General features: G+C 48.8%; 101 protein-coding genes, 5 tRNA genes and 1 pseudogene (1 of these 107 running past the window's edge). 60 read left to right on the forward strand and 47 right to left on the reverse strand.

All coding sequences use genetic code 11. The features are described from left to right. Positions 1–493: 493 nt before the first annotated feature. From hpnD to apaG, 6 genes are all read left to right on the forward strand, one after another. Entirely contained in the window at positions 494–1,342 is an 849-nt protein-coding gene (gene hpnD / locus ACTHTJ_RS00005; protein ID WP_070583806.1) for a presqualene diphosphate synthase HpnD, read from the forward strand. Next, a complete protein-coding gene (gene hpnE / locus ACTHTJ_RS00010; RefSeq protein WP_070583807.1) occupies positions 1,339–2,646 on the forward strand; it encodes a hydroxysqualene dehydroxylase HpnE in 1,308 nt (435 codons plus the stop codon). The genes hpnD and hpnE overlap by 4 nt, the downstream gene beginning before the upstream one ends. Before the next feature lie 95 nt (positions 2,647–2,741). Continuing rightward, entirely contained in the window at positions 2,742–3,461 is a 720-nt protein-coding gene (locus ACTHTJ_RS00015) for an SDR family oxidoreductase (RefSeq protein WP_070583808.1), read from the forward strand. A 188-nt stretch (positions 3,462–3,649) separates the two neighbouring features. Beyond that, entirely contained in the window at positions 3,650–4,606 is a 957-nt protein-coding gene (thiL, locus tag ACTHTJ_RS00020) for a thiamine-phosphate kinase (protein ID WP_070583809.1), read from the forward strand. After that, entirely contained in the window at positions 4,599–5,087 is a 489-nt protein-coding gene (locus ACTHTJ_RS00025; protein ID WP_049350702.1) for a phosphatidylglycerophosphatase A family protein, read from the forward strand. The genes thiL and ACTHTJ_RS00025 overlap by 8 nt, the downstream gene beginning before the upstream one ends. Positions 5,088–5,183: 96 nt before the next feature. Further along, positions 5,184–5,552 (forward strand): Co2+/Mg2+ efflux protein ApaG, encoded by a 369-nt coding sequence (gene apaG, locus ACTHTJ_RS00030; protein WP_003682575.1) that lies wholly within the window; start codon positions 5,184–5,186, stop codon positions 5,550–5,552. A gap of 66 nt (positions 5,553–5,618) precedes the next feature. On the opposite strand, the gene ACTHTJ_RS00035 is transcribed toward apaG, so the two are convergent. After that, the gene (locus ACTHTJ_RS00035; protein WP_070583810.1) at positions 5,619–5,915 is read right to left on the reverse strand and encodes a DUF2288 domain-containing protein; all 297 of its coding nucleotides are present in this window, start codon (positions 5,913–5,915) and stop codon (positions 5,619–5,621) included. A 270-nt stretch (positions 5,916–6,185) separates the two neighbouring features. Between ACTHTJ_RS00035 and ACTHTJ_RS00040 the strand changes: the two genes are divergently transcribed. The 4 genes from ACTHTJ_RS00040 to ACTHTJ_RS00055 all read left to right on the forward strand — a co-directional run bounded on the left by ACTHTJ_RS00040 (position 6,186) and on the right by ACTHTJ_RS00055 (position 10,453). After that, positions 6,186–6,911, forward strand: a complete 726-nt coding sequence (locus ACTHTJ_RS00040) for a metal ABC transporter ATP-binding protein (RefSeq protein WP_070583811.1) — start codon at positions 6,186–6,188, stop codon at positions 6,909–6,911. A gap of 76 nt (positions 6,912–6,987) precedes the next feature. Further along, positions 6,988–7,863, forward strand: coding sequence for a metal ABC transporter permease (locus ACTHTJ_RS00045; RefSeq protein WP_003685375.1), 876 nt, complete (start codon positions 6,988–6,990; stop codon positions 7,861–7,863). Positions 7,864–7,942: 79 nt separating this feature from the next. Continuing rightward, entirely contained in the window at positions 7,943–8,848 is a 906-nt protein-coding gene (locus ACTHTJ_RS00050) for a metal ABC transporter solute-binding protein, Zn/Mn family (protein ID WP_049331107.1), read from the forward strand. A 267-nt stretch (positions 8,849–9,115) separates the two neighbouring features. Further along, positions 9,116–10,453, forward strand: coding sequence for a sodium-dependent transporter (locus ACTHTJ_RS00055; protein ID WP_004520635.1), 1,338 nt, complete (start codon positions 9,116–9,118; stop codon positions 10,451–10,453). Positions 10,454–10,580: 127 nt separating this feature from the next. Here the strand turns inward: ACTHTJ_RS00055 and ACTHTJ_RS00060 are convergent, their stop codons facing one another. From ACTHTJ_RS00060 to ACTHTJ_RS00070, 3 genes are all read right to left on the reverse strand, one after another. Beyond that, positions 10,581–12,557 carry a TonB-dependent copper receptor gene (locus ACTHTJ_RS00060; protein ID WP_070583813.1) on the reverse strand — a complete coding sequence of 659 codons (1,977 nt, stop codon included), beginning with the start codon at positions 12,555–12,557 and terminating at the stop codon, positions 10,581–10,583. A 211-nt stretch (positions 12,558–12,768) separates the two neighbouring features. Then, positions 12,769–13,616 (reverse strand): IS630 family transposase gene (locus ACTHTJ_RS00065; RefSeq protein WP_141745152.1). Its coding sequence is split into 2 segments (ribosomal slippage): positions 12,769–13,301 and positions 13,301–13,616, totalling 849 coding nucleotides; the frame shifts between segments, so codons are not numbered across the junction. Between the two features lie 197 nt (positions 13,617–13,813). After that, a complete protein-coding gene (locus ACTHTJ_RS00070) occupies positions 13,814–15,457 on the reverse strand; it encodes a lactate permease LctP family transporter (RefSeq protein WP_070461656.1) in 1,644 nt (547 codons plus the stop codon). 393 nt (positions 15,458–15,850) lie between these two features. Here ACTHTJ_RS00070 and ACTHTJ_RS00075 point away from each other — a divergent pair, with 393 nt between their 5' ends. Together ACTHTJ_RS00075 and ACTHTJ_RS00080 are read left to right on the forward strand one after the other, a co-directional pair. After that, positions 15,851–16,624: a FadR/GntR family transcriptional regulator gene (locus tag ACTHTJ_RS00075; RefSeq protein WP_070461657.1), complete on the forward strand. Its 774-nt coding sequence runs from the start codon at positions 15,851–15,853 to the stop codon at positions 16,622–16,624. 110 nt (positions 16,625–16,734) lie between these two features. Next, entirely contained in the window at positions 16,735–17,928 is a 1,194-nt protein-coding gene (locus ACTHTJ_RS00080) for an amino acid aminotransferase (RefSeq protein ID WP_070583815.1), read from the forward strand. 91 nt (positions 17,929–18,019) lie between these two features. On the opposite strand, the gene ACTHTJ_RS00085 is transcribed toward ACTHTJ_RS00080, so the two are convergent. After that, a tRNA-Arg gene (locus ACTHTJ_RS00085) sits at positions 18,020–18,095 on the reverse strand. A 285-nt stretch (positions 18,096–18,380) separates the two neighbouring features. Between ACTHTJ_RS00085 and ACTHTJ_RS00090 the strand changes: the two genes are divergently transcribed. Both ACTHTJ_RS00090 and glmM read left to right on the forward strand, forming a co-directional pair. After that, positions 18,381–19,247: a c-type cytochrome gene (locus tag ACTHTJ_RS00090; RefSeq protein ID WP_070583816.1), complete on the forward strand. Its 867-nt coding sequence runs from the start codon at positions 18,381–18,383 to the stop codon at positions 19,245–19,247. A gap of 216 nt (positions 19,248–19,463) precedes the next feature. Continuing rightward, positions 19,464–20,801 carry a phosphoglucosamine mutase gene (gene glmM, locus ACTHTJ_RS00095; protein WP_004520640.1) on the forward strand — a complete coding sequence of 446 codons (1,338 nt, stop codon included), beginning with the start codon at positions 19,464–19,466 and terminating at the stop codon, positions 20,799–20,801. A gap of 93 nt (positions 20,802–20,894) precedes the next feature. Here glmM and lolA read toward each other — a convergent pair whose 3' ends face one another. Further along, a complete protein-coding gene (gene lolA / locus ACTHTJ_RS00100) occupies positions 20,895–21,515 on the reverse strand; it encodes an outer membrane lipoprotein chaperone LolA (protein ID WP_004520641.1) in 621 nt (206 codons plus the stop codon). A gap of 289 nt (positions 21,516–21,804) precedes the next feature. Here lolA and ACTHTJ_RS00105 point away from each other — a divergent pair, with 289 nt between their 5' ends. From ACTHTJ_RS00105 to ACTHTJ_RS00120, 4 genes are all read left to right on the forward strand, one after another. Beyond that, positions 21,805–22,635: a ferritin-like domain-containing protein gene (locus tag ACTHTJ_RS00105; RefSeq protein WP_004520643.1), complete on the forward strand. Its 831-nt coding sequence runs from the start codon at positions 21,805–21,807 to the stop codon at positions 22,633–22,635. 15 nt (positions 22,636–22,650) lie between these two features. Beyond that, complete coding sequence (locus ACTHTJ_RS00110) at positions 22,651–23,595, forward strand: cation diffusion facilitator family transporter (protein WP_004520644.1); 945 nt, start codon at positions 22,651–22,653, stop codon at positions 23,593–23,595. A gap of 69 nt (positions 23,596–23,664) precedes the next feature. Beyond that, a complete protein-coding gene (locus tag ACTHTJ_RS00115; RefSeq protein ID WP_070583817.1) occupies positions 23,665–24,315 on the forward strand; it encodes an HAD family hydrolase in 651 nt (216 codons plus the stop codon). Positions 24,316–24,413: 98 nt separating this feature from the next. Next, positions 24,414–25,607, forward strand: coding sequence for an amino acid aminotransferase (locus ACTHTJ_RS00120; protein WP_004520646.1), 1,194 nt, complete (start codon positions 24,414–24,416; stop codon positions 25,605–25,607). Between the two features lie 65 nt (positions 25,608–25,672). On the opposite strand, the gene ACTHTJ_RS00125 is transcribed toward ACTHTJ_RS00120, so the two are convergent. Then, positions 25,673–26,086: a YqaA family protein gene (locus ACTHTJ_RS00125; protein ID WP_049331084.1), complete on the reverse strand. Its 414-nt coding sequence runs from the start codon at positions 26,084–26,086 to the stop codon at positions 25,673–25,675. Positions 26,087–26,361: 275 nt separating this feature from the next. On the opposite strand from ACTHTJ_RS00125, the gene ACTHTJ_RS00130 reads away from it, so the two are divergent. From ACTHTJ_RS00130 to nth, 4 genes are all read left to right on the forward strand, one after another. Then, a complete protein-coding gene (locus ACTHTJ_RS00130; protein WP_070583818.1) occupies positions 26,362–27,585 on the forward strand; it encodes a sugar MFS transporter in 1,224 nt (407 codons plus the stop codon). Positions 27,586–27,677: 92 nt separating this feature from the next. After that, positions 27,678–28,319 carry an alpha/beta fold hydrolase gene (locus tag ACTHTJ_RS00135; protein ID WP_070583819.1) on the forward strand — a complete coding sequence of 214 codons (642 nt, stop codon included), beginning with the start codon at positions 27,678–27,680 and terminating at the stop codon, positions 28,317–28,319. A 163-nt stretch (positions 28,320–28,482) separates the two neighbouring features. Beyond that, positions 28,483–29,862 (forward strand): Na+/H+ antiporter NhaC, encoded by a 1,380-nt coding sequence (nhaC, locus tag ACTHTJ_RS00140; RefSeq protein ID WP_070583820.1) that lies wholly within the window; start codon positions 28,483–28,485, stop codon positions 29,860–29,862. A 111-nt stretch (positions 29,863–29,973) separates the two neighbouring features. Next, positions 29,974–30,603, forward strand: a complete 630-nt coding sequence (nth, locus tag ACTHTJ_RS00145; protein ID WP_003747538.1) for an endonuclease III — start codon at positions 29,974–29,976, stop codon at positions 30,601–30,603. Between the two features lie 58 nt (positions 30,604–30,661). Here the strand turns inward: nth and putA are convergent, their stop codons facing one another. From putA to ACTHTJ_RS00165, 4 genes are all read right to left on the reverse strand, one after another. Then, the gene (gene putA, locus ACTHTJ_RS00150; protein ID WP_070583821.1) at positions 30,662–34,270 is read right to left on the reverse strand and encodes a bifunctional proline dehydrogenase/L-glutamate gamma-semialdehyde dehydrogenase PutA; all 3,609 of its coding nucleotides are present in this window, start codon (positions 34,268–34,270) and stop codon (positions 30,662–30,664) included. Between the two features lie 225 nt (positions 34,271–34,495). After that, positions 34,496–36,022 (reverse strand): sodium/proline symporter PutP, encoded by a 1,527-nt coding sequence (gene putP / locus ACTHTJ_RS00155; RefSeq protein ID WP_070583822.1) that lies wholly within the window; start codon positions 36,020–36,022, stop codon positions 34,496–34,498. A 455-nt stretch (positions 36,023–36,477) separates the two neighbouring features. Next, positions 36,478–37,272 (reverse strand): formate/nitrite transporter family protein, encoded by a 795-nt coding sequence (locus tag ACTHTJ_RS00160; protein WP_070583823.1) that lies wholly within the window; start codon positions 37,270–37,272, stop codon positions 36,478–36,480. 252 nt (positions 37,273–37,524) lie between these two features. Continuing rightward, the gene (locus ACTHTJ_RS00165) at positions 37,525–39,738 is read right to left on the reverse strand and encodes a RelA/SpoT family protein (protein ID WP_070583824.1); all 2,214 of its coding nucleotides are present in this window, start codon (positions 39,736–39,738) and stop codon (positions 37,525–37,527) included. Between the two features lie 88 nt (positions 39,739–39,826). Between ACTHTJ_RS00165 and ACTHTJ_RS00170 the strand changes: the two genes are divergently transcribed. Further along, positions 39,827–40,537, forward strand: a complete 711-nt coding sequence (locus ACTHTJ_RS00170; RefSeq protein ID WP_070583825.1) for a GrxB family glutaredoxin — start codon at positions 39,827–39,829, stop codon at positions 40,535–40,537. Positions 40,538–40,594: 57 nt separating this feature from the next. Here ACTHTJ_RS00170 and ACTHTJ_RS00175 read toward each other — a convergent pair whose 3' ends face one another. The 3 genes from ACTHTJ_RS00175 to ACTHTJ_RS00185 are packed head-to-tail and all read right to left on the reverse strand — an operon-like array spanning position 40,595 to position 44,081. Further along, entirely contained in the window at positions 40,595–41,113 is a 519-nt protein-coding gene (locus tag ACTHTJ_RS00175; protein ID WP_070583826.1) for a PqiC family protein, read from the reverse strand. Beyond that, complete coding sequence (pqiB, locus tag ACTHTJ_RS00180; RefSeq protein WP_070583827.1) at positions 41,113–42,774, reverse strand: intermembrane transport protein PqiB; 1,662 nt, start codon at positions 42,772–42,774, stop codon at positions 41,113–41,115. The genes ACTHTJ_RS00175 and pqiB overlap by 1 nt, the downstream gene beginning before the upstream one ends. Then, positions 42,771–44,081, reverse strand: a complete 1,311-nt coding sequence (locus tag ACTHTJ_RS00185) for a paraquat-inducible protein A (RefSeq protein WP_083297176.1) — start codon at positions 44,079–44,081, stop codon at positions 42,771–42,773. The genes pqiB and ACTHTJ_RS00185 overlap by 4 nt, the downstream gene beginning before the upstream one ends. 413 nt (positions 44,082–44,494) lie before the next feature. Here ACTHTJ_RS00185 and ACTHTJ_RS00190 point away from each other — a divergent pair, with 413 nt between their 5' ends. After that, on the forward strand, positions 44,495–45,118 hold the full coding sequence (locus tag ACTHTJ_RS00190; protein WP_070461963.1) for a biliverdin-producing heme oxygenase: 624 nt from the start codon (positions 44,495–44,497) through the stop codon (positions 45,116–45,118). Positions 45,119–45,238: 120 nt separating this feature from the next. Here ACTHTJ_RS00190 and ACTHTJ_RS00195 read toward each other — a convergent pair whose 3' ends face one another. Beyond that, positions 45,239–46,780 carry a surface lipoprotein assembly modifier gene (locus ACTHTJ_RS00195; protein WP_070583828.1) on the reverse strand — a complete coding sequence of 514 codons (1,542 nt, stop codon included), beginning with the start codon at positions 46,778–46,780 and terminating at the stop codon, positions 45,239–45,241. 367 nt (positions 46,781–47,147) lie between these two features. Between ACTHTJ_RS00195 and ACTHTJ_RS00200 the strand changes: the two genes are divergently transcribed. The 11 genes from ACTHTJ_RS00200 to ACTHTJ_RS00250 all read left to right on the forward strand — a co-directional run bounded on the left by ACTHTJ_RS00200 (position 47,148) and on the right by ACTHTJ_RS00250 (position 57,785). Beyond that, positions 47,148–48,140, forward strand: a complete 993-nt coding sequence (locus ACTHTJ_RS00200; protein ID WP_070583829.1) for a Slam-dependent surface lipoprotein — start codon at positions 47,148–47,150, stop codon at positions 48,138–48,140. Positions 48,141–48,374: 234 nt separating this feature from the next. Further along, on the forward strand, positions 48,375–50,612 hold the full coding sequence (locus ACTHTJ_RS00205) for a TonB-dependent hemoglobin/transferrin/lactoferrin family receptor (protein ID WP_440361031.1): 2,238 nt from the start codon (positions 48,375–48,377) through the stop codon (positions 50,610–50,612). Positions 50,613–50,886: 274 nt separating this feature from the next. Continuing rightward, complete coding sequence (locus ACTHTJ_RS00210) at positions 50,887–51,105, forward strand: hypothetical protein (protein ID WP_070583831.1); 219 nt, start codon at positions 50,887–50,889, stop codon at positions 51,103–51,105. Further along, positions 51,102–51,995 carry a rolling circle replication-associated protein gene (locus ACTHTJ_RS00215; RefSeq protein WP_070583832.1) on the forward strand — a complete coding sequence of 298 codons (894 nt, stop codon included), beginning with the start codon at positions 51,102–51,104 and terminating at the stop codon, positions 51,993–51,995. The genes ACTHTJ_RS00210 and ACTHTJ_RS00215 overlap by 4 nt, the downstream gene beginning before the upstream one ends. Positions 51,996–52,154: 159 nt before the next feature. Then, positions 52,155–52,424: a hypothetical protein gene (locus ACTHTJ_RS00220; RefSeq protein ID WP_070583833.1), complete on the forward strand. Its 270-nt coding sequence runs from the start codon at positions 52,155–52,157 to the stop codon at positions 52,422–52,424. An 87-nt stretch (positions 52,425–52,511) separates the two neighbouring features. Next, positions 52,512–52,733 (forward strand): hypothetical protein, encoded by a 222-nt coding sequence (locus ACTHTJ_RS00225; RefSeq protein WP_070583834.1) that lies wholly within the window; start codon positions 52,512–52,514, stop codon positions 52,731–52,733. 8 nt (positions 52,734–52,741) lie between these two features. Next, positions 52,742–53,044 carry a hypothetical protein gene (locus ACTHTJ_RS00230; protein ID WP_070583835.1) on the forward strand — a complete coding sequence of 101 codons (303 nt, stop codon included), beginning with the start codon at positions 52,742–52,744 and terminating at the stop codon, positions 53,042–53,044. Beyond that, positions 53,034–54,824 (forward strand): virulence factor TspB C-terminal domain-related protein, encoded by a 1,791-nt coding sequence (locus ACTHTJ_RS00235; RefSeq protein ID WP_070583836.1) that lies wholly within the window; start codon positions 53,034–53,036, stop codon positions 54,822–54,824. Before ACTHTJ_RS00230 ends, ACTHTJ_RS00235 begins: the two co-directional genes overlap by 11 nt. Before the next feature lies 1 nt (position 54,825). Then, positions 54,826–55,107, forward strand: coding sequence for a DUF2523 family protein (locus ACTHTJ_RS00240; protein ID WP_070583837.1), 282 nt, complete (start codon positions 54,826–54,828; stop codon positions 55,105–55,107). A 9-nt stretch (positions 55,108–55,116) separates the two neighbouring features. Then, positions 55,117–56,292 carry a zonular occludens toxin domain-containing protein gene (locus ACTHTJ_RS00245; RefSeq protein ID WP_070583838.1) on the forward strand — a complete coding sequence of 392 codons (1,176 nt, stop codon included), beginning with the start codon at positions 55,117–55,119 and terminating at the stop codon, positions 56,290–56,292. A gap of 545 nt (positions 56,293–56,837) precedes the next feature. After that, entirely contained in the window at positions 56,838–57,785 is a 948-nt protein-coding gene (locus tag ACTHTJ_RS00250) for an IS110 family transposase (RefSeq protein WP_070583839.1), read from the forward strand. A gap of 115 nt (positions 57,786–57,900) precedes the next feature. Here ACTHTJ_RS00250 and mnmC read toward each other — a convergent pair whose 3' ends face one another. Next, on the reverse strand, positions 57,901–59,511 hold the full coding sequence (gene mnmC, locus ACTHTJ_RS00255; protein WP_070583840.1) for an FAD-dependent 5-carboxymethylaminomethyl-2-thiouridine(34) oxidoreductase MnmC: 1,611 nt from the start codon (positions 59,509–59,511) through the stop codon (positions 57,901–57,903). A 125-nt stretch (positions 59,512–59,636) separates the two neighbouring features. On the opposite strand from mnmC, the gene ACTHTJ_RS00260 reads away from it, so the two are divergent. Further along, positions 59,637–60,227, forward strand: a complete 591-nt coding sequence (locus tag ACTHTJ_RS00260) for a tyrosine-protein phosphatase (protein ID WP_070583841.1) — start codon at positions 59,637–59,639, stop codon at positions 60,225–60,227. A gap of 74 nt (positions 60,228–60,301) precedes the next feature. Here ACTHTJ_RS00260 and cysE read toward each other — a convergent pair whose 3' ends face one another. Continuing rightward, positions 60,302–61,120, reverse strand: coding sequence for a serine O-acetyltransferase (gene cysE / locus ACTHTJ_RS00265; protein ID WP_440360750.1), 819 nt, complete (start codon positions 61,118–61,120; stop codon positions 60,302–60,304). Between the two features lie 150 nt (positions 61,121–61,270). Between cysE and grpE the strand changes: the two genes are divergently transcribed. Next, positions 61,271–61,831, forward strand: coding sequence for a nucleotide exchange factor GrpE (grpE, locus tag ACTHTJ_RS00270; RefSeq protein WP_070583843.1), 561 nt, complete (start codon positions 61,271–61,273; stop codon positions 61,829–61,831). A gap of 304 nt (positions 61,832–62,135) precedes the next feature. Next, positions 62,136–64,067 carry a molecular chaperone DnaK gene (gene dnaK / locus ACTHTJ_RS00275; RefSeq protein ID WP_070583844.1) on the forward strand — a complete coding sequence of 644 codons (1,932 nt, stop codon included), beginning with the start codon at positions 62,136–62,138 and terminating at the stop codon, positions 64,065–64,067. Between the two features lie 490 nt (positions 64,068–64,557). Here dnaK and ACTHTJ_RS00280 read toward each other — a convergent pair whose 3' ends face one another. The 4 genes from ACTHTJ_RS00280 to ACTHTJ_RS00295 form a co-directional block, all read right to left on the reverse strand. Continuing rightward, positions 64,558–64,851, reverse strand: a complete 294-nt coding sequence (locus ACTHTJ_RS00280; protein WP_070583845.1) for a hypothetical protein — start codon at positions 64,849–64,851, stop codon at positions 64,558–64,560. A gap of 80 nt (positions 64,852–64,931) precedes the next feature. Then, positions 64,932–65,186, reverse strand: coding sequence for a hypothetical protein (locus ACTHTJ_RS00285; RefSeq protein ID WP_070583846.1), 255 nt, complete (start codon positions 65,184–65,186; stop codon positions 64,932–64,934). Between the two features lie 266 nt (positions 65,187–65,452). Beyond that, entirely contained in the window at positions 65,453–66,793 is a 1,341-nt protein-coding gene (locus tag ACTHTJ_RS00290; RefSeq protein ID WP_070583847.1) for a DUF2868 domain-containing protein, read from the reverse strand. 164 nt (positions 66,794–66,957) lie between these two features. Further along, a tRNA-Leu gene (locus ACTHTJ_RS00295) sits at positions 66,958–67,042 on the reverse strand. A 161-nt stretch (positions 67,043–67,203) separates the two neighbouring features. Here ACTHTJ_RS00295 and ACTHTJ_RS00300 point away from each other — a divergent pair. From ACTHTJ_RS00300 to ACTHTJ_RS00315, 4 genes are all read left to right on the forward strand, one after another. After that, positions 67,204–67,869: a hypothetical protein gene (locus ACTHTJ_RS00300; protein WP_070583857.1), complete on the forward strand. Its 666-nt coding sequence runs from the start codon at positions 67,204–67,206 to the stop codon at positions 67,867–67,869. Next, positions 67,862–68,455, forward strand: a complete 594-nt coding sequence (gene ribA, locus ACTHTJ_RS00305) for a GTP cyclohydrolase II (RefSeq protein WP_070583858.1) — start codon at positions 67,862–67,864, stop codon at positions 68,453–68,455. The genes ACTHTJ_RS00300 and ribA overlap by 8 nt, the downstream gene beginning before the upstream one ends. Before the next feature lie 125 nt (positions 68,456–68,580). Next, positions 68,581–68,656: transfer RNA gene (locus ACTHTJ_RS00310), tRNA-Val, on the forward strand. A 33-nt stretch (positions 68,657–68,689) separates the two neighbouring features. Further along, positions 68,690–68,766, forward strand: a tRNA-Asp gene (locus tag ACTHTJ_RS00315). Between the two features lie 190 nt (positions 68,767–68,956). Here ACTHTJ_RS00315 and parE read toward each other — a convergent pair. Both parE and ACTHTJ_RS00325 read right to left on the reverse strand, forming a co-directional pair. Then, entirely contained in the window at positions 68,957–70,942 is a 1,986-nt protein-coding gene (parE, locus tag ACTHTJ_RS00320; RefSeq protein ID WP_070583358.1) for a DNA topoisomerase IV subunit B, read from the reverse strand. A 68-nt stretch (positions 70,943–71,010) separates the two neighbouring features. Then, complete coding sequence (locus ACTHTJ_RS00325) at positions 71,011–71,547, reverse strand: RNA pyrophosphohydrolase (RefSeq protein WP_070583356.1); 537 nt, start codon at positions 71,545–71,547, stop codon at positions 71,011–71,013. A gap of 328 nt (positions 71,548–71,875) precedes the next feature. Here ACTHTJ_RS00325 and ACTHTJ_RS00330 point away from each other — a divergent pair, with 328 nt between their 5' ends. From ACTHTJ_RS00330 to ACTHTJ_RS00340, 3 genes are all read left to right on the forward strand, one after another. Further along, positions 71,876–73,021: a polyamine ABC transporter substrate-binding protein gene (locus tag ACTHTJ_RS00330; RefSeq protein WP_070583354.1), complete on the forward strand. Its 1,146-nt coding sequence runs from the start codon at positions 71,876–71,878 to the stop codon at positions 73,019–73,021. A 107-nt stretch (positions 73,022–73,128) separates the two neighbouring features. Further along, complete coding sequence (locus ACTHTJ_RS00335) at positions 73,129–73,401, forward strand: ACT domain-containing protein (RefSeq protein WP_003680574.1); 273 nt, start codon at positions 73,129–73,131, stop codon at positions 73,399–73,401. A 15-nt stretch (positions 73,402–73,416) separates the two neighbouring features. After that, positions 73,417–74,772 carry a PFL family protein gene (locus tag ACTHTJ_RS00340; protein ID WP_036493871.1) on the forward strand — a complete coding sequence of 452 codons (1,356 nt, stop codon included), beginning with the start codon at positions 73,417–73,419 and terminating at the stop codon, positions 74,770–74,772. Between the two features lie 66 nt (positions 74,773–74,838). Here ACTHTJ_RS00340 and ACTHTJ_RS00345 read toward each other — a convergent pair whose 3' ends face one another. Beyond that, the gene (locus tag ACTHTJ_RS00345) at positions 74,839–76,368 is read right to left on the reverse strand and encodes a helicase HerA-like domain-containing protein (RefSeq protein ID WP_070583352.1); all 1,530 of its coding nucleotides are present in this window, start codon (positions 76,366–76,368) and stop codon (positions 74,839–74,841) included. Between the two features lie 241 nt (positions 76,369–76,609). On the opposite strand from ACTHTJ_RS00345, the gene ACTHTJ_RS00350 reads away from it, so the two are divergent. Both ACTHTJ_RS00350 and murI read left to right on the forward strand, forming a co-directional pair. Continuing rightward, complete coding sequence (locus ACTHTJ_RS00350; protein WP_070583349.1) at positions 76,610–77,839, forward strand: multidrug effflux MFS transporter; 1,230 nt, start codon at positions 76,610–76,612, stop codon at positions 77,837–77,839. Positions 77,840–77,900: 61 nt separating this feature from the next. Then, positions 77,901–78,710 (forward strand): glutamate racemase, encoded by an 810-nt coding sequence (gene murI / locus ACTHTJ_RS00355; RefSeq protein WP_049331752.1) that lies wholly within the window; start codon positions 77,901–77,903, stop codon positions 78,708–78,710. Between the two features lie 70 nt (positions 78,711–78,780). Here the strand turns inward: murI and pgmB are convergent, their stop codons facing one another. From pgmB to ACTHTJ_RS00370, 3 genes are all read right to left on the reverse strand, one after another. Then, the gene (gene pgmB, locus ACTHTJ_RS00360) at positions 78,781–79,446 is read right to left on the reverse strand and encodes a beta-phosphoglucomutase (protein WP_440360749.1); all 666 of its coding nucleotides are present in this window, start codon (positions 79,444–79,446) and stop codon (positions 78,781–78,783) included. A gap of 12 nt (positions 79,447–79,458) precedes the next feature. Beyond that, positions 79,459–81,717, reverse strand: coding sequence for a glycoside hydrolase family 65 protein (locus ACTHTJ_RS00365; protein ID WP_440360748.1), 2,259 nt, complete (start codon positions 81,715–81,717; stop codon positions 79,459–79,461). Positions 81,718–81,791: 74 nt separating this feature from the next. Then, entirely contained in the window at positions 81,792–83,144 is a 1,353-nt protein-coding gene (locus tag ACTHTJ_RS00370; RefSeq protein WP_371493165.1) for an SLC45 family MFS transporter, read from the reverse strand. A 340-nt stretch (positions 83,145–83,484) separates the two neighbouring features. Here ACTHTJ_RS00370 and ettA point away from each other — a divergent pair, with 340 nt between their 5' ends. Then, positions 83,485–85,161, forward strand: coding sequence for an energy-dependent translational throttle protein EttA (gene ettA, locus ACTHTJ_RS00375; RefSeq protein ID WP_049336209.1), 1,677 nt, complete (start codon positions 83,485–83,487; stop codon positions 85,159–85,161). A 65-nt stretch (positions 85,162–85,226) separates the two neighbouring features. On the opposite strand, the gene mtrR is transcribed toward ettA, so the two are convergent. Beyond that, entirely contained in the window at positions 85,227–85,862 is a 636-nt protein-coding gene (gene mtrR / locus ACTHTJ_RS00380; RefSeq protein ID WP_070624782.1) for a multidrug efflux system transcriptional repressor MtrR, read from the reverse strand. Positions 85,863–86,094: 232 nt separating this feature from the next. Here mtrR and ACTHTJ_RS00385 point away from each other — a divergent pair, with 232 nt between their 5' ends. The 3 genes from ACTHTJ_RS00385 to ACTHTJ_RS00395 are packed head-to-tail and all read left to right on the forward strand — an operon-like array spanning position 86,095 to position 92,050. Further along, positions 86,095–87,363 carry an efflux RND transporter periplasmic adaptor subunit gene (locus ACTHTJ_RS00385; protein ID WP_070624781.1) on the forward strand — a complete coding sequence of 423 codons (1,269 nt, stop codon included), beginning with the start codon at positions 86,095–86,097 and terminating at the stop codon, positions 87,361–87,363. 11 nt (positions 87,364–87,374) lie between these two features. Then, entirely contained in the window at positions 87,375–90,587 is a 3,213-nt protein-coding gene (locus ACTHTJ_RS00390; protein WP_440360747.1) for an efflux RND transporter permease subunit, read from the forward strand. 56 nt (positions 90,588–90,643) lie between these two features. Beyond that, complete coding sequence (locus ACTHTJ_RS00395) at positions 90,644–92,050, forward strand: efflux transporter outer membrane subunit (protein ID WP_141750522.1); 1,407 nt, start codon at positions 90,644–90,646, stop codon at positions 92,048–92,050. A 70-nt stretch (positions 92,051–92,120) separates the two neighbouring features. Here ACTHTJ_RS00395 and ACTHTJ_RS00400 read toward each other — a convergent pair whose 3' ends face one another. Beyond that, positions 92,121–93,458 carry a GTPase/DUF3482 domain-containing protein gene (locus tag ACTHTJ_RS00400; RefSeq protein ID WP_070624776.1) on the reverse strand — a complete coding sequence of 446 codons (1,338 nt, stop codon included), beginning with the start codon at positions 93,456–93,458 and terminating at the stop codon, positions 92,121–92,123. A 574-nt stretch (positions 93,459–94,032) separates the two neighbouring features. Beyond that, a complete protein-coding gene (locus ACTHTJ_RS00405; RefSeq protein WP_079453694.1) occupies positions 94,033–94,494 on the reverse strand; it encodes a winged helix-turn-helix transcriptional regulator in 462 nt (153 codons plus the stop codon). A gap of 216 nt (positions 94,495–94,710) precedes the next feature. Between ACTHTJ_RS00405 and alr the strand changes: the two genes are divergently transcribed. Beyond that, positions 94,711–95,769, forward strand: coding sequence for an alanine racemase (gene alr / locus ACTHTJ_RS00410; protein WP_070583329.1), 1,059 nt, complete (start codon positions 94,711–94,713; stop codon positions 95,767–95,769). A gap of 59 nt (positions 95,770–95,828) precedes the next feature. Here alr and ACTHTJ_RS00415 read toward each other — a convergent pair whose 3' ends face one another. Further along, positions 95,829–96,572, reverse strand: a complete 744-nt coding sequence (locus ACTHTJ_RS00415; protein ID WP_070584006.1) for a pseudouridine synthase — start codon at positions 96,570–96,572, stop codon at positions 95,829–95,831. Between the two features lie 330 nt (positions 96,573–96,902). On the opposite strand from ACTHTJ_RS00415, the gene ACTHTJ_RS00420 reads away from it, so the two are divergent. Next, a complete protein-coding gene (locus ACTHTJ_RS00420) occupies positions 96,903–98,984 on the forward strand; it encodes a carbon starvation CstA family protein (RefSeq protein WP_070584007.1) in 2,082 nt (693 codons plus the stop codon). Beyond that, positions 98,974–99,168, forward strand: coding sequence for a YbdD/YjiX family protein (locus ACTHTJ_RS00425; protein ID WP_070584009.1), 195 nt, complete (start codon positions 98,974–98,976; stop codon positions 99,166–99,168). Before ACTHTJ_RS00420 ends, ACTHTJ_RS00425 begins: the two co-directional genes overlap by 11 nt. Before the next feature lie 60 nt (positions 99,169–99,228). Here the strand turns inward: ACTHTJ_RS00425 and ACTHTJ_RS00430 are convergent, their stop codons facing one another. From ACTHTJ_RS00430 to ppsA, 3 genes are all read right to left on the reverse strand, one after another. Then, positions 99,229–99,711, reverse strand: coding sequence for a hypothetical protein (locus ACTHTJ_RS00430; RefSeq protein ID WP_070584011.1), 483 nt, complete (start codon positions 99,709–99,711; stop codon positions 99,229–99,231). A gap of 170 nt (positions 99,712–99,881) precedes the next feature. Next, a complete protein-coding gene (locus ACTHTJ_RS00435; RefSeq protein WP_070584013.1) occupies positions 99,882–100,586 on the reverse strand; it encodes a peptidoglycan DD-metalloendopeptidase family protein in 705 nt (234 codons plus the stop codon). 271 nt (positions 100,587–100,857) lie between these two features. Then, positions 100,858–103,242: a phosphoenolpyruvate synthase gene (gene ppsA, locus ACTHTJ_RS00440; RefSeq protein ID WP_070584015.1), complete on the reverse strand. Its 2,385-nt coding sequence runs from the start codon at positions 103,240–103,242 to the stop codon at positions 100,858–100,860. Between the two features lie 417 nt (positions 103,243–103,659). Here ppsA and ppsR point away from each other — a divergent pair, with 417 nt between their 5' ends. Continuing rightward, positions 103,660–104,481 (forward strand): posphoenolpyruvate synthetase regulatory kinase/phosphorylase PpsR, encoded by an 822-nt coding sequence (ppsR, locus tag ACTHTJ_RS00445; RefSeq protein ID WP_003684897.1) that lies wholly within the window; start codon positions 103,660–103,662, stop codon positions 104,479–104,481. A 55-nt stretch (positions 104,482–104,536) separates the two neighbouring features. On the opposite strand, the gene dcd is transcribed toward ppsR, so the two are convergent. The 9 genes from dcd to ACTHTJ_RS00490 all read right to left on the reverse strand — a co-directional run bounded on the left by dcd (position 104,537) and on the right by ACTHTJ_RS00490 (position 109,293). Beyond that, positions 104,537–105,103, reverse strand: a complete 567-nt coding sequence (dcd, locus tag ACTHTJ_RS00450; protein ID WP_003680541.1) for a dCTP deaminase — start codon at positions 105,101–105,103, stop codon at positions 104,537–104,539. A gap of 125 nt (positions 105,104–105,228) precedes the next feature. Next, on the reverse strand, positions 105,229–105,660 hold the full coding sequence (locus tag ACTHTJ_RS00455; RefSeq protein ID WP_440360746.1) for a hypothetical protein: 432 nt from the start codon (positions 105,658–105,660) through the stop codon (positions 105,229–105,231). A gap of 24 nt (positions 105,661–105,684) precedes the next feature. Then, positions 105,685–106,467: an ADP-ribosylglycohydrolase family protein gene (locus ACTHTJ_RS00460; RefSeq protein WP_070584019.1), complete on the reverse strand. Its 783-nt coding sequence runs from the start codon at positions 106,465–106,467 to the stop codon at positions 105,685–105,687. After that, the gene (locus tag ACTHTJ_RS00465) at positions 106,467–106,679 is read right to left on the reverse strand and encodes a hypothetical protein (RefSeq protein WP_070584021.1); all 213 of its coding nucleotides are present in this window, start codon (positions 106,677–106,679) and stop codon (positions 106,467–106,469) included. Before ACTHTJ_RS00465 ends, ACTHTJ_RS00460 begins: the two co-directional genes overlap by 1 nt. Before the next feature lie 6 nt (positions 106,680–106,685). After that, the gene (locus ACTHTJ_RS00470) at positions 106,686–107,096 is read right to left on the reverse strand and encodes a hypothetical protein (RefSeq protein ID WP_070584022.1); all 411 of its coding nucleotides are present in this window, start codon (positions 107,094–107,096) and stop codon (positions 106,686–106,688) included. A 67-nt stretch (positions 107,097–107,163) separates the two neighbouring features. Then, positions 107,164–107,316 (reverse strand): hypothetical protein, encoded by a 153-nt coding sequence (locus ACTHTJ_RS00475; RefSeq protein ID WP_225905468.1) that lies wholly within the window; start codon positions 107,314–107,316, stop codon positions 107,164–107,166. Between the two features lie 31 nt (positions 107,317–107,347). Next, on the reverse strand, positions 107,348–108,094 hold the full coding sequence (locus tag ACTHTJ_RS00480; RefSeq protein ID WP_107810729.1) for a hypothetical protein: 747 nt from the start codon (positions 108,092–108,094) through the stop codon (positions 107,348–107,350). A gap of 20 nt (positions 108,095–108,114) precedes the next feature. Beyond that, positions 108,115–108,456 carry a hypothetical protein gene (locus ACTHTJ_RS00485; protein WP_210389037.1) on the reverse strand — a complete coding sequence of 114 codons (342 nt, stop codon included), beginning with the start codon at positions 108,454–108,456 and terminating at the stop codon, positions 108,115–108,117. Positions 108,457–108,495: 39 nt separating this feature from the next. Then, positions 108,496–109,293 (reverse strand): hypothetical protein, encoded by a 798-nt coding sequence (locus ACTHTJ_RS00490; protein ID WP_283120573.1) that lies wholly within the window; start codon positions 109,291–109,293, stop codon positions 108,496–108,498. 234 nt (positions 109,294–109,527) lie between these two features. On the opposite strand from ACTHTJ_RS00490, the pseudogene ACTHTJ_RS00495 reads away from it, so the two are divergent. Beyond that, positions 109,528–109,959, forward strand: a pseudogene (locus tag ACTHTJ_RS00495) (HD domain-containing protein); the annotation flags it as partial. Positions 109,960–110,012: 53 nt separating this feature from the next. On the opposite strand, the gene ACTHTJ_RS00500 reads toward ACTHTJ_RS00495, so the two are convergent. Further along, complete coding sequence (locus ACTHTJ_RS00500; protein ID WP_003747432.1) at positions 110,013–110,912, reverse strand: recombination-associated protein RdgC; 900 nt, start codon at positions 110,910–110,912, stop codon at positions 110,013–110,015. 133 nt (positions 110,913–111,045) lie between these two features. Between ACTHTJ_RS00500 and ACTHTJ_RS00505 the strand changes: the two genes are divergently transcribed. Continuing rightward, positions 111,046–111,121, forward strand: a tRNA-Glu gene (locus tag ACTHTJ_RS00505). Between the two features lie 123 nt (positions 111,122–111,244). Beyond that, entirely contained in the window at positions 111,245–112,540 is a 1,296-nt protein-coding gene (gene serS / locus ACTHTJ_RS00510; protein ID WP_070584027.1) for a serine--tRNA ligase, read from the forward strand. 65 nt (positions 112,541–112,605) lie between these two features. On the opposite strand, the gene ACTHTJ_RS00515 is transcribed toward serS, so the two are convergent. The 3 genes from ACTHTJ_RS00515 to ACTHTJ_RS00525 all read right to left on the reverse strand — a co-directional run bounded on the left by ACTHTJ_RS00515 (position 112,606) and on the right by ACTHTJ_RS00525 (position 114,106). Further along, positions 112,606–112,845, reverse strand: a complete 240-nt coding sequence (locus tag ACTHTJ_RS00515) for a putative hemolysin (protein WP_070584029.1) — start codon at positions 112,843–112,845, stop codon at positions 112,606–112,608. A 129-nt stretch (positions 112,846–112,974) separates the two neighbouring features. Beyond that, entirely contained in the window at positions 112,975–113,778 is an 804-nt protein-coding gene (locus ACTHTJ_RS00520; RefSeq protein WP_049347925.1) for a basic amino acid ABC transporter substrate-binding protein, read from the reverse strand. Between the two features lie 76 nt (positions 113,779–113,854). After that, complete coding sequence (locus tag ACTHTJ_RS00525; protein ID WP_003680526.1) at positions 113,855–114,106, reverse strand: NGO1151 family protein; 252 nt, start codon at positions 114,104–114,106, stop codon at positions 113,855–113,857. A 162-nt stretch (positions 114,107–114,268) separates the two neighbouring features. On the opposite strand from ACTHTJ_RS00525, the gene ACTHTJ_RS00530 reads away from it, so the two are divergent. Both ACTHTJ_RS00530 and ACTHTJ_RS00535 read left to right on the forward strand, forming a co-directional pair. Next, complete coding sequence (locus ACTHTJ_RS00530; RefSeq protein WP_070584032.1) at positions 114,269–115,069, forward strand: hypothetical protein; 801 nt, start codon at positions 114,269–114,271, stop codon at positions 115,067–115,069. A gap of 121 nt (positions 115,070–115,190) precedes the next feature. Next, positions 115,191–115,343, forward strand: partial view of a DUF3465 domain-containing protein gene (locus tag ACTHTJ_RS00535; RefSeq protein ID WP_070584033.1) — the 5' end (the start) only. 408 nt of this gene lie beyond the right edge of the window; 153 of the gene's 561 nt are visible here — the first part of the coding sequence; the start codon lies at positions 115,191–115,193; the stop codon falls past the right edge of the window.

The raw sequence follows: 115,343 nt of genomic DNA on the forward strand, positions 1-115,343 counted from the left end.
CTGCCGTGAAAAAATAAGCCTGACGGTTAACTGCCGTATGCCGCCCCGAGGCTGAACCGTTTGCCGGTTCGGGCTGACGGGCGGCTTTGTATGGGCAGTGGCAATGAAGACTTGGACCAATGGGGGCCATTGAGTAAAGGGACAAACGGATAAGGTGCCTCCTGTCGGATAGGGATACAAAGATAAAGATAAAGATAAAGATAAAGATAAAGATAAAGATAAAGATAAAGGGAAGAAAGATATGTACTTAAAAGCATTTGACGGAAAACGGAATGGGGCAGCTGTACAGAGGGGCTACTCCTTGATACAGCTGTTGGTGGTGATGCTGCTGGTTTCGATATTGGCGACGTAGGATATTAGGCCGTCTGAAAGATACTTAAGAATAGCTTTCAGACGGCCTTGTTGTAAGATGAATTTTTGATATTGGCGTACTTTTTTAAATACAGATAAAATCCCTGTTAATTATTTATAACGATATTTTTTAGGATACACAGTGCTTGCTTTGGATTATTGTCATCAAAAGGCTGCAGAAAGCCATTCCAGTTTTTTATCCGGCTTTCGTTTTTTATCGGTAGAAAAACGAAATGCGCTCACTGTTTTATATGCTTTTTGTCGCGAACTAGATGATGTGGTTGATGGCTGTACCGATCCAAATGTAGCTCAGATAACGTTGAATTGGTGGCGCAGTGATTTGGAGAAAGTGTTTAATAATGAGATGCCTGAGCATCCTGTTCATCAAGCTTTAAAAGATATTCGGGCAAGTTTTGATTTGCCGAAGAATGAATTTGAAGCTTTGATTGATGGGATGCAGATGGATTTGGAGCAGGCTCGTTATGGTAGTTTTGATGAATTAAAGCTGTATTGTCACCGTGTTGCCGGAGTAGTGGGGTGTCTTATTGCGCGGATTTTAGGTTTTTCCAATCCCCAAACTTTGGAATATGCGGACAAAATGGGCTTGGCTTTGCAGTTGACGAACATTATTCGTGATGTGGGCGAAGATGCGCGGCAGGGAAGAATTTATCTGCCGATAGAGGAAATGCAGAAATTTGATGTGCCTGCCAACGTCATCATGCAGTGTAAACCGACAGACAATTTTGCGAAATTAATGCAGTTTCAAGTGGATAGGGCGCGTGAAACTTATCGTGAGGCTATGTTGCTTTTACCGGCTGCGGATAAGAAATCGCAAAAAGTCGGTCTGATTATGGCGGCCATTTATTATGCGCTGTTGAATGAAATCGACCGTGATGGTGCGCAAAATGTTTTGACTTACAAAATTGCGATTCCTTCTCCCCGTAAAAAACGTATTGCTTTGAAAACTTGGCTGTTTGGATTTAAACCATGAATATTCGGCGTCCAAAAATTGCTGTGATTGGTGCCGGTTGGGCAGGTTTGTCTGCGGCGGTTTCCCTGATTCATCGAGCTGATATTGCTTTGTTTGAAGCCGGGAGACAGGCAGGCGGTAGGGCGCGTACCTTAGCAGGGAAAGATGATGGATTCAGCTTTTTGGATAATGGGCAGCATATTTTGTTGGGCGCGTATCATGGTGTTCAAACTTTGATGCAACATATTGGTGTTCAACCTGAATCAGCCTTTTTACGCCAGCCTTTGCAATGGTACATCCATGAGGGATTGCAGTTTCAGACGGCCTCTCTGCCTGCACCGTGGCATTTGCTTGTCGGTATCCTGCGTGCAAAAAATCTTTCTTTTTCATTGAAAATCAAATTGCTGTCGGATATGTCGGCATTGCAACATTGGGTAGGCCATCATAAAACCGATTTGACGGTTGCAAAGTGGTTGAGAACACGAAATGTTCCGCGCAGCCTACTTGGCCAATTTTGGCAACCTTTGGTTTGGGGTGCTTTAAATACGCCGTTAGAACAGGCATCGTTGCGTATTTTATGTAATGTATTGAATGATGGCGTATGGTCTGAAAAGGAGAACAGCGATTATCTTTTGCCTAAGCAGAATTTAGGGAGGATGGTAGCCGAACCGGCTTTGGCGTTCCTACTCACGCATGGTGCAAAGATACATCTTGAAACTCGTGTTTCCCATTTAAACCACCACATTGATGGTCGGATTGAAATCAATGGCGAAGTATTTGATGCGGTTGTTTTGGCTGTTGCGCCATATCATGTTGACGCGCTTTTGCCTGAAGATACGCCTGACTATATTCAGACGGCCTATCAATCGTTTCACTACCATGCGATTACCACGGTTTATTTGCGTTATGCCCAAGCAGTCAAACTGCCGGCACCTTTAACCGGATTTTTTGATGGTATGGCGCAATGGGTATTACATCGGGGGGCGTTGGGTTTGCCGGATAATGAAGTCGCGGTCGTCATCAGCGTTTCCGATTGCACCGAAACTTGGAAGGACAAAGATTTGGCCGAGAAAGTTCATGCGGACATTAAGCGGATTTGTCCGGATTTGGGTAAGCCTGAAGCCGTACGTATTATTACGGAAAAACGCGCGACTACGGCGGCAACGGTTGATTTTGTACAACCAGATTTCTCATGGCTGCACCATCGACGTATTTATCCGGCCGGCGACTATCTCCATCCGCGTTATCCGGCAACATTGGAAGCTGCGGTTCAGTCGGGCTTTGCAGCGGCTGAAAAGCTTATGCTGGATTTGCGGGTTGAATAAACTGAGGCCGTCTGAATGTTCAGACGGCCTTTTTGACTTTACAAAACTTACCAAGCCGATACAATATCCGAAACCATAAAGTTCAAGGAAAAGTCATGACGACATTAGCGAACAAAACCATCTTGATTACCGGCGCATCCCAAGGCTTGGGCGAACAGGTTGCCAAAGCCTATGCGGCTGCCGGAGCGACTGTCATTTTGGTGGCGCGTCATCAAAAGCGTTTGGAAAAAGTCTATGATGCCATTGTGGCTGCGGGCAGCCCTGAGCCGTTTGCCATCTGCTTTGATTTGATGAGCGCGGAGGAGAAAGAGTTTAAACAATTCGCAGAAACCATTGATGAAGCTACCGGCGGAAAATTGGATGGCGTGGTGCATTGCGCCAGCTATTTCTATGCTTTGTCGCCATTGGATTTCCAAACCGTATCAGAATGGGTCAACCAATACCGCATCAATACCGTTGCGCCTATGGGCTTGACCCGTGCGCTGTTCCCATTGTTGAAGCAATCCGAAGACGCTTCTGTGATTTTTGTTGGTGAAAGCCACGGCGAAAAACCGCAAGCCTATTGGGGCGGTTTCGGAGCTTCCAAAGCCGCGCTTAATTATTTGTGTAAAGTGGCTGCGGACGAGTGGGAACGTTTTGACAACCTGCGAGCCAATGTTTTGGTGCCGGGTGCCATCAATTCGCCGCAACGTATTAAATCGCATCCGGGTGAATCGAAAAGCGAACGTAAAAACTACAAAGATGTCCTGCCGCAATTTATTTGGTGGGCAAGTCAAGAGAGCAGGGGGCGGACAGGCGAAATCGTCTATCTGTAAATCTACCTGCTCAGAGTGGTTTGAAAACATGAGGCCGTCTGAAATCTATATTTTCAGACGGCCTTTAACTTATTGAGTTTTATATCTAAATAATGGTTTAGGTTTGATATTTGACGTGTTAGTAGGCAAGCATCAGGCTGGCACAAAATTAGATATAGTAATCTAAGTTATAGTTATATTGGATAAATATGACGGAATTTGACTTTATCAGACAATATTTGCAGCGACAAAAATCGGAAGGTCTGATTTTGGGTATAGGGGACGATGCCGCTATTATTCGCCCAAGTAACGGATTTGATTTATGTTTTAGCGCTGATATGTTAGTCAAAGGCAGACATTTTTTTGAAGATGTTTTGCCTGAAGATTTGGCATGGAAAATGCTTGCAGTAAACTTATCCGATATGGCCGCTATGGGTGCTAAGCCACGTTGGGTGTTGCTCAGTGCTGCGCTGCCTGAATTGAATCAAGACTGGCTCAAACGTTTTTGTGATAGCTTTTTTGCTTTGGCCGCGCGTTTTGATACGGTGTTGATTGGTGGCGATACCACTAAAGGCGATTTGGTCTTTAATGTAACGATAGTAGGTGAAGTTCCGACAGGGCGTGCCCTGCGGCGTGATGCGGCCGAAGTCGGCGACGATATTTGGGTATCGGGTCGGTTGGGTTTGGCTGCCGCTGCGTTGAACAAACATCTGGGGCATTATCAATTACCGTCTGAAATCATGGCGGTTTGCAATGATAAATTACTCCGTCCGGAACCACGTGTTTCATTGGGTCAGGCATTGTTGCCGTTTGCCCATGCTGCGCAAGATGTTTCAGACGGCCTGGCTCAAGATGTGGGGCATATTTTGAAAGCCTCTGCTGTCGGGGCGGAAATATTTGCCGATTGTGTGCCGTCGTTGCCTGAATTGAAAAACGTTTTGTCGCGCGAACAATGGTTGTCGGCGGTATTGGCCGGCGGCGATGATTATGAACTGATTTTTACTGCCGCTCCAGAAGACAGGGAACGCGTTTGTCAGGCAGCGAAACAAAGTGGCGTACCGGTCGCCCGAATTGGTAAAATGACTGACTCAGGCCGTCTGAATATTTTGGATGCCGAAGGCGGCGTATTGGAACTGACTTCTTTAGGATTTGATCATTTTGGCTGAACGTAAACCTACTTTTTCTTGGCTGTTGCACAAACCATTGTGTTTTTTAGGATTCGGTTTCGGCAGCGGCTTGTCGCCGGTTGCGCCGGGTACGGCCGGAACGCTGGCAGCATTACCTCTGGCTTTTGTATTGTGCCTGTTGGGCATAGACGGCTGGATATTGCTTTTATTGTGTATCGCCTTGTTTTTTTGGGGTATCCGCATTTGCGGTTATACCGAGAGGGAATTGGGTATTCAGGATTACGGCGGTATCGTCTGGGATGAAATTGTCGCGATGCTGCTGGTGCTGTCACTGATTCCGTTTAAATGGAGCTGGTGGCTGGCGGCTTTTATTATTTTCCGCTTGTTTGATGCGTTGAAACCATGGCCGATCAAATGGTTTGACCGGCGGATTCATGGAGGTTTAGGCATTATGCTTGATGATTTGATTGCGGCTGTGATGACCTTGATGGTCTTGGGCCTGTTTTATTGGATCGCGTGATGCGTTTTAAGTGTTTCGACCCTTTGCAAAAATAGGGCAAGCACGCCGGAATTATCCGGATTGAAATAAAATAAATACCATACGGGGTAAACAATTATGAATGAAATCGAGATTAACGTGGAGCCGCGTTATATGGCCGGTCAGAGCGACGTCTATCGCGACCGCTATGCCTTCAATTATCTGATTACCATCTGCAACCGCAGTGATGAAATCATTACTTTGCGTCAGCGTTTTTGGGAAATCACCGACGGACACGGTGAGACAGAGCAGGTCGGTCATGCCGGCTTGATTGAAGAGCAACCTGTTTTGTACCCGGGCGAAGCCTATGAGTACAACAGCGGTTCGCAAATCAGCACGCCTTGGGGCAGTATCGAAGGCGCGTATGAGTTTGAAGACAGCATCGGCAAACGTTTCGTTATCGGGGTGCCGAAGCTTGAATTTAAAGCAGGCTTTACGTTGCAATAGGCCGTCTGAAAAATGAAAAACCGGAACATGTGAAATGTTCCGGTTTTATTTTTTCAGACGGCCTTATCAGTCTTTGCAAGGCTGTATCAATACCCACGGCGCCACGACAACCGCCCACATTTCCTGTTTATCCGCTAAAAATGTGCGCGCCATATCATCGCTGACGGCACCGAATTTGCCTTGTTCCATCCATTGTTTCAATGGTGCGGCTTCATCTTCGGCAACATGGCGGGCGACGGCAATCAAATCCAAATCAGGCGCAACATAGACGGCGGCACCGTGTGCAAAGTGGGGTTGCAGCTCTTCCCATGAGATGCGGGCGGTTTCGGTATTGAGTTTTTCGTTTAAGAGTGGAATAGACATAGGACAATCATCAAATAAAAAATGGATTGTAACCGATATTCGGCCTTTTGCCCGATGCCGTCTGAAAACGAAAGAAATTTACAGGGTTAACGTTATACAGTATCATTTTAATGTTTTAATTTTCTTTCAGACGGCCTGTTGTCCGTATTCGGACAAGGGCGGTTTTAGGCTTATGAATTCTGTATTGTTGACCGGATTGCTGCAAAGGCTGCTGATTGCGTTTGTCGCATTGGCGGCGTTGTGGGCTGTATATTTTTGGGCGGTGTCGCCATGAGTATCGTAGTGGAGAATCTGACGGTCAGCTATCAGCGTAGGCCGGTGGTGCACCATGTAGATATGGTGTTTGAAGATGGCAAGATGTGGACGATTTTCGGGCCGAACGGCGCGGGCAAATCGACCCTGCTCAAAGCCATTATGGGTTTGCAGAAGACGGATACGGGCAGCGTGCGCTATGAAAATATGGCGCGCAAGGACATTGCCTATCTGCCGCAGCAGTCGGACATTGACCGCAGCCAGCCGATGACGGTATTTGAACTGGCGGCGATGGGACTGTGGTATGAAATCGGCTTTTTCGGACGCGTGAACGCGGCGCAGAAAAAGCGCGTGATGGCGGCTTTGGAACGAGTGGAAATGCAGGATTTTGCCACGCGCCAAATCGCGCACTTGTCCAATGGCCAATTCCAACGCGTGTTGTTTGCACGGATGCTGGTGCAGGATGCCAAATTTTTGCTGCTGGACGAACCGTTTAATGCGGTGGATGCGCGGACGACTTATGCGCTGTTGGAAGTTTTGCGCCAGTGCCATCATGACGGTCAGGCTGTGATTGCCGTGTTGCATGATTACGAGCAGGTGAGGGCATATTTTGCCAACACGCTGCTTTTGGCGCGTGAAAAAGTGACTGCCGGTTCGACGGAAAATGTGTTGACCGATGAATTTTTGGCGCAGGCCAACCGAATGATGCAGAAACAGGAAGCGGCCGATTGGTGCGCGGTTTAATGGACAAGGCCGTCTGAAAGTAAGTATTTTTCAGACGGCCTCAGGCTTTCAGAGATTAAGAAAAAAGCGATAAAACATGGATTTATATGATTTGGTCGTCGCGCCGTTCGCCGAATTTGACTTTATGCGCTATGCCTTGGCATCAATTTTCTGCCTGGCATTGAGTGCGGCGCCTGTCGGTGTGTTTTTGGTGATGCGCCGCATGAGTTTGGTGGGCGATGCTTTGAGCCATGCGGTTTTGCCCGGTGCGGCCATTGGCTATATGTTTGCCGGTTTGAGTTTGCCTGCGATGAGTGTCGGCGGTTTTGCGGCCGGTTTGCTGATGGCTTTGTTAGCAGGTTTGGTCAGCCGGTTTACTTCATTGAAAGAAGACGCGAACTTTGCCGCATTTTATTTGAGCAGCCTCGCCATCGGCGTGGTTTTGGTCAGCAAAAACGGCAGCAGCGTCGATTTGCTGCATTTGCTGTTTGGATCGGTGTTGGCGGTGGATATTCCGGCTTTGCAGCTGATTGCCGTTTCTGCGAGCGTCACTATTTTGCTGATGGCGGTCATGTTCCGCCCGCTGGTGTTGGAAAGCATAGACCCTTTGTTCCTCAAGGCTGTCGGCGGTAAGGGCGGCTTTTGGCATGTGTTGTTTTTGGTGCTGGTTGTGATGAATCTGGTTGCCGGTTTTCAGGCATTGGGTACGCTGATGTCGGTCGGTTTGATGATGTTGCCGGCGATTACCGCCAGACTGTGGGCGAAAAGCATGGGTTGGCTGATGATTTTGTCGGTTGCATTGGCTTTGCTTTGCGGCTTGGCAGGATTGTTGTTTTCCTACCATATCGAAATCCCGTCCGGCCCGGCGATTATTTTATGCTGCGGCACGCTTTACCTAATTTCCGTCGTGTTTGGTTGGGAGGGCGGTATTTTGGCAAAATGGTTGCGCCGTAAAAAACACCGTACGGCATGATTTTTCAGACGGCCGCTTGAATAATCAGGCGGTCTGTTTTATGATGATGTTAATGTTACGTTATATCAATGGAGAGAATATGAAACATTGGAAACTCGGCATCGTTGCCGCATTATTGACCGGTGCCGCTTATGCTGCTCCGTTGCCTGTTGTGACCAGCTTCAGCATTTTGGGCGACGTGGCCAAACAGATTGGTGGCGACCGTGTGGCTGTTCAAAGCTTGGTGGGCCCCAACCAAGACAGCCATGCCTACCACATGACCAGTGGCGACATCAAAAAAATCCGCAGTGCTAAATTGGTATTGCTTAACGGTTTGGGCTTGGAAGCCGCCGATGTACAGCGTGCAGTCAAACAGAGTAAAGTTCCTTTCGCCGAAGCGACCAAAGGCATTCAGGCTTTGAAAGCAGAAGAGGGCGGCCATCATCATGACCACGATCACGAAGGCCATCATCACGATCACGGCGAGTTTGATCCGCACGTTTGGACCGACCCCGTCCTGATGGGCACTTATGCGCAAAACGTTGCCAATGCGCTGATTCAAGCCGACCCTGAAGGCAAAACCTACTATCAGCAACGTTTGGGCAACTATCAAATGCAGCTAAAAAAACTGCACAGCGATGCGCAGGCTGCCTTTAATGCCGTACCTGCAGCCAAGCGTAAAGTCTTGACCGGACACGATGCGTTCTCTTACATGGGTAAACGCTACAATATTGAATTCATCGCCCCTCAAGGCGTGAGCAGCGAAGCCGAGCCGTCTGCCAAACAAGTGGCTTCCATTATCCGCCAAATCAAACGCGAGGGCATTAAAGCCGTCTTTACTGAAAACATCAAAGACACGCGCATGATTGACCGTATCGCCAAAGAAACCGGCGTCAATGTCAGCGGACGTTTGTATTCCGATGCATTGGGTGGTGCACCGGCCAACAGCTACATCGGCATGTACCGCTACAATGTCAAAGTTATGACCGATGCCATGAAAAAATAAAGCGGCTTAAGGATAAAGGCCGTCTGAAACCTTAAAAACAAGGTTTCAGACGGCCTTTTATATGCTTATTTTTGAAATAAACCGTCAAATTTAGAATATAAAAATAAAATTTGTGCTATTAGAAGTTTAATTATCAAAAATTCATGCTAATTTGCTTGGTAAGTACGCACCATCCGTGCGAATTGCTTATCGGCTGTCCGTCAGCCACTCACGGCTTGACTTCACCCTGTTACAATTCGGCATCTTCACGTTTCTTAATATTACATCATGAGCAACCATTCATCTTGGTCATCCAAAATCGGCTTTGTGCTTGCTGCGGCAGGCTCGGCCATCGGTTTGGGTGCAATTTGGAAATTCCCTTATACAGCCGGTACCAACGGCGGCGCCGTATTCTTTCTTTTGTTTTTGATTTTCACCATTTTGGTGGCTTTACCGGTTCAACTGGCCGAGTTTTACATCGGTCGTACAGGCGGTAAAAACGCCATTGATTCCTTCAAAGCATTGCGTCCGGGTTCGCAGTGGCCGTGGGTTGGCCGCATGGGTGTGGCCGCGTGTTTTATTTTGCTGTCGTTTTACAGTGTGGTCGGCGGCTGGGTATTAAACTACGTCGTACACAGCTTTACCGGCGAAATTCATGCCGGTGCAGACTTTGAAGCTTTGTTCGGCAAAACGATTTCTTCGCCGTTTGGTTCGCTGTTTTACCAAGGCTTGTTCATGCTGATTACCATTTGGGTGGTCAAAGGCGGCGTTTCAGACGGCATTGAAAAGGCAAACCGCGTGTTGATGCCGGGTTTGTTTATCCTCTTTATCGCGCTGGCTATCCGTTCGCTGACCTTGCCCGGCGCAATGGAGGGCGTGGCATTCTTGTTGAAACCGGATTGGTCGTATTTGAAACCGGGTACGATGCTGACTGCTTTGGGTCAGGCGTTTTTTGCATTGAGTATCGGCGTGTCCGCGATGATTACCTATGCTTCGTATTTGGGTAAGGATCAGGATATGTTCCGCTCCGGCCATATGATTATGTGGATGAACCTATTTGTGTCGCTACTGGCCGGTTTGGTGATTTTCCCTGCGGTATTTGCCTTCGGTTTCGAGCCCGGCCAGGGCCCTGGTTTGATTTTTGTCGTATTGCCTGCGGTCTTCATGAAAATGCCGATGGGTACATATTTGTTTGCCGTATTTATGCTGTTGGTTGTCTTTGCGACGCTGACTTCCGCGTTTTCCATGCTGGAAACCGTTATCGCGGCAACCATCCGCCAAGACGAGAAAAAGCGCAGCAGTCACGCTTGGGTAACCGGTATTGCGATTTTCATAGTTGGTATTCCTTCGGCGCTGTCATTTGGCGTTTGGGGCGATTTTAAGATTTTCGGAAAAACTATTTTTGATTTGTGGGACTTCATTATTTCTGCCGTCATCATGCCGATTGGCGCATTGAGCGTTGCCGTGTTTACATCATGGGTTCAGGACAAACAGTCCGTTCTGCGTGATGCGGGCATGGGCAGCACCATTCCGAAACAGCTGCTTTACCTGTGGTTGGGTGCGCTTCGCTATCTTGCGCCGATTGCGATTATTGTGGTGTTCATCAACTCTTTGGGTTTGATTTAATCCGATAGAGAGCAAACAGTCCGGCGTTGCATTGTTTCGCCGGACTGTTTGTTTAAAAACATCATTAAAAATATTAAGGCCGTCTGAAAATTTTTCAGACGGCCTTTTTATATACGCATGAGGCTGATTAGAACTTCGCTTGCAGTCTCAGCCATGCAGTACGGCCGGGTTCGTTCACGCGCATGGTTTGTGTACCGGCAGACGGGTCGCCGCCGCGGCTGACGAATTCAGCATAGGTTTTGTTGAACACGTTGTCCACGCCACCTTGTAATGTGGCGTATTTGCTGAATTTCCAACCAGCGTTGAGCGAGAGTACGCCAAAGCCCGAAGAAGCGCCGATGTCTTGTCCGACGATATTACCTTGGCCTTTGCTGTAACGGTTTTGTTTGGCTACGACGCGCCATAATGCGCCCGCGCTGAATTTGCCGTTGTCAAAGGCGAGGGTGTTGTTCCACTCGAGCGGCGGCGTTTGTGCCAAAGGTTTGCCGTCGGTACGGTTTTTGCCGTGGGTGTAGGAGAGGCTGGTGCCGACTTCCCAGTTAGGCGCAAATGTCCATTTGACTTCGGCTTCGCCGCCAAAGCGTGAAGCGTTGATGTTGCGTACGTTGAAATCCATGCCTTGGCGCTCCATCATGATGAAGTCTTTGATGTTGCTGCCGAATACGGATACAGATGCGTGTAGGTTAGGACGTTTCCAGATTACACCAGCATCGATTTGGCGGTTTTGCTCTGCGCGGATGGCTTTGTTTTCGGAGCGCAGGCGTTCCCAGTAGTCAGGCGCACGTTCGGCAATACCGAAGCCGGCATAGTATTTCAGGCCGTTGTCCGTATTTCTTTCCCAACGCAGGAAGCCTGAGTTCAAATTGAATTTTTGATGTTTCAAAACGGGGTTGGTCACGCGCGCGGTATCGTAATGCGCTTTGACTTGGTCATGGCGCAAACCTGCTACCCAGCGTTGATTGTCGGTTTGCTGCCAAGAGGCTTCGGTGAAAATACCCCATTGTTTGAAACTTTGGTTGGGCATGTAAGGCTTGTGGCTGTAGCCGTCGCCACCACGCTCCATGCGTGCGACGTGGACGTCGTCCAGATAATCCAAACCGGTTTGCAGGTTGAGCTTGTCCCAGTCGAAAGTGGCTTTCAGACGGCCTGTATCGGTATTGCGTTTAGGGTTGTTGGCATTTTTAATCTGCATACCGGCAGGGGTGCGGATGGTACGCAGGCTGTATGTGTCCATCACGTGGTCGATTTCGCTTTTACCATAGCGCAGTTCCAACTCGCTGAACCATGGGGTAAGGTTGCGTTGGGTAAAGCGGATGTTCCATGCATCACGGTCGAATTTGCTGCCGTCCATCATGCGGTCGGCGTAGGCAACCTTGGCCCTGCTGCGCTCGTATGTGCCGGCAATGGTGGTGTTTTCGGTCGGGGTGATGCCCAGTTGCAGCATTTGGCTGTCACGTTTGAAGTTGGAGTGAATGCGGTTGCCGTCGCCGTCTTTGTAGTCGTCGGCTTCGTTATGGGAGATATTGGTACGGACGTAGCCGTATTTTCCGCCGAACTCGGCTTCCAGCGAGCCGTCAAGGCGGTCGTTGCTGCCTGCTGTCAGAGTGGCATTGATGTTGTAAGGTTTTTCAGTGAAGTCAGGGTCTTTACGGATAAATTGCACCGAACCGCTGACCAAGCCCATACCTTGGGTGACGGTTTGCGGGCCTTTGGTGACCACGACTTTATCAAATGAATTTGGGTGAATATAGGCAGTCGGCGGGTCCATGCGCATACCGCAACCGCCATAAATAAACTGGTCATCGGCATTGACGGAGAGGCGCGAGCCGCCCAAACCGCGGAACAGCGGATCGCCCGAGCTGCCGCCTTTGCGGATGATGCTCATGTTGGGCACGGATTGTAAAAGGTCTGCCCCGTCTCCGGCAGGGAGGGGTTGCAAAGCAGCTTTGGGGTTGAAAGTAACGCGATTGGCTTTTTCTTGTTGTGTGCCGGTGACGGTGACAGGGGAAAGGGTAACCGTTTCTTCAGGTGTAGGGTTAGTCTCTGCCCATGCTTGGGATACGGCTAAGACGATAGGCAAGATAAGTAATGGTGGGTATTTCATATCGTTTCTCTCTATTATTAGGAATTATATTAACTAATACCTAGGTATTATACATAAAGTCTAGTGAAATAGAAGCAGTGGGATTTTAATCTAAATCAATATTTTCAGATTTTTGGCGTATAGGTTGTTTATTAAGATTGGTCATACCAAAATATTGATTTGAAGACATTGGTGAGGTTAATCAATAAAAATGAATGTGTTTGAATTATAGTCAATTAAAATCAAAATAGGACAGTAACGCATCGTCAAATCGGGCGTAATCAGACAATACGGTTCGCAGATACCGCTTAATATTCGCCCACACCTTCTCAATCGGGTTGAGCTCAGGTGAATAAGGTGCAAGAGGCAATACCTTATGTCCCAATTTTTCCGCCATTTCCCGTAAGACACCCATACGGTGAAATCGCGCATTATCTAAAATAATCACCGATTTTTGAGTCAATGCGGGCCGTAGGCATTGCTGAAACCACGCTTCAAAAAAGACTCCGGTCATCGTATTTTGATAAACCATCGGAGCAATCAGCCGGTTGCCGACTTGTGCGGACACCAGAGATAAGCGTCGGTATCTTTTTCCACTTATCTGCGCTTTCACTATTTGCCCTTTCAGGCTGCGGGCATAGGGACGGAACAGGTAGCGGTCAAATCCTGTTTCATCCAAATAAATGCGTTGGTAGTCGGAAAATTCGGCCAGCTGTGTCAAATAATGCGTTACTTTGGCCGGATCTTGTTCTTTGTAAGTGGTGGTCTTTTTTTGCGCGTCATCCCCATCTGTTTGAGTGCATAGCAAACGGCGGCTGGCGTACAATCAAAATGTTTGGCGATTTTATGCAGATAGGCATCCTGGTGTTGCCCAACATATTGAGCCGGTTTTTGCCTATCCAATTTGACGGCATTTAGACCGGTAACTTGATGTTTTAGGCTGCCTGTTTGTTTTTTAAGGCGAATCCACAGGTAAAGCGTGTTTCTTGACAAGTTAAACGTTGCTGCGGTTTGGCTGATGTTTTTGCATTGTTCGTAATAGTTTAAAGCTTTGTTTCTTAAGTCCGCAGAGTATGCCATGGTTAAACCTTCAAAGTTGAGTATTGTACCATTTTGTTTTTAATTGACTATAACTTAAGCCATCTTCGATTCACGCATTCCCCTACTGTTTAAACGAAACGGAAATGACGGTAAACCCGATCACGCCCACAACGACAAAAAGGTCGTCTGAAACCCAAATTGGATTTCAGACGACCTTTTATTTCAAGCCGGTTGGCTTATTTGTTGAAGAAAACCAGCGTCCACGGCAAAACATAAGCTTGCAGCAGGGTCAGCAGGCCGACGAAGGTACAGAAAATCAAGCTGTGTTTCACGGTGAAGCGGAACAGGTTGGATTCTTTGCCTTCCAGACCGACTGCCGCGCAGGCGATGGCGATGGATTGCGGCGAAATCATTTTGCCGGTCACGCCGCCGGTGGTGTTGGCAGCGACGGTCAGCTCGGGTACGACGTTGATTTGATGCGCGGTGCTGGCTTGCAGCGAACCGAAGAGCGCGTTGGCGGAGGTGTCCGAACCGGTCAGGAATACGCCCAGCCAGCCGAGGAACGGCGAGAAGAACGGGAACACGGTGCCGGTGGCGGCGAGGACGAGTGCCAATGTGGACGACAGGCCTGAATAGTTTGCCACGAATGCAAAGCCAAGTACCAAGCCGATAGACAGGATGGACAGGCGCAGTTCTTTGAGCGTTTCAAAGAAAGTGCTGACGGCTTCGGAGGGTTTCATTTTCAGCAAAGCGGCGGAAACGATGGAAGCAAACAGGATTGCCGTACCGACTGCGCCGAGGAGGTCAATTTTGAACACGGCGGCGTATGGTGTCGGTTCGCTGACGATGGGCGCGGCTTTTTGTACCAAGTTGTGCAGCATCGGCCAGTCGAATTTGATGGTGGCAACGCCCAAAGCCTCTTTAACACCCTTAATCGTCCACACGCTGACGAAAACGGTCAGGATGGCGAAAGGCGACCAGGCTTTGATGATTTGCCCGGCAGTGTATTCGCCCGCTTTGCGTTCGGACGGTTTTTTCATGCCGTTGAAGGTGAAGATTTCTTTAGGCTGCCATTTTTTCAGGAAGGCAGACAGGCAGACCAGGCTGACCAATGCGGAGGTCACGTCGGGTAACTCGGGGCCGATGAAGTTGGCGGTAATGAACTGGGTAGTGGCGAAAGACACGCCTGCCACCAATACGGCAGGCCAAGTTTGGCGTATGCCGCGCATACCGTCCATCATGGCGACCAACCAGAAAGGAACGATAATCGACAGGATCGGCAGTTGGCGGCCGGCGACCTGACCGATGTGGTAAGGGTCGAGGTTGGACACTTGACCGGCAACCAAGATTGGAATACCCATCGCACCGAAAGCCACGGGTGCGGTATTGGCAATCAAACACAAACCGGCGGCGTAGAGCGGGTTAAAGCCTAAGCCCACCAACAACGAGGCGGTAATCGCCACCGGCGCGCCGAAGCCTGCCGCACCTTCGAGGAATGCGCCGAAGGAGAAGCCAACCAGCAACATTTGCAGGCGTTGGTCTTCGGTAATCGAAATCACGGAAGCGCGGATGATGTCGAACTGCCCTGTTTTCACAGTAATTTTATACAGGAACACAGCAGTAACGATAATCCATGCAATCGGCCACAAACCGTAGGCAAAGCCGTACAGCGCGGAAGAAACCGCCATGCCCGCAGGCATTCCGAAACCTAATACGGCAACGCCAAGTGCAATCAGCAGCGTATAAAGCCCCGCCTGATAACCCTTGAGCTTCAAGACGGTCAGTGCAACAAAGAAAAAGATAATGGGCAGGAGGGCGACGGCTGCCGTCAAATACAGGCTGCCGCCCACTGCGGTATAGTTTTGAATCCAAGTTTCCATTGGGAAAATCTCCGAATATTTTTCTAATATACTTTCCTAAATTGGTAAAACCAATTTTTTGAACGGAGGACACTTTACGAAACTTTAATATGGCAGTCAATTATTTTTTTAAGCAACCTTGCTACATAAGTGCAAAATTGTTATTTAATTTTAAATAAAACAAAACATTATATGAATTGTAAAAATGTAACCCGATATAGTTTTAAACCATATTCGGGTAGAACAAGCCATATTGACGGGATATGGCCGGTTAATTAGAATACCGCGACATTGGGCACACCAATTTGGTCATGCCAATTTTGACGCAGATTGCCATTTCAGACGACCTGCCGCATCACATTATCGGATTTGAGTCTTCTTCATAGGAAAATATGAAGAAAAAGAGGAATTACAATGACAAAACTGGTTCGACCACAAAAAATCAGCGACCAAATATTGTCGATATTAGAAGAACGGATTGCGACTGGCGTTTACGAAAAAGGCGGCAAAATCCCGCCCGAACGTACCTTGGCGGAAGAATTCGGCGTATCGCGCCCCTCGGTCAGGGTCGCGCTGAACATCCTGATTGCGCGGCAGGTTTTGGAAGCGCGTCAGGGCGATGGCTATTACGTTTCCGTCAAACCGCAACAAGATTTCCTCCAAAGCTGGCAGGAATTGCTCGGCAAACATACCAACTGGGAAACCGACGTTTTCGATTTCAGCTGTCACGTTGAAGGCTGTATGGCGGCACTGGCCGCCGAAAGACGGACTGACGCCGACTTGAAACGGATTGACTTTTGGCGGCAGAAATTTGAAGCGGCCTGCGAAAGCGGAAATTTGGAGCATCAAGCCGAAGCAGACGTTAGCTTCCATCAAACCATTGCCGATGCCGCACACAATATCCTGTTCAGCCACCTTTCCAGCAGCCTGCTCAAAATGCTTTATCAGCAAACACGCAGCGGCATTATCTATATCCATCAAACCGAAGACCCGCGCCCGACGCTGATTGCCCAGCACAGTGCTATTTTTGAAGCCATTGTCCAGGCCAAACCAGCCGAGGCGGCGGAAGCGGCAAAACTGCATTTGAATTATGTCGCCCGCCGCATTTTGCAGGACAGGGAATATCAAAGCCACAGCGAGCATGCGGACGTATTGGCGCAAAATGATTTGAAACGGGTAGATTGGTAGCGTTTAAAAATAATCAGGCCGTCTGAATTTTTTCAGACGGCCTGATTTTGCAAATAAGGCTTTTTAGTGCCACAATCTTCCCCATTCTGTCTAAAAACAAAGGAAGCACCATGTACCGTCATGTCGAGTATTATCCGGGCGACCCGATTTTGAGTTTGGTTGAAACCTTCAAACGCGACGAGCGTTCTGAAAAAGTCAATTTGAGCATAGGCATTTATTTTGATGGCGAAGGCAAAATGCCGGTTTTGGAATCTGTCCTCCGGGCAGAAGCAGAGCATGCGGCCGTACCGCGCCCATCGCCTTATCTGCCGATGGAAGGTTTGGACACTTACCGAAGCGCGGTTCAGCGTTTGCTGTTTGGGCAGGATAATCCGGCGTTGGCAGAAGGGCGCGTTGCGACCATACAGACCTTGGGCGGCTCGGGGGCGTTGAAAGTCGGTGCCGACTTTTTGCACCGTTGGTTCCCTGAAGCGAAAGCCTATGTCAGCGACCCGACTTGGGACAACCATAAGGGTATTTTTGAAGGCGCAGGTTTTGAAGTGGGGGCGTATCCTTATTACAACTCTAAAACCGTCGGCGTGAAATTTGAAGAGATGACTGCGTTTTTCAAAACATTGCCGGAAAACAGCGTCTTGATTTTACATCCATGCTGTCAAAACCCGACCGGCGTAGATATGTCGCAAGCGCAATGGGATGAAGTGTTGAACATCATTAAAACGCACAAGCTGATTCCGTTTATGGATATTGCCTATCAAGGTTTCGGCGAGGATTTGGACAGCGATGCCTATGCAATCCGTAAAGCCGTCGAAATGGGACTACCTTTGTTTGTCAGCAACTCTTTCTCGAAAAACCTGTCGCTGTACGGAGAGCGCGTCGGCGGTTTGAGCGTAGTGTGTCCCAATAAGGAAGAAGCAGAGCTGGTGTTCGGACAGTTGAAATTTACCGTCCGCCGTATTTATTCCAGCCCTGCCGCGCATGGCGCATACATCGCTTCTGATGTGATGAACAGCGAGGAGCTGCGCGCTTTGTGGGAAAACGAGGTTTACGCCATGCGCGACCGCATCCGTGCCATGCGTCAGAAACTTTATGATGTTTTGACGGCCAAAATTCCCAATCGCGATTTCAGCTATTTCATCAAACAGCGCGGTATGTTCAGCTATACAGGCCTAACCGTAGAGCAGGTACACCGCTTGCGTGACGAATTTGCTGTTTATCTGTTGGATTCGGGCAGGATGTGTGTGGCCGGTTTGAATGCATCAAATATCGATTATGTGGCCGAGGCATTTGCCAAAGTGTTGCAATAGCCATGCAATCTGAAATTGAATGTAGTTTTATTTGAAGTAAATCAAAAGGCCGTCTGAAAAATTTTCATCTTTCAGACGGCCTATTTATAATTGGCGCACCCAACAGGGATCGAACCTGTGACCTCCAGCTTCGGAAACTGACACTCTTCCAACTGAGCTATGGGTGCGAAAGCCGTAAGGTTAACGCATATTGGCTTTATTGGCAAAGTTTATCTTGAAAGTGTCTGAAAGTGGCATTGGCGGTCACTTTTTTGCATGGCTGGAATAATCAATTAACTACAAAGGCTTATAGATTTCAGACGGCCTTTTTGAGGATTTTTGCGTATCTTTTTCTCAAGATGGATTGGAAAGCCTTTGCGAATTCAGTATAATCCAGCAAAATATTGTTAATTGCGTTTAACACATAAACTATAACTTACAGCACAACCTAACCTAACGGCGAGGCCTACCAAATGAAACAACTCCGCGACCACAAAGCCCAAGGCTCTGCATTGTTCACCCTTGTGAGCGGTATCGTTATTGTCATTGCAGTGATTTACTTCCTGATCAAACTGGCGGGAAGCGGTTCATTCGGCGATGTTGCCGAAACAACCGAAGCTGCGACTCAAACCCGTATCCAGCCAGTCGGCCAACTCAAAATGGGCGACGGCATTCCTGTTGGCGAACGCCAAGGTGACCAGATTTTCAACAAAATCTGTATCCAATGTCACGCGGCGGACAGTATCGTTCCTAATGCGCCTAAATTTGAAAACAAAGGCGATTGGGCTCCTCGTATCGCCCAAGGCTTTGATACCTTGTTCCAACACGCTTTGAATGGTTTCAACGCAATGCCTGCCAAAGGCGGTGCGGCTGATTTGACCGACCAAGAATTGAAACGCGTGATTACTTATATGGCCAACAAAGCCGGCGGTACTTTCCCTGATCCTGATGCCGCAGCTCCTGCCGATGCAGCCGCTTCCGGTGAAGCCGCTTCAGCTCCGGCGGCTGAAGGTGCAGCTCCTGCAGAAGCCCCTAAAGCAGATGTGGCCAAAGCAGATGACAAAGGTGCGGCAGCTCCAGCAGCCGGTGGCGCAGACGGCAAAAAAGTTTACGAAGCCAACTGCCAAGCATGTCACGGCGGTGCAGTTCCAGGTGTTCCTCATGTAGGTAAAAAAGAAGACTGGGCTCCTCGTATCAAACAAGGTAAAGACACCCTGCACAAACACGCACTCGAAGGCTTTAACGCAATGCCTGCCAAAGGCGGTAACGGCAGCCTGAGCGATGATGAAGTGAAAGCTGCAGTTGATTACATGGCTAATCAGTCTGGTGCTAAATTCTAAGATTTGATTTTGAATCTCGAATAGGAAGCGCATTCTGCAAAAGGATGCGCTTTTTTCGTGCAGGAAATCTGGATCTTGCTATAATACTGAAGTAGTAAATTATTCTCATGATCAAGGGTCGTCTGAAAGATTCAGACGGCCTTCGAATACAATCAAGATTCTTTTAAAGAAGTTCAACCATATTCACATACGACAAAACAATCACGGAGTTATCTCATGGCAAAAAAATATTTCGGTACTGACGGTGTGCGCGGCGAAGTCGGTCAGTTTCCTATCAATCCTGATTTTGTCCTGAAATTAGGCTATGCGGCAGGTCAGGTTTTGGTGCAGCACGAAGGCGAAATCAAACCAACCGTCTTGATCGGTAAAGACACGCGTATTTCAGGCTATATGCTGGAAGCCGCGCTGATTGCCGGCTTTACTGCTGCCGGTGTCAACGTTATTCAAACCGGCCCTCTGCCAACCCCGGGCGTAGCGTATCTGACCCGTGCTTTGCGTTTATCTGCCGGTGTGATGATTTCTGCGTCCCATAACGTTTATTCTGACAACGGCATTAAATTCTTTGCCGAAGGCGGTGTGAAGTTGAGCGATGAAATCGAATTGGAAATCGAAGCCAAAATCGATGAGGAAATGAAAACACAGCCATCCAGCCGTTTAGGCCGTGCGCGCCGGATTAATGGTGCGGATGACCGCTATATCGAGTTCTGTAAATCCACTTTCCCAAGCCATTTGGACTTGCGCGGTCTGAAATTGGTGGTCGATACCGCCAATGGTGCGGGCTATGCAGTTGCGCCTAAAGTATTCCACGAATTGGGTGCGCAAGTAGTAAGCATCGGTGATGAGCCAAACGGCTACAACATCAATGAGAAATGTGGTGCGACCCATCCGAAAGCTTTGCAAGCGGCTGTGTTGCAAAATGAAGCCGATTACGGCATTGCCTTGGATGGCGATGGCGACCGTTTGATGATGGTTGACCGCAATGGCAAAGTGTATGACGGCGACAGCTTGATTTATGTGATTGCCAAAGCACGCGCGCACGAAGGCGTGGAGATCGGCGGCGTGGTGGGTACGGTAATGACCAATATGGCGATGGAAGTTGCTTTGAAAGAGCAGGGCGTTGATTTCTGCCGCGCCAAAGTGGGCGACCGCTATGTGTTGGAACAGCTCCACCAACGCGGTTGGCTGATTGGCGGCGAAGCCAGCGGTCATATTTTGTGTATGGACAAACACAATACCGGTGACGGCATCATTTCCGCGCTGCAAGTTTTGGCCGCATTGCAAACCTTGAATCAAGACCTTGCCACCGTTTGCGCCGATTGGCAGCCGTATCCGCAAACCATGATCAACGTCCGCATCAAAAAAGGCCAAAACTGGCAGGACGCTTCCAAAGAGGCTTTGGCTGAAGTGGAAAAAGAACTCGAAGGCAAAGGCCGCGTGGTCTTGCGCGCATCCGGTACCGAGCCTGTCGTGCGCGTGATGGTGGAAGCCAAGCAGGCAGACTGGGCGAAAAAAGGCGCAGAAAAAATTGCCGCGGCCATTCAAGGTCAAAAGTAACAGTGTGTTTGATTTTGAATTGAACTAAATAAAAGGCCGTCTGTTATAAAAGGCCGTCTGTTGTTCAGACGGCCTTTGTGTTTCATTAGAAGCTTAGTTGCTCAAGACATCAACGCCTTTAGGAGGGGTAAATTTGAACATACCGCTGGAAAGGTTAGGCTTGGTGTTCAAACCGCTGAAGCTGATGCTGGTTTGGTTGCCGAAGCTGTCTTTCAGCTGCATGGCGGCGAGGTTGTCGCCTTTGAAGCCGATGCGGATGTATTGATAGCCGGCGTTGTTTTTCTTAGGTGTAGCCAAAACGTAGTCGATACCGTTGGCAGAACCGTCTTCTTTCAGCGTGTAGCTGCTGTCCAATGCCGTTTTGTTGGAGAGGATGGCGGCAGGGCTGTCGCCGATGGTTTGGTCTTGTGAGGACTTGGTTACTTGTGCCAAATCTACGTCATAGAGCCAAATGGTTTTGCCGTCGCCGACGATGGTTTGTTTGTAGGGTTTGGTGTACTCCCATTTGAACAAGCCAGGGCGCAGGATTTTGAATGTACCGTGTGTGGTTTGGGTTTTCTTTTTGCTGTGAACGGTTTGGCTGAAGTTGCCGCTGATACCGTCGGCGTCATTATTGAATTTTTTCAGGGCGTCCACTGCGTCGGCTTGTGCAAAGCCGATAGCTGAAGAAAGCAGCGCGGCAGCGGTCAGGGTGAACAGTCGGGTAGTTTTCATGTTTTGGTTCCTTGTTCGGAGAGATGGGTTCAGTATAGACGTTATGGTGTAACAGGCAAGGGGCTGAATGGAGGGTTTAATTTGTGTAAATATGAAAAATCCAATCAAGTGACTGAAATAATTTCATTTCTTCAGACGGCCTGCATTTGGTTTTGACGTTTTTTTAATGAAGCACACGATGGTTTGGTGTGGTATTTAATGTCATTTTACGGAAAGCGTGAAATTATAGTCTTTCTGTTTGCTTTTTAAAACGGTTATAATATTTATCTTTTTAAAACAATGGTTTTGTATGTATCTGAATCCTTATCCTTTATTGGAACAGGCTTTGCTGTCGGACAATCCGGATGAAAAGGGAAGGTTGACGCAGGCCTTGTTTGCGCATTTGGGCGAGGCGGAAGGTTTGACGGTTGATGAGTCGAAACCCGTGGATTGCCGTTTTGCCGGTCATCCGTTACGTCCGTGTTTGGTTGCGCCTTCGGAAGTTACGCCGCGCAAGATGAATACGGTCGAAGGCTATGCGGCGATGTTGCATGCGATTGCGCACATTGAATTTAATGCGATTAATCTGGCTTTGGATGCGGCGTATCGTTTTCGCAATATGCCGTTTCAGTTTGTACGCGATTGGGTAAGGGTGGCGAAAGAAGAAGTGTTTCACTTCGGCTTGATGCGTGGCCGTCTGAACAGCTTGGGCTACGATTACGGCGATTTTGAAGCGCACGGGCATTTGTGGGATATGGCGTATAAAACTGCTTACGATCCCTTATTGCGCATGGCTTTGGTGCCGCGGGTGTTGGAAGCGCGCGGTTTGGATGTCACGCCGGGTATTCGTGCAAAAGTGGCACAGCGCGGCGATGTGGAAACCTGCGATGTGTTGGATATTATTTATCGCGATGAAGTGGGGCATGTCGCCATCGGCAATCATTGGTATCAGCATCTTTGCCGTGAGCGCGGTCTGGAACCGGTTGCACTGTTCCGCAGCCTGATTGCGCGTTACGATATGTTTATCTTCCGCGGCTACGTCAATATCGAAGCACGGGAACGCGCAGGATTCAGCCGTTTTGAGCTGGATATGTTGGAAGATTTTGAGAAAAGTTTGAAACAGGATAAAAAGGCCGTCTGAAACGGTAAAATCATTATGGCACATCATCACGATCATTCGCACGCGCACACGCATACCGCTAATAAGCAGGTATTGCGTATTTCCTTTTTCGTCATTGCCGGATTTATGCTGGTTGAGGCGGTCGGCGGTTGGCTGACCAACTCTTTGGCCCTGCTTTCCGATGCGGGGCATATGTTCAGCGATGCGTTTTCGCTGGGCGTGGCATTGTGGGCATTCAAACTTGGCGAGAAACAGACCACGCTGCAAAAGACATTCGGTTACAAGCGTTTTGAAATTTTGACGGCGATGTTTAACGGATTATCGCTGGTGTTGATTGCGGCGATGATTTTTTATGAAGCAGTCAAACGATTGTTTTATCCGCCGGAAATTTTGACGGGTGGCATGTTGGTGGTTAGTATCATCGGATTGCTGGTCAACATCGGTGTCGCCGTTTATATGTTGAAGAATAGCGATACCGAAGAAAACGTCAATATGCGCGGCGCGTATCTGCACGTAATCAGCGATTTGTTCGGCTCGATAGGGGCGATTGTCGCAGCGGTACTGATGATGGCGTATGGCTGGCAATGGGCGGATACGGTTGCCAGCGTATTGGTGGCGGCTTTGGTAGGGTGCAGCGGCTGGAAGCTGTTTAAACAGACTTTGCACATTTTGATGGAAGGCGCGCCGGAAAACATCCATACCGATGAGTTGCTCAGCGTTATCCGCAATATGGAGGGCGTAAAATCCGTTCACGACTTGCATGTTTGGACGATTACCAGCAATATCCACGTTTTATCCTGCCATATTGTCGTAGATGGCAACATGACGGTTGCAGAGTCCGAACAAATCGCCTACCGCATCGAACATGAATTGGCGCATCATAACATCGGGCATTGTACGATTCAGATTGAAAGCGAACAGCATCCGCATAAAGATGAAGTTTTGTGTTCGCAGGAAATGCACGAACACCATCACCATTAACCATATTCAGGCCGTCTGAAACTTGTTGGATTGTTCAGACGGCCTTCTAAAATCATCAAAGGAATACTTATGACCCAAGCCGTATTATTCGACCTTGACGGCACGCTTGCCGATACCGCACTTGATTTGGGTGGTGCGCTCAACACGGTATTGCGCCGACACGGTTTGCCAGAAAAAAGCATGGATGAAATCCGTCCGCAGGCCAGCCACGGTGCGAGCGGTTTGCTCAAACTTGGTGCAGGCATTACGCCCGACCATCCGGACTATATGCAATGGCGTAAAGAGTTTTTGGATGAATACAGCCGCTGTTATGCCGATCAAACCATTTTGTTCGACGGCGTAAACGAAATGTTGGAAGCCTTAGTTCAACGCGGTATCCAATGGGGCATTATTACCAACAAGCCCATGCGTTTTACCGATGTCCTCGTGCCTAAGCTCGGGTTTGCCGCGCCTCCCGCCGTCATTGTCAGCGGCGATACCTGCGATGAACCCAAGCCCAGCGTGAAGCCTATGTTTTATGCGTGCGAACAGATTGGCGTTGAGGCGCAGCGATGTTTTTATGTCGGCGATGCAGAGCGCGATATGCAGGCAGGCAAGAATGCAGGCATGACGACCGTGCTTGCCGATTGGGGCTATATTTCTGCCGAAGACCAAACTGAAAACTGGCTTGCTGATTTCCGTATTGCCACGCCTTTGGATTTGTTGGCAATCTTGCGTTAAAACCCTGTAATAATCCGTTTTCAGACGGCTTGAAACGGCGTAAAATCGTACTAAGTTTGTATTTTTTCAACCGTTTTACACTTGTAAAGAGAAAAATCATGTTCTTCAAGCATATCGAAGCTGCTCCTGCTGATCCGATTTTAGGTTTGGGCGAAGCGTTTAAAGCCGAAACCCGTCCCGAAAAAGTCAATCTCGGTATCGGCGTGTACAAAGACGCATCCGGCGCAACGCCTATTGTCAAAGCCGTCAAAGAGGCTGAAAAACGCCTGTTGGAAAGCGAGACAACTAAAAATTACCTGACCATCGACGGCGTTGCCGATTACAACGAGCAAACCCAAATCCTGTTATTTGGTAAAGACCACGAAATCATTGCCAGCCGTCGCGCCAAAACAGCGCAAAGCCTTGGCGGTACAGGTGCATTGCGCATTGCGGCCGAATTTGTCAAACGCCAGTTGAACGCGCAAACCATCTGGATTTCCAATCCGACTTGGCCTAACCACAACGCCATCGCCAAAGCGGTCGGTATCCAAGACAAACCGTATCGTTACTATGATGCCGCCAAACACGGTTTGGATTGGGATGGCATGATTGAAGACTTGAGCCAAGCGCAAAAAGGCGACATCGTCCTGCTGCACGGCTGCTGCCACAACCCTACCGGCATCGACCCTACGCCCGAACAATGGGAAACTTTGGCAAAACTTTCTGCCGAAAAAGGCTGGTTGCCACTGTTTGACTTTGCTTATCAAGGCTTCGGCAATGGCTTGGAAGAAGATGCCTACGGCTTGCGCGTGTTCTTGAAACACAATACAGAATTGCTGATTGCCAGCTCTTATTCCAAAAACTTCGGTATGTACAACGAGCGCGTCGGCGCGTTCACTTTGGTGGCCGAAGATGAAGAAACAGCAGCCCGCGCCCACAGCCAAGTCAAAACCATCATCCGTACCTTGTATTCCAACCCGGCTTCACACGGTGCGAACACCATTGCGCTGGTGTTGAAAAATGATGATTTGAAAGCACAATGGATTGCCGAACTCGATGAAATGCGCGGCCGCATCAAAGCCATGCGCCAAAAATTTGTCGAGTTGCTCAAAGCAAAAGGCGCAACTCAAGACTTTGATTTCATTATCGAACAAAACGGTATGTTCTCTTTCAGTGGTCTGACTCCCGAACAAGTTGACCGTTTGAAAAATGAGTTTGCCATTTATGCCGTCCGTTCCGGCCGCATCAACGTCGCCGGCATTACCGATGACAATATCGACTACCTGTGCGAAAGCATTGTGAAAGTCTTGTAATTGTCGAATTAAAGGCAAAGGCCGTCTGAATCATTCAGACGGCCTTTATTTTTGACTGTGGAAACTTATCCGGCAACTGCGTTCATTCCCCAATAAATCATGGCATAGCGCAGCAGTTTGCCTGCAATCAGAATGATGGCGCAATGCAAAGCATTAAGCCTGAGCCAGCCTGCGGCAAGGGGGAGGGCATCGCCGATAATCGGCAACCATGCAAATAATAGCGGCCAAATTCCCCATCTTTGTATACGCGCCAATACTTTTTCAGACGGCCTTTTCTTGGACGGAAACATTCTGCCCATGTAATACGAAACCATACTGCCCAAGCCATTTGCCAAACCGGCACATAAACATGCTCCGAGGGCATGTTGCGGATATTGGTACACAAATGCGGCGTATGCCGCCTCGGATGTACCCGGAAGTAGTGTGGCAGAAGTGAAGGCAGAAGCAATCAGGGCAAGGTAAGCGTAAAGAGGGGGCATATTTTGAGTTGTATCAATGAGTATTGTAAAAAAGAAATAACAAGCTTAATAAGAAGATTATGCCTTTATTTTTTTAATCTATTAAAAGATAAATCCAATATTATTAAATTTTTTACAATTAAACGGCTGAAGGATAATGTAGTCGGCTGTTAGAAAATAGTTTTCAAAGTGACGGATTATCAGTATGATACGGGCGGCTGTTAATGGGTGTTAAGTTTAATGAACTGATTTAAGCTCATTTTTCCAGCGAATCTTAACAAAACGAAAGGCAAATCATGTCTGCGCATTCACAACAAAATCATACTCCTGCGCTGGTCGTTCTGACCACACTCTTCTTCATGATGGGTTTCATTACCTGCATGAACGATATTTTGATTCCGCACCTGAAAGATATTTTCGAACTGACTTATGTTCAGGCGATGCTGATTCAATTCTGTTTCTTTACCGCTTACGCGATTATGTCGATCCCTATGGGTTATTTGGTCGGCAAAATCGGCTATAAAAACGGTGTAATCGGCGGTTTCGTATTGACTGCCATCGGCTGTCTGTTGTTCTATCCTGCCGCCGGCAGCCATTCTTATCCTACTTTCTTGGGTGCGCTGTTCATTTTGGCTTCAGGTGTAACGCTGTTGCAAGTGGCGGGTAACCCTTATGTGACCCTGCTGTCCAAACCAGGTAAAGAATCTGCAACACTGACTTTGGTTCAGGCATTCAACTCTTTGGGTACGACCATTGCTCCGCAAATCGGGGCATTCCTGATTTTGGCTGATGCGACACAAACTGTCAGCAAAGCCGAGCAAATTTCTTCTGTTCAAATTCCATATTTGGGTTTGGCAGGTTTGCTGATTATTTTGGCTGTGTTCGTCAAAATGATTCGTCTGCCTGATGCAAACAAAATTGCTGAAGAAGAGAGTGAGCACAACCATGATGGTAAACACAGCGTATGGCAATACCGCCACTTGATTTTTGGTGCGGCCGGTATTTTCTGTTATGTTGGTGCAGAAGTATCTATCGGTTCTTTGTTGGTCAACGTGTTGGGTTACCTGAAAGGTTTGGACCACGCATCTGCTGCAAAATATCTGTCGTTCTACTGGGGCGGCGCGATGGTTGGTCGCTTCTTAGGCTCTGCCATCATGGCGAAAATTGCGCCTAACCGCTATTTGGCATTCAATGCTACCGCTGCTGTTGTCCTGTTGGGCGTAGCTATGTTGGCAGGTAAAGCCAGTGCAGATGTTGCGATGTGGGCATTGTTGGCCATCGGTTTCTTCAATTCCATCATGTTCCCAACGATTTTCTCTTTGGCAACCAAAGGTCTTGGCCGATTCACCAGCAGCGCTTCCGGCGTATTGTGTACTGCGATTGTCGGCGGTGCGATTGTGCCTGTGGTACAAGGTTGGGTAGCGGATACTCAAGGTCTGATGATTTCTTTCGTTGTATCAGCGATTTGTTACGTATACATCGTCTTCTTTGCTATAAAAGGCTACAAAGCTGACGAATAATTCATCATGATAAAAGGCCGTCTGAAACCTTATGGGATTTCAGACGGCCTTTTTACTTTGTGGCATAATGATTTAAATGACAGGAGGAAAAAATGGCCAAAATCATTTTGCTGCATGGCTTGCACATGCATTCGTGGGTCATGAGACCGCTGGCGTATTTGCTGGAACAAGAAGGTTTTGAAGTTGCTCTGTTCGATTATTACAGTGTTTTGCATTCGATGAACCGACATGTTGAAGATCTAGCGCGATGGATTGATGAGAACCATGCTGATGAAACGCTGCACTTTGTCGGCCATAGTTTGGGCGGGTTGGTCTTACGCAATTTTGCGGCTACATATCCGAATAAAGTCAGCGGCCGTATCGTTACCATGGGTACGCCGCATCAAGGCAGCCGTGCCGCGCAACGTGTGTTCAATATGGGTTTGCAAAAGCCGGTATTGGGCGGCTCGTATAAAGGCGCATTGGACGGCGGTATTCCTGAATTGCCAAAGGGTGTTGAGTTGGGCAGTATTGCCGGCAATAAACCGTATGGACTGGGCCGTGTTTTAGGTTTGCATGGCGAACATGATGGTACGGTTTTGGTCAGCGAAACGCATTGTCCGAATATGCGCGATCATGTCGTTTTGCCGGTCAGCCATAGCGGTATGCTGTTCAACCGCAAAACTGCCGGACAGGTAGTGGCATTTTTGCATGATGGATATTTTAAAAAAGCAATAAAACACCATTTATTCTAATTTAAAAATATTTTATTCTAAATAATTTGTTTATTTTAAAGAAAATGGCAAGGATTTGTGAGCGTTGTTTTCGTAAAATAATCAGCAGGCCGTCTGAAACCGGTTTTTCAGACGGCCTGTTATGCTAAAATCTGTTAAATACTTATTAAAAAGGCAAAGAACAATGTTTGCTTTCAAATCCTTACTCAATATGCCGCGTTTCGAGGCCATTGCGGTGGCCTTGGCTTTGGTGGCGGCAATGGGTTATACGATTATTTCGCTTGAATGGCTGCCGCATATGTCGATTGTGACGGCGATTGTGGTCTTGCTGTTGTACGGTTTGATGCGCGGATTGAAATATCAAGACATGCAAAACGGTATGATCGGCGCGGTCGGGCAGGGCATGGGCGCGATTTATCTGTTTTTCTTTATCGGCCTGATGGTCAGCGCGCTGATGATGAGCGGTGCGATTCCGACGCTGATGTATTACGGTTTCGGATTGATTTCGCCGACTTATTTTTATTTCTCGGCGTTTGCGCTTTGCTCGGTCATCGGTATTTCCATCGGCAGTAGTTTGACGATTTGTGCGACTGTCGGCGTGGCATTTATGGGGATGGCGGCTGCGTTTCATGCCGATATGGCGATGACGGCAGGTGCGATTGTGTCGGGCGCGTTCTTCGGCGATAAAATGTCGCCGCTTTCCGATACGACCGGTATTTCCGCTTCGATTGTCGGCATTGATTTGTTCGAGCACATCAAAAACATGATGTACACCACTGTGCCTGCGTGGTTGATCAGTGCGGCCTTGATGTTGTGGCTTTTACCCAATGTGGCTGCACATGACATGAACAGCGTCGAAGCTTTCCGCGCGCAATTGGAAGCAACCGGTTTGGTGCATGCTTATTCATTGATTCCGTTTGCTTTGCTAGTTGTCCTTGCCCTGATGCGCGTCAATGCCATTGTGGCCATGCTGTTTACTGTTGTGGTGGCATTGATTGTGACTTACTTCCACAGTACGCCTGATTTGAAACAGCTGGGCGCGTGGTTTTACAGCGGATACAAACTCGAAGGCGAAGCATTCAAAGACATTGCCCGCTTGATTTCACGCGGCGGCTTGGAAAGCATGTTCTTTACGCAAACCATCGTGATACTCGGCATGAGCTTGGGCGGCCTGTTGTTCAGTATTGGTGTGATTCCGTCTTTGCTGGAGGCCATTCGTGCGTTCCTAACCAATGCCGGACGCGCTACTTTCAGCGTGGCCATGACATCGGTCGGCGTCAACTTCCTGATTGGCGAGCAATATTTGAGTATTCTGCTTTCCGGTGAAACCTTTAAGCCGGTTTATGACAAACTCGGCCTGCATTCGCGCAACCTTGCCCGTACGCTGGAAGATGCGGGTACGGTGATCAACCCGTTGGTGCCTTGGAGCGTCTGCGGCGTATTTATCAGCCATGCCTTGGGTGTGCCTGTTTGGGAATACCTGCCTTACGCCTTCTTCTGCTACTTGAGCTTGGCTCTGACGCTGGTGTTTGGCTGGACAGGGCTGACTTTGAGTAAAAAATAAACAGTAGGCTGTTTGATCATCAGGCCGTCTGAATGCGTTTCAGACGGCCTGCTTTGTTTGAAGCAGCCCCATCGGATATAATTGCCGCGCCATATAAAAACAATTCCAACCATGAACAAACAAATCCGCCAAGAAATTTTCGAGCGTTTCCGCGCTGCCAATCCTCATCCGACTACCGAGTTGAATTTCAGCTCGCCGTTTGAGCTGCTTATCGCCGTTTTATTGTCTGCTCAGGCGACTGATGTCGGCGTGAACAAAGCGACTGCCAAGCTCTTTCCCGTTGCCAATACGCCGCAAGCCATGTTGGATTTGGGGTTGGACGGTGTGATGGAATACACCAAAACCATAGGCCTCTACAAAACCAAATCCAAACACATCATGCAGACTTGCCGTATTTTGCTGGAAAAATACAATGGCGAAGTGCCTGCCGACCGAGAGGCTTTGGAGTCTTTGCCCGGTGTTGGCCGAAAAACTGCCAATGTGGTATTGAATACTGCATTCGGGCAACCTGTTATGGCGGTTGATACCCATATTTTCCGTGTGGCCAACCGCACCAAAATCGCGCCGGGCAAGGATGTGCGTGAAGTTGAAGACAAGTTGATGCGCTTTATTCCCAAAGAATTTTTGATGGATGCCCATCATTGGTTGATTTTGCACGGCCGCTATACATGTAAGGCTTTGAAACCTCAATGCAGCAAATGTTTGATTAATGATTTGTGCGAATATCCGGCAAAACTGTAAATAAAAACAGATAAAAAAAGGCCGTCTGAATTTCAGACGGCCTTTGATTTGGCTGTGATTAGTCGGCAACTGCCATCAGGCTGGCGTTACCGCCGGCAGCGGTAGTATTGATACTGCAAGAGATTTCTTCAAATACTTGCAGAATGTCCAGACCTTGTTCGGAAGGCAGGATGCGGATGAGCGCACCATCGCGGCCGGCCAACTCTTGTTTGCGCTCGCTGCTCAAAGGCTCGATAGCGGCAACATGGCTGATGCCTGCGTTTTCAGGTTTGCTGTTGACTTGCAACAAACCGTCCAAATCGGCTGAGTAGGAAGCCAACGGGCTGTTAGGCTCAACAACGGTTTGGATGCCAGCGGCTGCCAGCTCGGTCAGGGCAGAGAAGGCTTGCAGCAGATTGCCGCCATGTACCCAAACGCGTTTCGGAGAACGCCAGCTCAATGAGTTGCGTTCGCCGGTCGGGCCGACCAATACGGCTTCGGCTTTGCGCAGGGTACGGACGCGAGCGTGACCCAAAGCTGCGGCTGCGGCTTTTTTCTCTTCTGCGTTAAACGGCAGTTTGTGAACCAGGGTTTCCAAACGTTTGAGCGCGTCTTCGTCTGCTTGGCCGATGCGGCTGAGGGTTGGGGCAACCCATTCAGGAGTACGAACCAGGCGTTGCAGATAGAATGAACCGCCTGCTTTTGGACCGGTACCGGACAAGCCGTGACCGCCGAAAGGTTGTACGCCGACAACGGCACCGACGATGTTGCGGTTAACGTAGATGTTACCGGCTTCGATGCGGTCGCGGATGTGGTCGACAGTGCCTTCGATACGGCTGTGTACACCGCTGGTCAAAGCATAGCCTTTGGCGTTGATTTGGTCGATGAGTTGATCCAATTCGCTGGCGCGGTAGCGGACAACGTGCAGTACAGGACCAAACACTTCGCGTTGCAACTCGTTCAGGTTGTTCAATTCAAACAGGATTGGACGAACGAAGGTAGAGTTGTTTTCATCAACGTCGGCGGCAGTTTTGATTTCGTGGTAAGCCTTCGCTACGCCTTTCATTTTGTTGATGTGGGCCAACAGGTTTTGTTGGGCTTCAGCATCGATGACAGGGCCGATGTCTGTGGTCAGTTGGATCGGTTTGCCGACAACCAGCTCGTCCATTGCGCCTTTGATGATGTTGATCATTTTATCGGCAACATCTTCTTGAACACACAAGATACGCAGGGCGGAACAACGTTGGCCCGCGCTGTCGAAGGCAGAGTTCAATACGTCGAGGCAGACTTGTTCCGGCAGGGCGGTAGAGTCCACGATCATCGCGTTTTGACCGCCGGTCTCGGCAATCAGGACAGGGCTGTCGTCGCGTTTAGACAGGGCTTTGTTGATCAGGCGCGCTACTTCGGTAGAACCGGTGAAGATCACGCCGCCGATGCGGGCATCGCCGGTCAGGGCGGAGCCGACATCGCCTGCGCCGAGTACGAGTTGCAGCGCAGAAGTCGGAATACCGGCTTGATGCATCAGGGAAACTGCGTAAGTGGCAATCAGGCTGGTTTGTTCGGCAGGTTTGGCGATAACGGTGTTACCGGCAGCCAGGGCGGAAACGACTTCGCCGGTAAAGATGGCCAATGGGAAGTTCCATGGGCTGATGGCAACGATTGCGCCGACGGCTTTGGCATCTTTAGGCAGGGTGTTTTCAGCTTCGTTGGCATAGTAGCGGCAGAAGTCAACGGCTTCGCGTACTTCGGCAACGGCGTTGTTCAGGGTTTTACCGGCTTCGCGGACGGCCAGCATCATCAATGCAGGCGTGTGTTGTTCCAAGAGGTCGGCAAAACGGCGCAGGCAGTCGGCGCGTTCTGAAGCAGGTTTGGCGCTCCACTCCGGCAAGGCGGCAACGGCTGCACCAATAGCTTCTTGAGCCAATGCCGCATCGGCAAAGCTGACAGTGCCGACAACATCGTTGTGGTCTGCAGGGTTACGGACGGGTTGCGCTTCGCCCACGTTACGCGCTTCGCCATTGACGATAGACGCGGCGTGGAAGTCTTCGGAAGAAGCTTGGTTGAGTTTTTCTTGCAGGTTTTGCAATACGTTTTCGTTGCTGAAATCGACGCCTTGGGAGTTCAGACGGCCTTTGCCATACAAATCGCGCGGCAGAGGCAATGCCGGATGCAGGTGGATGCCTTGTTCGGCGATGGTGTCGAACGGGCTCTTAATCAGGCGGTCGATGCTGATGTTTTCGTCAACGATTTGGTTCACGAAAGAAGAGTTCGCACCGTTTTCCAACAGACGGCGTACCAAGTAGGCAAGCAGGGTTTCGTGTGTGCCGACCGGGGCATACACGCGTACGCGGCGGCCTAAGTTTTGCGGGCCGACCACTTGGTCGTATAGGGTTTCGCCCATGCCGTGCAGACATTGGTGTTCGAAGTCTTTGCCTTTACCCATTTGGTAGATTGCGCCCAAAGTGTAGGCGTTGTGGGTGGCAAATTGTGGGAACACGGCATCTTGCGCATCCAAGAGTTTGCGTGCGCAGGCGAGGTAGGAGATGTCGGTGTGGACTTTACGGGTGTAAGTCGGATAGCCTTCCATGCCGTCTACTTGGGCCCATTTTACTTCGCTGTCCCAGTATGCGCCTTTAACCAAACGGATCATCAGTTTTTGGTTGTTGCGGCGGGCCAGGTCGATCAGATAGTCGATAACGAACGGGCAACGTTTTTGGTAGGCTTGAACAACGAAACCGATACCTTTGTAGCCGGCTAAGTCAGGGTCGGAAACCAAAGCTTCCATCAAGTCCAAAGACAATTCGAGACGGTTGGCTTCTTCGGCGTCGATGTTGATACCGATATCGTATTTTTTACCCAAAAGGAACAATTCTTTCAGGCGTGGCAACAGTTCGCTCATAACGCGTTCGTGTTGGGCGCGTGAGTAGCGTGGGTGGATGGCGGAAAGTTTAACGGAAATACCGTTGCCTTCGTAAACGCCTTGGCCTGCGGCATCTTTACCGATGGCATGAATGGCTTGAACGTAGTCGTTGTAGTAGCGGTTGGCATCTTCTTCGGTGTATGCGGCTTCACCCAACATATCGAAAGAGAAGCGGTAACCCATTTTCTCGCGCTCTTTACCGTTTTGCAGCGCTTCTTCAATGGTTTGGCCGGTTACGAACTGTTTGCCCAACAGGCGCATTGCGTAGTTCACACCTTGACGGATCAGAGGCGCCCCACCTTTGCTGATCATGCGGCTCAGTGCAGAACCCATGTTTTTCTCAGAAGTGTTGGTGGTCAGTTTGCCGGTAATCAACAGACCCCATGCAGCCGCGTTAACGAAGAGGGAAGGGCTGTTGTTCAAGTGGCTTTTCCAGTTGCCTTCGGAGATTTTATCGGCAATCAGGCGGTCGCGGGTGGCATTGTCCGGAATACGCAGCAGGGCTTCGGCCAGACACATCAGTGCAACACCTTCTTCACTGGAGAGAGAGAACTCGTGCATCAAGGCATCTACGCCGCTTGCTTTGGTGCGGCTGGAGCGGACTTGAGTAACCAAACGACGGGCAAGCTCGGAGGCAGCATTGCGCTCTTCGTCGGTCATCTGTGCACGTTGCAACATATCCTGAACGGCTTCGATTTCATCGCGGCGGTAGGCATCAGTTACAGCTTGACGCAGAGGAGTTTGTGTTGGAAAAGCGAAGTTAAACATTATTTATGTTCTCCAAAGGTTTTTTTCATGGTTTCAGACGGCCTGACTTTAAGACTGCTAAAACAGACATTCTGAAGGATAGTAATATCGTAATAAAATTATGATGCGGATACAAGATGCATCCGCATAAATTGCTGTTTTTTCTGATAAGGCTCAGATTATTTTGAAACAGTTTATTTCATAAAGACGGCCTGCACCGAATCATGCAGGCCGTCTGAAAACGTCTTATTTAGAAGCGCGGTATTCTGCGTCTGCTTTTTCGAAACGTTCTTGCAATTCGCGTGAAGGTTTTTTGTCGATCAGGGACACCAAAACAATCACGAGGAAACAAGCGATGAAGCCGGGAACGATTTCATAGACAGTAGCGAAACCTGTTTCTTGTGCGGCTAAAGCAGGTTTTTTGATCCACTCAGCCCAAACTACTACAGTCAGTGCACCTGCAATCATGCCGGAGAGTGCGCCGTAGGCAGTAATGCGTTTCCACAGTACAGACAGGATAACAACCGGACCGAATGCGGCACCAAAACCTGCCCATGCGTAAGCCACCAAGCCCAATACTTTGCTGTTAGGATCAGAAGCAATCAGGATGGAAATCACGGCAATCGCCAAAACCATCAGACGGCCAATCCATACCAACTCGGCTTGTTGTGCTTTTTTACGCAGGAAGCCTTTGTAGAAGTCTTCGGTAATCGCGCTGGAGCAAACCAACAATTGGCAAGACAGAGTGGACATTACGGCGGCGAGAATCGCGCTCAAGATGATACCGGCAATCCAAGGGTTGAAGAGCAGGGTAGCCAAAGCGATGAAGATACGTTCGTGGTTGCCGTTCATTTCTTCAACGTGAGCAGGGTTGGCACCGAAGTAGGCGATACCGAAGTAGCCGACAGCCACAGCACCGGCCATACACAGAATCATCCAAGTCATGCCGATACGGCGTGCAGAAACCAGAGATTTAGCGCTTTCGGCAGCCATGAAACGGGCCAAAATGTGTGGTTGGCCGAAATAGCCCAAGCCCCAAGCGGCGGTAGAGATAATGCCGATGAAAGTAGTACCGGCAAACAGGCTGCCGTATTCTTTACCGGTAGAGGCGGCAACTTGTTGGATGGCCGCATTCATTTGATCTGCACCGCCCAAACCCAAATACACCATTATAGGAGTCAGTACCAATGCAAAAATCATCAAAGAAGCTTGCAGGGTATCGGTCCAGCTTACGGCCAAGAAACCGCCCAAGAAAGTGTAGGCGATGGTTGCGCCGGCACCCAGCCACATGGCTTGAGTGTAAGACAGATCGTGGAACAGGCTTTGGAATAGGGTAGCACCGGCTACGATGCCTGAAGCACAGTAAATAGTGAAGAAGAACAAGATAATCAGTGCAGAAACCACTTTCATCAAGTGACCGCCGGCACCAAAGCGGTGGAAGAAGTAATCAGGAAGCGTCAGCGCGTTGTTGGCGTATTCGGTATGTACGCGCAGACGGCCTGCGACCAAAAGCCAGTTGAGGTATGCACCCACAATCAGACCAATGGCAATCCAAGCTTCATTCAAACCGCTCAGGTAAATGGCACCTGGCAAGCCCATCAAAAGCCAGCCTGACATATCGGAAGCACCGGCAGACATCGCGGTCACGAACGGACCCAAGCTGCGGCCGCCGAGGATGTAGTCATCGAAGTTTCGTGTTGAAAAATAGGCGGCCAGGCCGATCAGTAATACGGCGACCAAATAGATCGCGAAAGTGATATACATGGGATTCATGTACTTATTCCTCATCTAACTTATAAATACGGGTTTTGAAATTGCAAACAATTCGTACCCAAACTTTTTTCTAATAAAAATACAGCTTAAAAATCCTGTTTTTCACGAGAGAGTCAGGATAAATTATTTTCAAATACAATAGGATATGTAACCAATCCATATTAAATTGTAAATAATTAAATTCAGAATACAGTAAATTTTTTGTTTTGCAAAGCACGGAACACGGGCTTTATGAAAAATCGTAGCGCTTTTGAGGGGAAGTCATTTGAAAACAAAAGATTGCAAAAATTATCTTAAATTGGGGAAAAGGAAAGACAATGAAACTATCTTTCCTATAAATGAAACGTTACGCAGAGAAAAAGCGTAATTATGCGACATAAAAGGCGTTTTCAGACGGCCTGATAACGGCACTACCCCGTATTTCTGATGAATACGGGGTAGTGAGTCAGCTTGAACTAAATAGAAAAATCGTCTTTTAACAAATGCTTATAAGCGAATAGATAGAAAGCGGCAACAAAAGACGATCCGCCGAGGACGTTACCTAAGAAGACGGGGATCATGTTGTAGAAAAATTGACCCCAGCTGACATTTGCACCCGCCCAAATACCGGCCGGAATGATGAACATATTGGCGACAAAGTGTTGGAAACCGATTAACACGAAGATCATGACCGGAAACCAAGTTGCCAAAATGCGGCCTGAAGTATGGCGTGAGCCGAAATAGAACCAAATACCCATGCACACCATCCAGTTACATGCGATAGCGGAGACGAATGCACGGCCAAAGTCCATATTAACTTTGGCTTCGGCGATGGCAATGGTTTTAGCCGCAGCCGCTCCCTCTGCCAGGCCGACATAGTGGCCGAGGAAATAGGCCATGGCAACGGCGCCAGCTAGGTTGCCCAAGCTGACGATGAGCCAGTTGCGTACCAGTTTGTAGGTGCTGACGCGGCCGGTCAATCTGCCCAAAGCCATAATCATCATATTGCCTGTTGCCAGCTCACCGCCGCCGATTAAGATACAAATCAGCGCAATCGGGAATACGGATGCGCCCAAAAGGGCGGCCAGGCCGTTCCATTCGGCTGGAATACCGCTGATGACGCGCAGGCAGGCAAGATAGCCGAAGCCGACATAGCCGCCGCCTAAAAAACTCAAAATCACCAACATTTTGATGCTGAACTCGGATTTGGCGCAGCTCTTGCCGATGGCTTCCTGTAAAATCTCGTGAGGGTACAAATCTCGTGTATTCATGAGGCTCCCTTAAATTGGAAATATCTTGTTTATCATGAGGATAATAAGTTTGCCTGAGAATGATGCCGGTAGGAAATAACAACTGGTTGTAAGGATAGAAGAGGGGGTTATATATTGAGGTGACTAAGGCTGCGGCCGACTTTTTTAAGAAAGATAACTTGCGGCGTTGAGATATTGGCGTTTTAAAAACTTAAAAGGCCGTCTGAAAAAGTTGCTTTCAGACGGCCTTTAGATTTGCTTGGTGCGTTAGAACTACAAGCGCGTTACGCTTAAAACGCCTTTGATGTCGCCCAAGCTGGCTAATACGCGCGGCAGGTCATTGACTTGGCGGACTTCAAGGGTAAAGCGCATACTGGCTTCCAAATCGCGCGATTGAGTTTGCACCGCGGTAACGTTGAGTTTATGACGCGCCAGCGCATCCGAAACGTCGCGCAGCAAACCGGAGCGGTCTTGAGCGCGGATTTCGACATCGACGGCAAATACTTGTCCTTCTTGCAAGGCTGCCCAGCTTGCATTCAACACTTTTTCCGGAGCCTGCTCGGCAAGGTGGCGGAAAGAAGGGCAGGTATTGCGGTGGACGGAAATACCGCGGTCGCGCGTAACAAAGCCCACAATATCGTCAGGAGGTGCCGGTTTGCAGCATTTGGCAAGTGTGGTCATCAAGCCGTCTTCGCCGTCAATCAAAATGCCGTTTTTGCCGCCTTTTTTGATTTTGGACTGCTTGACGATATTGGTTTCATCAATCGGCACAGGAGGCGGTTCATTCAGCGCGCCGCAGGCTTTGTGGATGGCGCGGTTGGAAACTTCTCCCTGACCGATGGCCGTATAGAGTTCGTCGGTTTTTTTGAAGCCGAGTTTTTCCGCCAACGCTTGCAGATTGGGTTTTGGGAAGATTTTTGACAACTGCTTATCCAACTGGGCGCGGCCTTCTTCGCGCACGGTATCCGCATTTTGCTGGCGGATATAGGCACGGATTTTGCTGATGGCACGGTTGGATTTGACCCAGCCTTCGTAGAGCCAGTTGACGGAAGGATTGCCTTCTTTTGCAGTAATGATTTCAACACGTTGTCCATTTTCCAACGGCGTTGACAGCGGTACGATTTGTCCTTCGACTTTTGCACCGCGGCAACGGTCGCCCACGCTGCTGTGCAGGGCGTAGGCAAAGTCGATGGGGGTGGCGCCCGTAGGCAGGGAGAGGACTTTGCCGTGCGGGGTCAAAACGTAAATCGTGTCGTTGAACAGCTCGGTTTTAAAGGCGGCGGCAAGGTCTTCTTTGCCGCTTTCGGCCATGTTTTCGCGCCAGTCCAAGAGTTGGCGCAACCAAGCGATTTTCTGTTCGTAGGCGGAATCACCCTTGCCACCTTCTTTATAACGCCAGTGGGCGGCAACACCGAATTCGTTGAATTGGTGCATGTCGAAGGTGCGGATTTGGACTTCCACGCCTTTGTCTTCCGGGCCGACGATGACGGTATGCAAACTTTTATAGCCGTTGCCTTTCGGGTTGGCGATATAGTCGTCAAACTCGCCCGGAATCGGCTGCCAGAGGCTGTGGACAATGCCCAACGTGGTGTAACACTCGGGAATGGTGTCCACCAAAATCCGTACGGCACGGATGTCGAACAAGCCATCGAAAGTGAGCTTTTTCTTCACCATTTTTTTGTAAATGGAGTAGATATGCTTCGGTCTTCCGGCAACTTCAAAATGAATATTGTATTTTTTCAGTTCCGTACGCAGGATATTGAGGAAATTTTCGATGTATTCGAGGCGCTCGGTGCGTTTTTCGTCCAAAAGCAGGGCGATTTCACGGTATTTTTCCGGCTCTTGATGGCGGAAGCCCAAATCTTCGAGCTGCCATTTGAGTTGCCACACGCCCAAGCGGTTGGCGAGCGGGGCAAAAATGTCGAGGGTTTCTTTGGCAACGGCGCGTTTTTCAGGATTGTCGGGAACGTTGCTTAAGAATTGCAGGGTGCGCGTACGCATGGCCAGTTTGATCAGGACGACGCGGATGTCGGTAACCATCGCCAACAGCATTTTACGCATGGTTTCGGCCTGTTGGCTGCGTTCTTCCGGCGTGGCAAGGCTGTCCACGCGGGCGAATTGGGTCAGTTTCTGCACTTCGTCCACACCTTTGACCAGTTCGCAAACGGTGCTGTTGCAGCGTTCGGTAACCAATTCGTGCCAAGTGGGAACGTATTTGCCGATGTCGGATAAAATCGTAGCGGCCACGGCATCGGGCAATAAGTCGAGTTCGCTGACGATTTGCATCGAGCCGAGGAAATGTTCCAGCAATGGCTCGCCGTAAGTTGTTAGGGCATCGGCGGGGTAATGTTCTTTAGACAGGTCAAAGGCCGTCTGAATCAGGTTTTTATCGGAATCGGGCAGCGCGGCAACATAGCCGTCGAACCATGCGAGGAGGCCTTCCAGCGTTGCACTCGATGTTTGGGGCGTTTGGCGAATAATGGTCATGGCGTGCGTTTTTTTCTTTTTGATAAAAACGTTGCTATTGTAACAGTTTATTGCCGGCAGCCCTAGATTTGTATGCGAAGGTGGCACTATGTTTCAGGAAGCCTTGTTTCAGACGGCCTTGGGTGTTATGGTTAACCGTTTTGAAATTTTAAGGAGTATTTTGATGAAACTGTATATTTACGACCATTGCCCGTTTTGCGTTCGTGCAAGGATGATTTTCGGCTTGCGCGATGTGGCGGTGGAAGAGGTTGTTTTGGCGAACGATGACGAAGCTACGCCGATTGGCATGATTGGCTCAAAACAAGTGCCGATTTTGCAAAAAGAAGACGGTTCGTTTATGGGCGAGAGTTTGGATATTGTCCGCTATATCGATCAAGGCCGTCTGAAAGAAGAGGTTCGTCCTGAGGTTCAGGCTTGGTTGGACAAAGTGGGCGAATACAATAACAAATTGGTACAGCCGCGCATGGTCAAAATCGGCCTGCCCGAATTTGAGACCGATGAAGCGAAAAAATACTTTATCGACAAAAAAGAGAAAAGTATCGGCAATTTCGAGACTAATCTGAACAAAACGGCGCAGTATCTGGAGCGTTTGCATCAAGACTTGGCCGAACTGGAAACGCTGGTGTGCGAAGGCGAGGGCTTGAGCGGTGAAATCAGTTTGGAAGATATCCTGACTTTCCCTATTTTGCGCAACCTGACCGTTGTGCGCGGTATTCAATGGCCGCAAAAATTGATGGATTATTTGTTGGCGATGAGCGAGCGATCCGGCGTGGCTCTGTATTTTGACCGCGCGTTGTAATGAATGTTTGAAACATGAAAAAAGGCCGTCTGAACATCTTTCAGACGGCCTTTGGGTTTAATAGGCAATCGTATCGGCAACCTGTGACAAACCGTTTTCCAATGATTCAAGCATGGCGGTATAGCCGTCGCCTTGTTGTGGAGTAATGGTGTTAAACGGTTTGCTGCGTCCGTCCGGCCATTGTGCATAACCGCTGATGGTGGTCTGCCCCTGATAGCTGCCTTGGAAGGCTTCGATATAGACTTTCAGGGTTTGACTGCTTTGGCTGCGTGAAGCAGGCACAAAGGTGCGATGCGGATTGAGGCGGTTGAGCTTGTTGCTGAGGTTTGCCGCCAACGCGCCATCGAGCGGTGCCGCCCAAAGGTGGTTTTTCGCCAAATTGACATGATAGGCGTCGGTTTGGTAAACGAGGCCGCCGTTAGCAAGCGGTTCGGCAAGGTTGACTTTGACCGCGATTTCGTTGCCTTGTGCAGCCGGACGGATGTATTGGCTGTCGGGCAGGACGAAATATTGTGTGCTTTGCGCGGTGCCGCAGGCGGCAAGCGTCAGGGCGGCGGCAATCGGGAAGAGGCGCATTATCGGCTTCCTTTCGGGATAGGGTCTTTGCTGCTGCTATTGAAAATCAGCGCATTGGGTTTTTCTTTCAAAGTATTAATCACGGGTTGAACGTCTTTTAAGGTTTTGTCCAAACTTTGCAGCGTATTTTGTACGTCGCCATAGATAGGCGATTGAGGCGATACGCCTTGCAGGGTTTGACGCAACTCTTTCAGGGTTTGGTTCAGCTCGTTCGGAATGTTTTGAGTTTGCGGTTTGCCGACCAGTTTGTCGATGGAGCTTAGGGCGGCATTGGCGGATTTGAGGGTGGACTTGAGTTCGGCAAGCGAGCCGTTCAAGCCGGCAACGGTTTTATCCAATGGCAGATTGTTGAATTTGTCTAACAAGTCGGCCACTTTTGCCTGCAAATCGTCCAAACCGCCGCCTTGGGTTGCGATAACGGTATCACCGGCATAAACGGTATGCGGTCGTAGCTTAGGCGAGGCGGAAGGCTGATCGTTCAACTCAATCATTTTGCTGCCGGTCAGCAGGTTGTTGCTGGAGATAGTGGCAGTCAGACCTTTGTTTAAGGCCGTCTGAAATTGTTGTTTCCAATGCTCTTTGCTTTGCTCGTCGGCATTGATTTCCAAACGGGAAGGCTCAATGCGGATGCGCACGGGAATCCAGCCGTTTTCAAACAAATGCAGGCTGTCGTTGCGGTCGAAATAGGGAACGTCGGAAACTACGCCGACATTCAGGCCTTTGTATTCGACGGGAGAACCGGCAGTCAGACCGCGTACTGATTGTTTGAAGAATGCAGTGTAATACAGCGAGCGGTCGTCAGGCAGATTGGCCACTTCGCTGCGGCTGTCATAAAGCGTGAAGCTGTCTTCGCTTTTGACGTTTTTACTGTCGCTTGTTTTGGGCGAATCAAACGAAATCGCACCAGACAGTAGTGCAGCCAGAGGAGCGGAGTTGAGTTTGACACCGCTGCCTGTGGTTTCGATATTGATGCCGCTTTCCAGCCAGAAACGGCTGGCGGAATTAATCAGTTTGTCGTTGGGACTTTGGATGAAGATGGTGTAATGCACGCTTTGGTCGGACGGGTCGAAATGCGCGCTTTCTACTTGGCCGACCATAAAATTTTCATACAAAACAGGGCTGCTGACGTTGAGGATACGGTCGTTTTTGCCGACCAAATTCAGGCGCAGGCCGCTTTGACCGATGGCGGCAATCGGTGGAATGTCTTGGACGACAAATACATCTTTGGTTTCTTGGCTTTTGCCAGGTGTAAATGCAATATATGAACCGGAAAGCAAGGTTCCCAAGCCGGTAACGCCGCTTTGGTCGATACGCGGTTTGACCACCCAAAATTGGGTATCGCTGCGGATAAGGTCTTTGGCATCGGCGCTGAGCTGCGCAGTGACTTCCACGCCTTTTTGATCGTCGCGCAATTTGATGCGGGTAACGCGTCCGACATCGACGTTCAACACCTTAATAACGGTGTTGTTGACTTCGATGCCTTCGGCGCTGTCCATCAACAGCGTAACGACAGGGCCGCGGTTGCGGATGTCTTTAACCAAAAGCCAGCTGCCGGCAATCAGCGCAATCAGCGGAATCAGCCACACGATAGACGTGAAGACATTGGTTTTCTTGACACGCGCCGGGGCGTGATAATTGGGTGAAGAATCGTGTTTTTTCATTGTTTTAAGGTCTGGTCAGAATCAAGGCCGTCTGAAAGCTGCTGTTGTTTGTCCCAAATCAGACGGGGATCGAAATAATAGGCTGAAAGCATGGTCAAAATAACGACCAGGCAGAAGTAAATCGCCGCATCACCCGGCACAACGCGCGCCATATTGGTGTGGAACGAACTCATCAAAATAATAATCACAAAAATATCGATCATCGACCAGCGGCCGATGGATTCGGTAATTCGATACAAAACCGACATTTTGTCCGCGCTCATCACGGGTTTGAAGTATGCGGAATAAATCAAAACCGCCATTGCGATAATCTTCAATACCGGCACCATAATACTGGCGCTGAAAATAATCACCGCAATCAACCGGTCGCCGTCGTCCCACATATAAACAATGCCGTTGAAAATCGTATTGATCTCCAAAGCCGTCGGGTTGGACGAAATCATAATCGGCAGGATGTTGGCAGGGAAATACAGGATAAACGCCGCCACTAAAAACGCCAGCGAAATGCTCAGGCTTTTCGGGCGGCGGCGGTATAAGTCCGCACCGCATACGCCGCAAGGCTGCTCGTCTTTATTGCGGAAATACAGGCAACGGCTGCAACAGATTTTGTCCTCAGAGGCCGTCTGAACCGCATGGCCGCCGGTTAAGCGGTGAATCTTATAATAAACCCAATGCTGCGGAATCGATACCGAAGTCCGAATCAGCATGACCGACAGCGGAAACATCAGATAAAACGCCGAGCCGAACTCTACCGTAGCAACGGACGAGAGCTTGATATACGCCACCAAAGTGGAAATGAAAAACACATCCACCATAATCCAATGACGCAGCCGCACCAATACACGCGTCGCAAAGCGCAGCGCAGGGTAGGCCTTTTCGCGTATCAAAGCCGTATAAACATACAGGCAGAGCAGTAAAAACAGTAAAGGTGCTCCGAAGGTAAGGATAAACATCACTTCTGCCAGAAAACCGTAATCCAGCGAAATCAAAAGCTGCATCATTTGCGGCAACGACAAAATCGATGTTACGCCGAACAAATCGACGCGGATATACACCATATTGTACGCGAACGCCATCAGAATCAAGGTTGTCAGCGCATAGGCAATCGGCGCGATATACGGATTGTTTTCCACCTCCACGATTTCATGGTTGCATACCGGACAATGCGCTTCCTGCCCCTGACGCAGGCGCGGAATATCCATACGGCAGCCGCAATCCGGGCATTCCACCGTATGTGCAGGCAGCGTCGCATCAGGAAGATAAGACTTGTAGCGCCACCAGCGATGGTAGGCAGGAATCCGTTTCATGGTTCGGCAGGGGATAAAGAAGGTGCAAAGAGTGTCGCATTATAAAGGAAAACAGAAGGATAGCCCAAATTTAGGTCGATATTTGATTGAATGGCGGCTGCTTAATAAGGTTTGGGCCGTCTGAAAAGTTTGAAAAGACTTCAGAAGTTTATTGCTATGGACCGTTAAATTTTATTAATAGGTCTTAGTTTGGTTTATTTCCATTAGGATAAAAATAAGATATATTCTCAATATTTAAAAACACGATAATCCTTGTAGATTTGTGGAAGGTACGCGGTCAACGAACCTGAAGTAGGCTAAAAATTATCTTCTTTGTTTTTAAAACGATTCTTTTCAAATTAGACGGATTTTTAACCATAAAGGCCGTCTGAAACCATCTGAAACTATTAGTCTCTTAATTCAAAGTAAACATCATGAGTGAAACACAAGAGCTGACTTTCGCCAAACGCTTAAAAGAGCAAACCACAGTTACACACGACAGCGTTGATAACTTGGTTATGTCCGTTCAACCTTTTTCCAGCAAAGAAAACTACATCAAATTCTTGAAACTTCAATCTGTTTTCCATAAGGCCGTCGACCACATCTATAAAGATGCCGAATTGAACAAAGCCATTCCAGAGCTTGAATACATGGCGCGTTACGATGCCGTGACTCAAGACTTGAAAGACTTGGGCGAAGAGCCTTACAAATTTGACAAAGAATTGCCACACGAAACCGGTAATAAAGCCATCGGCTGGCTGTATTGCGCCGAAGGTTCTAATTTGGGCGCGGCATTCTTGTTCAAACACGCTCAAAAACTCGAATACACCGGCGAATTCGGCGCACGCCACCTGGCTCCTCATCCGAACGGACGCGGCAAACACTGGCGCGCTTTTGTCGAGCATCTGAACGCTTTGAACTTGACTCCCGAAGCCGAGGCGGAAGCCATTCAAGGTGCGTGCGAAGCGTTTGCCTTCTATAAAGTGATTTTGCGCGAAACTTTCGGTTTGCCGGAAGGTGCGGAAGCGCCTGAAGGTATGACGCCGCACAGACTCTAAAAAATAATTAAATCAAACAGACAAGGTCTCGGCGTAGATGTTTGCAGAGACCTTTAATTACACTACAAAGTTTTGTTTGAACGGGTTGCTGTCTTATACCTACTCAGATTTGATTCTCTTTTAAAAATTCCATTCACCACCTAATGACCATTGATGAATATTACGCATTGCATAGGGTGCATTGCTACGGTTGTGACTATAACTATAATTCAAAGTAGGGGTAATGCCTTTATAAGATAATTTGTTGTGACTAAGATTGATAGAGAGCGCGCGCTCCCGATTGCGTTGCGGCTCCGTACCGAATGCCATAATGCCTTTATAGCGACGGTTGGCAAATGAAGCGGTAAGTCTGCTGTTAAGCCCACCTAAAACCTGCCATTGCTGTATCCAACCTATATTGAAACCGTTGCGGTGGTAGGCTGCATTGTTGACGGTATTACGTATGTTTTTGTTTTCAGGAACAAAGCGGTTGTATTGCCAACCGCCGAACAGGGTCGTACTGCCAAAACGGCGCGCTAGGGAAAGATAAGTACTGTCGTGCCAACCATCGTTGCGCAGTGCACGATCAGTTTCCCGATAGTTTTGGCGGTAGCGCTCCAGTGAGTGATAAAGTTGTGTTGCGTTACCGAGATTGACCATATGTGAAAGCTGTACGCCAACACCGTGTGCCAGCATATACGGCGCGGCGCGACGGTTATTTTCTTTTTTGCTGTCAAACTCGCTGCTGCCTGCCAACTGTGCCTGATAAAACGGTAAAACGCTGATGGTTTGTTTGCCATCCTTGCGCTGCCATCCCAAATAAGCCCTGCCGAACGCATCGTCGTAAGCCGATTGACGGTCGAAAAAATAGCTTGTGCCGCTGAGGTTGGTGCGGAATTTGATAGCGTGATGCCCATGCAATGGGGTGAGTTTTTCAGTGTTCAATTCGTAATTCAAGCCGTTGGCACTGACAGGTAAGGTAACACTGCATGCGGTTTGCCCCCTTGTTTCGATGCAATAACGCGGAGCAGCGTTGTTGGCATTATCGTTATGCACGGGGCTGATTCCACCAGACCATTTCCATTCTGTCTGCCGTTTGACGGCTTCTTGAAAACGTTTGACATTTTCCAAAACAGGGGCAGGTATATCGCGTTGCGCGGCATGACGAAAATGCATCGTTGCCTCACCCAAGCGATGGTCCTGAAACTCTGCTGCTGCCAAATCCAACAATATGCGGTCGTCTGAAACGTCAGATTCATAAAGGGTACGATAACGTTCGACCGCTTCGGAAATCCGTCCTTTCAGCTTTGCCAGCAAAGCATCGGCACGCGCAATCAGTTTGGGATTGTGGTTGGGCTGTTTACGGTAAAGGGCGACAAGCGAGGAAACCAGGTCTGCGCTATTGCCGTTAAGTGCTTGAACCAGTGCGTCTTCAAGAATATGCGGGTTTGCCGCTAAAAAATCATCATTAACCAGAGTTGGTCTGCCTATATTCTCATTCTTTTCAGGCGACCTTTCCTCCTCAGATAGAATATCTAACCATTGTTTCTGTTGTACTTGTACAGCAGTATTCTGAGAAGAAATATTCTGCCGAACACCCTCTTCGGGAAATTCAGCAAAGGCTGCTGACGGCAATAGGTAGCACAAAGAAGCTGAGACAATTTTTTGTTTTATTTTTAGCATTTAAAGTCATCCGAAATATATGTATATCTGAGGGCAAATCGTTTCTAATAAGGGATTTGCTCTTATCATAAAACTGCCTGAAACATCTCAGGTGATTTTATTTTTGCATAAAAAATACAGATTCGTATTTAGATTTATCATTATAACGGCAAATTTACGAAATAAATATAACTTATTTATTTTTATAGGATTATAAATTGCGTAAATATATTTAACAGAGAGAGGATGGCATAAAGATTCACCCTAACTACTGATATAAAAAATATTGGTATTGCTAAAATAAAATATTTGTTACACAATATTGCATATTATTAGTAATACTTATCATTATTGTATCTGAGAAGCTTGTATTTTAGAGAGATTGGTTATGAAAATTAATGTATTTATAGTGCCTATTGCAACTACCTTTATTTTGACTGCATGTGCAGGTGGAGGTGCATCTGAGCCCAAAGTTCCCGTTGCTATTCCGACAGCGCAACCTATCGCCAATGTTAAGTTGAGCGATGAAAGCAGTGCGATACAGACCATCAATACCCTTTCCGGAAAAGGTGGCAGCCTGCATGAAGCGGAGCTCGAAGTGAAAACATCATGGGGCAGCTATACCGATAAACAATATGTCTATCAAACCCCTTCTGGTAACTATTACAACATTAGTTCATATTCTGATCCGATTGTCCCATCATATTCCAGCCCATCTTATGCCCTTCGTACCCGCCATGAAGGACAACCTTTATCTGAAGGTGGCAAACTGTTTGTCTGTTGCAGTAGTTCGGGACAGTTCACCAATGCCCCTGCAACCAAACATGATCACCTTAAATTTGGCGCATGGATAAGTTCAGACGGTACGGCAGACCTGTTTGTCGGCGGCAAACCTGTCGGAACGGCAAAACCGTCTTATTACACTCCGTCTGACAGTACTGTGGCAAAAGGCAAAACTACATACGAAGTTTGGGCGGTTCGCGTCCGCAACGGCAATATCGTTACCTCTACCTACGAGCCCAAAAAATCCTATGGGGCCTCTGAAAAAATCGCTCCCAAACTTTCACTGCTGACAGCTAATTTCAACACCAACAAACTCGGCGGCACGATTTTAGGTAATGCGGATTACGGTCCGGACGTTGTGATGAAAGATGTAGGCATCAACGGCGTTGATTTCTCAGGCACTGCCGAATCCGATGGTAAAAACGGCAAAGTCGAAGGGAAATTTTTTGGTCAATTTAACGGCGATAAAACAGAAGTCAGTATAGGCGGTAAAGTTACCTTTAATGCCGATAAATCGTTGGATACCGTGTTCGGCGGCGTAAAGAATGATGACGACCGCAATACGACGGATACAAGTTTGACACCTGTCAGCAAGTAACTGCACATCAAGTATTCCAATAATAGATAATCAATATATATTAAGAGGCAAAAAATGTCCTTCCATTTTAAACCTGTACTGCTGGCAGCTATTGTCAGCCAAACTTTCCCTGCCTTAGCGGCCGATCCTATTCCTCAAGCTTATCAGGAGTTGAATGAAGTCAAAGTCATTGGCGGCCGCAAAGTACAAAAACTCGGTGAAGAGAAAATCCGCCGTCAGGCTTTGGATAAACAAATGGTCTCCGATGAAAGCGACTTGGTGCGTTACGATCCAGGCATCAGCGTCGTTGAAGGCGGACGCTCAGGTTCTAACGGTTTTACCATACGCGGTGTCGATAAAGACCGCGTTGCCATCAACGTGGACGGACTGGCACAAGCAGAAAGCAGGTCGTCTGAAGCATTCCAAGAGTTGTTCGGTGCATACGGCAACTTCAATGCAAACCGCAACACTTCCGAACCTGAAAATTTCTCGGAAGTAACCATGACCAAAGGCGCGGACTCGCTCAAATCCGGCAGCGGTGCATTGGGTGGTGCCGTCAACTATAAAACCAAATCCGCAAGCGACTATGTTTCCGAAGAAAAACCCTACCACTTAGGCATTAAAGGCGGCTATATCGGACGCAACAGCCAAAAATTCAGCAGCATAACCGCCGCGGGAACCTGGTTGGGTCTGGACGCATTGATGGTCTACACCCGCCGTTTCGGTAAAGAAACCAAAAACAACAGCGACGCTGCCGATACCGTCATCACCGACAACAAACAAAGCTGGAGTCCGAATGCCGGCAGTACCAACTACGGCAGCCGCGGCATAGCGCGCAGCAAACCTGACCCTCAAAATTGGGAAAACATAAGCACCCTGTTCAAGCTGGGTTACAACTTCAACGATCAAAACCGTATCGGCTGGATTTACGAAGATTCACGCACCGACCGCACGACGACCGAATTATCTAATATGTGGGCGGCAAACTGGAAAGGCGAGGCACTGGGCGATACCCGTTCCCGTCAAGATATTTCCTACCGCAAACGCATCGGTTTCGAATACAAAAACCAACTTGACAAAGGTCCATGGGACAGTCTTAACCTACGTTACGACCGTCAAACCATCGACATGAGCACTTGGACCTGGGATTTGCCGACGGATTATAATCGCAGCGGTGTGAACAGCGACGTGTACCATATGTTTCGCAACATCCGTCAAAAAAATACCCAATTTGGTGCCGATGCCGAAAAACAAATCGACTTTTCCAAATTGGTATGGGCAATGCAATACGGATTGGGTGGTTCCCAAAACGACAACGGCAATAGAGATCATAGCTATTGGGTACGCCTATACGACCCGAAATATCAAACGTCCAACAACCAAGAATTGACTATGCTGGTCGAAAGCTCCTCCAAAAACCGTTTTGCCTACTGGAACAACACCTTCCAATTCGGCGACAGCAGCCAATACCGCCTCAATGCCGGGCTTCGCTACGACAACAGCAGCAGCAAAGCCAAGGACAACCCCAACTATACCCCTGCCATCCGCGGTCAAATCCCCTATCTTGGCAGCGAGCGTAAACACAGCGGTTTCAGCTACGGCTTAGGATTAGACTGGAAATTTACTCCACATTTGAATCTTCTGGCGAAATACAGTACAGGCTTCCGCGCGCCGACTTCGGACGAAACCTGGCTATTGTTCCCGCATCCTGACTTCTACCTTAAAGCAAACCCTAACCTTAAGGCAGAAACCGCCAAAAACTTCGAGCTGGGACTTGCCGGCAGTGGCAAAGCCGGAAACTTTAAACTCTCCGGCTTCCAAACCCGCTACCGCAACTTTATCGAACTGACCTACATGGGCGTGTCCTCAGACAACCCCAACAGCCCTAATTATGCACCGATTTCCGACGGTACCGCATTGGTCAGCTCACCCGTTTGGCAAAACCAAAACCGTTCCTCCGCATGGGTGAAAGGTTTGGAATTTAACGGCACATGGAACCTTGACAGCATCGGTTTGCCGCAAGGCACGCACGCAGGTGTTAATGTCAGCTACATCAAAGGCAAAGCCAAACAAACCAACGGACAGGAAATCCCGATTAACGCCCTTTCCCCGTGGTCTGCCGTTTACAATTTGGGCTACGATGCTCCCTCCAAACGCTGGGGTATCAATGCGTACCTGACACACACCGCAGCTAAAAAACCGTCTGACACCGTTCACAGCAGTGATGATTTGAACAACCCATGGCCATTTGCCAAGCACAGCAAAGCCTATACGCTTTTCGACCTGACAGGCTACGTCAACTTGGGCAAATACTTCACCCTGCGCGCCGGTGCGTACAACATCGGCAACAAAAAATACTATACTTGGGAATCGCTGCGCAGCATCCGCGAATTTGGTACAGTCAACCGCGTTGACAACAAAACCCATGCCGGTATAGAACGCTTCACCTCCCCCGGCAGAAGCTACAACTTCACGCTTGAAGCCAAGTTCTAAGGTAATTAGAACAGAAAGGAAGGTTGGTAAAGCTACAGCACCACCAACGGCGTTGACCGCGATGGCAAAGGCTTAGTCGCTACCGTGCCCCAGGTCGCAACTATGCCGTGTCTTTGGAATGGAAATTCTAAGCAGTTAACGGATAGCTAAAGGCCGTCTGAAAGTTTTGATGACTTTCAGACGGCCTTATATATTGCACTCCGTTAAGGGAGTGTAAATTACAAACAAAACCCCTTGACAAGTTCCGATTAGCCGACTTTTCAATGGGTCTGAAATGTCAAAATTTGCCTACTACACAATTACACCGCAACCCGAAAAAAATCCCGTTGCCTACATCTTCCGCCTGTTTTCTGAGACCTGCGGAACGCTTGATTGCTTGGAAACAAAAGCTTTTTCTATCCGCAATCCCAACAATCCCCAAATCACTTACGGCGAAGCCGATTTATACGGTCAATTAAGCGTATCCGCACTGATGGCGGAGGTGCAATCATGAACCGTTCCGCTTCGCGCAGCGCGGAACGCGCTCTTCCTTGTCTTAATAGTAACAACTGCATTGAGACCGCAAACAGCGGCGAAATCAAGCAGTTGCCAAGTCAGTATGAAAACCGTAAAGCGGACACGCTGAACGAGTTTTCAACTTCTTACAAAAAATCCACTACCGCCCTAGAAATGAACGTCAAAGCGTTCATCGAAGCCTTTGGCCTGAACAAAGTCGGCTTTCTAATCCTGACTTTTGCCGATGACGTAACCGACCCGAAAGAAGCGCAACGTCGTTTCCATAGCTTAAGAACCAACTTTCTAAAACGCCATTTCCCCGAATACGTCTGCGTATACGAGCGCACGAAGAAAGGCCGTATCCATTTCCACTTAATCGTAAATATTCGTGTCGATATACGGCGCGGCCTGAATTTCCGCGAAATCGCTGCAGGCAGATACAGCTCGGCCAATCCCACATTGCGCCAACTGTGGGCATTGCTCCGCGAAAACGTCCACAAATACGGCTTTGGCCGTACTGAACTGTTGCCGGTCAAAACCAACAGCAAAGGCTTGGCGCGATACGTATCCAAATACATCAGCAAACACATCAACATCCGCCTGCCAGAAGACAAAGGTTATAGGCTCGTGCGTACCAGCATGGATAAAAAATCCGTTTGGAAAGTGGCAAACAGCAATTTTGCTTTTGTGTCCAAAGGTTCGAAAGAGTGGAGACGCAAGCTAAAAAAGTGGGTTGAGCAGGTAGAAAGCTATCTGAACCTCGTGGCCAAATGGAAACACCGCGCAGCCCTGCCCAGAATTACCCAAGACAATTACAACACCGTCTTAGCCTCTGTCCTAAGCCCGAAATGGGCATTTAAAAACCGAGAAACCATCATCAATATGTAGCGAAACCCGTAACCGTTGATTTTGGTTCGGGGGCGGGATGGGCGCGAAACCGCACTTACGAAGTAAGGCGAACGGCGCAAGCCGTGTGTGAGCGCCCCTCCCGTCCCGCCCCCGAACCGTTGAATACCAGTAACCCAGACCTTAAAGAAAGGAAAAAACATGACACAAGAAACAGAACGCCGACAAGGTATGTTTGTTATCGCCTCTTTTGATCGAATGTTCACACGTGAACGCAAAAACCAAGACGGCACATTCAGCAAGACTCACTATGTCGGTCTGATTATCCGTTCAGACACGGAAACCCGCCTTTGCGAAGTTCGCACAAAACACCCTGAAAAGTATGAAGGCTACAAGCCACAGCAAATCGTCTCCATGCAAGTGTTTCCTCGTGCATTTAAAGACAACATCTACTATTCTGACGAATCATAAACCAGTTTCAGGGGTTCGGCGGTGTCCCCTGACTTGACCCCGAAACACCGCCATAACCATTTTTTTAACTCCATAAAGGAAAACATCATGAGTATCAAAACCAAATTTCAACAAGCAGCCGCATTTGTAACCGTTGCAGCATTGCCAGTATTGGCATTTGCCGATGATAACGGCCTGGTTGATGCCGCTAAAACCGAATTGGGCGCGTTGAAAACAGGCATTATTTCCGTCGGTGCTGTAGCGATTGCCCTCGCCGTTGCCGCCGTTTCAATCAGTGTTATCAAATCCGCTGTGAAACGTTCCGCATAAGGTGCAACATGGGTTATCAGGTCGGTCGAATCTGTCATGAAACGGCAGAGCAGGCAACAAACGAAGTGATGACCCAAGTCGTACCGACCGTAGACAAAGACGGGGTGCTGCATCACCTCGTTTTTAACGGGCAGACTTGGACTTATAACGAACAGACCGTAAAACTTCAGTTTCCGCAGTGCGACAGCATGAAATATTACCGTCTCGGCGAACAAATCGGCACACAGATGATGTTTGCAATGATTTCACTTTTTGCAGTTGTCGTTATTGTGAAACTGGTTTTATGGCAGAGAGAAAGAAATGAAGAATGACACCCGAATCAGCATTTTTATTGGGTATTGTAAAGCCCATAACATTAGCCGTCTTTCTGTATGTCTTGGCTCGCTCTTGGTCGTAGGGCAGGCATGGGCAGAAGTAGGATTGCCCCCGCCGGCACAACATCAAAACGCAGGTTTCCCAAGTGACCAAGCCCTGCAACGTCGTGGCTACGATCCAAAAACAGGCATTTGGAAAGTTGATGTACAGAACAACGGCAAACCGACAGTAACTAAAAATGGCGGAAATATTAATGGTAGCCAAGGCAAAACTGTAACGGTTACAGGCCGATATGGCGAAACTGGCACGATGAACACAAATGTTAATCAACGGGTGAACGTTGGTAAAGTTGAAACTGTATTGGGTGGGACATTGGCCGGTGCTACTGCTATGGGTGGGGCTATTGGTTCTGATTATGCAGCTTGGACATATAGAGACATAAAAAATGGCGATTGGGCTATGGCTGCGCGTAATGGTGTCGGTGCAATTCTGACAGGTTTATCTAAACTAGATATTACTGGACTCGGGTCAGGTATTAATTCTTTTTTAGACAAAACAGGATTAAGAGATGGGGCATCACAAGAACAAATATCTAATGCGATTCAGAAAGCAGCACAAGCCCAACGCGAAGCAGAAGCACAAGGCAACTATCAAAAAGCAGTAGCAAACGCAGCAGCTAAAAAAGCAGCCGAAGCAGCACAAAAAGCGCAACAAAAAGACCAACAGAAGAAAGAAGAACAGAAGAAAGACGAAGAAGCAAAAAAGAATGGAATGATTAAATATCAACTGATAGTAAAGATAGATAGTAGTTATCAAAATTATGTTTTTTATTCTAAATCTGAAATCAATATCAATGGTTCTGAAGGTAATACTTTGAACAATTCTCCTGCATATTTAGGTCGTTTTGTATCTCATGTTGATATAGACATTCCAAATGCAACACCTTCAAGAATTTCTGTTAGTACTCCATCGGATAAATATGTCATTGTTTATTACAATTCATATAAAGAAGGTACAGTTCCAGAAGCAGAAAAAAAGAAACTCGCACAAAATCAAAGCGAAGTAAAAGCCGAAGATTTTATGCTGACACAAAAAGAAATGTTAGACATCCTCAAACGCATGCTTGAGAACAATCAGACAAACCATGCAGAATTGATGAACCAACTGGCAAAAATGGGCGTTATGAATCAATCTGCCGATCAAAGCACATTCAGCCCTGATACTGCGCTTAGTGCGCCGTACACACCCGAAGGCAGTAGCACCCCACAACAAACAAGATTCAAAATGAATCAAGATGGCACTGTGGGCGTTGATTATGTGCCACGTCCAGATTTAAAGCCAAACAGTCCAGAAGCACCAAATAAGCCCGAAAAGACAACACCGAGCAGACAGGAGAGTCCAGACACGCCAAACGCACCAAATAGTCCGAATTCGCCAAACACACCGAATGAGTCGAACAGTCAAAATAAACAGAATCAAAATGACAAAGAAAAAGATTTTTGTCAGAAAAACCCGAATGCTGCGCAATGTATGCCGAGTGGTGAAGACATCCAACTACCTGAACAGACCATAGACCTGAATTTCAAGCCTTTGGACGTATTCCAGTCTGACGGGAAGTGTCCCGCTCCCCGCTCCGTAGACTTCGGTGCATTGGGACAGGTAGAGTTCAGCTATGACCCGTTGTGCGACTTGGCACGCAAACTGCGCCCCATCTTCATCGCTATATGCGTGCTGACCTGCGCCTATTTTGTATATGAATCCGTAAAGGAATTGTGAAATGAACTGGGCTTCATTGATAACAGGCGTTCTTATGTCTGTAGCAGGGCGCATACTGACCGCCGTAGGTTTAAGTTTTATTTCAGTAACAGGACTGAATGCTTTGCAGGATTATTTCATTAACGAAATAAGCCGTAGTATCGGCGGTTTCCCCGACGAAGCCTTGCAAATACTGTATATAGCGGGATTCGGTGTCATTCTGAATTGGATATTTGGTGCGTTCAGCTTCGTAATATCCATAAAAGGCTTTAAAAAACTGTCTACCATCATTCAGTCGAAATAGGAAGAAAACATGTTATATCTGTTAACAGGCGTACCGGGTTCGGGCAAAACCCTGAAAGTCGTTTCCATGCTTGCCAAGCAAAAAGACTTTATGAATCGTCCGCTTTATGTAGACGGCATTCTTGACCTGAAAATACCACATGAAGAAATACCAGAAGGAGAAAGCATTCAGACATGGCCGAAGTGGGCACCGCCGGGCGCGATTATCGTTGTTGACGAATGCCAACGCATATTCCGCCCACGTCCTAGCGGTTCGAAAGTACCTGACTACGTCGCCGAACTTGAAACACATAGACACCGTGGTCTTGATTTCCTCTTGATAACTCAACATCCCCGTCTGATAGACGTCCATTTGCGCGGACTGATAGAACACCACACCCATTTCGGCAAGACTAATTTAGGACTGCGCCGTAAGCTCGAATGGACGACAGGCGGCGCAAAAGACCCTGAAAGCAGGGCAAACATCAGGGAAGCCCTAATCAGCGTGTATAGGCTTGATAAAAGCGTGTATGGGCTGTACAAGTCCGCTGAAGAACACACCAAAATCAGAACCAAGCGTAGCAAGGTTCTGTACCTGATACCCATCGCAATAGCCATGCTTGGTGGAGGTTTGTATTATTTCGCTTCCTTTTGGAAAAATATGGAAAAACCAATAGAAACAGCGGGACAAACGGCACAGGCACACGTTGCCGCGCAAGCGGCAAGCCCCGAAGCGCAGGCGGCAGCCGCTCCCGCGGCGGACGACGGCGCAGCGGGGCAGTACGCAGCCGCAAAGGTGCAAACGCCGTCAGAACCGCCAAAGCCCCATCTGACAGAAGAAGACTATCAGCCTCGTATCGCCGAACGCCCCGAAACCGCACCGATATACGACGGCATGAACAAAGCCGTAAAAGTCATGCCTTGGCCTGCCGCCTGTATCAAAGCAGAGAACCGCTGCACCTGCTACACCGACCAAGGCACGAAGATTAAAGACATCGGCAAACAAACCTGCCTGAACTACGTCAAAGACGGTTTACCATTTAATCCCTACAAAACGAAGACGGCAGAAGCTGTAAAACCGACTGAGACCGCATACACTCCCGACGCCCCGCAGGTCTTGACAATGGGCGGGGCAACCCCGCAAAATCTGATGTATGACGGATACAATGATAAAGCCCTGACGAATGTGGGTGGAAAGGTAAATTGATGAATGCGGGATTGGCGTTTTTTTTAGGGATATGGGCGGCAACGACCTATGAGCGTAAAGGCTGGCGAGGATTTTTTAAATATTTCGTTCTGCCGATGTGCATAATGTCGTTAATAGGAGCAGCAGTAATTATTTATTATGGATATAACGTAGCCAAATAGAACACCCTAACACAAGTCAGGGGGAGGACGTCCAGAAAGATTTGTAAAGGCGTGCTTTTTGCCTTTATAAATCTTTTTGGATACCCCTTGACGCTAACCCACCCAAAGACGCTGCCCGCAAGGGGTGGGGTGTGTTTTTTACCCCACCCTCTGCCACGTGGCGAACGCCCCCGGAGGGTCACCGAAGGCAAAACGCAGAGTTCCAAGCCCTGAGCGGGAAAACCGCCCTTTCAGGGGTTCGGATTCATGACCCGAACCGCAGCCCGCGACTTCCGAAGCACGACCGAAGCCATAGCTTGGAAAAAAGATAGAAGCGCGGGCTTCCGTACATAACAAGTTTGAACACTATACAAGGCTACGAGCCTGAATAAATAAGGCAAAACAATGTACTACTTAGGGATAGACGTATCAAAGAAAACCATAGACTGCTGTCTGATTTCAGACAGCATTTTTTATGAACGGAGGTTTGACAACATAGAGGACGGATTCAGACGGTTGGACGACTGGATACAGGAGTACACCACTGAAACGGTGCATTGCTGTTGCGAAGCGACAGGAATCTACCACGAAGCCATAGCCGCCCACTTAAGACAGAAACACATCGTAAGCATAGTCAATCCAAGCAAGATAAAAGGCTTTAGAGAAGCCGAACAGACACGAACCAAGACCGACCGACAGGACGCGAGGCTGATAGCCGAATACTGCCGACGAATGCAGCCCAAAGAATGGCAGCCGCCGACAGAAGAGCAAAAATACCTCCAAGCCATTACAGACTATATAGCCCGCCTTAAGCAGCAGAGAGCCGCAGAGCAGACCAAACACCAAACCGCCCCCGATACTATCCGCCATCACATACAGACCACCATAGACCATCTGAACAGACTTATAACAACCGTACAAAACGAACTCAAAGACTTCTACCGCCAAAATCCAATATACAACGAAAAGAAGAACCGCCTGAAAACCATAGACGGTATAGGCGAATCTGCCGCTTCCGTCCTGCTCGCCAAACTCACACGCTACGACTTTGCCAATCAAAACCAATTTGCCGCATATCTCGGTTTAGATCCAAAAATCAAAGATTCGGGAACAAGCGTCAAAGGAAAGCCCCGAATATCCAAACAGGGACAAAAGAACGCCCGTAAAGCCCTATATATGCCCGCACTTGTCGCCTACCGTATGAACGCATTTCCAGCCTTTACAGCTCGTCTCAAAGCGAGGGGGAAGCCCCCGAAGCTGATAATAGTCGCCATCATGCGCAAACTTGCCGTTATTGCCTACCAACTGTATAAAACAGGTAAAGATTACGACCGTTCCCGATACCGAAATTAGACATCGGCATGAAAAAACGCCCCGAAAAATCGGGGCGTAGACCTTGTGTATCTTTAAGATATGTAAATGTTGTTGACGGTGTAATACACTATCTTTTTTATTTAAAACGAAAATTTTAAACGGACAACAACGGATACTGCCGAACAATCGCGCGGATGATGGCGCGGTTGGGGTGTAGCGCGGTTCTCAGTCTTTGCGATAGTGGGTGCGGCAAGCCGAGTATTTCGGCCGCAATGGCGGCGGCGCAGATGGGGGCTGTCGCCAGGCCTCGCGTGCCGTGTGCCGTATTGATGTAGGCATTGGGCAGGTAAGGGCAGGGGATATTGTCGAGGCGGTAGTTTTTGTCCAATGCCAGCTTGGCATAGGCGGACTGCATGGCGGCAATGTCGCCGAGTGCGCCGACAACGGGCAAGTGGTCGAGGCTGTCGCAACGCAGGGCGGCATGGCCTTGTGTGTCTTGAAGGCCGTCTGAAAACGAATCTTGCTCAAACAGGGATTGTGCCAATGGCGGATTGAGCTGTTGCAGGGCGGCACGGTTTTCGGCTTCTTCGTGCGGATACCAAGTTTCATCGTTGCTGTTGAGCACAAATGTCGCGCCGTAGCAGTGGCGGCCTTGCCAGCTCGGGCTGATGTAGCTTTCGCCGGAAATGGCGCAACGCAGTTTTTGTGAAAACGGGCTGGCGGATACAACGCCGGTTTGTCCGCGGATTTGGCGGAAAGGCAGGGCGGAGACGTTGGTGTCGGCGGCAGTCGGGCTGTGCGCGCCCATGCAGTAAACGATATGGCTGGCGTTGAAATGCGCGTTTGGCGTGTGTGCCGTCCATTGTGTGCCGTCATGTGATACGGCGGTCAGCGGCGAGTGTTCGTGCAACTCAATCAGCGGATGATTCAATAAGGTATGCACGACGGCGGGTGGATTCAGCCATACGCCTTGCGGCCAGTAAAGGCCGTCTGAAAATACGTCTATGCCTGCGATGGACGCAGCCTCTTCGGCAGATACGCTGCGGTAGAGGTGTTTATGCTGGTGTTGCAAACCCAAGGCTTGATTGCGTTTGCGTTCGCTTTCGTCAAAATTCAAATGCAATACGCCGTCGCCGCCCCATACGTCGGAATCAGGCAGCAAGTCTTCCAACAATCGGCGCGTGTAGCCGTAGCCTGTCAGCAGCAGCTCGGTTTGTTCGGTATCGTGTGGCGAGATTTTGGCGTAGAGCAAGCCTTGGCGGTTGCCGCTGCCTGCCTGCGCCGCTTTGCCTGCCTCCAAAACTGTAACGCGTACGCCGTGCTCTGCCAGTTTGCGTGCGGTCGCTGCACCGGCGATGCCTGCGCCGATAATCAGTACGTGTTCGGGCGCAGCTTGATGTTCAGGCCGTCTGAACCAAGGTTTCAGAGGAGAGGGGTGTGCTTGGGATATGGCTTCGGTTTGCCATTCGATATGATGGAAATGTTCGTGTAAGCGGTCGGCGCGGTGTGGTGGAACCAGCCAGAGATGCACATCAGGCAATAGGTTTTCTAAAACGTTGACGCTGTTGAACTGAAGACATTTCACGGCTTGAACGAGACGGTTGTTCAGACGGCCTTCAAGCTCGGAGGGATGATTGGACAGCGGAAAATCGGGAATATGGTTTTCAGGCAGACAGACAATCAAATAAAGCGGCGCGGTATGTTGTTCGATCGCGCGGCAAAGGGTAGCAAGGGAAGGCGTGGTGTTCCAAGCAAGGCAGGTCATGATGAAAGGCCGTCTGAAAAAAGAGGCTTTATTGTAACGCGGTTTGCGCGGATAGAATATCCGAACGGGTTTTGATAGAATCGCATGATATTTTGATTTTCAATTGATTTTCATACAGGAATTTTATGCGCCGTCTTTTATTGTGCCTTCTCGCTTCCGGCTTGCCCATCGCTTGCTCGTCCGCGCCGCCGGATAACGGCAGCAAAGCCGCTCAGTCCGAACGCTGGGCAACCCCCGTCAAACACGATGCCAACCTTTATCGTATTGACGACAAGCTTTACCGCAGCGAGCAGCCTGTTGCCGAAGATGGGGAAGCCATCGTCAAACTGGGCATTCAAAGCGTGATCAACTTGCGCTTTTTCGACCGCAACGATGACGACCATTTGAAAGCGCATGGTTTGACCTTGCTAAACCGTCCGTTGCTGTCATGGAGCATTAAGCCGAAAGAGATTGCGGAAATCCTATACTTGATTGAAAAACAACAGCAAAACGGCGCAGTGCTTATCCACTGTTATCACGGTGCAGACCGTACTGGTTTGATTGCCGGAATGTACCGCATCATCTATCAAGGCTGGTCGGTAGAAGAGGCAAAAGCCGAAATGCAACATGGGCCTTACGGTTATCACAGCATTTGGAAAAATATTGCCAAGCTGTTTACCGAAGAGAAAGTCAAGCAGGTTAAAACGCACTTGGAAGTCTTGCGCAAACGCGGTTAACACCAAGATTTAAATCATAAAAGGCCGTCTGAAAGAACAAATCTTTCAGACGGCCTTTTTTAATGGCAGATTGCTTAAATCACAAAATCCGTAGATGATAATTGAATGCTTTGATCCATATCGGCAGACGGAGTTTTGGAAGAGCGGCCGACCGGTTTGGCCGGTACGCCGACAACGGTAATCGAAGACGGTACGTCGGCAACCACCACGCTGCCTGCGCCGATTTTGGCATTTTCGCCGATGCGGATGTTGCCCAAAATCGAAGCGTTCGCACCAATCATCACGCTATTGCCGATTTTCGGGTGGCGGTCGCCGCTTTCTTTGCCCGAACCGCCCAGCGTTACGCCGTGGAGGATGGAAATATTGTTGCCCAAGACGGCGGTTTCACCGGCCACAAAACCGGTGGCATGGTCGAGCATCAAACCGTGACCGAAACGGGCGGCTGGGTGGATATCGACACCGAAGACTTCCGACATGCGGTTTTGCAGGAAATACGCCAGCGTTTTACGGCCGTTTTGATAGAGCCAGTGGTTGATACGGTGTGCCTGTACGGCGTGGAAGCCTTTGAAATACAACAGCGGCAGCGAATATTCGTCACAAGCCGGATCGCGTTCATAAATGGCTTTCAAGTCGGCCTCGACACATTTGCTGATACGGGTGTCCACGCTCAAAGCCTGCTGATAGATTTCAAACAGCGCGCGCACATCCATAATCGGGCTGCCGAGTTTGCTGGAAAGATGGTAGGCAAGTACCGAATCGAGCGAATCGTGGCGCAACACGGTTTGATGCAGGAAACTCGCCAGCATCGGTTCGGCCGCAGCGGCCGCTTCGGTTTCTTCGCGGATGGTGTGCCACAGATTAAAATCGGTTGAATTCAAATGGTCTTTTTTCATGTTTGAGGCCGTCTGAAGAATAAAATCAGATGGCTATCTTACCGTTTTCCAACGTCTTTTAACAAGGCATTTGATAATCGGTATTCAAATGCTTGAAGTTTTTTCAGACGGCCTTATATATGAAACATCGAATATCAACACGCTAAAAGGATGTCAGAAATGACGGAGCATAACGAACAACATCAACACGAAGCAGAAGAAGCGGCAGCCGTAGAGACTGCCGAAACCGTTGAAACCGAACAAGCAGAACCGACTTACGAAGAGCTTCAGGCGCGTGTCACCGAGTTGGAAGGCCAACTCAAAGACAGTGAGCTGCGCGGTTTGGCAAACGAGCAAAACCTGCGCCGCCGCCATCAGCAAGAGATTGCCGATACACATAAATTCGCTGGACAAAAATTTGCGGCCGAAATGTTGCCTGTCAAAGACTATCTTGAAATGGCGCTGCTCGACCAAAGCGGTAATTTCGATGCCCTGAAAATGGGCGTGCAAATGACTTTGAACGAGTTACAAAAAGCGTTTGATGCCACCCATATTAAAGAAGTCAATCCTCAGGCAGGCGAGAAACTTGATCCGCATTACCACCAAGCCATGCAGGCGGTAGTCAGCGAGCAAGAGCCGAATACCATCGTCAGCGTGATGAAAAAAGGCTATACATTGGCCGATCGCGTACTGCGTCCTGCGATGGTTGTTGTGGCGAAAAAAGAAGATTGAAGGCACCGCTTGATAAAGTTTATCAAGCATAAGATCTTCAGACGGCCTTATCCGGTTTCAAATCCTGATGTTCCGCTATTGGAAAATCATTCCGATAAACCGGAATCGGAAAATTAAAGCCAGCCGTCTGAAAAAAGAATAAACGGCTTGTGGATAAATAAATCAAGTACTTGAATTTAATTTAAAAAAAAATTCAAATTAAGCCTTGAAAAAAAATGAAGCAACCTTATTTACAAGCCATCGGAACGAAATGTTCCACAGGATTATTAATTTAGAAAAGTTTATTTATTAGGAGCAACATAATATGGCAAAAGTAATCGGTATTGACTTAGGTACAACCAACTCTTGTTTGGCCATTTCTGAAAACGGTCAAACCAAAGTGATCGAAAATGCAGAAGGTGCACGCACCACTCCTTCCGTTATCGCTTATTTGGACGGTGGCGAAATCCTCGTCGGCGCGCCTGCAAAACGCCAAGCGGTAACCAACGCTAAAAACACTATTTACGCCGCCAAACGTTTGATCGGCCACAAATTTGAAGACAAAGAAGTTCAACGTGACATCGAGTCTATGCCTTTTGAAATCATCAAAGCCAACAACGGCGATGCATGGGTGAAAGCGCAAGGCAAAGAGCTGTCTCCTCCTCAAATTTCCGCAGAAGTTTTGCGTAAAATGAAAGAAGCCGCTGAAGCTTACTTGGGCGAGAAAGTCACTGAAGCTGTGATTACCGTTCCTGCCTACTTCAACGACAGCCAACGTCAAGCGACTAAAGACGCAGGCCGTATCGCAGGTTTGGAAGTAAAACGTATCATCAACGAACCAACCGCAGCCGCTTTGGCATTCGGTATGGACAAAGGCGACAACAAAGACCGCAAAGTAGCCGTATATGACTTGGGTGGCGGTACTTTCGATATTTCCATCATCGAAATTGCCAACCTCGACGGCGACAAACAATTCGAAGTATTGGCTACCAACGGCGATACCTTCTTGGGTGGTGAAGACTTCGACCAACGCTTGATCGACTACATCATTGATGAGTTCAAAAAAGAACAAGGCATTGATTTGAAACAAGACGTAATGGCTCTGCAACGTCTGAAAGAAGCTGCTGAGAAAGCTAAAATCGAATTGTCCAGCAGTCAGCAAACCGAAATCAACCTGCCATACATCACTATGGATGCAACCGGTCCTAAACACTTGGCCATGAAAATTACCCGTGCCAAATTCGAAAGCCTGGTTGAAGATTTGATCCAACGTTCTATCGAGCCTTGCAAAATTGCATTGAAAGATGCCGGCTTGAGCACCAGCGATATCGACGACGTGATTTTGGTTGGCGGTCAAAGCCGTATGCCGAAAGTACAAGAAGCCGTTAAAGCCTTCTTCGGTAAAGAGCCTCGTAAAGACGTAAACCCTGACGAAGCTGTTGCCGTAGGTGCAGCGATTCAAGGCGAAGTATTGAGCGGCGGCCGTAGCGACGTATTGCTGCTGGACGTAACTCCTCTGTCTTTGGGTATCGAAACCATGGGCGGTGTGATGACCAAGCTGATTCAAAAGAACACTACTATTCCGACTAAAGCGTCTCAAGTGTTCTCAACTGCCGAAGACAACCAAAGCGCAGTAACCATCCACGTACTGCAAGGCGAACGCGAACGCGCTTCTGCCAACAAATCTTTGGGTCAGTTCAACTTGGGCGACATCGCACCTGCACCACGCGGTATGCCGCAAATTGAAGTTACTTTCGACATCGACGCCAACGGTATCTTGCACGTTTCTGCCAAAGACAAAGGTACTGGCAAAGCGGCCAACATTACCATCCAAGGTTCTTCAGGTTTGAGCGAAGAAGAAATCGAACGCATGGTGAAAGATGCCGAAGCCAATGCTGAGGAAGATAAAAAGCTGACTGAATTGGTCGCTTCCCGCAACCAAGCCGAAGCCCTGATTCACTCTGTGAAAAAATCTCTGACTGACTACGGCGACAAACTTGACGCTGCCGAGAAAGAAAAAATCGAAGCTGCGTTGAAAGAAGCTGAAGAAGCAGTTAAAGGCGACGACAAAGCTGCTATCGATGCCAAGGCCGAATCTTTGGGTGCAGCCAGCCAAAAATTGGGTGAAATGGTTTACGCTCAAGCGCAAGCCGAAGCCCAAGCAGGCGAAAGCGCACAAGCCGAACCGTCTTCCGCTAAGAAAGACGACGACATCGTAGATGCCGACTTTGAAGAAGTAAAAGACGACAAAAAATAATTGATGCCGTCTGAAAAAAAGCGCGAATCGAAAGGTTCGCGCTTTTTATTTGAATTATTCATAGTAAAAGGTCATCTGAAAGCTTTTCAGACGACCTTGGTTTTAGAAATCTTGACAGACAGGAAAAAGATATAACCCATTGAAAAGACAAGGTTGGGCTAATCTGTTTGTACCTATTCTGGAAGCGATTTTTTCTTTTTGGATTTTATGTATTTCAAGAACATCAGTTCAACCAGGGTACACATAATTAACACTTCGACCCAGTCGGGAAGAAAACGGTCTACTCCAAAGAAATACTTCGGATTGTGATGATAAGGCTTAAAATCAAGTTCGCAAGGAAAACAGTAAAGCTGGCCGCAAAGCACATAATCAGCAATGCCTTCCAGTATTGTTTGCTGAAACTTGCGAGCAACTTCAGGTTTTTCTTATAATTTTCCCAAAAATTTTTCATGCCCTTATCCTTCTTATAAAGTTTGGGATTGTTCCGTATTTAATTTGAAGAAGAATCTTTCGAAGAAGCATCTTTCTGTTTGTACTGAATATATTTCAGGAATGTCCATATCATCAAGCTTACTGCGACGAGGCTTTCGATAATTTCTGAAAGGAAATATTCTTCCCCTAAAAAATATTTCGGATTGATCACATAGAGACTCAAGATAGTGTTCACCCCGATGACAATAAAGTTTACAGCGAAGCTGATGACCAGTAGGACCTTCCAATATTTTTTGGCAAAAGTTGCGAGCAACTGCAAGTTTTTCTTATAATTTTCCCAAAAATTTTTCATGCCGTTATCCTTCAGTATTGTTGATAAAGAATCCGTATCCCGTAAATATTTTCGGGATACGGAGTTTGATCGGCAATGATTTAATAGCCAAACGATCTTCTGGCGACAAACGAACCTAATCTGCCTCCTAAAACTCTACCTACGTTGGCTCCGATAGCACCACCGGCAGCCATACCGCCCGGTCCCGCAATCGCGCCTAACGCCATTCTGGTAAAGCCGCCGGCAAAAGCACCTGCTCCGGCACCAACCCAGCGGCCGGCTCCTGAAACCGCGCTTCGACTGAAATTAAAACCGCCGGAAACTTGTTGTAAATCATCCATGTTTAGTGTTTGCATATTAGCACTCCAAAATGAAAAATGGGGTGAAAAATAGCAAGCGTTTTCATCCGTTTGCTGTTGTATTGACAGTGCAAGTATGTAGTAGTTTTTTTTGAAATTATTTTTTAAGTTATATTAAAAAATGAAAACATAACGGATAGTCAAGAAATGATTAAATTTAAATTGGTTATATCATCAAGACAGCAAGACAATATTAAAAACAAGCTTCCAAGTTGCGATAAAAGGTCGTCTGAAAACTTTTCAGACGGCCTTCGGTTTATCTGTCAAATAGCGCTTTGCCGTTTTTCTTGTGCCAAACGGGTCGGTTCCAGCCAGGCAATGTTTCTTTCTGCCAGCGCATCGCGCCAATAATCCAGTTTGGTATCCAAATCTTCAGAGAAACTGTCTTGATTCAAAAGTTGAATGATAACGCCGCCGTCCGTAGCTTCAGCCAAGCGGCTGATTTGACGCAAAATGCCGCGATCGGGAACAGTTTGCGTGCGTACGCCGATGAGAAGTTGCGCCGGAGTTTGTTTCAATTCGGCTTCCAATTGTTCCAAATCTTTTCTGCCGGCGGCCACGCCTTTGTCTATCCATTCTTGCGCCAAAACGCCGGAAAACCAAAGCGGCTCAGGCCATTCCGTTTCCAGTGTAACAGCCCATTTAGGCGCATTATTCAGCGTAATTTTAGATGAAACGGGAACGATGTTTTCCTGAAAATCATCGGCATCAACAATCTTCGTTTGCCATGTGCGGAGGATGTTTTGATAGTAGGGCTGATTCAAATCCAAACGTTCGCGAAGGGTTTTTAAAGTAATCTTACAAGCCAGCCAAGCAAGCAAGCGCGGCAGAATGCCATAGCAGATAATGCTGCCTATGAGTAAACCTGCCCAAGCGCGTGCATCTTCGATATGATTGTTCAGACGGCCTGCAATTACGGCCTGACTGTCAGGAACAGGAAAGCCCAAACGTTCCGGCAGCCATGATAAAGCCTCAACCGTTTTCACCAATGCCGTATTACTTAAAAGCGTACTTTCCCAGTTGAACGTATATTGACGCACCAAGAGCAGCAGCAAAACAGAAACCAACATTCCCGACAGCGTGCATAGCCACAGGCCGTGTGAAGTTGCACTAATCAGCCAACGCGTTTGCGGTTTGCGCCATTCATCCATATAAAGCCGCAAAATTGCCTGATTGACCGGGTCTTTACCTCGGAACCAAGTTGCCGGACTGCTGATAAAGTGCACATTTTTCAAACGCAGGAATAAAGTCACCAGCCACACCAGCAGCATGACTGTATTCATGCCCAAAATCCCGGCCAATACCAGAAAAAAGTTCAGCCCCTGATTGTCCATCAAAAGATAAGTACTGGAAAAACCGATCGTAAACAACAATGTTGCCGCAACAATCCAAAGCCAAAACGAGCCTGTCTCCACCTGTTGCAGCACATATTTCAAATGCTGGTCGCGGTCAATAATTTGAGCGCGGCGTATCAGTTTTTCCTCATTGCCGCAATCAATATGTCGCAACGCTTCCGTCGCCTGCACAGGATCTCCCGGAAAAATATAGGCACGTTCTTCAAGGATACGGACCAATTCGACAAGTTTTTGCGATGGATTCAACATAAATGATAGGCCGTCTGAAAGATAAAATGGAAACGTCTGTTATACCCCCAAATAAACCCCTTTTTTGCAAAGGTCAAAAAATTAAAAGCAGTTTTGATTTTGAATAGGGTATATAGTGGAATAGATGTAAAAAAAAGCAGCCCGAAAGCTGCTCATTTTGAGTGTGGTGCGGACGGAGAGACTCGAACTCTCACACCTCGCGGCGCCAGAACCTAAATCTGGTGCGTCTACCAATTTCGCCACGTCCGCACTAATTTGAACCGTGGATTATACACAAGATTAATGGGGGCGCAAAGTCTTGTTTGCTTGAATTTTTCGGTTTATCCCTTATATAATGATTTATTCCGGCCGTCTGAAAGCAGGGTTTGTTTTCAGACGGCCTCAACTTTACTATTGGTGAGGAAAGGCAGATGCCTGCTTTATTGATTAAAGATTTTTTGCAGACGCAAGGTTTGAAGTTGCCTGCGGATGAGATACATGTTGCTTATTTGACTGCCCAGGCTGTGATTAAAATGGGCAATGCTTCTGTTGAGCGTTCGATTTTGTGGCCGTCTGAAGACGGTTGGCAGTTGGCAGATTATGTTGATGCCGAACATGAATTGTTGCTGAAACAGATTTTTATGGCTTTGGATTCGGTTGCCGAGCGCACCGAGCATTTGAAAAGTGCAGCGGTTTATACAGCGTTTCCGAAAGATGGCGCGTTGTCGCTGGTTCGACTGAGCCGTTGGGGCGTACCGTTGGAAAATGTGATTCCAATCGACGAGCAGGCCGGACAGGCTTTTTTGGCTGTGCGTACGGCGCAAAGCGGTTGGATGAATGTTTGTCAGAATGTGGCGTATTGGCAGGAAATTGGTGAATTGTCGGCCGAACGCAATCATCTCGGCTTGAGTCAGATTTCTGTTCCTGTCTGTATGCCCAGCGGTGCGGTTTTGGGTGTAGTGCATGCTGAGTTTGATATCAAAGACGGCGCGCCTGACGAAGTATTGGTGGCTTGGATTGCCCTTGCTTTGGCTCTGTCGGATTCTTTGAAAAATCTGTTGAGTGTGGCTGAAAGCGAGGAAGCGGAAAATGAGTAACGCGTTGAAGTTTGTCGCGTCATGCCGTTTGCCTACGGAATGGGGCGAATTTACCATGCACGGCTTTGAAGAAGAGAGCGGTCAGGAACATGTCGCATTGACGATGGGTGATGTTTCAGACGGCCTGCCTGTGTTGTCGCGTATTCATTCTGAGTGCTTGACCGGTGATGCTTTATTTTCAGTGAAATGTGATTGCGGCCCTCAGCTTCAAGCGGCGATGCAAGCCATTCAGAAAGAAGGGCGTGGCGTTATCGCATATTTGCGCCAAGAAGGCAGGGGCATTGGTTTGATAAACAAAATCCGTGCTTATCGTCTGCAAGATCAGGGCTTGGATACGGTTGAAGCCAATGTAGCGCTCGGCCTTCCTGTTGATGCGCGCGACTTCACTTTAGCCAAGCAGATTTATGATTATCTGCATATTCGTGAGGTCAGATTGTTGACCAATAATCCTGAAAAAATCCAAACGTTGAAAGATTCCGGTATTAATGTGGTCGAACGGATTGCATTGCATGTCGGCGAAAATGTGGAAAATGAGCGTTATCTGCATACTAAAGCGGATAAATTGGGACATTTGATTTTCGATTGATGGATAGGCATAACGGTAATTTTTGCGGTTAAATAAAATATTCTATATTCTTTCAATGGGATATATTTTTATTTAAATAAAAACCTTGCGCATGGCCTAATTTTTTGATTTAATGACGGCTTATCGGGTGATTAGCTCAGTTGGTAGAGCGTCTGCCTTACAAGCAGAATGTCGGCGGTTCGACTCCGTCATCACCCACCAAGTTTTTTTTTCATTGTCTTTGACAGTGGATGCGCGGTGGTAGCTCAGTTGGTTAGAGTACCGGCCTGTCACGCCGGGGGTCGCGGGTTCGAGCCCCGTCCGCCGCGCCATTATTTAAAAAGCGCTGATTATATCAGTGCTTTTTTATTTGTCTTAAAGACACAATTAAGCTGCGAAAATAGAAACAGGTAAGTAACAGGATATTGAAATACTGTTTAATCTTAATTTCTGATGATTTTAAAAAAGGCCGTTTGAAATTTTTAAAGTTTCAGACGGCCTTTAGTCTATTGAAACAATAGATTAGATATCCAATTCTGCCGTATCGCCCTCTTTTTCCATCCATGCGCGGCGGGCGGCGGCTTCGCCTTTGCCCATCAGTTTGACGAAGATGTCGCGTGTTTCGTCATCCGCGCCTTCGGGGATTTGTACCTGCAACAGGCGGCGGGTGTCGGGGTGCATGGTGGTGTCTTTGAGCTGGTCGGGGTTCATCTCGCCCAAGCCTTTGAAACGGCTGATGGAATAAGCAGTTTCTTTAACACCTTCTTTTTGTAATCGCTCCAAAATGCTGTCGAGTTCGTTTTGGTCGAGGGCGTAGAATTTGCGGGCAGGTTTGCTTTTGCCTTGTGCGTTGACATCGACGCGGAACAGCGGCGGCTGGGCGACGTAGATGTGTCCGTCGTCGACCAGTTTCGGGAAGTGGCGGTAGAACAGGGTCAGCAGCAAAACTTGAATATGAGAGCCGTCCACGTCGGCATCGGACAAGATGGCGATTTTGCCGTAGCGCAGGCCGCTTAAATCGGGATTGTCGTTGATGCCGTGCGGATCGACGCCGATGGCGACGGAAATGTCGTGGATTTCGGCGTTGCCGAAAAGCTGGTCGGGGTGGACTTCGAAGCTGTTGAGCACTTTGCCACGCAGGGGCAGGATGGCCTGCGTGGCTTTGTCGCGGGCGAGTTTGGCGGAGCCGCCGGCGGAATCGCCTTCAACGAGGAAGAGTTCGTTTTCGCGGATGTCTTCGCTTTCGCAGTCGGTCAGTTTGCCGGGCAGGACGGCGACGCCGCTGCCTTTTTTCTTTTCGATTTTCTTAACCGAACGCATCCGCGCCTGTGCCTGACGGATGGCGAGTTCGGCGATTTTTTTGCCGAAGTCCACGTTTTGGTTCAGCCACAATTCCAAAGGGTCGCCCGATACGGCGGCAACGAGTTTCAACGCGTCGCGGTTGGTCAGTTTGTCTTTGGTCTGACCTTGGAACTGCGGGTCGAGGACACGGGCGGAGAGGACGAAGGCGGTTTTGCCGAACACGTCGTCGCTTTGTATTTTTACGCCGCGCGGTAGGAGGTTGTGCAGATTGATGAAATTGTTGACGGCGTTGAACACGGCTTGTTTCAAGCCTGCTTCGTGCGTGCCGCCTAGCGGGGTGGGAATGAGGTTGACATAGCTTTCGTTGGCACACGAGCCTTCTTCCAGCCAAGTCAGGGCAAACGCAGCACCTTCGCCGATACTGAAATCGCCGTTGTGGCCGTCTGAAATGTAGTTTTCGCAAGAGAAGATAGGCACAGCTTCTTGCGCATCGGCAATCAGGTCGGTCAGATAGCTTTTCAGGCCGTCCGGGTAGTGCCAAGTTTGGGTGTATGCTTCGTCTTCGCCTTTAACCGGACGGGTTAGGGAAACGCGTACACCTGGCAATAAGACGGCTTTGGCGCGCAGCAGGCGTTCGAGTTCGGGAATGCTGTAATTCGGACTTTCAAAATATTTGCCGTCCGGCCATACGCGCACTTCGGTGCCGCTGTCTTTGACGGCGCATTTGCCCACTTCAGTCAATGGCTCAATGACGTCGCCACCGGAAAAGACGATGCGGTGGACTTTGCCTTCGCGTTTGACCGTTACTTCAAGGCGGGTGGAAAGGGCGTTAGTAACAGATACGCCGACACCGTGCAGACCACCTGAAAAGGCATAGGCGCTGCCGCCGTCTTTTTTGTTGAACTTGCCGCCTGCGTGCAGACGGGTAAACACGAGTTCGACTACGGGTACGCCTTCTTCGGGGTGCAGGCCGACGGGAATGCCGCGGCCGTTATCACGGACGGAAAGCGAACCGTCTTCATGAATTTGTACGTCAATTTCAGTAGCGAAACCACCCAACGCCTCGTCCGCCGCGTTATCAATCACTTCCTGACAGATATGGGTCGGGCTGTCGGTACGGGTGTACATGCCGGGACGTTCTTTGACCGGCTCCAAGCCTTTGAGGACGGTAATGCTGGATTCGCTGTATTGATTGTTTTTAGCCATAGGAATAATGTAAAGGCCGTCTGAAAGGATGAAAAACAACGCTTTCAGACGGCCTGAAAGCGTTTGGGTTATAGGTTTTCTATTGGATTGCGCCGGATAAAGTCTTCATAGCTTTCTATGCCGCGCAAGAAACGGGAGAGTTCGGTCAATGCATCCAAATACACGCCGCGCTTGAAATCGATGACTTCGTCAACCGGAGCCCAGTATTGGTGCCAGCGCCAGCCGTCAAATTCAGGATGATGGCAGGCGCGGAGGTTGACGTCGCTGTCGCGGCCGACCAAACGCAAAAGATACCAAATCTGTTTTTGTCCGCGATACGAACCGCGCCATTCGCGCCGCACCCAGTGGCTGGGCACGTCATAACGCAACCAGTCGCGTGTACGGCCAACGATTTTGACATGTTGCGGCAGCAGGCCGACTTCTTCGTACAATTCGCGGTACATGGCGGTCTCAGGACTTTCGCCCGGCTTGATGCCGCCTTGCGGAAACTGCCATGAATGTTCGCGTACGCGTTTGCCCCAAAAGACTTCGTTACGTTCGTTAATCAGGATAATACCGACATTGGGGCGATAGCCTTCTCTGTCTAACACGGTGTCGCCCTTCATTAAATTCAATCGTGCAATTTTCCCACAAATTGGGCGGTTTTGACAAATCTTGAGGCCGTCTGAATAAGCCCACAGTTTTTTCCAGACGGCATGAAACTGTTTCTGAAAAAATGTTGTTTATGAATAAAACCATAGCTTCAGGCCGTCTGAAAAGGGAGAATTTTTTCTGCTTTAAGGTCTTGCATTCAAAAGCTTTTTGCCGTTTAATGCAAACCTTGCTGAATCAAGGGCAAAGGACACATGCCGGCCGCCCCCACAGTTTCCCTTTTGTAAGTGGCATCTGCCACCGCTGCAATATTTTTACCCCCCGAACAAAAGGTCTGAAACCATGAAAAAATCTTTGATGGCGGCGGCAATCTTGAGCCTCGTCTTGACTGCGTGTAGCGGTGGAAAAGAAACCGCCGCAGAATCTTCCGCATCTCAAACTCAAACTTCTTCCTCTCAAACGGATAAACTCAATATCTACAACTGGTCGGATTATGTCGATCCGGCCACGCTGTCTGCGTTTGAAAAAAATACGAATATCAATGTCCGCTACGATTACTACGACAGCAATGAAGCGCTGGAAGCCAAGCTGCTGACCGGCAAGTCGGGTTATGACTTGGTTGCGCCGTCTATTGCCAATGTCGGCCGTCAGATTAAAGCCGGCGCGTATCAAAAAATCGACAAATCGCAAATCCCCGATTACGCCAACATCGATCCCGATTTGTTGAAAATGATGGAAGCCGTCGATCCAGGCAACGAATATGCCGTCCCTTATTTCTGGGGCATCAATACGCTGGCGATTAACAAACAGCAGGTTCAAAAGGCTTTGGGTACGGACAAACTGCCTGAAAACGAATGGGATTTGGTGTTCAATCCTGAATACACCCAAAAACTGAAATCCTGCGGCATCAGCTATTTCGACAGCGCCATCGAGCAAGTTCCTTTGGCTTTGCATTATTTGGGCAAAGATCCGAACAGCGAAAACCCTGATGACATCAAAGCAGCTGTCGATATGATGAAAAAAGTGCGCCCCGATATCAAACGCTTTACCTCATCCGGCTATATCGACGATATGGCTGCCGGTAATCTTTGCGTATCGGTAGGCTACGGCGGCGACCTCAATATTGCCAAAACCCGTGCCAAAGAAGCAGGAAACGGCGTCGAAGTCGAAGTATTGGCGCCGAAAAGCGGTGTCGGTATTTGGGTGGATTCGTTGATGATTCCGCGTGATGCGCAAAATGTGGCCAATGCACACAAATACATCAATCACACGCTCAATCCAGAAACAGCGGCCAAAAACGGCAACTATGTGACTTATGCTCCGGCCAGCCGTCCGGCGCGTGATTTGATGGATGAAAAATACACCTCTGACGAATCGATTTTCCCAAGTAAAGAATTGATGGAAAAAAGCTTCATCGTCTCTCCCAAGTCAACCGATGCGAGCAAACTCAGCGTTCGCCTATGGCAGGCTTTGAAAGCAGGACGATAATTAAAATTGAAATTTGAATACTCAGGCCGTCTGAAACAGTTTTTCAGACGGCCTGAGTGTTATAATTGTCAACACTTTTCAAATATCCTATGAGGAGAAACAGCGTTATGAACAATTCAGTCATCACCGTCATCGGTAAAGACCGTGTGGGCATTGTGTACGACGTTTCCAAAATTTTAGCGGAAAACCAAATCAATATTCTCAACATCAGCCAACAGCTGATGGACGATTTTTTTACCATGATTATTTTGGTGGACACTTCAAAATGCACCAAATCGCGTCAAGAAGTTTTGGATTTGTTTGCGGAAGAGAGCAAAAAACTCGCGCTTGATATCCGTATGCAAAACGAAGAAATTTTCCAAGCCATGCACCGTATTTAAGTCGGAGGGAGAGCCATGAGTATTCAATCCGGCGAGATTTTAGAAACCGTCAAAATGGTGGCCGACCAGAATTTTGACGTGCGCACCATTACCATCGGCATTGATTTGCACGACTGCATCAGCAGTGATATCAATGTGTTGAACCAAAACATTTACAATAAAATCACCACAGTCGGCAAAGACTTGGTGGCAACGGCAAAATATCTGTCTGCCAAATACGGCGTGCCGATTGTAAATCAGCGCATTTCCGTTACGCCGATTGCCCAAATCGCCGCGGCCACCCATGCTGATTCTTACGTCAGCGTGGCGCAAACTTTGGATAAAGCTGCTAAAGCCATCGGCGTGTCCTTTATCGGAGGCTTTTCTGCGCTGGTGCAAAAAGGCATGTCACCTTCGGATGAGGTGCTGATCCGTTCCATTCCCGAAGCCATGAAGACTACCGATATCGTATGTAGCTCCATCAATATCGGCAGCACGCGTGCCGGTATCAATATGGATGCGGTCAAGCTGGCAGGCGAAACCATCAAACGCACAGCCGAAATCACGCCCGAAGGTTTCGGTTGCGCCAAAATCGTCGTGTTCTGCAACGCGGTGGAAGACAACCCGTTTATGGCGGGCGCGTTTCATGGTTCGGGCGAAGCGGATGCCGTTATCAATGTCGGCGTATCCGGTCCGGGTGTCGTAAAAGCCGCGTTGGAAAATTCAGATGCAACGACATTGACCGAAGTTGCGGAAGTAGTGAAGAAAACTGCCTTCAAAATCACTCGTGTGGGCGAACTCATCGGCCGCGAAGCCTCAAAAATGCTGAATATCCCGTTTGGTATTCTCGACTTGTCGTTGGCACCAACCCCTGCTGTCGGCGACTCGGTGGCGCGCATTCTTGAAGAAATGGGCTTGAGCGTCTGCGGTACGCACGGCACGACAGCGGCTTTGGCCTTGCTGAATGATGCTGTGAAAAAAGGTGGCATGATGGCTTCCAGCGCGGTCGGCGGCCTGAGCGGCGCGTTTATCCCCGTTTCCGAAGACGAAGGCATGATTGCCGCCGCCGAAGCAGGCGTGCTGACGCTGGACAAACTCGAAGCGATGACCGCCGTCTGCTCGGTCGGATTGGACATGATTGCCGTTCCCGGTGATACGCCTGCTCATACCATTTCCGGCATCATTGCTGACGAAGCCGCCATCGGCATGATCAACAGTAAAACCACTGCCGTGCGCATTATTCCGGTAACCGGCAAAACCGTCGGCGACAGCGTCGAGTTCGGCGGCTTGTTGGGCTACGCGCCTGTAATGCCGGTTAAAGAAGGCTCATGCGAAGTGTTTGTCAACCGAGGCGGCAGAATCCCAGCTCCGGTTCAATCAATGAAAAACTGATTGGATTGATAAATAAAAGGCCGTCTGAAATTGATTTTCAGACGGCCTTTTATATTTGCAGGGTAATTATTTAAACATATTTTTAATAATGCCCATTACGCTGCGGGAAATGGCGTTGGTTACTTGGCGGTTGATTTGGCTGCCGATGGCGTCGGCAACGTTGTAGCCCAAACCTTGGCCAGATTTTTTGCGTCCGCCGCTCAAGCCGCCGATCAGTCCACCGAGGATGCCAGGATCAGCATTGGCAGCTTCTTTTTCTGCGGCTTTTTGTGCTTTTTCCTGCTCTTTGGCGGTATTTGCGGCTTCTTTTTCAGCGGCAGCCTGGCTGTCTGCTTCGGCCAATGCTTCAAAAGCGGAATAGTTGTCCACCATGTCTTTGTAGGTCGGATACAAATCATCGTTTTGGAACAAGCGGTTGCGCTCTTCTGCGGCAAGCGGGGTTAAGGAAGATTGCGGCGGCAGGATAAGGGCGCGTTCTACCGGCTCGGGCATACCTTTTTCGTCGAGGAAGGAAACGAGCGCTTCGCCGACGCCCAGTTCGGCAATCGCTTCGGCAACTTTGATATTCGGATTGCTGCGGAAGGTTTCGGCAGCGGCTTTGACTGCTTTTTGGTCGCGCGGTGTGAAGGCGCGCAGGGCGTGTTGCACGCGGTTACCCAGTTGGCCGAGGATGGTATCGGGTAAGTCGAGCGGGTTTTGGGTGACGAAATATACGCCCACGCCTTTGGAACGGATCAGGCGCACGACTTGTTCGATTTGTTCGACCAACGCATTGGCGGCATTGTCGAACATTAAATGCGCTTCATCGAAGAACATCACGAATTTTGGTTTGTCCAAATCGCCAACTTCGGGCAGGGTTTCAAACAACTCCGCCAACATCCACAGCAAAAACGCGCTGTACATACGCGGCGAGCGCATCAGTTTTTCGGAATTAAGGATGTTGATGATGCCTTTGCCGTTGTCGGTTTGCATCCAGTCTTGCAGGTTGAGGGAAGGTTCGCCGAAGAATTTTTCTGCGCCTTCGTTTTCCAAAGTCAGCAGTTGGCGTTGAATCGCACCGATACTGGCGGCAGAAACGTTGCCGTATTGTGTGCGGTATTCCGAAGCGTGGTCGGAAACGTGTTTCAGCATGCTGCGCAAGTCTTTCAAATCCAGAATGTGCCAGCCTCTGTCGTCGGCAACTTTAAACACGAGGTTGAGCAGGCCTTCCTGCGTGTCGTTCAGATTCATCAGGCGGGCCAAAAGCATAGGGCCCATTTCTGAAACGGTGACGCGTACGGGAATACCGGTTTCGCCGTAAACATCCCAAAAGCGCACGGGGAAATTTTGCAGCCATTGCTCGCCCAAATCAAACTCGGCGATGCGTTCGCCCACTTTGCCGCTGTTGGCACCGGCTTGTGCGATGCCCGACAAATCGCCTTTGACATCGACCAAGAATACAGGGATGCCTTCGCTGCTGAAGGCTTCCGCCATGCGGCGCAGGGTAACGGTTTTACCCGTACCGGTCGCACCTGCGATCAAGCCGTGGCGGTTGGCCATTTTGCCTTGAATTTCGAGCGTTTTCCCGTCGGTACGCGCAATTTGAAATGTAGTCATGATTATTCCTTAGAATCCGTGATGTGAAACAATTTGTTGTCTTAAAAAACAAGCATTTTAACGTTTGCGGCGAGGGGATTCAACCAAGCAAGGTTTCAGACGGCCTTAAGTTTTGCAAAGGTTTTTTTGCAGTGATTGGACAAGGTTGAAATCTGCTATAATTCCATCCAATCTGCAACCGTCTGACAAGGCGGTTGTTTTCTTTGTTTGTTGAATATTTTTTACGAAAGCGAAAGTCGGAATGACTGCACAACAAGCCCCTTTGGGCGAAAAAAACATGGCCGTGCTGATGGCGATGTTGGTCGCGCTGATGCCGTTTTCTGTCGATGCTTATCTGCCTGCGATTCCCGAAATGGCGAAGTCGCTGGGTTCAGACATCCACCGTATCGAGCAAAGCCTGAGCTTTTTTATGTTTGGCGTGGCGTTTGGTCAGGTAGTCGGCGGTTCGATTTCGGATATTAAAGGCCGCAAACCTGTCGCCTTGGTGGGCTTGAGCATTTACTTTGCCGCCGTTATCGGTTTGACGATGGTGAATAATGTCGAGCAGCTGCTGAACTTGCGTGCCTTGCAGGCGTTTGGCGCGGGGATGACCGTGGTGATTTCCGGCGCGATGGTGCGCGATTATTATTCCGGACGCAAAGCCGCGCAGATGTTTGCCTTAATCGGCATTATTCTGATGATTGTGCCATTGATGGCGCCGATGATTGGTGCAGGCTTGCAGAATTTGGGCGGCTGGCGCATGATTTTCGGCTTTCTGGCCTGTTATTCGCTGCTGCTTTGGGGTTTGATGTGGTATTTCCTGCCTAAGCCGCACCAAAAAGGCAAAATCAGCATGGATGTGTTCGGCGTGGTGGCAGGCAGGTTTAAACGCGTTTTGAGAACGCGCGCCGCAATGGGCTATTTGTTTTTCCAAGCTTTCAGTTTCGGTTCGATGTTTGCCTTTTTGACCGAATCGTCGTTTGTGTACCAACAACTGTATCATGTTTCACCAAACCAATATGCTTGGATATTTGCGCTTAATATCATTACCATGATGTCGTTTAACCGCATTACCGCATGGCGTTTGAAAACCGGTACGCATCCGCAAAACATCCTCAAATGGGGCATTATCGTCCAATTTGTCGCTAATCTGCTGATGACGGTTTTGATATTGTCGCTGTCTCTGCCGCCTTTGTGGGCTTTGGTGCTGTGCGTGATGTTTTCAGTCGGTACGCAAGGCTTGGTCGGTGCGAACACTCAGGCCTGCTTTATGAGCTATTTCAGCGCAGAGGGCGGCAGTGCAAATGCGGTTTTAGGCGTGTTTCAATCCCTTATCGGCGCATCGGTCGGCATGGCAACGACTTGGCTGCATAATGGTTCTGCCTTGGTGATGGCCGGTATGATGTTGAGCTCGACCGTATGCGGTATCGTACTGTTGTGGATTTGCTCGCATCAGGCTTGGATGGAAAACGATAAAAAAGAATATGTTTAACCTTCAGGCCGTCTGAAAAACGGTTTCAGACGGCCTCAACGCTATATTGAAGAAATTAACCATGAGTACCAGCAAACAACGCCCCATCGGCGTATTCGATTCCGGCGTCGGCGGCTTGACCAACGTCCGCGCCCTGATGGAACGCCTGCCAATGGAAAACATCATCTATTTCGGCGATACCGCCCGCGTTCCCTACGGCACCAAATCCCGCGCCACCATCGAAACCTTCGCCATGCAGATTGTCGATTTCCTGCTGGAAAACGATGTCAAAGCACTCGTCATCGCGTGCAACACCATCGCCGCCGTTGCCGGACAAAAAATCCGCCAAAAAGCAGGCAATATGCCCGTATTGGACGTCATTTCCGCCGGTGCGGAAGCTGCTTTGCAAACCACCAAAAACAACCGAATCGGCATTATCGCAACCAATACTACCGTCAACAGCAATGCCTACGCGCGTGCCATCCATTCAAAAAACAACGACACGCTGGTGCGCACGCAAGCCGCGCCCCTGCTTGTGCCATTGGTGGAAGAGGGCTGGCTCGATCACGAAGTCACCCGCCTGACCGTGCGCGAATACTTGAAGCCGCTCTTGGCCGACGACATCGACACGCTGGTGTTGGGTTGTACCCATTTCCCACTGCTCAAACCGCTTATCGGCCGCGAAGCACAAAACGTTACCTTGGTCGATTCCGCCATCACCACCGCCGAAGCCACCGCCAAAGCCTTGGCGCAAGCAGGTTTGCTGAATACAGAAAACGACAATCCGGATTACCGCTTCTACGTCAGCGACATCCCACTGCGCTTCCGCACCATCGGCGAACGCTTCTTGGGTAGAAGTATGGAGCAGATTGAGATGGTAACACTTGGTTGATTGGAAATATTAAAGGCCGTCTGAAAACCTGATTCAGGTTTTCAGACGGCCTTTTTACTTCCCTAATATTTTATCTGCCCGACTGTGCCCACACGTTTTGCAAGTAGGCGTAGGTCAGCTCGGCGGTGCCGGAGACCAGCGCGATGTCGCGGCCCAAGTCTTCGGCTTTGCCCACGCCGATGGGCAAGGCGCCGGCGGCTTTGATGGCGGCTACTCCTGCTGCTGCGTCTTCGATGCCGATGCATTGTCGGATGTCCGCGCCCACGCCCTCGGCTGCGGCGAGGAAGATGTCGGGGGCGGGTTTGGAATGCGCGACGGCGGCAGGGTCGGCAATGGCGTCGAAGAAGTGGGTCAGCCCCATGCGTTCTAGCAGGAAGGGGCCGTTTTTACTGGCGGACGCGAGGGCGATTTTTTTGCCGTTTGCTCTCAATGCTTCCAGCAGGGGCAAAATGCCGGGATACACGTCTTCGGGTTTGACTGCCTGAATCATCTCGACGTAGTTGTCGTTTTTACGGCGGGTCAGTTCGGCGAACTCGGCTTCGCCGACGGTTTTGCCGCCGTGCGCGAGGATGCGTTTGAGCGAATCGTCGCGCGACACGCCTTTGAGCTGCTCGTTAAACTTGCGGTCGATGCTGATGCCCAGTTCTTCGGCGAGCTTTTTCCATGCGCGGTAGTGGTATTCGGCGGTGTCGGTGATGACGCCGTCGAGGTCAAAGAGCACTGCAGTGAAAGTCATTTTACGCCCTCCTTATTTTTCCAACGCAACGGTGTGGCTGCCGTTGAGCGTGATGTCTTTGCCGTACACCTGCAAATCGAGCGGTTCGCCTTTGAGCAGGGTGAAGACGACGTTTTCTTTGCCGACGGCGACTTTAATCAGACGGCCGCGGTAGTTGATGTGGAAGGCGTAGCCTGTCCACGCACTCGGCAGGAACGGGGCGAAGCTGAGTTTGCCGCCCCAGGTTTTCATTTGGGCGAAACCTTGGACGATGGCGAGCCACGAGCCGGTCATGGAGGTGATGTGCAGGCCGTCTTCGGTGTCGTTGTTGTAGTTGTCCAAGTCCAGGCGGGCGGTGCGCTGGTACATTTCCACGGCTTTTTCTTCTTTGCCCAGTTCGGCGGCAAGGATGGAGTGGATACATGGGGACAGCGAGCTTTCATGCACGGTCATCGGTTCGTAGAAGTCGAAGTTGCGGCGTTTTTCGTCGATATTGAAACGGTCGCCGAAGAAGTAGATGCCTTGCAATACGTCCGCCTGTTTGATGAAGGGCGAACGCAGGATTTTGTCCCACGACCATTTCTGGTTGAGCGGCAAATCGTCGGGCGAAAGTGCGGACACGGGGCGGATGTCTTTGTCGAGGAAGCCGTCGTGTTGTACGAACACGCCGAGTTCTTCGTCATGCGGACGGTACATATTCGCGCTGATGTCCGCCCATTTTTCCAGCTCGGCGGCGCTCACGTTCAAATCCGGACGCGGGTATTTCGCCAAGGCTTCGCGGGTGTAATCCAATACCCATGCGGCGAGGGTGTTGGTGTACCAGTTGTTGTTGATGTTGTTTTCGTATTCGTTCGGGCCGGTTACGCCGTGAATCATGTATTTGCCGTTGCGTTTGGAGAAGTGGACGCGGTCCGCCCAGAAGCGGGACACTTCGACCAAAACTTCCAAGCCTTCTTTGGCAAGATAGCTTTCGTCGCCGGTGTAGTTGGTATAGTTGTAGATGGCGTAAGGAATCGCGCCGTTGCGGTGGATTTCCTCGAAGGTGATTTCCCATTCGTTGTGGCACTCGATGCCGGTAAACGTTACCATCGGATAGAGTGCGCCCGCCAAGCCCTGTTCGCGCGCGTTGTGTTGCGCCTGCGGCAGTTGGTTGCGGCGGTATTGCAGCAGGTTGCGGGTAACTTCGGGTTCAGCCAGTGCGAGGTAGAGCGGTACGGCGTAGGCTTCGGTGTCCCAATAGGTCGCGCCGCCGTATTTTTCGCCGGTAAAGCCTTTCGGGCCGATGTTCAGGCGCGCGTCTTCGCCGTAGTAGGTGGAGAACAGTTGGAACAGGTTGAAGCGGATGCCTTGCTGCGCTTCGTCGCTGCCTTCGATGACCACGTCGGCGATTTCCCAACGGTGCAGCCAGCCTGCTTTGTGCGCCTCCAGCAAGGTTTCAAATGCAACGCCTGCGACTTTTTCCGACAAGGCGCGGCCTGCGGCTTTCACTGCTTCCAAGCCTTGATAATCGCGGCTGGTGGTAACAATCACGCGTTTTTCAAAGGTTTCGGGTGTGCTGCCGACTTCAGCCTCGAAAGAATTAGAGACCTGCCAGTCGGTTTGGCTACCGCCGAGGGCTTTGAAACTGCCGGCGAAGGTTTGCTCGGCGTTGACGATGAATTGTTCCACGCCGAAGGGATTGGCGACGGTTTGGGTGGCAATGTAGGAGCGGTCGTCTGAAACGCCTTTGTCCAATACCTGCCAGAATTTTTCTTCGTAGTTGGAGTCTTCGTTTTTCACATCGGCGTCGATGATGGAATCGATGCGGACTTGGTGGGTTTTGCCGTCAACGGATACGGCTTCCCAGCGGATAACCGCCAGCTCTTTTTGCGCGACGGACAGGAATTTGCACACATCGAAATGCACGCCGAATACGGTGAACGAGCGACGTAACACACCGTGCTGCATGTCGAGTTCGACGGAGAAGCCGGCAACGTCGTTTTTCGCCAAGTCCACCTCTTGTCCATCGACAAAGATTTTGACTTTGCTGAAATTAAGTGCGTTGATGGCCTTGCCGAAATATTTAGGATAGCCGTTTTTCCACCAGCCGACGCGGGTTTTGTCGGGGAACCACACGCCGGCGATGTAGGTGCCCAAGTGGCTGTCGGCGGAGTAGGTTTCTTCAAAGTTGCCGCGCATGCCCATATAGCCGTTGCCCAAACTGGTCAGGCTCTCTTGCAGCCGTTTGTGTTCTTTTTCCAGTTTTACCGAACGCAGCGTCCAAGGGCTGATTTCCATGATTCTCGTGTACATTTATGAAGCTCCTGTTATTAAAATTGTCAGATCGGCAAAGGTTTCAGACGGCCTTTGCCGATGGTATTGATGGATTATTCGCCGTGGGTCTCTTTAATCAGACATACTGAGAAGGCTCCCAGCAGCAAGACCGCGCCTGCAACCAAGAACATGGTTGCCTGATGGCTGCCCAGCATAGGGAAGAGGATAAAGCTCAGCAGGGAGGCGACGATTTGAGGCATACAGATAGAGCCGTTAAACAGACCCAAATAAGTACCCATGTGTTTGCCGGAGAGGGCATTGGTTACAATCGTCAAAGGATAGGTAATGATACCGGCCCACGCAATACCGATTAAGGTATAAGACAACACCAGTGCGTATTGATTGCTGATGAAGAAAACGGAGAAGAAACCGAGTGCACCCAAAGCCAAGCAACCGAAATAACCGACTTTATGGTATTTATTCGGTACTTTTGCCAGAATAAACGAGCAGATAACGGCAGCAATAGATTGTACCGCCGCCAAAACGCCGTACCAGTTGCCTGCTTCTTGGTAGCCTACGGAAGAGGCATCGGTTGTCTGCCAAACGTTTTCTGCAATCGCGCCTGCCGAGTAAGTCCACATATATTGGAAGGCGAACCAGCAGAAGAATTGCACTAAAGTAACCGTCCAAAACGCTTTAGGCGCGGTTTTCAAAAGTTCGAACCAGTTGGCTTTTTCCTGATTCGCGGCGACATCGATGCCGTGATAGCGGGCGTAGGTTTCCGGATCGTATTCTTTGACTTTGAAGATGGTGAACGCACTGGTAATAATCAGCAACGCTGCGCCCACATAGAATGCTACGACCACGGTTTGCGGTACGACGCCTTTTTCGGCCGTGTTCGCCAAACCGATATACGCAAACACAAACGGCAGAATCGCCGCCACAACCGCGCCCGTATTCGCTAAGAAACTTTGAATCCCGTAGGCGTAGCTTTTCTGCTCCTCGTTGACCATGTCGCCGACCATCATTTTAAACGGCTGCATTGCCATATTGGAGGATACGTCCAACAGCGCAATCATCAGCGCGCCAAACGACAAAGCCGCCAAAGAAGCGTAGCCAAAACCGAAGCTGCCCGAGTTCGGCATCAGAATCATGACGATAACTGCAATCAGCGTGCCATAAAGCAGATAGGGCAGACGACGACCGCCCAGGCGCGGCATCCAAGTGCGGTCTGAGTAGTAGCCCACAATCGGCTGAACCAACATACCGGCTAGCGGCGGCAGAATGAAAAACCAGCCCAAATTATGCGGGTCGGCGCCTAAAGTTTGAAAAATTCGGCTCATTTGTGAGCTTTGCAGGGTAAAGGCCGTCTGAACGCCGAGATAGCCGAAGCTCAGCATCCAAATCGTACTTTTTGCCAGTGATGGCAAACCTTGTTTTGCTGTTTTTTGCGTATTTTCCGACATGAGGTAAATCCTTTTTTTGAAAAGTATTTTTATTGAGAAATCTGAAAGGTTCCTTGGTGTGGCGTTCTCTGTCGTTATTGTTTGTGTGCGTACTTTCAAGGATATAGGTGCATTTTATGAAGCGCGCCGGATATTGGCAATGCCAGTTCAAGGATAAACTGGCTTAAATCAAATTTTTTGCGGTTTGGCATTGATACCGTCGGGCAATGAGGGTATCGGTTCGGCTCGGTGTATATTTTGATGCTTATTTCTATTTTCAGACGGCATTTGAACAAGCAAGTATTGGGGCAATAGGTTAAAATGGGTCGTCTGAAATTTGTTTGATGAAAACGAGAAAACTATGTCCCAACAATACGTCTATTCTATGCTGCGCGTGAGCAAGGTTGTGCCGCCGCAAAAAACCATTATTAAAGACATTTCCCTTTCATTTTTCCCCGGTGCAAAAATCGGTTTGCTCGGTTTGAACGGTGCGGGTAAATCTACTGTACTGCGGATTATGGCGGGCGTGGATAAAGAATTTGAGGGCGAAGCCGTGCCGATGGGCGGCATTAAAATCGGCTATTTGCCGCAAGAGCCTGAGCTTGATCCTGAGAAAACTGTGCGCGAGGAAGTGGAAAGCGGTTTGGGCGAAGTGGCTGCCGCACAAAAACGTTTGGAAGAAGTATATGCCGAGTATGCCAATCCTGATGCGGATTTTGACGCGTTGGCGGAAGAACAAGGCCGTTTGGAAGCGATTATTGCGGCGGGTTCATCTACCGGCGGCGGTGCAGAGCATGAATTGGAAATTGCTGCCGACGCGTTGCGCCTGCCTGATTGGGATGCCAAAATCGGCAATCTGTCCGGTGGTGAAAAACGCCGCGTCGCTTTGTGCAAACTCTTGTTGAGCAAGCCCGATATGCTGCTGCTGGACGAACCGACCAACCACTTGGACGCAGAATCTGTCGAATGGCTGGAGCAATTCTTGGTACGCTTCCCAGGTACAGTCGTTGCCGTAACACATGACCGCTACTTCCTCGACAACGCCGCCGAATGGATTTTGGAACTCGACCGCGGATACGGTATCCCGTGGAAAGGCAATTACTCGTCTTGGCTGGAGCAGAAAGAAAAACGCTTGGAAAACGAGGCAAAATCCGAAGCTGCACGCGTGAAAGCGATGAAGCAGGAATTGGAATGGGTGCGCCAAAATGCCAAAGGCCGCCAAGCCAAGTCCAAAGCGCGTTTGGCGCGTTTTGAAGAAATGAGCAACTACGAATACCAAAAACGCAATGAAACGCAGGAAATCTTTATCCCTGTTGCCGAGCGTTTGGGTAACGAAGTGATTGAATTTGTGAACGTTTCCAAATCGTTTGGCGATAAAGTGCTGATTGACGATTTGAGCTTCAAAGTACCTGCTGGCGCGATTGTCGGCATCATCGGCCCGAACGGCGCGGGTAAATCTACGCTGTTCAAAATGATTTCAGGCAAAGAGCAGCCTGATTCCGGCGAAGTAAAAATCGGCCAAACCGTGAAAATGAGCCTGATTGACCAAAGCCGCGCAGGTTTACAAAACGACAAAACCGTGTTCGACAATATTGCCGAAGGCCGCGACATTTTGCAGGTTGGCCAGTTTGAAATTCCCGCCCGCCAATATTTGGGACGCTTCAACTTCAAAGGCAGCGACCAAAGCAAAATTGCAGGTCAATTGTCGGGCGGCGAACGCGGCCGTCTGCACTTGGCAAAAACCTTGTTGAGCGGCGGTAATGTGTTGCTGCTGGACGAACCGTCTAACGACCTCGACGTGGAAACCCTGCGCGCGCTGGAAGATGCATTGCTGGAATTTGCCGGCAGCGTGATGGTGATTTCGCACGACCGCTGGTTCCTCGACCGTATCGCTACGCATATTTTGGCTTGTGAAGGCGACTCTAAATGGGTGTTCTTTGACGGCAACTATCAAGAATACGAAGCCGACAAGAAACGCCGTTTGGGTGAAGAAGGCGCGAAACCGAAACGTATCCGTTATAAACCGGTAACACGTTAAGCAGGTTTGAACCAAAAGGCCGTCTGAAACTTTTAATGTTTCAGACGGCCTTTTATTTTTGATGTTTATGATTGTTTTCTTAATTGCGGATGGTTTTCCAATGTATCAATGATGATTTCAATCATGCGTGGGGCAGTTTGCGCCAAATCGAAGCCTTGACCTGAAGAAAGCCAGCGCCAAATCAAGCCGTCTAATGAAGACTTGATGAAGATGACTGCCATATCGATATCCAAATTATCCGCCAATGCTTTTTGTTGTACCGCATCAGTCAGGACAGCAACGATTTTTTCACGCCATAGTGCTTGGTGTTTTTTAGCGATGGCAATGACCGTCTCGTTTTGCTCGGTGTGTTCGCATTTTAAAAACAAAATGCTGTGGAATTTATAGTGAAGCTCGTTGTGTTGCAGGCGCTCGAAAAAACGGGTCAGAGTCAGTCGGAAGCTTGACCAAGCCTGTTCGTTATTGTTGTTCGAGTCTTCTTTTATGCAGCTTTCGATGTCGTCGCAAATCCGTTGGAACAAGGCGTCAAACAAATCTTCTTTGTTTTTGAAATGCCAATACAGCGCGCCGCGCGTTACGCCTGCGGCTTGGGCGATTTCGTTGAGCGAAGTGCGGGCAATGCCTTTCTTATAAAACGTATCTAATGCGGCAAGCATGAGATATTCTTTGGTTTTTAAGGCTTCGGTTTTGGTTCTTCTCATGGTTTTTTGCAGGAAATGTAAATTTATGGTTCGGATTATAAAAAATTACTTCTGAACATGCAAAAATGTATGTATAATTCAATTTAGTACTTAGTACTTGATAGTGTTTCTCAACACTATATAATCAGCCTGTTTTTTATAAAAACAGGCAATTTCTGCTTGTGAAATATGAGATTAAAGTAATCAATTTTTAATTAGTCAAACCCTTATTTATCATAGAGATAGGAAAATTATGGCTCTTTATGCTTCTAAAATGATGCGTGTCGCGGCAATTGCAGCAGCTACTGCGTTGGCGCTTTCCGCTTGCGGCAAAGGCGATGAAAAAGCAGCCGGCCAACAGGCGCAAGGCAGTCAGCAACAGCAAAAACAACCTGCGCCTGAAGTCCGCGTGGTCACTGTGCATCCGGAAACCGTTGCATTGACAACCGAGTTGCCGGGCCGTCTGGAATCATTGCGTACTGCCGAAGTTCGCGCCCAAGTCGGCGGTATTCTGCAAAAACGCCTGTTCCAAGAGGGCAGCTATGTGCAAGCCGGTCAGCCTTTGTACCAAATCGACAGCTCATCTTATGAAGCAAACTTAGAAAGCGCACGCGCCCAGTTGGCGAGTGCGCAAGCTACTTTGGCCAAAGCGAATGCCGACTTAGCTCGCTACAAACCGCTGGTTGCCGCCGATGCCATCAGCCAACAAGAATATGATGCGGCCGTAACGGCCAAGCGTTCAGCAGAGGCAGGCGTCAAATCCGCTCAAGCAGCCATCAAATCTGCCAGTATCAGCCTGAGCCGCTCCCGCATTACTGCGCCGATTTCCGGCTTTATCGGTCAATCTAAAGTTTCTGAAGGTACATTGCTGAATTCCGGCGATACCACTGTTTTGGCCACCATCCAACAAACCAATCCGATGTATGTCAACGTTACCCAGTCTGCGAGTGAGGTCATGAAACTGCGTCAACAGGTTGCCGAAGGCAAATTGTTGGCGGCAAACGGCGCGATTGCAGTGGATATCAAATTTGACGACGGTACGATTTACCCTGAAAAAGGCCGTCTGCTGTTTGCAGATCCGACTGTCAACGAAACGACCGGTCAAATTACCTTGCGCGCCGCCATTCCTAACGACAGAAATATCTTGATGCCGGGCTTGTATGTGCGCGTATTGATGGAACAAGTGGCAGTGGATAATGCATTTGTGGTGCCGCAACAGGCCGTTACCCGCGGTTCGCAAGATACGGTGATGGTGGTGAATGACAAGAGCGAAATGGAAGCACGCGTCGTGACCGTAGCCCAACAGCAAGGTAGCAATTGGGTGATTACAGACGGCCTTAAAGACGGCGACAAAGTGATTGTTGAAGGCATCAGTATTGCCGCTATGTCGGGTGCTAAACAGGTAACGCCGAAAGAATGGACGCCGCCCGCAAACGCTGCGGCAGCAACACCGGCAGTTTCAGACGGCCAGGCTGCATCCGAGGCCAAGCCTGAAGCTAAAGCTGCTTCTGAAGCCAAATAAGGAACGCGTGAATGTCTAAGTTTTTTATTGACCGCCCCATTTTTGCATGGGTTATTGCGATTTTTATCATCGCAGCGGGTATTTTCGGCATTCAAAAACTGCCGATTTCCCAATATCCGTCCGTGGCAGCGCCGACCATTACTTTGACTGCTACTTATCCGGGCGCTTCTGCTCAGGTAATGGAAGACAGCGTGCTGGCTGTTATCGAACGTAATATGTACGGTGTGGAAGGTTTGGACTATATGACGACTTCTGCCAATTCCAGCGGCAGCGGCAGCGTCAGCCTGACGTTTACACCGGAAACCAATGAAGATTTGGCACAAGTAGACGTACAGAACAAACTGTCTGAAGTATTGTCCACATTGCCGTCAACCGTACAACAATATGGTGTAACCGTATCCAAAGCGCGGTCCAACTTCTTGCAAGTGGTCATGCTTTCCTCTGAAAAGCAATCCACTGAAGAGATGAATGACTACGCGCAACGCAATATCGTACCTGAGTTGCAACGTATCGACGGTGTGGGTCAGGTTCGATTGTTTGGTGCGCAACGCGCTATGCGTATTTGGGTTGACCCGAAAAAACTGCAAAACTACAACCTGTCTTTTGCAACGGTAACCAACGCACTGGCTACTCAAAATATCCAAATTTCTGCAGGCTCTATCGGTTCTCTGCCTGCTGTACCGGGACAGACCATTTCGGCAACTGTGACGGCACAAGGTCAGCTGAGCACTGCTGAAGAGTTCGGCAACATCATTTTGGTATCCAATACCGATGGTTCTAATGTCTATCTGAAAGACGTTGCCAAAGTCAGCTTGGGTATGCAGGACTATTCTTCCTCTACTCGTCTGAACGGCGTGAATACCACCGGTATGGCAGTGATGTTGTCTAACAGCGGTAACGCTTTGGCAACGGCGACTGCCGTGAAAGAAAAAATGGCGGTTTTGCAGAAGTATTTTCCAGACGGCATGAGCTGGAAAATTCCTTACGATACTTCCGAATTTGTGGATATTTCGATTGAGAAAGTGATCCATACGCTTCTGGAAGCCATCGTATTGGTATTCTTGGTAATGTATCTCTTCCTGCAAAACATCCGCTATACGTTGATTCCGACCATTGTTGTGCCGATTTCCCTGTTGGGCGGTTTTGCCTTTATCTCATACATGGGTATGTCGATTAACGTATTGACCATGTTTGCGATGGTATTGGTGATCGGTATTGTGGTCGATGATGCGATTGTGGTCGTTGAAAACGTTGAGCGTATTATGGCGAGCGAAGGTCTGTCGCCTAAGGCTGCAACCAAAAAAGCGATGGGGCAGATTTCCGGTGCGGTGATCGGTATTACTGCCGTGTTGATGTCCGTATTTGTGCCGCTGGCAATGTTTAGCGGTGCAACCGGTAACATTTACAAACAGTTTGCCCTGACTATGGCGGCATCGATCGGCTTCTCCGCATTTCTTGCCTTGACGCTGACTCCGGCATTGTGTGCCACCATGCTCAAGCCGATTCAGAAGGGTCATCACGAAGAGAAAAAAGGTTTCTTCGGTTGGTTTAACAAAAAATTCGACAACTGGACACACGGCTACGAAGGCTGGGTAGCCAAAGTCTTGCGCAAGACTTTGCGCATGATGGTTGTCTATATTGGTTTGACTGTTGTGGGCGTATTCCTGTTTATGCGCCTGCCGACTTCCTTCTTGCCGTCTGAAGACCAAGGCAACTTGATGTTGAGTGTACAATTGCCTGCCGGTGCGACCAAAGAGCGCACGGATGCAACTTTGGCTCAAATCACTCAACTGGCAAAATCTATACCTGAGATTGAGAACATCATTACCGTTTCCGGTTTCAGTTTTTCAGGCTCCGGTCAAAACATGGCTTTGGGCTTTGTCATTCTGAAAGACTGGAGCGAACGTACTGCCCCGGGCAGCGATGCGACTTCTATTTCCGGTAAGTTGACCGGCATGATGATGAGTACGCTGAAAGACGGTTTCGGTTTGGCGATTGTGCCTCCTGCCATTATGGAATTGGGTACAGGCTCCGGCTTGACGATTTACCTGCAAGACCGTAACAACAGCGGCCATGCTGCATTGTTGGCCAAGCGCAATGAGTTGATTGACAAAATGCGTAAAAGCGGTTTGTTTAACCCAAGTACCGTTCGTGCGAGCGGTTTGGAAGATGCGCCGCAGTTGAAAATCGACATCAATCGTTCCGCCGCAGCCGCACAAGGTATTTCGTTCTCTGATATCCGTACTGCTTTGGCTTCTTCTTTGGGTTCGTCTTATGTCAATGACTTCCCGAATCAAGGCCGTCTGCAACGCGTGATGGTACAAGCTGATGCGAATGCCCGTATGCAGCCTGCCGATATTCTGAACCTGACTGTACCGAACAAATCCGGTGTTGCCGTACCGCTTTCTACCATTGCTACTGTTTCTTGGGAAAACGGTATGGAACAAAGCGTCCGCTTCAATGGTTATCCGGCAATGGAGCTTTCCGGCTCGCCTGTTAATGGCGTGTCTTCCGGTCAAGCCATGGCTGCGGTACAGCAAATGGTCGATGATATGGGCGGCGGTTACAGTCTGGAATGGGGCGGTCAGTCTCGTGAAGAGGCCAAAGGCAGCTCGCAAACTGTCGTGTTGTACGCATTGGCCGCTGCCGCTGTATTCTTGGTATTGGCTGCTTTGTACGAAAGCTGGTCTATCCCGTTAGCGGTTATCCTTGTGATTCCATTGGGCTTGATTGGCGCGGCATTGGGCGTGACCGGCCGCAACATGTTTGAAGCGCTGCTGGGCAGTATTCCGGCATACGCCAACGATATCTACTTCCAAGTCGGTTTCGTTACGGTGATGGGTTTGAGTGCGAAAAACGCGATTTTGATTATCGAGTTTGCCAAAGACCTGCAAGCGCAAGGCAAGAGCGCGCTTGAAGCTGCGCTTGCCGCCGCACACCTGCGTTTCCGTCCGATTATCATGACTTCGTTTGCCTTCATCTTGGGCGTGGTACCGCTCTATGTTGCCAGCGGTGCCAGCTCCGCCAGCCAACGTGCGATTGGTACGACTGTGATCTGGGGTATGTTGATCGGTACGATTCTGTCTGTGTTCCTTGTGCCTTTGTTCTATGTGGTTGTGCGCAAATTCTTTAAAGAAACTGCACACGAGCATGAGATGGCCGCCAAACACGCTGCTGAAGCCGGCATGATTGAAGACGGTAAACACGATTCAGACAAGCACTAAAGCAAAGGCCGTCTGAAAACTTTTCAGACGGCCTCAAAATGCTAAAGGATTCTAAAATGAAGAAGATTACATTCAAACCTGTACTGACCGCCGTTGCCGCCGCCGTGGCTTTATCGGCCTGTACCATGATGCCGAAATATGAGCAGCCTCAAGTTGCCGTTGCCGATACGTTTAAATACGACACTGTTGACGACGGTATCCGTGCCGCTGAATTGGGTTGGCAAGATTACTTTGCCGATCCGCGCCTTTACCGCCTGATCGACATCGCATTGGAACGCAATACCGATTTGCGTACAGCCGCGCTGAATGCGGAAATCTACCGCAAGCAATACATGATTGCGCGTAATAACTTGTTGCCAACCGTCAATGCCAGCGGTACAGGTTCGCGTCAAGGCAGCTTGAGCGGCGGCAACGTCAGCAGCCAATACAGCGTGGGTTTGGGCGCAACCTCTTATGAACTTGACCTTTTCGGCCGTGTCCGCAGCACCAGCGAAGCCGCGTTACAAGGTTATTTCAATGTGGCCGCAAACCGCGATGCCGCCCATCTGACCCTGATTTCTACCGTTGCCAAAGCCTACTTTAACGAACGCTACGCGGAAGAAACCATGGCATTGGCACAACGCGTATTACAAACCCGTGAAGCGACTTACAAGCTCTCGCAATTGCGTCATAAGGCCGGCGTAATTTCCGCCGTTGATTTGCGCCAACAGGAAGCGCTGATTGAATCGGCCAAAGCTGATTACGCATCCGCGGTAAAAAACCGCGAGCAAGCGCGCAATTCTTTGGCTATGTTGATTAATCAACCTTTGCCCGAAGACTTGCCTGCCGGTCTGCCTTTGAGCAAGCAGTTCAAAATGACCAAACTGCCTGCCGGTTTGAGTTCAGACGTGTTGCTCAACCGTCCGGATATCCGTGCTGCCGAACATGCGCTCAAACAAGCCAATGCCAACATCGGTGCAGCACGTGCGGCGTTTTTCCCGCGCATCAGCCTGACCGGTTCTGTCGGTACCGCTTCCGGCGAGTTGAGCGGCCTGTTTAAGAGCGGCACAGGTATTTGGGCTTTTGCACCGTCCATCACGCTGCCTATCTTTGACTGGGGCACAAACAAAGCCAATCTTGACGTAGCCAAACTGCGCCAACAGGCACAAATTGTTGCTTATGAAGCCGCTGTTCAATCCGCATTTAAAGACGTTTCCAATGCTTTGGTTGCGCGCGAACAGTTGGATAAAAGCTATGAAGCGTTGAGCAAGCAAAGCCGTGCTTACAACGACAGCCTGCGTCTCATCAGCCTGCGTTACAAACATGGCGTATCCAGCGCATTGGATTTGCTGGATGCCGAACGCAGCAGTTACAGCGCGGATACTGCTCTTTTAGCCAATCAGCTGACCCGTCTGGAAAACCTTGCCGACTTGTATAAAGCACTTGGCGGCGGTTTGAAACGCGAAACCAAAGCTGCCGAATAAGTATTTGCTAAGATTAAAAGGCCGTCTGAAACATTTGGGTTTCAGACGGCCTTTTTGTTCAACAGCGATTTTAAACTTTTAATTTCTCGCTTAAAGAACCGACATAGGCTGCGCGTTCGTTACGGCTGAGTTCGGGCTGGTGTGTGTTGAGCGAAGACCATTTGCGGTTGCTGCGTGCTTTGTTGAGTTCGCTTGGCAGTTTGGCCGCATTCCATGGCGCTTTGCGTTCGTTTAGCTCGATATGAGATTGGGCGGCATGGCCGCGCGTTTGCAAGACGTGCAACAAATCCAGCGCACGCGCGGCGAGCAGGGTAAGGGTTTCCGGATCGGTATGCAGGGTTTGTCGGCCGTTGATTTTGTCGGTGATGTCTTGGGCATTGGGCAAAATGCCGCCCAACAGTCCGCCGATGGCCGTACCCAAACCAAGCGAACCGCCAAGCGTGGCAATGTCCAAGCCTAGGCCGATGAGTGCGCCTGCGGTTGCGCCGGTACCGGTACGGATGCCGTAATGTTTGAGCAATTCGCTGTCAAACGGATCTTGTTTGAAGGCTTTGGGCATCCATGTGCTGTCGCTGCCGACTTCGTCGTGATAGAAGCGGTAAAGTGTGAACAGGCGTTGTTGCATTTGCCGCTCAAGTTGGCGGATTTCCGATTGCATGACTTCCAAAGTCGGGGCAGGGTCATCGTTTTCGGCAATTTCTTGGGTGAATGCGGCAGCATCCAGTAGAAAATCGGCAATTTCACGGCGCGCTTCCGTATCCAGCCGTTGCCACTCGCGACGGCGCATATTGATAAGGCGGTCGAGGATGTCGCGCTTGGGTAACATGGTGGCAAGGTTGTCCCACAATCGGATTTCGCCTTCAAAGTCGAAGGCAACGGTATCGAAACCGGCGTAAACATGCAGGTTTCTGCGGGCGAGCATATTGGTCCAAGCGGTCAGGTCTTGATTTTGGGTGAAGTTGAACACGGGCATGATGGGCTTGGCGCACCAAGACAAAATAGTCAGCTCGTCTTTGTATTTGTCGAGGACGGGTTCCCGCGCATCGATGACGTACATGGCCATATCGCTTTGCATGACTTGGCGCAGAACTTTGGCCTCTTGGTTAAACTCGTGATGCGATTCATGGCTGTTGAGGAATTGCTGGATGCGCTCAATGCCGTCATCGCGTGCGGATGTATGGGTTTCCAGCCAGTCCAACACGCCGCCTGCATCTTCAAGGCCGGGTGTGTCGTAGAGGTAAACCAAGCTGTCGTCACCGTCGTTGATAAGTGCTTCTTCGACATGGCGCGTGGTGGATGGCGCGTTTTTTACTTCGCCGAAGGTACTGTCGCGCAAAAGTGTGCGTAAGAGCGAGGTTTTGCCTGTGTTGGTATGGCCGACAACGGCAAGGGAAAGTGGGGTGGTCATGGTCTTTGGGTTGGGTTGATATGGACTATGAAAGTGTGAGTATGGAGCCGTTTATCTTTAGTGGCAATATATGTTTCAGATGGCCCTAAATCTTTTTTATATATGGGCGAAAATAGCAAGAAAAAGAGGGGAATAGCGACTTTGTTGTTTTTTAGCAAAATACTTGAAAATAGATAGGAAAACAGTTGACAGACGGGTAGAAGGCTAGGATAATTCGCGCCGTTGAGTTGCTTGATGCAGCTTGATTTTTCTCCTCTATTTCTCCTTTGTAGACTTGGCGCATATCAAAACGGTATGCGCATTTTTTTATCTGCATTGAAATATGATTACATTTAAGATCTGTAAATCGAATAATTAAGAAACTTTACAAGAAAAATACTTGCGCGGTTGAATATCTTGTTGCATAATTCGTTTCGTTAGCTGGTTCGAGTAGTCAGTTAATAGTTTCTCCTCTATTTCTCCTTTGTAGACTTGGCACACATTCTGTCGGATGTGTGCATTTTTTTTGCTCCTTTAAAATAAAGGCCGTCTGAATGTTGCAATCTTTCAGACGGCCTTTGTTTGTTGAATAGAATTAGATATCTAATACTACTTCTTCTTTGACTTCTTCCATGACAACATAGCTGCGGCTTTCGGAAGCAGCCGGCAGTTGCAGCAGGATATTGCCGAGCATATCGCGATAGGCGGACATATTGGGCAGGCGGACTTTGATAAGGTAGTCGTATTCGCCGGAGACTAAGTGGCATTCCAGAATTTGCGGAATCTTCAGCACTTCGCGTTTGAAGTCTTCAAAAATATTGCCGGATTTGGAACGCAGTTTTAGCTCGACAAAGACCAAGAGGCTTTGACCTAAAGCATGAGGATTCAGATGGGCGTGATAGCCGGTGATAAGGTTGTCGCGTTCCAAGCGGCGGACGCGTTCGGTTACCGGCGTGGTGGAGAGGCCGACTTTTTCAGCCAATTCGGTCATGGGGATACGTGCGTTTTGTTGTAGGAGCTTGAGAATTTTTAAGTCGGTTTTGTCGAGTTCTTTCATGGCCTTGATGTCTGTCGTTTTCATTTGGATTGAATCATAACCTTAAAACAGGCTGAGAAGAAGCATAAATGCCTAAAGGCGCGCATGATTTCTAGATTATGAATAGATTAATCTTGTGTATTTCATGGAATCCTGTGTAGTTTTTGACCTATAATATTTACTTCAAAGTAATAGGGCAGGCCGTCTGAAACGGAATGCCGATAAGAGGAATACATTATGCGTCCGCTCAATGCGCAAATCCGTTTGGATAATTTACGTCAAAATTATCGTTTTCTCAAAGAGTTGCATGGCAATAAATTGTTGGCTGTGATTAAGGCCGATGCTTACGGGCATGGCGCGGTCAGATGTGCACACGCGTTGGCGGATATTGCCGACGGCTTTGCGGTGGCAACGGTAGATGAAGGCGTGGAGCTGCGTCAAAACGGCATTAAAAACCCGATTATTTTGTTGGAAGGCGTATTTGATGCTGCGGAGTATGCGGATGTTGACTGTTATGATTTGTGGCCGGCAATCGGCAGCCAATGGCAGCTGGAGGCGTTTGTGCATCATGAGTGGCAACGTCCGACAACCGTATGGCTGAAAATGGACTCTGGTATGCATCGTGCCGGTTTCTTTCCGCATAACTATGCAGCCGCCTATACGGCATTGAAACAATCCGAATCGGTTGAAAATATTGTGAAATTCAGCCATTTTTCCTGCGCGGACGAGCCGGAAAACGGCATGACCGAAATGCAGCTTGAAGCGTTTGATTTGGCGTGTGAGGGTTTGGAAGGCGAAGAGAGCTTGGCCAATTCCGCCGCGATTTTGAACGTGCCTGAAGCGCGCCGCGATTGGGGTCGTGCCGGTCTGGCCTTGTATGGCATTTCGCCTTTCGGCGGCGTGGATGAGCGTTTGAAACCTGTTATGCGTCTGACTTCCCGCGTTTTCGGCGAACGCGTGTTGCAGCCGCATTCTCCGATTGGTTACGGCGCAACGTTCTACACCAGCAAATCCACCCGTGTCGGTTTGATTGCCTGCGGCTATGCCGACGGTTATCCGCGTCGCGCTTCCACTAATTCTCCAGTTGCCATCGATGGCAAACGCAGCCGTATTATCGGCAGGGTGTCTATGGATATGATTACGGTCGAACTTGAAGCCTCGAAAGAGGGCTTGGGCGCGGAAGTCGAGCTTTGGGGCGATGTGATTAATATCAATGAAGTTTCCGAAGTTGCCGGTATGATTCCGTACGAAATCCTCTGCAATATCAAACGTGCGAAGTTTACGTATATTGAGTAATCAGTAAAAGATCAGGCCGTCTGAAATATGTTTTCAGACGGCCTGTTTGTTATCTGCAATTAAAACGATTCGTCAGTGCGTAAATAACGCCATTTGCCCGGCGGCAGTCGGCCGAGTTTGACTTTGCCCATGCGGATGCGTTTCAAACCGATGACGCGCAGGCCGACCAGTTCGCACATGCGGCGGATTTGGCGTTTTTTGCCTTGTCGCAAAATAAAGCGCAACTGGTCTTCGTTTTGCCATTCGACTTTGGCAGGGCGCAATTTTTCTCCGTCCAAACTCAAGCCGTGGTTGAGTAGGGCGAGGCCTTTATCGTCCAGTTTGCCGCGGACGCGGACGAGGTATTCTTTTTCGCTGCTGCTGTTTTCGCCAATTAGTTGTTTGGCAATGCGGCCGTCCTGAGTGAGTACCAACAATCCGACAGAGTCAATGTCCAAGCGGCCGGCAGGGGCTAAGCCGAATTTGTGCTTTTCGCTGAAAGGGATACGGCTGTCATCGCCTTCCCAATGGTTTTCGGCGGTAATGAGTTCAGCGGCGGATTTATAGCCTTTTTCTGCCTGCGCGCTGACATAGCCGACGGGTTTGTTCAGCAGGATGGTTACGCGCGCGGCTTGTTTTTCATGGGCTTGTTTGTTAAGGTCGATGCGGTCGCGCTCGGTAACTTTTTGACCGAGTACGGCGGTTTGGCCGTTGACTTTGACCCAGCCTTGCTCGATGTAGCTGTCTGCCTCGCGGCGCGAGCATAAGCCTAATTGCGCCATGCGTTTGGAGAGACGCATGGTTTCGGAATCGTTGTTTTGCATGGTATGGCAATATAGAGAAATGGGAATATCGGATTATAGCATTGACCGTTTGTCAGGCCGTCTGAAAACTGAATATTTGGATTTTCAGACGGCCTTTCGTTTGCTATATGTTAAGGAATATTTAGTTTTGAAGTAAAAAATGAAGGGTATATTGTCTGTTTGTGTTAACCTTACGGACGAACTAATCATTTTGTTTTCAGTCGAATTGGGGTTGAAATGACATTTCACTCATGAAATCATGAAGACTATAATGACTGGTCTTTCTGAAGCGCATTAAGGCAGTTTGTCGCTAAAGCAAGCCTTAGTGCATCACGTTTTAAGGATAAATCAATGAAATCGCTCAAATCATTTTTGATCTGGGGCATTGTGGTTTTGGTAGGCTTGGCCTCCTTTACTACTTTAGCTCTCAGCCGTGGCGAGCAAGTCAGTGCGATTTGGATGGTTACGGCCGCCATTTCGGTATACTGTATTGCCTACCGTTTCTACAGCCTTTACATTGCCAACCGTGTGATGCAGCTTGATCCTAACCGTCTGACTCCGGCAGAACGCCACAATGACGGCTTGGACTATGTTCCCACACATAAAGGCGTACTGTTCGGCCACCACTTTGCCGCCATTGCCGGCGCAGGCCCTCTAGTTGGTCCTGTATTGGCAGCGCAAATGGGTTATCTGCCCGGTACTTTGTGGATTATCTTCGGCGTGGTATTTGCCGGTGCCGTACAGGATATGATGGTACTGTTTGTTTCTATGCGCCGTGACGGTAAGTCTTTGGGCGATATCGTGAAACAAGAACTCGGTACTGTTCCCGGCGTGATTGCATCCATCGGTATTTTGATGATTATGGTCATCATTATGGCGGTGTTGGCGCTGATTGTTGTGAAAGCATTGGTTCACAGCCCTTGGGGTACGTTCACCATCGCAGCAACTATGCCGATTGCGCTGTTTATGGGTATTTACACCCGTTATATCCGTCCGGGCAAAATTGGCGAGATTTCCATCGTCGGCTTTATTTTGCTGATGTTGGCTGTGATTTACGGTGAAGATGTTGCCCACAGCTCCTTTGGTCACTGGTTTGACCTTGACGGTATTCAGCTGACTTGGGCGATTATGATTTACGGTTTCGTGGCTTCCGTATTGCCGGTTTGGCTCTTGCTGACTCCGCGCGACTATCTGTCTACCTTCCTGAAAATCGGTACGATTGCAGCTTTGGCTTTGGGTATCGTTATTGTTAACCCGACTCTGCAAATGCCTGCAGTTACCCACTTTATTGACGGTTCAGGCCCAGTATTCTCTGGTGCATTGTTCCCATTCTTGTTCATTACCATCGCTTGTGGTGCGGTTTCAGGCTTCCATGCGCTGATTTCTTCAGGTACCACGCCAAAAATGGTGGAAAACGAAACCCACGTCCGCATGATCGGTTACGGCGGCATGATTATGGAAAGCTTTGTGGCCATTATGGCTCTGGCTGCCGCCGCTTCGCTTGATCCAGGCGTGTACTTCGCGATGAACAGCCCGGCTGCGCTGATTGGTACAGATGCCAACACAGCTGCCGAAGTCATTACCACTAAACTGAACTTCTCTGTTGATGCCGCAACCCTGTTGCACACTGCTAGAGAAGTAGGCGAAAACACCATTCTGTCCCGTGCAGGCGGTGCGCCAACTCTTGCAGTCGGTATGGCACACATCATGAGCCGTCTGATTCCGGGTGAAGCCATGATGGCGTTCTGGTATCACTTTGCCTTGCTGTTTGAAGCCTTGTTCATTTTGACCGCGGTTGACGCCGGTACACGCGTTGCCCGTTTCATGATTCAAGACTTGGGCAGTATTTTCTACAAACCATTCGGTAACACCGACTCTATCCCTGCCAACTTGGTTGCAACATTCTTTGCCGTGGCATTGTGGGGTTACTTCCTCTATACCGGCGTAACTGACCCTCTGGGCGGTATCAACTCGCTCTGGCCGTTGTTTGGTATCGCAAACCAAATGCTTGCAGGCGTAGCGTTGATTATGTGTACCGTTGTATTGGTGAAAATGAAACGCGACCGCTATGTGTGGGTAACTTTGGTTCCTGCTGTCGGCGTATTGTTTGTAACCTGCTATGCCGGTTTGCAAAAACTGTTCCACAGCGACCCGCGTGTCAGCTTCTTGGCGCACGCAGGCAAATACCGCGATGCCTTGGCCTCAGGCGAAGTCCTTGCCCCAGCTAAAGACATTGGCGAAATGTCACAAATCATCTTCAACGACCAAATCAATGCCGGTCTGACCGCTTTGTTCCTGGCAGTTGTCGTGATTGTCGCCGTGTACGGTTTCCGTACTGCCATGAAAGCCCGTAAAGTCGGCTGGCCAACTGCTAAAGAAATTCCAGCAGTGTACCGCGACGGTAAACAGCCGGAGGCTCAGCATGAAGCATAAGCTCGCATCTTGGTGGAAAACCATCAAGTTGACAGCAAACTTGATGGCCGGTGTCCCAGATTATGAAAACTACGTTGCCCGCCAGCGCAAACATAATCCCAACGCGCCGGTCATGACTAAGCTGCAATTCCAAGACTACTGCCGCAAACGCCGTTGCGGCAGCAACGGCGGACGCTGTTGTTAATGAAGGCATGAAAAAAGGCCGTCTGAAAATACTTTCAGACGGCCTTTTTAGTTCGATAAATTATTTATCTTGAGCGTTTTTTTGTTCACGGACAACCCATTGGGCAATGTCAGAACCCAATACTTTGGAAGTACGGTTCAAGACGGCACAAGAGCTTTTATAAGCGCCAAACATACCGCCGGAAGAATTGCGGGTAAAGGTTTTTTTGCCAACTTGTTTGCCGTCAACATACAAAGTGGCTGAAACAGCCATACCTTTGGCGTGACCGATAAAGGCATTGCCTGCGCTCATGGCGGAAGTAATGGCGATATCTGCGTATGTGCCTTGTTTTTTACCGTCACGGACAACTGTGACATCACTTTTGGCTGCAGTTTCTTGCAAAGATTTGGACATGATGCCGCCCACTTCTAAACACTCGGAAACAATACGGGTATCGATTTCTTCTTCATCGCGGTAAGGAATGTTTTCATCAATATGGACATCTGCGCTGGCAAATGCAGATGCAAACAAGAATGCGGTTGCAAGGATACGGTTAGGAGACATAGTAGGGTACCTGAAATGGAATGTTAAAAAGAGTTGTTATTGTATAACGGCATTTACACTCAATCAACATAAGTTAAATAGGAAAAGATTTTGTTGAAATAGCTGTTATAGCAAGATAATCAAAAGGCCGTCTGAAATACTGCTATTCAGACGGCCTTTTGATTGGGGCATTAATTTGTTCTGGTCAAATAAGGCAGGGGATCGACTGCTTTGCCGTTTAGACGAACTTCAAAATGAAGCTTGACGCTGTCTGTATCGCTGCTGCCCATGGTGGCGATAACTTGACCTGCTTGGACTTTTTGATCTTTTTGTACCAAAAGCGTGTCGTTGTGGGCATAGGCGGTAATGGTGTAGTCATTGTGGCTGATCAAAATCAGCTTGCCGTAACCGCGGACTTCTTCGCCAACGTAGATAACGGTACCGGCTGCGGCGGAACGGATTTGTTGGCCTTGTGTGCCTGCAATATCTATTCCTTTGCTGGTGGTGCCGTTGTAGCGTTGGATAATGGAGAATGAGGCGTTATCGGTCGGCCATTGCAGGTTCAATCGGTTGATCGGGGTAACGGTAGTGGTTTGGCGTTGCTGCGGTGCAGTGCTGCGTGGGGCAACATGACGGCGGACGCGCAATACTTGACCGACTTCGATTTGTGAGGCGTTGGGAAGGTTATTCCATGCAACCAGTGTGTTGACATTTTGTCCGTAGCGTTTGGCAATTTGGGTCAGGGTATCGCCAGGGCGGACTTTGTAGTAGCCGTCAGGTACGGCGCGGTTGGAAGAGGTATTGTTGCCGGCGCAGGCTGCTAAGACGGCAATGGTGCTGATAAGTGCCAGATGTTTTAAGGCCGTCTGAAAGGTGGAAATAAAGTTTGTATTCATGGGATATTTCAAAATGTATCGTTATGCTGCGTATGATAGATAGGAAGAGTGAAAAAAGGTTCACTCAAAAGGCATGGGGTAAAATGTAGAAAGGTAGTATATTAACATTGAAAATTTGTGGATATAGCGGCATATTTTTTTATCATTTTGATGATAAAGGATTTTTTTTGATAAGGTAAAAGAAAGTGAAAGTTTTTTCAGACGGCATTGAATAAGGCAATAAAAATCCCCTGCCGGGATAAACGGGCAGGGGATTTTTGTCTCATCGAACTTATTTGTTCAATTCGTTAGCCAGATACAGCCAGGTTTCAATGACGGTATCAGGGTTGAGCGATACGCTCTCGATACCTTCTTCAACCAGCCATTTGGCAAAGTCCGGATGGTCTGATGGGCCTTGACCGCAAATACCGACGTATTTGTTTTGTTTGCGGCAGGCAGAGATTGCCAAGTGCAACATCACTTTAACGGCAGGATTACGCTCGTCGAAGGATTCGGATACCAAACCGCTGTCACGGTCGAGGCCGAGGGTCAGCTGGGTCATGTCGTTAGAGCCGATGGAGAAGCCGTCGAAGTATTGCAGGAATTGTTCTGCCAATACCGCGTTGCTCGGCAGTTCGCACATCATGATCAGGCGCAGACCGTTTTTGCCACGTTCCAAACCGTTTTCTTTCAGGGCTTTAACAACAGCTTCTGCTTCACCCAAAGTACGAACGAATGGAATCATGATTTCGACGTTGGTCAAACCCATTTCATCGCGAACGCGTTTCAAGGCTTTGCATTCGAGTGCGAAGCAGTCTTTGAAGTTATCAGCTACATAACGTGCTGCACCACGGAAGCCCAACATTGGGTTTTCTTCGTGCGGTTCATAGATGCTGCCACCCACCAAGTTAGCGTACTCGTTGGATTTGAAGTCAGACATACGGACGATGGTTTTGCGTGGATAAACCGAAGCAGCCAAAGTTGCCACACCTTCCGCAATTTTATCGACATAGAAGTCGACAGGAGAAGCGTAGCCGGCGATGCGGCGGGTAATTTCCGCTTGCAATTCATCGTCTTGTTTGTCAAATTCCAACAAGGCTTTCGGGTGGATACCGATTTGGCGGTTGATGATGAATTCCATACGTGCCAAGCCGATACCTTCGCTAGGCAGGTTGGCGAAGCTGAATGCCAATTCAGGGTTACCAACGTTCATCATTACTTTGACAGGGGCTTTAGGCATGTTGTCCAAAGCAACATCGGTAATTTGTACGTCCAGCAAGCCGGAGTAGATGAAGCCGGTATCGCCTTCGGCACAAGATACGGTCACTTCTTGGCCTTCAGACAGCAGATCGGTAGCGTCACCACAACCTACAACAGCCGGAATACCCAATTCACGCGCGATAATCGCTGCGTGGCAGGTACGGCCGCCACGGTTGGTAACAATGGCAGAAGCACGTTTCATCACCGGTTCCCAATCCGGGTCGGTCATGTCGGTAACGAGTACGTCGCCTGCTTCAACGGAATCCATCTCGGAAGCATCTTTCACCAAGCGGACTTTACCTTGGCCAACTTTTTGACCGATGGCTCGGCCTTCGCACAAGACAACTTTTTCGCCGTTGATAGAGAAGCGGCGCAGGTTGCGGCTACCGTCTTCTTGAGATTTCACAGTTTCAGGACGTGCTTGCAGGATGTAGAGTTTGCCATCCAAGCCGTCGCGGCCCCATTCGATGTCCATTGGGCGGCCGTAGTGTTTTTCAATGGTCAGCGCGTAATGAGCCAACTCGGTTACTTCGGCATCGGTAATGGAGAAGCGTTGACGGTCTTCTGCAGGTACATCAACGTTGGTTACAGATTTACCGGCTTCGGCTTTGTCGGTAAAGATCATTTTGATTTGTTTCGAACCCATGGTTTTGCGCAGGATAGCCGGTTTTCCTGCTTTCAAAGTAGGTTTGAATACATAGAATTCGTCAGGGTTTACCGCACCTTGTACGACGTTTTCGCCCAGACCGTAAGAAGAGGTAACGAAAACGACTTGGTCGTAACCGGATTCGGTATCGATGGTAAACATCACACCGGAAGCACCGCTGTCAGAACGCACCATGCGTTGTACGCCGGCAGAAAGGGCAACGATATCGTGTTCGAAGCCTTTGTGGACACGGTAAGAAATGGCACGGTCGTTGTACAGGGAAGCGAATACATGGTGCATTGCTTCTTTAACGTTATCCAAGCCGTTGATATTTAGGAAGGTTTCTTGTTGGCCGGCAAAAGAAGCGTCCGGCAAGTCTTCTGCTGTTGCGGAAGAACGTACGGCAACGGAGATGTCCGCACCGCCGGCATCGGCAACCATTTTGTTCCAAGCCGTTTCGATTTCAGCATCCAGCTGCTCAGGGAACGGGGTATCCAAAATCCATTGACGGATTTCTTTACCCACGCGTGCCAATTCGGCAACGTCTTCAACATCCAGTTGTTTCAGGGCTTCGGAAATACGCTCGCTCAGACCATTGTGAGCCAGGAAAGCACGATAAGCTTCGGCTGTGGTTGCAAAACCGCCGGGAACGCGCACGCCTTTTTCAGTCAGTTGGCTGATCATTTCGCCCAAAGAGGCATTTTTACCGCCCACTCGCTCAACGTCAGTCATACGCAGGTTTTCAAACCAAATAACGTAGTTTTCGGCCATTTGTGTGTCCAATCCAATCCAAAAAATGTTAAAAAAGAAACAAATCCGCCTGCTTATTGTAGCCATTCGTTTGATGGCTGTCATGTGTTTTATCTTTTTAAAAATCACAAATTCGTCTGTGATATTGTGCTTTTCAGGCGTGTAGCCTTCTGAAATGTGAATATCAGATTCATGTTTTTACGTGTTATCTTCTTGTTAAATATGGAAAACAAAATAAGTTAATAAATTTAAGAATCGAAATTTATTTTGCAAAATTGAAATAAAATTCCAATAAAACTGAAAAAATAAAATTTTATTCTAATTTAAAATTTATTCAAATTTGTTGTAATCCTGTGTAATCTGCCGGGAATCGCTTTATTGTAAAGGCTGTAACTGCTATGATTGCCGTCTGAAACGTTACCCTCAAGAGGATTCATTATGACTGATCCACGCCAAGTCTTTTATATTTCCGACCGAACCGGCCTGACCGCTGAAAATATCGGTGAAGCCTTGCTGAACCAATTTGGCAATGTTGAGTTCAAACGCCATACCTATCCGTTTATCGATACTCCTGAAAAAGCACGTGCTGTTGTAGACAAAGTCAACCAGTCAGCTGAAAAATTCGGCGTGCGCCCGATTGCTTTTGTCAGTGTGGTCAATGACGAAATCCGTGAAATCATCAAGAAAGCCAATGCGTTCCATATTAATTTCTTTGAAACCTTTCTCGGTCTTTTGGAAAAGGAACTCAATACGGAGGCGGTTGCCGCCCAGCAGGGGCACCACAGTATCGGCAATACCCAACGCTATGATGCGCGTATGGAGGCGGTCAATTTTTCACTGAATCATGATGACGGTGTCAGCGATAAAAACCTGCAGGAAGCGGATGTGATTTTGATGGGCGTGTCCCGTTCGGGCAAAACGCCGACCTGTCTCTATCTGGCCCTGCAATACGGTATCCGCGCCGCAAACTATCCATTGATTCCCGATGATTTGGAATCGACCGATTTGCCGCGTATGGTCAAACCTTACAAAGACAAGCTGTTCGGCTTGACCATTCAGCCTGAGCGTCTGCAGGCTATCCGTCATGAGCGCCGTCCTAATTCGACCTATGCCAAAATCGATACTTGCCGCAGCGAGATTGCCGATGCGCAAAATATGTTCAAACGTCACGGAGTGCCGTTTACCAATACAACGGATAAATCTGTGGAAGAACTCGCCGTTCATATCTTGCAGGCTTGTAAGCTGAAACGCCGTTTCTAAATGAAATGATAAAAGGCCGTCTGAAACTTCAGACGGCCTTTTTTTATTTTGTACATTAGGTCTTAGGCAAGGTAACACCGGTTTGCCCCATGTATTTGCCGTTGCGATCTTTGTATGAAGTTTCGCAGACTTCATCGCTTTCAAAGAACAAGACTTGGGCCACGCCTTCGCCGGCGTAGATTTTGGCAGGCAGGGGGGTAGTGTTGGAAAACTCAAGCGTAACGTAGCCTTCCCACTCAGGCTCGAATGGGGTAACGTTGACGATAATGCCGCAGCGAGCGTAAGTGGACTTGCCTAAGCAGACGGTCAGGACGTTGCGCGGGATGCGGAAATATTCGACTGTGCGCGCCAGTGCAAAGGAGTTGGGCGGAATGATGCAGCAGTCGTCTTCGACGGTAACGAAGTTTTTCGGGTCGAAATTTTTCGGGTCGACGATGGTGCTGTTGATATTGGTGAAGATTTTGAATTCATTGGCACAACGGATATCGTAGCCGTAGCTGGATGTGCCGTAGGAAATGATGCGTTGGCCGTTGGCCTCTTTGATTTGGTTGGGCTCGAACGGCTCAATCATGCCGTGTTCTTCGGCCATGCGGCGTATCCATTTGTCGGATTTAATGCTCATGGTGGTTGTCCTGGGGTAAGGGTTGTTTGGAAATTTTTTGAAATCAATACAACAGCCTTTAAGCAGGCTTGTCAATTGATGTTTCAGACGGCCTTAAATATGGATAAGGCCGTCTGAAAGGCTGTTTATTTAGTTTTGGAAGCAGATTTCTTAGCCAGTTTGACTTCTTTAATCATACCGTCTTCGCATTTCATGATGAAGACGGGTGTGCCGTTTTGAGAGGCAGTAAAGTTTCCGTGCGCCCTGCCTTTTTTGAACACGCCCTCCAGCGTCATATTGCGTAATTTGGCGCTGTTGGAGGAGAAAGGTTCGATAAAGGTTTCGCTGTTGCTGGAAACGGTATATACGCCTTTGCCGTCAAATTTGCCGTCTTTAAAGGCTCCGACATAGCTGCGGCCGTCTTGGCATTTCCATGTGCCTTTGCCGGATGGTTTGCCGTCTTTACCGACATCGCCAGCATAAGCGCAACCTTTTTCCTGATAAGGATTGATGGTTTCGGCAATGGCAGGCGTACCCAGCATTAAGGCGATAGGGAGTAGGGCGAGGTATTTCATCATTTATATTCCTTTTTGCAGGCAGTTTCAGACGGCCTGATATTGGGATTCAAAAGTCAGCAGGGTTTCAGCAATACGGCGTGGCAATATGGCTAAAGCGTGTTCGCGCATGGCCGTAGGGATCCCGTAGTAGGCTTCAGCAATACTGCCGGTAATGGCCGCCAAGGTATCGCTGTCTCCGCCTAGGGAAACTGCCAGTCGGATGGCGTGTTCAAAATCATCGCTTTCAAGAAAGGCGGTAATCGCTTGAGGTACGGTTTCCTGACAGCTTTCGTTGAAATGATAATGCGGGCGGATTTGGTCGCAACTTTGGCTCAAGTCGTAGCCGAATTGCCGTGTAATGTTTTCTTTGATTTGCGCTTTGCCCATACCGGTACGCGCCCAAAAGATGGCGGCAGCTACGGCTTGCGCGCCTTTAATGCCTTCCGGGTGGTTGTGCGTTACGATGGCGGATTGCTCAGCAAAATGCAGGGTTTCTTCCAATGTGGCAAATGCCCAACCAACGGCAGAAACACGCATGGCCGAGCCATTGCCCCAGCTATTATAAGGTGTAGGATCTTTCCATTCTATCCATTGTGAGAAGCGGCCGCCATATGCGCCTTTTGGACAGGGATATGCCCTACACCAGCCTTGTAAAATAGAGGCTAAATTATCGTTGCAGCCTTGTAAAACCCAATCGGCAATGGCAGCAGTGCAAATCGTGTCATCTGTAAAGTCGCTGTCGGGGCTGAAAATGTCAAAATCGGTGTGACGGTAGTTGTCAAACTCAAATCGTGATCCGGCAATATCGCCGATGACTGCGCCCAACATCATGACATCCTTTCTGATACTTCTATCGTCGTTACCGTACCGTCTGCCAAACGGCTGTTGGCAGGTACAAATACCACCATCAGCGTAGGATTTCCACGCGCCATCATCGGCATCAGACTAAGCGGCATATTTGGATCGGTTTTCTGAAAGCGAACCCGCTCGTCACCTACGCCAAACAGTCTGTTGGGATGGTCAGGCGCTGCTTCATCCATTCCTGATTACAGAATTTTTTGCTTTTCGGCCGGAGTTTTACCGTTTAGCAGGTTTGGATTGGTTTGCTCAAGGAATACAGATTTCGCCAATGTCCAATAAGTATGGCCGGGCTGTCCGCTGGGGTTTTGGGTTTTCATCTTATGGGCAAAATAATCAACAGCCTGTTGCTGGTTCATTGCCTTGATTGCTTCTGTATTTGAGCCGTATTTGGTTTCTTTTGGGTTGTTCCGCAAATCAAACTGAAAACGGTTGTATTCGGCTTTTCCTTCTTCATAAACAAATCTTCGTGCATATTCATTCGCTGTTATATTGCGATTTCCATCAATATCAAGATCAAGCTTGGAAATTGTTTTCAACAAACCATGTCCTAACTCATGAGCCCAATCAGAAGCAGTCAGATATCTTTTGTCTGCCATACCGAATACAATACTTCTATTTTCTTTACTGCCAATTAGTTTGCTTTGGAAAAATATGCCGGAATATCTAGTGTATTGCTTGAATACTCCCTAACCCCCATTGATTGATAAAGTTATGGGTTTGCCCCAGTAAAATTGAATCCCGAATAATCTGATTAACTTCCGAAACAGGCATCCCTAATTTTAAAAAATGCTGCCGGATTTGTGCTGTTGTAGCCATACCATATACCTTTAAAATTAAATACTATCGACTATCTGATAAGAAAGATGCTGGAAATATCATTAATGCATTTGTCTGTTGGATGCTGAAATAATATTCCTGCACCTTTCTCCTCCCTTATAACCAAATGTCTATCACTCCCAATCAAATGGTTGTTTTCATCTACTGCTACTTGTTTTACTACCGTATACCTAGGAAAAACTTGTTCTGTTCCATTGTTAAAGCATACGCTGACCGGGCTTAGGATATGAGATGAAACATAGGGTTTCGGCAAATCATCAGGATAACGGTCGTCAGGAAACAATGAACGGTATCGTTTTATATAATCAGGCGTTGCTTCGATTTCTAAAAAAGTACTGCCGTCGTAGTCGGTCTGATGCACTACCGTAAAGCCGTCGGTCGGCCGTTTTAGCTTACGCCGCCTGTGTTTGAGCCATTTCTGCCGCTCTGCCTTGTCTTTCCATCTGAGTACCGCCTGTTTTTCTCCGTCAGGCCGCAAACGGCCGGAAAGCCGCAGATAGCGCCGGTACACGGGAATCTGCCACTTTTTCGCTAAATCTTCAGGTGGCATATCAAGCAAACAGGCACTATGCAGCGTGCCGGCCATCTGTCTGAACAAATTCTCGAAGCTCTCTACAGGATAAAGCTGCCCGCAGCCCGTTGCGTCATCCGCATATGCTTGAGAAACAGAGACCGTCTGAATGCCGCTATCTGCATGAGACAAAATGGGCAGCAACATGGCCGGCCACAACAAAGCAGCTAAAAATTTCACACTCATCTCCTTCTTGATAAAAATTATTACTTGCTAAGGTTTTTTGTTGGATTTCTCTTATCAGCAAGATCTAGTCTATAAACAGTATCAGAAATACCATGCTCGATTTCATGGGCATAATCAGAAGCCGTAAGATAATCTTTTCCAAATACCATCTCACGGTATTCAATGTCTTCTTTTAATTTTCTCGTTGTATAAGTGGCTGGAACATGATGATCGCCACGAATACTTGATAGCCCCCATTTATTGATAAAAATATGAGTCTTTTGCATAATAACATTATCCCGCATGATGCTATCAATCTCCTTTTTAGGCATGCCCATGCGAATAAAATGCTGCCGAATTTGTGCATTTTGAACTGTTGCCATAATAATTCTCCTATTAATTGTTTGAGTAAATTTTTAATTTTAATTGGTGATAAAATAATTTTTTTTATATAAATAATTTTTTTTATATTGAATATAAGATATTTCCTTGCTACATCTCATATTTTCTTGGTTATCATGCATAAAGTATAGAGATACACTATCATGAATAGACAATCTTGCATGAAAATTCTTAATATGACCGTTGTTGTCAATAGCCTCTAATGATTTTTCTAAGTTGTCAATATCCTTTAATGATTTTCCAAAACTTACAGCAGAATCAGAACAAAATATCGGTCTAAACATTGGATGCCAACCAATGCTTGGCAGGGGCAAATCCTCGGGATAACGGTTGTCAGGAAACAACGAACGGTAATGCTTTAAATAATCAGGCGTTGCTTCGATTTCTAAAAAAGTACTGCCGTTGTAGTTGGTCTGATGCACTACCGTAAAGCCGTCGGTCGGCCGTTTTAGCTTACGCCGCCTGTGTTTGAGCCATTTCTGCCGCTCTGCCTTGTCTTTCCATCTGAGTACCGCCTGTTTTTCTCCGTCAGGCCGCAAACGGCCGGAAAGCCGCAGATAGCGCCGGTACACGGGAATCTGCCACTTTTTCGCTAAATCTTCAGGCGGCATATCAAGCAAACAGGCACTATGCACCGTACCGGCCATCTGCCTGAACAAACTCTCGAAGCTATTTACAGGATAAAGCTGCTCGCAGCCCGTTGCGTCATCCGCATATGCTTGAGAAACAGAGACCGTCTGAATGCCGCTATCGGCATGAGACAAAATGGGCAGCAACATGGCCGGCCACAGCAAAGCAGCTAAAAATTTCACACTCATCTCCTTCTTGATAAAAATTATTACTTGCATTGATATTATTCCCAATATTTTTCACTGCAAGCACATTTACACTACACGCTAATCACGCTAATTGTTTGTTTTATTTTGATGTTTATATGTTATTGCAAGTTGGGTAGCCCAGGCCGTCTGAAACATGCTTTGTCGCAAAATACGGGCAAGCTGCTACAATACAGCCGCTATGTCGAAACAAAACAAACGGAGAAACGGCACGCCATGAGCAACACACGACAAACACCGGAAATCCCCGCCGCACCGCTGCAAGAATCCCGCGCGTGGTTTGACGCGCACACCGCCGGTTTGCCCGAACCTGCGCAAAAGCTGCTTCAGACGGCCTTGTCGCTGGCCGAGACGCATTATCCTGCCGATGCGGCCACGCCTGCGGGCGAGCCGCTTTTGGCGCACCTTTTGGGTGCGGCGCGTATGGTGAACGAATTGGATTTGCTGCCCGATGCGGTGGCCGCCACGCTTTTGGCCGACATCGTGCGTTTTGTGCCCGACTGGCGCGAGCTGCTCACGGAACGCTGCAACAGTACTGTCGCCGAGCTGGTCAAAGGTGTGGACGAAGTGCAGAAGCTTACACACTTTGCCCGTGTGGACAGCCTCGCCACGCCTGAAGAGCGCGCCCAACAGGCAGAAACCATGCGTATTATATTTCAGACGGCCTTTGATATTTCCCAATCAAAAGGCCGTCTGAAAAATTACTCTTGCCAGCCGCCTAAATAAGAAACCAGTTCTTCCAACATGGTGCTGATGGCTTCGGTCATTAGGATTTGCGAGGCAAAGGCGAGGCTGGCGGCATCGTCGCCGTTGCTTTCCGCTTCTTCTTGCAAAACGTCCAGATACTGGATGCGTTTGAGTGTAAAGTCTTGAGTGAGGATGAACGCAATTTGTTCGCGCCATACCAAGCCCAGCTGGGTAACGGTTTTGCCGTTTTTAACGTGTTGTACCACTTCGTCGGCGGTCAGGTCTTGTTTGGAAACTTTGACGACCGGAACAACATCGCCGACGCCTTTGAGTTCGCAATCGCTGTCCAATTCAAAACCGCCCTCACAGTGGCCTTGCAGCAGCCAGCTGGTCATCAGGGAAGAGGGCGATTGTTTGGTGTTGGGCAGGGCTGCTTCAAGACCGCCCAACGCCTCGCGCAGTTTGGTCAGGATATTTTCCGCTTTGGCAGATGCGGCATTGTTGACTAAAAGATACCCGTGGCGCGTGTCGAAAATCGCCTGTGTGCGGCTGCTGCGCGTAAAGGCACGGGGCAGCAGGTCGTCAGTAATCTGTTCTTTCAGCTCTTGTTTTTCTTTGCGGCCGACATTGCGCGCTTCGTTGTTTTGGATTTCCAAAACCTTTTCATCCAAAATATCGCGGATCACGCCGGCAGGCAGGACTTTTTCTTCTTTTTTCAGAGCAACGCGCCAAGTGTAATCGGCAGGGAAAACCAGCTCGGGCGAAAAGGAAACCGGCGTGGCGAAGCCTTCGCTAAACCAGTCCAAACCCTGACAATGGGCAAATTCGGATTGTGCCAATTTGTCGGCAAGGACTTCTAATTCGGGCAACTTGTCTTTGTTGAGCGGATAAAAACTGATTTGCTTAAACCACATGGCGAGTTTTCCTTTTTATTAAAACCGGCATTATACAGGGAAAATAACATACGGAAATCGGCAGCACCTTTAAAAATGCAGTAAAAGCGTTGACAGAAGAAAAGGCTTTCTGTATAGTTCGCGCTTCGGTTACGCGCCCATCGTCTAGAGGCCTAGGACACTGCCCTTTCACGGCGGCAACCGGGGTTCGAATCCCCGTGGGCGTGCCAAGATTCTTAAAAACGCACCTGCTTTTGCAGGGGCGTTTTTTGTTTTCAGACGGCCTGTCGCTGTGAAAATATCTTTAAATTGGTTTACAATAATGCCATTCTGAATCTTAACGAGAGAAAACAATGTTAGACATCCAATTGCTCCGCAGCAATACCGCCGCAGTGGCAGAACGTTTGGCCGCACGCGGTTATGAGTTTGATACCGCGCGTTTCAACGCTTTGGAAGAGCAACGCAAAGCCGTTCAAGTGAAAACAGAAGAGTTGCAGGCTTCGCGCAACAGTATTTCCAAACAAATCGGTGCGTTGAAAGGTCAAGGCAAACACGAAGAGGCTCAAGCTGCGATGGATCAGGTTGCCCAAATCAAAGTGGATTTGGAGCAGGCTGCCGCTGATTTGGATGCTGTTCAGAAAGAATTGGACGCATGGTTGTTGACCATTCCGAACCTGCCGCACGAAAGTGTTCCTGCCGGTAAAGATGAAACTGAAAACGTTGAAGTTCGCAAAGTTGGCACACCGCGCGAATTTGACTTTGAAATCAAAGACCATGTTGATTTGGGCGAGCCTTTGGGCTTGGATTTTGAAGGTGGTGCGAAACTGTCCGGCGCGCGCTTTACCGTGATTAAGGGCCAAATTGCCCGTCTGCATCGCGCTTTGGCTCAGTTCATGCTGGACACGCACACGCTGAAACACGGCTATACCGAGCATTACACGCCTTATATCGTGGATGACACTACTTTGCAGGGCACGGGCCAACTGCCTAAATTTGCAGAAGATTTGTTCCATGTTACCCGCGGCGGTGATGAGAGTAAGAAAACGCAATATCTGATTCCGACTGCAGAAGTGACGCTGACGAATACTGTTGCCGACAGCATCGTGGCCGGCAGTGATTTGCCGTTGAAATTGACTGCGCATTCCCCATGTTTCCGCTCCGAAGCGGGCGCATACGGTAAAGACGTGCGCGGTTTGATTCGCCAGCACCAATTCGACAAAGTGGAAATGGTGCAAATCGTTCACCCGGAAAAATCATACGAAGCGCTGGAAGAAATGGTCGGCCACGCTGAAAATATTTTGAAAGCGTTGGAACTGCCATACCGCGTGATTACTTTGTGTACCGGCGATATGGGCTTCGGTGCAACCAAAACCTACGACTTGGAAGTTTGGGTTCCTGCGCAAAATACGTACCGCGAAATTTCCAGCTGCTCCAACTGCGAAGATTTCCAAGCACGCCGTATGAAGGCGCGTTTCAAAGATGAAAACGGTAAAAACCGTTTGGTGCATACTTTGAACGGCTCAGGCTTGGCTGTCGGCCGTACTTTGGTGGCGGTATTGGAAAACCATCAAAATGCCGACGGCAGCATTAATGTTCCTGCTGCGTTGCAACCGTATATGGGCGACGTGACCAAACTGGAAGTAAAATAATCGTGGTTTAAAAGATAAGGCCGTCTGAAACTTGGGTTCAGACGGCCTTTTCTATGATTGAGTAATTATTTGTTGTGCTGACGGAAATATTCCCATTCTTTGACAACGGTACCGTCAGGCAAGTGGCACACGCCGTATTCGCCACCGTCTTTGTCTTTTTTGATTTCGGATTTGCCGCCTTGTTTGACGCAGAATTCAGAAGCCGGATTGGCCACGCCGACCTTAGGAGATTCTTGTTTTTCAGAAGCGGAGCAGGCGGCCAAAGCAGTTGCGGCAGCAAGGCTGAGGATGATGGGTTTGATCATGGCGTGTCTTTCATTTGAAGGATAAAAACAAGCGGATTATGAGGGATGCTTGCGTTTAATTGAGTTAAACAGATTAAAGGCCGTCTAAAAAGTTTTCAGACGGCCTTTAGTTTAAGAAGTCATACCGGATTATTTGGCTGCTTCGGTTTTTTCGCCTTCTTTAGCAAAGTATTTGGCGTAAATTTTGTCGTATTCGCCGCTTTCGCGTACTTTTTTCAGCGCATCGTTCAACATTTTGATGGTTGCTTCGTCGCCTTTGCGTGCAGCGATACCGTAGTTTTCGATGGTGAAGTCAGGCAGGGAGATGAAATCCAAGCCTTTGGTCGGGTTGTTTTTCACATAGTTGGCAATAACCGCGCTGTCGCTGACTACGGAATCCAGGCCGCCGTTTTCCAATTCTTTGATAATCAGGGGAACGCTTTCAAAGCGGGCGATTTTCGGATTGTCGTTACCCAAGAGTTTGGAAACGGAGAAGTCGCCGGTGTAGCCGGTTACCACGCCGACTTTGGCCATGTTTTTCAGGTCTTCGGAGGAAGCTACTTTTTTGCCTTTGGGAACGAGGACAACTTGGGTGATTTCAAAGTATGGATCGCTGAAGAGCATGCTTTGTTTGCGGTCGTCAGTGATGGTTACGCCGGACATAACGATGTCCACGTCGCCGTTGTTCAGAGAAGGGAAGAGGCTTTCCCATGGCTGGTGTTTGAATTCGACTTTGAAGTTGCCGGCTTTGGCCATGGCATTCATCAAATCTACGTCAAAACCTTCTACTTTGCCGGCAGAATCCAAAGATTCAAATGGGGCAAACTCGGCGTTAGAGCCGACACGGTACACTTTATCGGCAGGAGCAGAGGCATTGTTGCTTTGACCGCCGCAGGCAGTCAGGGCAAGGGCGGAGCAAGCGAGAGCAGTGGCCAGCCATTTTTTCATGTTCATGATATGTGCTTTCTTAATAAAATGTTAACGGATAAAATCTTAGTTTAGCATAATTTTGTGAACAAACTAGCCGAAATCAGTGGTCTTTTTCTCGGAAAAATGCGTAGGTCACGTCATGGAAGAGGTCGGTGTGCGGACTGTCTTCATAGCTCAATTCCGCCAACGCGTCTTCAAAGGCAAGCTGGATGGATTCTACGGCATCGTTGGCCATGTCGGAGGGCAGGGAGCGGATAAGGCCTTTGAGTGCGGTGGCGAGGACGTGGTTTTGCATACGCAAAGCGTCGTTGGCCTCTTCCAGATATTCGAGGCGTTGTTCGATGCTGCTCATGATGTATCCTTGAGTATTAAATAAAATAGTGATTATATAGCGAATTAATATTAAAATGTGACGCTTGCGCCGGCTTGCCGGATATGTCCAACCATCGGCCGTATTTCAAGTGATTTTAGGTTTGAATGCGGTTCACAATAAAAATGAAAAAACGAGATTATTATGGAAAACAACCGTCTTGACCCCGCAGCCCTCGAGGAAGAAGACCTGAATTGGGAAAAACGCCTGGAAAGATTGCGTCAGGCACGACAATTCAATACCGTGCCGACTCATGCGCCATTGGTCAAAAAATCGGACGACGCTGTCGAAGCTGCGCCCAAAACCGCGTCTAAAAAAGAATATAAATTAGATGCTGATAATCGTGAAAAAGTATTGGAAGAGTATTTGTACCGCTGGCAGTTGGAACACAATACTGCCCTTGCAGACGATGGCGAAGCAGTGGAAACCGATGCGATGGTGGTTTTGCAGGACAACTGGTTGAGCGCGCAATCGGCATTGCAGGCCGCGGCTTCAGAGCGTCATATCGAATCAACGCGTACCGTCAGACTGAATCCGAAATCAGGTGCGGTAGATTTTGATGCGCCTGAAGTGGAAGAAACTGAAAAACCGGAAAATGATGATGCGGAAGCGGCTGAAGAGGCGGTTTCAGACGGCCTTGAAAAAGAACCGGCCATCAATGTCCATATCAATGTATTGAACCCGCAAGCGATTGGCCGTCGGGAGGTATTCTGCGTTTCTGAAAAAGATTTGACCGAGCGTCTGATTAAGCGTTTGCGCCCCCATGTAGCCGATGCAGTCAACGGCATGATTCGGATTGCCGTGCAAAAACAAATGGCCTTGTTCACTTACCAGTTGCAGCAAATGCTCAACGAGCAGGCGCCGGGCTTGGTGGAGGATGTATTGGAACACAACGTCAAACGTATTTTGGACGATATGAAGACTGAAATGAAATACCGCCGTTGAGTATCCGGGCCGTCTGAAAAGTTTCAGACGGCCTTCGGCGTAAATTTCCCTTAAAATTTTACGAAGCGTGTATAATGGCGGCTCACGTTTTCGTGATAAATATCCTTTCTAAATAGTTGATATGCCCGATGCAGAATCGGGCATTTTTTTTGAGATTGTTATGAATAAAAATAAAATCATTGTATTGCTGATTGCTTTGGTTGCCGTATTTGCCTATAACAAAATGCAAAACAAGCAGTCGGTACAATCGCAGAATCAGCAGAAAATAGAAGCC

It is taken from the genome of Neisseria sp. P0018.S001 (assembly GCF_051957355.1).
Classification (GTDB): domain Bacteria; phylum Pseudomonadota; class Gammaproteobacteria; order Burkholderiales; family Neisseriaceae; genus Neisseria; species Neisseria subflava_A.

Excerpts from the sequence above, each read along its gene's own strand:
- ACTHTJ_RS00235 (WP_070583836.1), top strand. The coding sequence starts at position 53,034 with ATGAAGAATGACACCCGAATCAGCATTTTTATTGGGTATTGTAAAGCC.
- ACTHTJ_RS00485 (WP_210389037.1), bottom strand. The coding sequence starts at position 108,456 with ATGGCAACAGTTCAAAATGCACAAATTCGGCAGCATTTTATTCGCATG.
- ACTHTJ_RS00160 (WP_070583823.1), bottom strand. The coding sequence starts at position 37,272 with ATGAATACACGAGATTTGTACCCTCACGAGATTTTACAGGAAGCCATC.
- ACTHTJ_RS00205 (WP_440361031.1), top strand. The coding sequence starts at position 48,375 with ATGGTCTCCGATGAAAGCGACTTGGTGCGTTACGATCCAGGCATCAGC.
- pgmB (WP_440360749.1), bottom strand. The coding sequence starts at position 79,446 with ATGACTTTCACTGCAGTGCTCTTTGACCTCGACGGCGTCATCACCGAC.
- ACTHTJ_RS00435 (WP_070584013.1), bottom strand. The coding sequence starts at position 100,586 with ATGAATACAAACTTTATTTCCACCTTTCAGACGGCCTTAAAACATCTG.
- ACTHTJ_RS00050 (WP_049331107.1), top strand. The coding sequence starts at position 7,943 with ATGAAACATTGGAAACTCGGCATCGTTGCCGCATTATTGACCGGTGCC.
- ACTHTJ_RS00475 (WP_225905468.1), bottom strand. The coding sequence starts at position 107,316 with ATGGCTACAACAGCACAAATCCGGCAGCATTTTTTAAAATTAGGGATG.
- ACTHTJ_RS00075 (WP_070461657.1), top strand. The coding sequence starts at position 15,851 with ATGACAAAACTGGTTCGACCACAAAAAATCAGCGACCAAATATTGTCG.
- ACTHTJ_RS00175 (WP_070583826.1), bottom strand. The coding sequence starts at position 41,113 with ATGCGCCTCTTCCCGATTGCCGCCGCCCTGACGCTTGCCGCCTGCGGC.
- putA (WP_070583821.1), bottom strand. The coding sequence starts at position 34,270 with ATGTTTAACTTCGCTTTTCCAACACAAACTCCTCTGCGTCAAGCTGTA.
- ACTHTJ_RS00420 (WP_070584007.1), top strand. The coding sequence starts at position 96,903 with ATGAAATCGCTCAAATCATTTTTGATCTGGGGCATTGTGGTTTTGGTA.
- putP (WP_070583822.1), bottom strand. The coding sequence starts at position 36,022 with ATGAATCCCATGTATATCACTTTCGCGATCTATTTGGTCGCCGTATTA.
- ACTHTJ_RS00090 (WP_070583816.1), top strand. The coding sequence starts at position 18,381 with ATGAAACAACTCCGCGACCACAAAGCCCAAGGCTCTGCATTGTTCACC.
- lolA (WP_004520641.1), bottom strand. The coding sequence starts at position 21,515 with ATGAAAACTACCCGACTGTTCACCCTGACCGCTGCCGCGCTGCTTTCT.
- ACTHTJ_RS00250 (WP_070583839.1), top strand. The coding sequence starts at position 56,838 with ATGTACTACTTAGGGATAGACGTATCAAAGAAAACCATAGACTGCTGT.
- ACTHTJ_RS00490 (WP_283120573.1), bottom strand. The coding sequence starts at position 109,293 with ATGAGTGTGAAATTTTTAGCTGCTTTGCTGTGGCCGGCCATGTTGCTG.
- ACTHTJ_RS00480 (WP_107810729.1), bottom strand. The coding sequence starts at position 108,094 with ATGAGTGTGAAATTTTTAGCTGCTTTGTTGTGGCCGGCCATGTTGCTG.
- ACTHTJ_RS00200 (WP_070583829.1), top strand. The coding sequence starts at position 47,148 with ATGAAAATTAATGTATTTATAGTGCCTATTGCAACTACCTTTATTTTG.
- ACTHTJ_RS00285 (WP_070583846.1), bottom strand. The coding sequence starts at position 65,186 with ATGCAAACACTAAACATGGATGATTTACAACAAGTTTCCGGCGGTTTT.
- ACTHTJ_RS00225 (WP_070583834.1), top strand. The coding sequence starts at position 52,512 with ATGAGTATCAAAACCAAATTTCAACAAGCAGCCGCATTTGTAACCGTT.
- ACTHTJ_RS00060 (WP_070583813.1), bottom strand. The coding sequence starts at position 12,557 with ATGAAATACCCACCATTACTTATCTTGCCTATCGTCTTAGCCGTATCC.
- ACTHTJ_RS00400 (WP_070624776.1), bottom strand. The coding sequence starts at position 93,458 with ATGACCACCCCACTTTCCCTTGCCGTTGTCGGCCATACCAACACAGGC.
- ACTHTJ_RS00325 (WP_070583356.1), bottom strand. The coding sequence starts at position 71,547 with ATGAAGGGCGACACCGTGTTAGACAGAGAAGGCTATCGCCCCAATGTC.
- nhaC (WP_070583820.1), top strand. The coding sequence starts at position 28,483 with ATGTTTGCTTTCAAATCCTTACTCAATATGCCGCGTTTCGAGGCCATT.
- murI (WP_049331752.1), top strand. The coding sequence starts at position 77,901 with ATGAGTACCAGCAAACAACGCCCCATCGGCGTATTCGATTCCGGCGTC.
- ACTHTJ_RS00460 (WP_070584019.1), bottom strand. The coding sequence starts at position 106,467 with ATGTTGGGCGCAGTCATCGGCGATATTGCCGGATCACGATTTGAGTTT.
- ettA (WP_049336209.1), top strand. The coding sequence starts at position 83,485 with ATGTCCCAACAATACGTCTATTCTATGCTGCGCGTGAGCAAGGTTGTG.
- ACTHTJ_RS00330 (WP_070583354.1), top strand. The coding sequence starts at position 71,876 with ATGAAAAAATCTTTGATGGCGGCGGCAATCTTGAGCCTCGTCTTGACT.
- ACTHTJ_RS00345 (WP_070583352.1), bottom strand. The coding sequence starts at position 76,368 with ATGACTACATTTCAAATTGCGCGTACCGACGGGAAAACGCTCGAAATT.
- ACTHTJ_RS00465 (WP_070584021.1), bottom strand. The coding sequence starts at position 106,679 with ATGGATGAAGCAGCGCCTGACCATCCCAACAGACTGTTTGGCGTAGGT.
- ACTHTJ_RS00070 (WP_070461656.1), bottom strand. The coding sequence starts at position 15,457 with ATGGAAACTTGGATTCAAAACTATACCGCAGTGGGCGGCAGCCTGTAT.
- ACTHTJ_RS00405 (WP_079453694.1), bottom strand. The coding sequence starts at position 94,494 with ATGAAAGAACTCGACAAAACCGACTTAAAAATTCTCAAGCTCCTACAA.
- ACTHTJ_RS00240 (WP_070583837.1), top strand. The coding sequence starts at position 54,826 with ATGAACTGGGCTTCATTGATAACAGGCGTTCTTATGTCTGTAGCAGGG.
- alr (WP_070583329.1), top strand. The coding sequence starts at position 94,711 with ATGCGTCCGCTCAATGCGCAAATCCGTTTGGATAATTTACGTCAAAAT.
- ACTHTJ_RS00045 (WP_003685375.1), top strand. The coding sequence starts at position 6,988 with ATGGATTTATATGATTTGGTCGTCGCGCCGTTCGCCGAATTTGACTTT.
- ACTHTJ_RS00280 (WP_070583845.1), bottom strand. The coding sequence starts at position 64,851 with ATGAAAAATTTTTGGGAAAATTATAAGAAAAACTTGCAGTTGCTCGCA.
- ACTHTJ_RS00210 (WP_070583831.1), top strand. The coding sequence starts at position 50,887 with ATGTCAAAATTTGCCTACTACACAATTACACCGCAACCCGAAAAAAAT.
- ACTHTJ_RS00350 (WP_070583349.1), top strand. The coding sequence starts at position 76,610 with ATGACTGCACAACAAGCCCCTTTGGGCGAAAAAAACATGGCCGTGCTG.
- ACTHTJ_RS00335 (WP_003680574.1), top strand. The coding sequence starts at position 73,129 with ATGAACAATTCAGTCATCACCGTCATCGGTAAAGACCGTGTGGGCATT.
- ACTHTJ_RS00080 (WP_070583815.1), top strand. The coding sequence starts at position 16,735 with ATGTACCGTCATGTCGAGTATTATCCGGGCGACCCGATTTTGAGTTTG.
- ACTHTJ_RS00470 (WP_070584022.1), bottom strand. The coding sequence starts at position 107,096 with ATGGCAGACAAAAGATATCTGACTGCTTCTGATTGGGCTCATGAGTTA.
- ACTHTJ_RS00185 (WP_083297176.1), bottom strand. The coding sequence starts at position 44,081 with ATGAAACGGATTCCTGCCTACCATCGCTGGTGGCGCTACAAGTCTTAT.
- ppsA (WP_070584015.1), bottom strand. The coding sequence starts at position 103,242 with ATGGCCGAAAACTACGTTATTTGGTTTGAAAACCTGCGTATGACTGAC.
- ACTHTJ_RS00055 (WP_004520635.1), top strand. The coding sequence starts at position 9,116 with ATGAGCAACCATTCATCTTGGTCATCCAAAATCGGCTTTGTGCTTGCT.
- ACTHTJ_RS00195 (WP_070583828.1), bottom strand. The coding sequence starts at position 46,780 with ATGCTAAAAATAAAACAAAAAATTGTCTCAGCTTCTTTGTGCTACCTA.
- ACTHTJ_RS00120 (WP_004520646.1), top strand. The coding sequence starts at position 24,414 with ATGTTCTTCAAGCATATCGAAGCTGCTCCTGCTGATCCGATTTTAGGT.
- ACTHTJ_RS00340 (WP_036493871.1), top strand. The coding sequence starts at position 73,417 with ATGAGTATTCAATCCGGCGAGATTTTAGAAACCGTCAAAATGGTGGCC.
- ACTHTJ_RS00135 (WP_070583819.1), top strand. The coding sequence starts at position 27,678 with ATGGCCAAAATCATTTTGCTGCATGGCTTGCACATGCATTCGTGGGTC.
- cysE (WP_440360750.1), bottom strand. The coding sequence starts at position 61,120 with ATGAAAAAAGACCATTTGAATTCAACCGATTTTAATCTGTGGCACACC.
- parE (WP_070583358.1), bottom strand. The coding sequence starts at position 70,942 with ATGGCTAAAAACAATCAATACAGCGAATCCAGCATTACCGTCCTCAAA.
- dcd (WP_003680541.1), bottom strand. The coding sequence starts at position 105,103 with ATGAGCATTAAATCCGACAAATGGATACGCCGCATGGCCGAAGAACAC.
- dnaK (WP_070583844.1), top strand. The coding sequence starts at position 62,136 with ATGGCAAAAGTAATCGGTATTGACTTAGGTACAACCAACTCTTGTTTG.
- hpnE (WP_070583807.1), top strand. The coding sequence starts at position 1,339 with ATGAATATTCGGCGTCCAAAAATTGCTGTGATTGGTGCCGGTTGGGCA.
- ACTHTJ_RS00515 (WP_070584029.1), bottom strand. The coding sequence starts at position 112,845 with ATGATCAAACCCATCATCCTCAGCCTTGCTGCCGCAACTGCTTTGGCC.
- thiL (WP_070583809.1), top strand. The coding sequence starts at position 3,650 with ATGACGGAATTTGACTTTATCAGACAATATTTGCAGCGACAAAAATCG.
- pqiB (WP_070583827.1), bottom strand. The coding sequence starts at position 42,774 with ATGAAAAAACACGATTCTTCACCCAATTATCACGCCCCGGCGCGTGTC.
- ACTHTJ_RS00290 (WP_070583847.1), bottom strand. The coding sequence starts at position 66,793 with ATGTTGAATCCATCGCAAAAACTTGTCGAATTGGTCCGTATCCTTGAA.
- ACTHTJ_RS00430 (WP_070584011.1), bottom strand. The coding sequence starts at position 99,711 with ATGTCTCCTAACCGTATCCTTGCAACCGCATTCTTGTTTGCATCTGCA.
- ACTHTJ_RS00425 (WP_070584009.1), top strand. The coding sequence starts at position 98,974 with ATGAAGCATAAGCTCGCATCTTGGTGGAAAACCATCAAGTTGACAGCA.
- glmM (WP_004520640.1), top strand. The coding sequence starts at position 19,464 with ATGGCAAAAAAATATTTCGGTACTGACGGTGTGCGCGGCGAAGTCGGT.
- ACTHTJ_RS00125 (WP_049331084.1), bottom strand. The coding sequence starts at position 26,086 with ATGCCCCCTCTTTACGCTTACCTTGCCCTGATTGCTTCTGCCTTCACT.
- ACTHTJ_RS00525 (WP_003680526.1), bottom strand. The coding sequence starts at position 114,106 with ATGAGCAGCATCGAACAACGCCTCGAATATCTGGAAGAGGCCAACGAC.
- ACTHTJ_RS00015 (WP_070583808.1), top strand. The coding sequence starts at position 2,742 with ATGACGACATTAGCGAACAAAACCATCTTGATTACCGGCGCATCCCAA.
- ACTHTJ_RS00035 (WP_070583810.1), bottom strand. The coding sequence starts at position 5,915 with ATGTCTATTCCACTCTTAAACGAAAAACTCAATACCGAAACCGCCCGC.
- serS (WP_070584027.1), top strand. The coding sequence starts at position 111,245 with ATGTTAGACATCCAATTGCTCCGCAGCAATACCGCCGCAGTGGCAGAA.
- ACTHTJ_RS00230 (WP_070583835.1), top strand. The coding sequence starts at position 52,742 with ATGGGTTATCAGGTCGGTCGAATCTGTCATGAAACGGCAGAGCAGGCA.
- ACTHTJ_RS00455 (WP_440360746.1), bottom strand. The coding sequence starts at position 105,660 with ATGATGAAATACCTCGCCCTACTCCCTATCGCCTTAATGCTGGGTACG.
- ACTHTJ_RS00390 (WP_440360747.1), top strand. The coding sequence starts at position 87,375 with ATGTCTAAGTTTTTTATTGACCGCCCCATTTTTGCATGGGTTATTGCG.
- ACTHTJ_RS00365 (WP_440360748.1), bottom strand. The coding sequence starts at position 81,717 with ATGTACACGAGAATCATGGAAATCAGCCCTTGGACGCTGCGTTCGGTA.
- ACTHTJ_RS00190 (WP_070461963.1), top strand. The coding sequence starts at position 44,495 with ATGAGTGAAACACAAGAGCTGACTTTCGCCAAACGCTTAAAAGAGCAA.
- ACTHTJ_RS00105 (WP_004520643.1), top strand. The coding sequence starts at position 21,805 with ATGTATCTGAATCCTTATCCTTTATTGGAACAGGCTTTGCTGTCGGAC.
- ACTHTJ_RS00040 (WP_070583811.1), top strand. The coding sequence starts at position 6,186 with ATGAGTATCGTAGTGGAGAATCTGACGGTCAGCTATCAGCGTAGGCCG.
- ACTHTJ_RS00395 (WP_141750522.1), top strand. The coding sequence starts at position 90,644 with ATGAAGAAGATTACATTCAAACCTGTACTGACCGCCGTTGCCGCCGCC.
- ACTHTJ_RS00110 (WP_004520644.1), top strand. The coding sequence starts at position 22,651 with ATGGCACATCATCACGATCATTCGCACGCGCACACGCATACCGCTAAT.
- ACTHTJ_RS00215 (WP_070583832.1), top strand. The coding sequence starts at position 51,102 with ATGAACCGTTCCGCTTCGCGCAGCGCGGAACGCGCTCTTCCTTGTCTT.
- ACTHTJ_RS00130 (WP_070583818.1), top strand. The coding sequence starts at position 26,362 with ATGTCTGCGCATTCACAACAAAATCATACTCCTGCGCTGGTCGTTCTG.
- ACTHTJ_RS00115 (WP_070583817.1), top strand. The coding sequence starts at position 23,665 with ATGACCCAAGCCGTATTATTCGACCTTGACGGCACGCTTGCCGATACC.
- ACTHTJ_RS00170 (WP_070583825.1), top strand. The coding sequence starts at position 39,827 with ATGTTTCAGGAAGCCTTGTTTCAGACGGCCTTGGGTGTTATGGTTAAC.
- ACTHTJ_RS00245 (WP_070583838.1), top strand. The coding sequence starts at position 55,117 with ATGTTATATCTGTTAACAGGCGTACCGGGTTCGGGCAAAACCCTGAAA.
- ACTHTJ_RS00385 (WP_070624781.1), top strand. The coding sequence starts at position 86,095 with ATGGCTCTTTATGCTTCTAAAATGATGCGTGTCGCGGCAATTGCAGCA.
- ACTHTJ_RS00530 (WP_070584032.1), top strand. The coding sequence starts at position 114,269 with ATGGAAAACAACCGTCTTGACCCCGCAGCCCTCGAGGAAGAAGACCTG.
- ACTHTJ_RS00300 (WP_070583857.1), top strand. The coding sequence starts at position 67,204 with ATGCCTGCTTTATTGATTAAAGATTTTTTGCAGACGCAAGGTTTGAAG.
- ribA (WP_070583858.1), top strand. The coding sequence starts at position 67,862 with ATGAGTAACGCGTTGAAGTTTGTCGCGTCATGCCGTTTGCCTACGGAA.
- ACTHTJ_RS00165 (WP_070583824.1), bottom strand. The coding sequence starts at position 39,738 with ATGACCATTATTCGCCAAACGCCCCAAACATCGAGTGCAACGCTGGAA.
- ACTHTJ_RS00500 (WP_003747432.1), bottom strand. The coding sequence starts at position 110,912 with ATGTGGTTTAAGCAAATCAGTTTTTATCCGCTCAACAAAGACAAGTTG.
- apaG (WP_003682575.1), top strand. The coding sequence starts at position 5,184 with ATGAATGAAATCGAGATTAACGTGGAGCCGCGTTATATGGCCGGTCAG.
- ACTHTJ_RS00260 (WP_070583841.1), top strand. The coding sequence starts at position 59,637 with ATGCGCCGTCTTTTATTGTGCCTTCTCGCTTCCGGCTTGCCCATCGCT.
- grpE (WP_070583843.1), top strand. The coding sequence starts at position 61,271 with ATGTCAGAAATGACGGAGCATAACGAACAACATCAACACGAAGCAGAA.
- ACTHTJ_RS00520 (WP_049347925.1), bottom strand. The coding sequence starts at position 113,778 with ATGAACATGAAAAAATGGCTGGCCACTGCTCTCGCTTGCTCCGCCCTT.
- ACTHTJ_RS00220 (WP_070583833.1), top strand. The coding sequence starts at position 52,155 with ATGACACAAGAAACAGAACGCCGACAAGGTATGTTTGTTATCGCCTCT.
- ACTHTJ_RS00370 (WP_371493165.1), bottom strand. The coding sequence starts at position 83,144 with ATGTCGGAAAATACGCAAAAAACAGCAAAACAAGGTTTGCCATCACTG.
- ppsR (WP_003684897.1), top strand. The coding sequence starts at position 103,660 with ATGACTGATCCACGCCAAGTCTTTTATATTTCCGACCGAACCGGCCTG.
- ACTHTJ_RS00415 (WP_070584006.1), bottom strand. The coding sequence starts at position 96,572 with ATGCAAAACAACGATTCCGAAACCATGCGTCTCTCCAAACGCATGGCG.
- nth (WP_003747538.1), top strand. The coding sequence starts at position 29,974 with ATGAACAAACAAATCCGCCAAGAAATTTTCGAGCGTTTCCGCGCTGCC.
- mnmC (WP_070583840.1), bottom strand. The coding sequence starts at position 59,511 with ATGACCTGCCTTGCTTGGAACACCACGCCTTCCCTTGCTACCCTTTGC.
- mtrR (WP_070624782.1), bottom strand. The coding sequence starts at position 85,862 with ATGAGAAGAACCAAAACCGAAGCCTTAAAAACCAAAGAATATCTCATG.